Here is a 110,510-nt window from a genome sequence, read left to right on the forward strand (position 1 = left end):
GGGGGTCTCGTCGCCACCGATAGCCCGGACCACGTCCACGGCGGCGTGGACGACCACCACCACTGGAAGTGCGAAGACGGGGAGGAACAGCCAGAACAGGAGCTGATTCCCCTCGAAGCTCGCCCCGACGATGCTCCCGCTCGTAGCGAGGATGCCGACGAACACGACCACGAACAGCAGTGCGAGTGCGGTCTCGACCTGCGCGAACGTCGGCAGCGGCACGGTCGAGAACCTGTCGGTAAGGGAGGGCATATCAGAGAGACCACCGACGGCGGTATGAGTTTTGTGCCGGAGCCGACAACTTCGCTGCAGCCTCGGAACGCGCCGCAAGCTTTACCCACCGGCCCTGCACCCATCGAACCGTGACGACCGGGACGCCCGACCCACAGACACCGGACGACCTCTGCTCGTGGGCGCGGAGCTACGCGAGCACGGTCGACATCGACGTCGACCTCGACGCCGTCTCGTGGGCCGTCTCGAAACGTGCCCGGCGGCGGGCCGGGGCCTGCCGGTACCACCCCGGCGACGAGACCTGCACTGTCGTCCTCACCTGGCAGGCATACCGCGCCTACGGCTGGCGCGAGTTCACCGACACCATCCGCCACGAACTCGTCCACGTCTGGGAGTTCCAGCAGTACGGCGAGTCGGGACACGGGCCCCGGTTCCGCGAGAAGGCGGCGGAACTCGACGCGCCCAGACACTGCGAACCGTTCTCCGAACCGCGGTACGTCCTCGTCTGCGAGAACGACGAGTGCGACTGGCGGGCGACCCGACACCGGGCGTCGAAGCCGGTGAAACAGCCGAGTTCGGGCTACCGCTGTGGCGTCTGCAGCCAGCCCTACGAGGTCGAGCACGTCGCCTCCGGGGAGACGTGGCGTACCGAGCAGGGCTTCGATGCGGCAAAGCGGCGGCTCGGCGACGAGTGGTGAAGCGGCACGTCGCCGGGGACGACTACAAGAGCCGTTTCATCTTTCTGTCGGTTTCAAGAGCGTTCGGAACCGAATCGCTGTATGGCAAGCAAGTCCCTCCTCTCACTCGTCCTCGCGTGCACGCTCGTGCTCGCCGGCTGTGCTGGGTCCGTCGGCGTCGGCACGGAGACGCCGAGTCCCGGTGAACCGACAGCCACACAGCCGGACCCGACGAGTCGGCCGATTCCGGAAGCACCGACCGACCTCTCGAACGCAAGTGTTCGCCAGTTCGTCGTTGCCCACGAGGAGGCATTCGTCAACAACGAGAACCTCGACGCAGACCGGGTCGAGGTCAGCTGTCGCGTCCGGTGGGCCGAGGAGACGGACGACCGCTACCGAGTCGGTGTCTTCTGTGGCGTCTCGACCTACGAGTACCGCGACGGCGAGCCATTCAGCGTCGGCGACGGCTTCTCACGGGCGACCTACGTCGTTAACGGAACGGAGTGGGAGAGGATGGACGGGTTCGTCGACCCGCCCGCGACGGAGACGACGACCGGACAGACCGAGAGCTAGAGCACCGTCGCCAGCTCCCCGACCGAGTCCAGCCGGTAGGTCGGCTCGTGGTCGCCCAGTTCGCTCGCCTCGTCGTAGGGGACCCAGACCGAGTCGATGCCCATCGCGTTCGCGCCGGCCACGTCTGAGTGGAGCGAATCGCCGACGTGGACCGTCTCCGACGGGTCGGCGTCGAGCGCGTCGAGTGCCCGCTCGAACGGCGCGGCGGCGGGCTTCGGGTCGATGCCGTTCCGCGGGTCGACGAAGACCGCGGCGTCGAAGGCGTCGGCAATGCCGAGCGACTCCATCTTCGTGGTCTGGCTCTCCTTCCCGCCGTTGGTGACGAGGCCGACCCTGTCGGCGTGTTCGCGTGCCGCCGCGAGCGCCTCCTCTGCACCCTCGCGGAACCTGACCGCGGAGTGGTCGACGAGGTCGGCGTGGGCGTGTGCGAGCGCCCGCGCAGGGACCTCGCCGGCGTCCAGCTGCTGTGCGGCGGCGGTGAAGACGTTCTCGTAGAACTCCAGTTCGGTCTGGGCGGTGGGGAGCGTCGGGACGACGGCGCCGAGGTCGGCCGGGTCGCAGAACTGCTCGATGCCGACCTCGTCGAAGGTCTGTGAGAGAAGGGCGTCGCGGTCCTGCTCGGAGACGCAGAGCGTCAGGTCGAGGTCGAAGAGGACGGTCGCGGGGGAAGCCATCGGACGTGGGTAGTCGGGGGTGAGACAAATGCGTGTCGTGGCTCAAATGTGTCGAAATTTATTTATTATCTGTCTCTGTTCACCTGCTCATGACGCGCCCCGGACCGTCGAATCGGTCGAACGACGACGTCATCACCCTCGACGACATCGGTGACGTGGTGACGGACCAGACGCTGGTCCGGAACGTCTCTGCGGTCGCTATCGCCATCGCAGCGACGGGACTCGCACTCGGCGTACTGCCAACGCTACTCGGCCAGCACGGACCCACGACGATGTTCCAGGGTAACGACCGAACCGCCTTCGGCTCCCCGATGACTCACGAGTACCTTCTGAATCTCGTCTTCGTGTTCATGCCGTACGTCGCACTCGCCGCGACGGCCGCGGTCTCGTTCGTCGCCGGGGTCGCCCTCGACGACACTCGACGGAAGGGGATTCCCGCCATCGCCGTCGGCGCCCTCCTCGGCTGTATCGGCTTCGTCGTACTCGCGAGTTCCGTGGCACACAGCCAGATTCCCACAGCTCTCGAAGTACGCGATCTCGAGACCGGAATTCCGGCTCTCGATACGGTGGAGGTCCTCTCGACCGGCTTCTTCCTCGGCCTCACCGGCGCCGTCGGCGCGACCGTCGCCAGCCTCGCCGGCACGCTCCTCGACTGAATCTACCTCCCCCCGTCGTTCGCATATCCGCCACTTCCGCCACGTTCAAGCCACGCCCACGCGCATCGTGTCGTATGAACACAGAACGCGAAGTCTGGCTGAAAGCCGACGACGCGGTCGGCGACTGGGAGGCACGGAAACGCCGAATCACGGCGGGACTCGAAGCGGGTGTCGACTGGGTACTGGTCGACGAAGCGGACGTCTCGAAGGTACGCGAACTCGGCGCGGTCAACGTCGCTGCGTTCCGGTCCCGGGGCGACGTCGACATCATCTCGGACGCCGAGAGCGACGACGAAGAGGCAGACGAACTCGAGAGCGACGGGAGCGGCGCCGAGCCCGACGCCTACGTCGTCGGCAAGGGCGGCGAGGGCGACGGGAGCATCGACTTCCCGACGGACCTCTCGGGCTCCGCCGACCTGACGACCATCCGCCGCGGCAACGCCCAGGCGGGCTACGTCCGCATCGCCGGCAAGCAGTACGAGGGATTCGCGGAGGCCGTCGCCCAGGAAGCTGACTACACCATCGTCGTCGGCGAGGACTGGAAGATCATCCCGCTCGAGAACCTCATCGCCCGCATCGGCGATGAGACCTCGCTCGTCGCGGGCGTGGAGACGGCAGCGGACGCCCGGACCGCCTTCGAGACGCTGGAGATGGGCGCCGACGCCGTCCTCCTCGACAGCGACGACCCCGGCGAGATTCGCGACACCGTGGCGGCCCGCGACGCGGCCGACCGCGAGAAACTCGACCTCGTCTGGGGCGAGGTCACCGGCATCGAACAGACCGGCAGCGCCGACCGCGTCTGCATCGACACGGGCTCGCTGCTCGACCACGACGAGGGGATGCTCGTCGGGTCGATGGGCCGCGGGCTCGTCTTCGTTCACGCGGAGACGGCTGAATCTCCCTACGTCGCGTCCCGCCCGTTCCGGGTGAACGCGGGGGCGGTCCACGCCTACGTCAGGACCCCCGACGGCGGAACGAAGTACCTCTCGGAGCTGAAGTCGGGCGACGAGGTGCAGGTCGTCGACACGCAGGGGAACACCCGCGAGGTCATCGTCGGTCGGGCGAAGATAGAGACCCGCCCGATGTTCCGCATCGAACTCGCCGTCGAGACGGAGTCGGGCGAGGACCGCGTGGAGACGCTGCTCCAGAACGCGGAGACCATCAAGGTCCACACCAGCGAAGGCCGTAAGGCAGTCACCGAGCTCGAACCGGGAGACGAGCTCCTGCTCTACTACGAGGACACGGCCCGCCACTTCGGCGAGGCCATCGAAGAGTCGATAATCGAGAAGTAAGTCGCCGTCGACCGTCGTCGCCCCCTTCTTCCGCGCGTTTCACCGCCGCAGTTCGTTCAGCTCGTGGGCGCACCACGGGCAGAAGCCGATGTCCCCGTCGAGCTCCTTCCCACAGTTCGGACAGCGCGGGCCGCCGTCTTCGGTCCGGGCGGCCGACGTCGCGAGGAGGTAGGCGTCGGTCATCGCGGAGACCTGCATCAACGTCATCGCGAAACTCTCGCCCATCGAGACCTGGTTGGACGCCATCGCGACGACCTGACCGACGGAATCGATGGTGGCGACGGTCTCTTGCGGGAGTGCGAAGGCGGCGAGCGTGACGGTGAATCCGATGAACAGCAGCGAGCGGACCCAGCGCCGCAGGTAGACGTGGCCGAGGCCGGGGAAGATGAACGAGAGGACGACGGCCACGACCACGCGCACTCGAACCATGTCCGGGCTTGTCGACCCTGGTTCAATAGCGTTCGGGTTTCCGGTACGTGGCCGAGACCGGCTATCGGGTCGAGACCAGCTACTGCGCCGAGACCGACTACCGCGTCGAGAGCGTCGCCATCGTCTCCGCCATCGTTGCCAGGTCGAGCTGTCCCGGTGCGGTCGCGGCCTCAGGGTCGACCGGTGCGTAGCCGAGCCGCGAGCCGTACAGTGGGGCAACGACGCGGGAGAAGGTGCCGACCTCGCCCATCGCCATCGTCGCGACCCGCTCACCTGCTTCGGTGAACTCGTGGGTGACGGCGAGCAGCGAGAGCACGTCGGCGGGGTCGGTCGCCGTCACGGCCAGTTTCGCGACGTCACCGGCGTCGCTGGCGGCATCGAGCGTCTCGACGATGGCCTCGGTGTCCGGTGTACCGTCGAAATCGTGCGCTGAGACGACCACAGTCGCGCCGTTCTCGCGGGCGTGCTCGACGACCGCTGCACCGCCCTGGTCGAGTGCGTCGAGCTCTACGTCGACCGCCGCGACCGCGTCGTATTCGGCCGCGGCGGCGAGCGCGTCGAGGCGGCCGTCGTCGTTGGCGTCCCCGCCCTCCCAGACGGCGCGGTTCGTCGCGAGGATGGGCAACTCGCCGTCGTACTCGTCGAGTGCCGCGAGCGGGTCGTCCGCGAGGTCCATACGGAACTCGATGGCGTCGGCGTGCTCGCGAGCCGCTGGCTCCTCGCGCAGGTCCGCAGTGCTTGCACACAGCACGAAGGAGTCGAAGTGCATACCTGCTCTACTGGGTGATCTATCAAAAACGTACGCGACGGTGCAACTGTGACCGGTGCAGCCGGGCTGTGTTCGGCTCAGACGAGTCCGAGGTTGTCCTCGGCCTCCAGCAGCTCGTGGTACCGGTTGCGGATGGTGACCTCGGAGATGTCGGCGACGTCGCTGACGGCGGCCTGCGTGGTCTTCTCGTTCGTGAGGAGCGAGGCGGCGTAGACGGCGGCGGCGGCGAGACCGACCGGCGACTTGCCGGAGTGAACGCCCTTCTCCTTCGCGTTCTGGAGCAGGGCACGGGCGCGGTGCTCGGCTTCATCGGAGAGGTCGAGGCCGCTCGCGAAGCGCGGCACGTAGCTCTCGGGGTCCGCCGGGCGTACCTCGAGGCCGAGTTCGCGAACGACGTAGCGGTACGTGCGAGCGATCTCGTTCTTCTCGACGCGGGAGACGTCGGCGATCTCGTCGAGACTGCGCGGGACGCCAGCCTGGCGGGCGGCGGCGTAGACGGCGGAGGTCGCGACGCCCTCGATGGAGCGGCCGGGGAGGAGGTCCTCGTTCAGAGCGCGGCGGTAGATGACGGAGGCCGTCTCGCGGACGTTCTTCGGGAGGCCGAGACCGCTGGCCATGCGGTCGATCTCGCCGAGTGCCTGCTTCAGGTTGCGCTCCTTGGAGTCGCGGGTGCGGAAGCGCTCGTTCCACTTGCGAAGGCGCTGCATCTTCTCGCGCTGGCGGGAGCCCAGGGAGTTGCCGTAGGCGTCTTTGTTCCGCCAGTCGATGTTGGTCGAGAGACCCTTGTCGTGCATCGTGTTCGTCGTCGGCGCACCGACGCGGGACTTCTCGTTCTTCTCCTGCGCGTCGAAGGCGCGCCACTCGGGGCCGCGGTCCACGTTGTCCGTGTCGACGACGAGACCACAGTCGACGCAGACGGTCTCGTTGCCCTCACTGACGACCTTCCCGCTGCATTCGGGACACTCGAGGCTGCTCTCTTCTTTCTCGTCTTCGGTACTGCTGACTCGTGTTCTGGTTCGTGCGTTCGGCATGGGTGCGAAGGCGGGGGCTACCGGGAGGTACTTCCTGGAAGAACCCGGAAGCGCTGGTGCTGTAGACAGGAGATGGAGCAGTACTAATTAAGAGTTTTGGAATTTATCTGGACATGCCGCGGATTGTAGGGTAATACCTCGATTTTCGATATAGATTCGAAATATTAATATATTCTCGTCTGCGCCCCGCTGGCACGGCACATCGCGCCTCGACAGGCAAAAGCACATCATCCCCGGGAACAGACCACCAGCTATGCGAGTCGGCGTCGGCAGTCAGAACCCCGTGAAGCTAGCGGCCGCCGAGCAGGCACTCGAATCACTTCCCGGCGCGACCATCGAGGCGGTGGCCGTCGAATCGGGTGTCCCCGAACAGCCCCGAGGTACCGAAGAGACGGTTCAGGGAGCGACGAACCGCGCGAGACGTGCCTACGAGGCAGGTACCTTCGACCTCGGTATCGGCATCGAAGGTGGCGTCGCCGAACTGGTCCAGCCGGCCTCCGGCCGTGGTCCGGCCGACCTCTACCTCGTCATGTGGGCCGTGGTCTACGGCGGCTCCCGCGAGGAGCGTGCGGCAGGACCAAGCATCCGGTTACCCGACCACGTCGCCGCCCGCATTCGCGACGGCGAGGAGCTGGGACCGGTGATGAACGACGAGTTCGACCGGGATGACGTCGCACGGAGCGAGGGTGCCATCGGCATCTTCACCGGTGGCAGCGTCGACAGACAGGTCGCACTCGAGAGCGCCGTCGCTGGCGCCCTGGGACCGTTCGTCACGCCGCACTACAGGAAGTGAGGTAGAGACCGCTTACTCCTGGGCTATCGCATCGCCCGCTTCCCGGGCCTCCGCACTCTCCTCGACCGCCTCTGTCAGCGAGACGTTGAGCAGCAGCATCGAGGCGAGGCCGCCCAGGACCGTCACCACGTTCTTGACGGCGTGGTCGACGACCGCGGCCGCGACTGCCAGTTCGACCCCGACGGTGGGAGCGAGCCCGACGACGAGCGCGGTGAACGCGCCCTCGTACAGGCCGATTCCGCCCGGCGAGAGCGGCAGGACCTTCGCGAGGTTCCCGACGCTGACGGCGAAGAAGGCGATGGCGACCAGCGTCACGGCGGACATGCTCGTTCCGATGCCGAGCGCGAACATGACGACGAGCGCGGTCAGCACGTCGAACGTCCAGATGAGCAGGCTACTGCCGCCCACGGAGACGAACGAACGCATGTTCCCGGCGACGGTCTGGACGTCACCGACGAATCGCTCGAGCACGTCGGCGACCATACCCGCGTAGGAGTCGTCGCTCAGTCGTTCGACGAACGGACGGATCCGGTTCGCGTCCGACCGGGCCGAGACGACGATAGCGAGCACCGACAGGATGGCCGCACCACCGACGCCGACAGCGACCGTCGAGGCGTACCGGGCGGCCGACTGGTACTGCGCCGGGACGGCGTCGCCGGCGATGGCCGCCGCGATGTCGTTCGCGTTGCCCGTGGCGACGAGGCCGAGCAGGACGCTGCCGGCGAGGGCGGTGATGGTCAGCAGGTCGAAGACGCGCTCGACGGCGAGCGAGGCGACGCCGGAGGAGTATGGGACGTTCCGGCGGGCCTTCATCACGTACGCGCGGACGCCGTCACCGAGTCGAGCCGGAACGACGAGGTTGCCAGTCTGGCTGATGAATATCGCCCCGGTCAGGAAGCCGACATCGCCGTCGTAGCCGATCTCGGCGAGGATGTCACGGTAGCGGAGACCGCGAAGCGGCCACGAGACGAGGTAGACGGCGGCTGAGGCCGCGACGAGCCCCATGTCCGCGCCGGCCATGTGTCCGAGAACGGTCCGTGGGTCGAGATAGACGAACGCCATCAGGAAGACGGCGGCGAACGTGAGGAGGGTCCCGGCCGCGATGCCCGCCCGGCGGGACGTCCGGGGCTGAATCGACAGCTCCCACCAGGTGCGGAAGATCTGGCTGCCCATCCCGAAGATGTCGCGGACGAGGTCGACCTTCGTGTCGCCCTTCGGCTCCCAGTCGACGGCGAACTCCTTGACGCGGTAGCCCTTCCGCTGGGCCTTCACGAGGAGTTCGGTGTCCCAGAACCAGTGGTCGTCCTGCACCTCGGGCAGGAGGTCCAGCAGGGCGTCCCGCTCGAACGCTTTGAACCCGCACTGGTGGTCGCGGAGGTTCGACCGGAGGAACAGGCGAGTGAGGAAGTTGAAGCCCTGGCTCGGGATACCGCGTTTCGCGGGGCGGTCTGCCTCGCGGCCGGCCATCCAGCGTGACCCGGTGGCGACGTGGTAGCCTTCGGTCCGGATGCTCTCGACGAGCTCTTCCAGGTGACGCATGTCCGTCGCCAGGTCCGTGTCGAAGTAGACCAGTGTGTCTCCGTTGCTCGCGCGGAAGGCGTGTTCGAGGGCTCCGCCGCGGCCGAGCCGTTCGTCCGAGTGGAAGTGTCGGACGCGCGCGTCGGCAGCGGCCATCTCGTCGGCGATGTCGGGGGTTCGGTCGTCGCAGCCGTCCTCGGCGACGATGACCTCGAACGCAGTGGCGGGGAGGAACGTTTCGAGCGTCGATAGTGTCGTTTCGACGGTGTGTCGTATCGTCTTCTCCTCGTTGTAGGCGGGGAGGACGACACTGACCTCGACCGACTCCGTACTCATTGTGTCGAGGTGGGATAGCTGGTCGTAAGTACCTTCTGAAGGTTCAGCTCTGTTGCGACGGTCCCGTTAACCACCCGTACCAACGGGCGAATCGGGACGGTCGAATCGGGGATTTAGTCCTCATACAATCGCAAGACGGCGGCGGATTAACTCCCTGTACCAATCTCCCTAAGTGAACGGCTCACAAAGGGAGGTGTATGAGTACCAGTTCGGCCGCCACCCTCGACCTGTCCGACAAACAGCGACGCATCCTCAACTACCTCCGCGAGAAGGGCCAGATGAAGACGTACTTCAAGTCCAGACTCATCGGAGAGGAGCTCGGGATGACCGCGAAGGAGGTCGGCACGAACATGACGGCGATACAGAACGGGGACTTCGACGTGACCGTCGAGAAGTGGGGCTACTCCTCCTCGACGACCTGGAAAGTGTCGGTCTGAACGTTCCACAACGGTTTCCTGCTGGCTGTCTCCCACCCGTTTCTTCGTCGCCGCCACGCTGCCCGGCAGCATTTGCCGGTGCAACCGAAGATTAATAATGAACAATGGTTAAGGATTGGTGGGGGAATGAGCACGCAATCATCCATCGAACTCGACGTCCATCTGCGGGCGTACGCGCCAGTTTCCAGACCGCAGGAGACGGTCCTCTCGACCGCTCGCGAGCTGAACAACGCAGGTCTCGTGGACGGACTGGACGTCCACGACTGGCCCGGAACCGTCCGTGCAGACCGGTCGACGCGGGTGTCACGTCGGTACGAAGAGTTCCGCGACTGGGCGGCCGGCGAGGGCGTCGACATCGACCAGGCGTTCACGCGGCGTACGGAACACAACCAGTTCACCGGGGAGACCACCGAGAAGATCCACACGCCCATCGTCTGTCTCGCGGTGTACGAGGACGACGTCCTCTCCGCAGTCCTTCCCTGCTCGACCGAAGACGACGAACACATCACGGCGACTGACTATCTACGCGGGCTTCGCCAGGGAATGGACCTCCTCGGCACGCTCTCGTGGCAAGACGGGGACGAGGACGGCGAGTCGTCCGAGAACGGCGACGAGGAAATCCCGGTACTGACCGCGTGAGGAGTCGTCTCTCGGGACGACTCACTACCGGTCGAAGCGAACGAGCGAATCCGCCTCTCTCGCGAGGCGAGCCGCGTTCTCGTCGAAGGAATCGGCGTATCGAACGATCAGCAGTAGCACCGTCTCTGGTCGTTCGACCGTATAGCCGTCCTCTCGAGAGAGCAGGCCTGCACTGTCCAGTTCGGTTGCGTACTTGCTGACGGTCGGGCGAGACACGCCGAGCGAGTCCGCGAGGTCGGAACCCGTCGCGTCCGGATTGCGGAGCAGCTCGATAAGCATCCCGCGTGGCGTATCTCGCCGGAGATAACCGAGGGCCCGCTTCTCGAAGTCGGTGAACTGTTCGGCGGGATAGAGCCGTTTGTAGTCGCCGTCGCGGTAGACGTCTACCGCACCCACGTCGGCCAGCCGGCGGAGATGGTGCTGGGTCTCTCCTGTCCCGAGCTTTAGGTCGTCGCGGAGCTTCGAGAAGTGAGCACCGGGCGTCGCACCCAGGTAGCCAGAGATGGCGTCTCGGACGTCGCTCTCGCCGCTCTCTTCGTCGTCCGAGAGCCGAGCGAAGGGACTCGCGGCACCGATGGCAGCGAACCGCCGGAGGGTGGCGCGCTTCTGCTCGTCGACGTCGCCGCGTTCGCCCATTGGTTAGTGTTCTCTAGAACGATGGAGGGATAAAAGGATTCCCTACTTCTCTGTCTCCGTCTCTTTCTCCGGGTCTGCCATGTCGGCCTTCGCGTTGGTGAACTCGTCCGACATCTCGTCGCTGACGTCGTAGTCGCCGCCGCTCATCCCCTGGTCGGCCTCCTCGATGACCTCGTCGGGGTCCTTGATGGTCGTCGGGTCGTCGCCCATCTTGACGGCTTCTGCCTGCTTCTCCATCTTCTCCGTGTCGAGTTCGGCCTCCTGGTCGATTGCACCGATGATGTCCTCTATGTCGTCGAGGCCGAGCATCTCGCGGGTCTCGGCGTCGAAGTCCTGGCTGTCGAGCGCCGTCTCGGACTGCCTGACGTCGCTGCCGGTCAGGTGCTTGCCGTAGCGGCCCACCATCGACGAGAGCTCCTGCGGGAGCACGAACGTCGTCGAGTCGCTGGTCCCGATCTCGGCGAGCGTCTCCATCCCCTTGTCGATGACGGCGCGCTCGCCCATCGATTCGGCAGACTTGGCCCGGAGGACGGTCGAGATTGCGTCACCCTGCGCTTCGAGGATCTGGCTCTGCTTCTCACCCTGAGCGCGGATGATGTTCGACTGCTTCTCACCCTGCGCCTTCTCGACGGCGCTGCGGCGTTCACCCTGGGCCTCGAGGATCATGGCACGGCGACGGCGCTCGGCGGAGGTCTGTTGCTCCATCGCCTGCTGGACGTCCTTCGAGGGGTTGACCTCGCGGACCTCGACGCTCTCGACGCGGACGCCCCACTCGTCCGTGGGCTCGTCGAGCTCCTCGCGGATCCGCGCGTTTATCTCCTGTCGCTTGTTCAGCGTGTCGTCGAGCTCCATGTCGCCGATGACGGCACGGAGCGTCGTTTGCGAGAGGTTCCGGACGGCGTTCTCGTAGTCGTCGACCTCGAGGAACGCCTTCTTCGCGTCCATCACGCGGATGTAGACGATGGCGTCGGCGACCACCGGAGAGTTGTCCCGGGTGATGGCCTCTTGCGGCGGTACGTCGAGGGTCTGTGTGCGCATATCGAAGCTCTGCGTACTGGAGACGAACGGTGGCACCAGGTGGAAGCCCGGCTCGAGCAGCCCACGGTACTGTCCGAGAACCGTCAGCGTCCGCTTCTCCGTCGGCTGGACGATCTTCACCGCCGACGCCAGCGCGACGATTATCAGTATCCCGACTATCGCGCCGATGAACGCGAGCGTCGCACCTACTTGCAGGGGTAGCAGTTCCATGATTTCACCTCACGAAGCTGACGCCAAAAGTGTTCCTGTTAGCGTGTCGACTAGTTCAGGCCGACTCCGTCTCGGGGTCTTCGGGCTCCCGTTCGGTCTCGTCTGCCCGCGCCGCTCGCTCGCGTTCCAGGCGCAGCTCGCGGTCGATTGGGTCCTCGTCGTCGACCGGGAGGACGGTCAGAACGTTGCCCCCGCCCGGGTCCGATACGAACACCTCGGTCCCCTCGGGTATCCGCTCACCGGTCTCGCTTCGAGCGCTGTAGTTGGGGTCGAAGCCGCCGACGTCGAACAGGCGGACGGTGCCTCTCGTCGCCGTCACGGTCTTCGTGACCCGGCCGCGTGCTCCCCGCAGGTCGCTCGAACCGCTCGTCTGGCCGCGGTCGGTCCCCTGGTAGAAGTCGAACTCGCGGTAGACCCAGAAGGTCAACAGGCCGACTGCAAGGACCATCGCTGCCATGGCCAGGGGCGTTCCCAGCGGCGTGAACAGCATCCCGACGAGGCCCGCGACGAACAGCGCGATGCCGATGACGATGAAGTGGGCACCGGGAGCCATCGCCTCGGCTATCATCAGCCCCGTGCCGAGAAGGAACAGCACGAGTGGAAGCAGTTCGACGTCGAGTAGTGGGGCCATGTGCGTGCGTTGGGCTGGTGCGTGATTAATATGTCGTCGACCAGTGACACGTAGCTCGACGAGCAGTGACGCTCAGAGGAGCGTCGCGACGTGGACGAACAGCGCGAGCATCGCAACGACACCGACGACGACGAACAGAGCGTTCTCTCCGTCGATGCTCCCCGGCTCGATGACCTGGTCGGGGTCGTAGGGGTCGTCGGGCTCGAAGGCACTCTCGTCGATGGTGTCGTACTCGTCGTCGAACAGCGATTCCGGCTCGGCACTGCCGTCGCGTGTACCGTGGTCGCGGGGTCGGCGGTCTTCCTCGCGAGCGGCGTCCTCACGGCGGTCGCCCGACCGGTCGTCGAACGAGGAGGGTTCGTCGGTCACACCCTATCGTACGCGCTCCGGCTACAAGAACGCCGGGGTCGGCCGAAGCGGGTGACCCTCGACAGGAGCGTCAGCGGTCGCCGACGTGCCGTTGCCGTATCTCGCCGCCGTAGACGACGCCGCGCTCGGCGTCGAGGGTCACGGTCGTCCCGTCTTCGAGGTCGGTCAGGTCTGCACCCGAGATCATCGGGATGCCGACCTCCCGGGCGACCATCGCCGGATAGCCCGTCATCCCGGGCCGTGCGTCGACGATTCCGGCCAGTTTCTCGACGTCGCCGGTGAACTCGTCCTCGAAGTCCGGTCCGATGGTGATGATGGCGCCGTCTTCGACGGCGGTGAGGTCGCCGTCGGTGACCGTGGTCACCGGTCCAGATACGTAGCCGGAGACGACGCCCCGCCCAGTCGTCAGCGTCTCGGCCGCGACGTGGACCTTGAGCATATTCGTGGTCTGGGCGTTGTCGAGGTCGCTCATCATCCCGGAGAGCACGACGACCGTGTCGCCGCTCTCTGCGACGCCGGAGTCGAGCGCGGCCTGCACGGCGTTCTCGATGACGGCGTCGACCCCGTCGTCGGCGACGGGCGCGTACTGGGCGTTGACGCCCCACGAGAGGGCGAGCTGGCGGCGAACGCGGTCGGTCGGGGTCGTCGCGACCACCGGGACGCCGGGACGGTATTTCGCGGTCTTCAGGGCGGTGTATCCGGACTCGGACGCGGCCACGACGGCGCTCGCACCGATGTCGCGGGCCAGATACCGGGCGGACCGGGCGAGCGCGTCGGTGCGGGAGTCGCTCGCGGCCGGAACCCGTTGTTCGCGGGTCTCCGCGTACTCCTCGCTTCGTTCGACCTGCCGGACGATGCGGTCCATCGCCTCGACGACCCTGACGGGATGGTCGCCGATGGCGGTCTCACCGGAGAGCATGACGGCGTCCGTCCCGTCGAGGACGGCGTTCGCGACGTCCGACGCCTCGGCCCGGGTCGGCCGCCGTGCGTGGATCATCGAGTCCAGCATCTCGGTCGCGGTGATGACGGGCGTCCCGTTCTCGCGACAGCGACGGATGATGCGCTTCTGTATCATCGGGACGTCCTCCATGGGACACTCGACGCCCAGGTCGCCACGAGCGACCATCACGCCGTAGCTGGCGTCGATTATCTCGTCCAGGTTGTCGACCGCACCCTTCCGCTCTATCTTGGCGATGATGGGGATGTCGGCGCCCAGCTCCTCCAGTACCTGGTTCACCTCGAACACGTCGGCGGCGTCGCGGACGAAACTCGCGGCCACGAAGTCCGCGGACTTCTCCGCGGCGAGTTCCAGGTCGCGGCGGTCCTTCTCCGTGACGACGTCGACGTCGAGGTCGACACCCGGGACGTTGACGCCCTTTCGACCGCCCAGTTCGCCACCCATGTCGACGGAGGCGACGACCGTCCCGCCCTCGACGCGTTCGACCGTCGTCTCGATGCGACCGTCGTCGAGCAGGATGGTGTCGCCGGGTTCGACGGCGGTGAGGGCGTAGGAGAGACCGACCTCCTCGGGCGTCGCCTCGTCACCTTTCGCGAACCGGACCGTCGAGCCGGTCTCGAGGTGTATCGGCTCGTCGAGGGGTGCGGTCCGGACCTCGGGACCCTGCAGGTCAACCATCGTCGCGACCGGGTTCTCCGTCTCCTTGTCGACCTGCCGGACCCGGTCGACGAGCGCCGCCCTGGACTCGTCGGTACCGTGGCTGGAGTTGATGCGCGCGACCGACATCCCGGCGTCAGCCAGCGCCCGGATGCGGCCCACCGACTCGGTCGCCGGGCCGAGCGTGCAGACGATCTTCGCGTTTCTCATGGCCCGAGGTAGGACCCACCTCGGCAAAAACCCCGGTGATTTACTCGGTTCTGAGTACTGCAAGGCGGCGAGGGTCCGGATTGCGAGAACGACCCGGTGCGGTAGAGTGATTTTAGAGCAAATTAGGCGCCATCATTACCATCGGTACGTGCGTACGCCGCCCCATGGGTCTGTACACCTCACTCGTGCGTGTGCGGGAACGAGACGTGAACAACGTCCAGGAGCTCGCGACCATCTGGGGCGAGATACGGTCGGAGATCGAGGACTTCGATGCGACCCTCGAGGATACCTACGCGGTCCTCGGCGACTACGACTTCATCGTCATCTTCGAGGCGGCGGGCCGCGACGAGGCGTTCAAGGTCGCGCTCGCGATGGAACGACACGGTCTCGACATGCAGACGATGGAGGTCATCCCCACCGACGAGTTCGCCGAGCTCGTCACCGATATCTGACGGCGCCGGCACCCTGTCTCATTCTGCTCTCGTGGTCCACTCACCAGGAGTCGACGACAGCCGGCATACAGCCGTCGCCCGGTTCGTAGTACGAGTTGTGGTCGGGGACCTGTGCCGTGACGTCCCGCTCCTGGTAGTTGTATGGCGCAGCGAGCCCGTCCTGGATGCCTTCTTCACCGAGTGCCGTGTCCCACTCGGCCGACGAGTAGGCCCAGTCGAGGACCGCGTCGTCCGTCTTGTAGAAGTTCCCGAAGCTGCCCGTGGCGTACTCGATGTCGTCGCCGTAGTCGTCCTCGGTCGAGACGGACTGGTCGGGAATCGCGGCCCCGACCAGCGAGACCGTCTCGACGGCGTTGTAGTAGCCCCAGGCGTGGAGGTTGTTCAGCGCACTCACGACCACCTGTGCGCCGAGTGAGTGCCCCACGAGACGGATGGGGTCACCGCCGTCGTTCACCCAGTTCGCTATCCAGTTGGCGAGCTTCGGCCCGTTCCGTTTCGCGATGTCGACGGCCGTCCACCAGCCGCGGTCCGAGTCCCACGAGTAGCCGACGTTCGTCTGGTAGACGCCGTTCTCTTCGAGTGCGAGCTCGCAGGTGTACGCGCCGTCGATGTCGTCGTCGTTCTCGTCGTCCTGACTCCAGCCGTGGACGAACACGACGATCTCGTCGTGCCACGACTCGGTGTACCTGGCCCAGTCACCCTCGCCGTAGTAGTTGTAGGTCGTTCCGCTCGCCGTGAGGTTCCCGTCCTCGTCGAAGTGCCCACGCGTCGAGACGAGTGGGTAGTCGGCGGGTGCCGAGTAATCGCCGTTGTCGCCACCTGCAGCGGCGACGCCAGAGAGACCACCGATGGCAGCACCACCGGTGGCCAGTCGTTTCAGCACGGTTCGCCTGTCGAGTCCGTGGCCGGAGGTCGTCATGGACGGGATGACTGACCGAGGGTAGAAAAAGATATTCCATTGACAATCATTAGAGACAATCTCCGATGGTGCTTTTATAGTTCGACTGCTGTTCTGCGGGCGGTGCCGTGATATCGCCTCGTGTGATTCTGGCCACAGGAGGCCAGTACGGTTATCAATATTCGAGTGAATACCTGTGAGAGACGGCCCAATGCAGACCGAACTTCGGCTCCTGTACGACGTCGACGACTCGGCGGTCGCCGCGTGCGTCAGGGAGGCTGCTCGCACGCGACCAGCGGTCGACGCGTTGGCGATCACGGCCAGGGATTTGTCGGCCGACCACGTCTGCCAGGGGGGTTCGACAACCGACTGTCTGGTTCTCACGGAGCAGACCGACGGCGTCGATGCGCTCGACGTGGTGGAGCGAGTCCGAGACGAGATACCCGAGCTGCCCATCGTCCTCTGCCCGGCGGCTGGTTCGGAGCAGTTGGCGAGTGACGCAATCGCCGGAGGAGTCGACGATTACGTCCCGGCGGACGTCGCTGTCGCCGACCGCGAGGCCTTCGTCGACCGGATTCGAACCGCAGTCGAACGGCACGCGGCACGGACCGACCAGCCGGCGATGGAGGGGTTCAACGACGTCCTGCAGCGAGTCACCGACGCCTTCTTCGCCATCGACGATTCGTGGAAGGTGACGTACTGGAACCGGCAGATGGAGGAGCGGACCGGCCGGCCGGCCGAGACGGTCCTCGGCGAACGACTTGACGAGGCGTTTCCGGCCGGTACCGACACCGAGCTGTTCGAGCAGTACCGGCAGGCGATGGAGTCACAGGAGGCCTTCTCGGTCGAGACCTTCTACGAACCGGGGGGATACTGGCTCGAGGTCCGCGGCTACCCGTCGGAGAACGGCCTCTCCATCTACTCGCGCAACATCTCCGGCCGGAAGGAGCGTGAGCTCGAACTCGAACGGTACGAGACGATGGTCGAGACGGTCGGGAACGGCGTCTACACGTTCGATGCGGACTACTACTTCACGGCAGTCAACGACGCGATGACCACGCTGACGGGCTACGACCGGGACGAGCTGATCGGGTTACACGCTTCCGATATCTTCGACGAGACCGACCTCCAGCGTGCCAAACGCGCACGCCAGGCGCTCCTCGAGTCGCCGGAGAACGTGATGACGGTCGAACGGGACATCCTGCGGGCCGATGGAGAGACCTTCCCCGCAGAGATACACTTCGGGCTCCTGCCGTTCGCGGACGAGTTCCGGGGCACGGCCGGCGTGATGCGAGACATCACCGAACAGAAGGCCCAGCAGAAGCGTCTGCGGGAGCAGAACGAACGCCTCGACGAGTTCGCGAGCGTCGTGAGTCACGACCTTCGGAATCCCCTCAACGTCGCGAGCGCGAGTCTCGACCTCTATCGCGCGACCGACAGGGAGGACCTGCTCGACGACATCGAGGACGCGAACGAACGGATGGCAGACATCATCGACGGCGTGTTGACGCTCGCTCGCCAGGGCGAGACCGTCGACGACCCCACACCGACGCCGCTTTCGTCTGTGGTCGACCTCGCCTGGGCGCTGGTCGACACCGGGGGTGCACGGCTGTTGAACGAGGTCGACGCGACCGTCGCGATGGACGAAAATCGTTGTCGGGAACTGCTCGAGAACCTGTTCCGGAACGCCGTCGAACACGGTTCGACAGACTACGGGACCCGGTCCGGTGACACCGTCGAGCATAGCTCGACGAGCCCCCAGCAAGCTGAGGACGCCGTCGAATATGGTTCGACGAGCCCCCAGCAAGCTGAGGACGCCGTCGAACACGATCTCCCGGAGTCCGAACGTGGAGGCCCGGAAGAAACAGACTCCGCCGCGGCCGGTGATCCGGGAACCGAACTGACCATCCGTGTCGGCACGACGTCGGACGGGTTCTTCGTCGAAGACGACGGCATCGGAATTCCATCGGTAGACCGCGAGTCGGTCATGCAGCCGTCGTTCACGACGAACGAGCACGGGACGGGATTCGGCCTCTACATCGTCGAGCAGATCGCCGAAGCGCACGGCTGGTCGGTCGATGTCGAAGCGAGCGAAGAGGGAGGAGCGCGGTTCGTGTTCGGGGACGTCGAGCTGCGGTGAGCGTCCCGATTTACTTCTCACGTGGTGTGTGCGCGTCGACCGACAGAGGTTGATGGGTCGCCTTCTCCCGGGTCGTCCCGTCGTGATACGCCGACCCGTTCCGCGATGAGCGTCCCGTGTCGAGAGAGGGCGACCGTTTCGAGTCGCCTTACTGCACCTTCGTACCTGGGACGGCGTCGCCGTGCGTCGTCAGCAGGTCGGCCTGGTCGCCGGCGGCCAGTATCATCCCGTTCGACTCGACGCCGAACAGTTCCGCCTTCTCCATGTTCGCAAGCAGGACGACCTTCGTGCCGGGCAGTTCGTCGAGGTCGTGGAGCTGTTTGATGCCGGCGACGATCTGGCGCGTCTCGAAGCCGATGTCGACCTCGAGCTTCGCCAGTTTGTCGGAGTCCTCGATGGGCTCGGCCGTCTCGATGCGGCCGACGCGGATGTCGAGGTCCTGGAAGTCGTCGAAACCGATGCGCGAGTCGAGCAGGGGTTCGAGTTCGTCGCTCATGGTGGCCTCTCCTGCCTCGTCGGTATCGTCACTTTCGCTTTCGTCGTCCTCGTCGCTGGCGGCCTCGGAGATGCGCGCCTCGAGCTTCTCGTTCAGCTCCTCGACGCGTTCGTCCTCGACCTTCTCGAACAGCTCCGAGGGCTCGTCGAACTCGGCTGCCGGGGGTTCGAGCGCGGCGTCGGTCGTGACCGCGTGGACGTCGCCCTCGCCGGCGAACTGGCTCCACGCCTCCTCGGCCTTGCCGGGTGCGATGGGCTCGAGCAGGAGCGTGACGGCCTTCGCGATCTGGACGCAGTCGCGGATGACCGGCGCGGCCTCGTCGTCGTCGAGCTTCCACGGCTCGTGTCCCTGGATGTACTCGTTGCCGAACTGGGCCAGCTTGACCGCGGCGTCGCCAGCGCGGCGGATCTCGTACTCGTTGACGGCGTCCTGGAAGTCGTCGACGGCCTGTTCGATGCGGTCTGCGACCTCCTCGGAGACGTCCACGTCCGGCGTCCCGCCGTAGTTCCGGTGCGCGAATAGCAGGCTCCGGTAGAGGAAGTTGCCGACGGTACCGACGAGTTCGCCGTTGACGCGCTCCTGGAAGCGGTCCCAGCTGAAGTCGAGGTCCTGCTGGAAGCCGCCCATCGTGGTCAGGTAGTAGCGGAGCAGGTCGGGGTGGAAGCCCTCGTCGAGGTACTCCTGCGCCCAGATTGCGCGGTTCCGGGAGGTCGAGAGGCCCTTCCCGTTGATGGTGACGAAGCCGGTCGCGCAGATGGCGCGCGGGGCGTTGTACTCTGCGACGTGCAGCATCGCCGGCCAGAAGATGGTGTGGTGCTGGATGATGTCGCGGCCGATGACGTGCAGAATCTCCCCGTCTCCTTTCCAGACCTGCTCCCAGTCGTACTCGTCCGTTCCGACGCGCTCCGAGTACTGCTTCGTGCTCGAGATGTACTCGATTGGCGCGTCGACCCAGACGTACAGCACGAGGTCGGCCTCGTTCTCGCCGGGGTAGTCGATGCCCCAGTCGAGGTCACGGGTGATACACCAGTCCTGCAGGCCGGACTCGATCCACTCGCGGGGCTGGTTCTTCGCGTTGCTCGTTCCCTCGAGGCCGTCGAGGAACTCGGTCAGGTAGTCAGACAGTTCGGAGACCTCGAAGAAGCGGTGCGGGCGCTCGCGGTACTCGGCGGGGTTCCCGGTCACGGAGGAGACGGGGTCCTCTATCTCGCCGGGTTCGAGGTGGCGGCCACAGCCCTCGTCGCACTCGTCGCCGCGGGCGTGCTCGCCACAGTACGGGCAGGTTCCCTCGACGTAGCGGTCGGGGAGGGGCTGGTCCTCTTTCGGGTCCCAGGCGACCTTTATCTCCTTCTCGTAGACGTACCCCTCCTCCTCCAGTTTCCGGACGATGGACTGGGTGAGCTCGGTGTTCGTCTCGTCGTGGGTGTGGCCGTAGTTGTCGAAGTCGATGTTGAACCGCGGGAACATCTCCTCGTACTGTTCGTGGTAGTCCAGGGCGAACTCCTCGGGCGAGACGCCCGCCTTCTCGGCGTTGACGGCGATGGGTGTGCCGTGCATGTCGGAGCCACAGACGTATGCCGTCTGCTGGCCGAGTTTGCGGAGGGCGCGGTTGAAGACGTCTGCACTGGTGTAGCCCCGCAGGTGGCCGACGTGGAGGTCGCCGTTCGCGTACGGCAACCCGCAGGTCACCACCGCGGGTTCGTCCGTCGGAAAGTCGTCGTTGCTCATGGGTGTGTCTGCTATCGTGCGGGCCTAAAACCCGCTGGTTCCGGTTCGTTCTGTCGACTGTACGGGCAGCCGTCCGGATTTCAGACCGCGCGGAGAAGTCGTATGACCGACCCACGTCGCGAGCCAGCCGTCCAGACGCACGGCTCACGCCATGCGCATACGGCGGTTCTCGGGGACGTGACGGGTCGGTCGTGTCACGGGTGACAGTGGGACGGTCTCGGGTAAAAAGGCTTCGCGGGAAGGGTGCACCCCCGGCTCAGCGGAGCAGGACCTCCGCGTCTGGATTCTGGAAGGGGTAGAGGACCACCTCGCCGCGCTTTCTCGCGTCGTTCACGATGCCGGTCGCTTCGCGACGGTCCAGTCCGCCAAGTATCACCATTGCGTCCAACAGGTACTGTTTCGGGACCCGTGGAAGCCGTTGTCGGGACGCCGGGCTATCCGGCGACGACACGAGGTCGTCACGCATCACGGCGACGTACTCCCGGGGGTCGGTCTCGTCGTGGAGTCGGGCGTGCCAGTGGACGGGGAAGACGCTGATCCGGCCCGGGCCGACCTCGAAGAGCGACGACTTCTCCCAGACGCCATCGGCTGCGACGTGGGCCTCGAGCTTCCACTCCATCTGTTCGACGGTGAACGGGGCGAAGCCGCCGAGGTCGTCGACTATCGCCGCCGCGTAGGCGTCGAGCACCTCGCGTGGAACGCCCGGCCCCTCGCGTGGATGCTTCTCCTCGATTATCCTGACGAAGTCGTGGAACGTCAGCCACCGTCCCAGCTTGAACAGGGACTCCAGCGTCTGCTCGTCGATGGTGACCATGCGTAGTGTGTACGAGAGTCACGAGGATAAGTCGTGAAGGCTACTCGCTGAGAGGTTCTGAGGAGTGACGTGGGCGACCGACAGGGGAAGACGGCCGGTATCGATGCGGGAGAGAGTCGGTGTATAACGGAACAGAGCCGCTACAGCAGCGCGAACGCGCCGCTGAAGAACAGCACGGTGACGAGCAGCCGGCCCACGCTCCCGGCGAACGTCGCGAGGGCGAACTTGAGGTAGTCCTCCTCCAGCACCGAGAACGCGTAGATGGAGAGGGTGTCGGGGAAGAACGGTACCGACAGCGCCATCGCCAGCCCGAGGTAGCCGTAATCCTGGGCGAGCGAGACCGTCTTCTTCTCGGACCACTCGACGATGTTGAACCGCGAGTTCTTCAGGAACCGGACGACCGGGCCCGCTTCCTTCGCCTCCTGCCCGATGTGGAACGCGAAGACACTCCCGCACGCCTTGCCGAAGCCGCTCGCCACCATGATGAGCCCGATCTCGACCGCGCGGGGGAGCCCGAGGTGGAGGTCCGGAACGAGGACGACCTCGCTCGGGAGCGGGAGAACGAACGCGATGAGGAACGAGTAGATCCAGATGATGACGAGACCGACCCAACCGCTGGCCTCCTTGACGAGCTCTTCGAGCGTGTGATAGTCGGGGATGAGACCGAGGGCGAACAGGTCGGCGACGGCACCGAGTGCGGTATCCAGTAGCAGTGAGTCCTGAGCGGTTGTCAGCACCGAGACGAGTTCGGGTACCACTGGTTCGGTCTGAGAAGCCGTCGACCCTAAGTGTTGATGTTCGCCGTCGGGACGAGACGGTCGACGTCCGACAGGAATGACTCGAGCATCTCGCGGGTAACGTGGGGCATCATGACGACGCGCATCTCGTCGGCGCCCGTCCGAGAGACGCGCCAGCCCACCTCGCGCAGCGACTCGAACAGGTCCAGCGGGACCGAGGCCGAGACGAGCGGGAGGTCTGGCTCGACCACGTCGAAGCCACGGTCCCGAAGCTCCGCGGCGAACCAGTCGGCGTTGGCCTGTGCGAGCTCGTAGTTCTCGCGGTAACCGTCGGGCCAGAGCTCCTCGATGACGGCGGCGGCACTCGCCACACCCGCACCCGAGCGGGTCCCGGTCAGCGTCGCCTGCTTCGCGGATTCGAGGTAGGGCGTATCGACGGCGAGTGCGTCGAACAACGAGCCGTCGCGAGCCAGCAGGCCACCGGCCGGAATCGCCGCCTGTCCCATCTTGTGCGGGTCGATGGTCATCGTGTCGACGGCGGCGTGGCCGAAGTGCCACTCGTGGTCGGTGAACGGCAGGACGAACCCGCCCCAGGCCGCGTCGACGTGGAGCAGGGCGTCGTGCTCGTTGGCGATGCGGCCCAGTTCGGGGATCGGGTCGACGCGGCCGTACTCCGTCGAGCCGGCGACGCCGACGATACAGGCAGTGTCCTCGTCACAGAACCGTCGTACTGCGCCGAGGTCGACGGTGTAGTCGTCTTCCAGTGGCGCGATGCGGAGTTCGACGGCCAGCACGTCGGCGGCCTTCTGGAACGAGAAGTGGGCGCTCTCGGGGACGACGACGTTCGGGTCGCTCGACACCGAGTGGTTCCGCGCGATGCGGACGGCCTGGATGTTCGCCTCCGTTCCGCCGCTCGCGATGTAGCCGGCGGGGTCGGACAGTCCGACGACGTCGCCGAGCAGTTCGACGGCCCTGTCTTCGAGCTCGGCGACCGCCGGATACGTCCCCGGGTCACCTGGATTGGTCGCGAGAAATCGCTCGGCGGCGTCGCGGGCGACCGGGTGGGGTGGTGTACACATCGAGGAGAGAACCCGGTCGAAGTCCTGTGGCTGGCCGCGCATATCCTAACGGTGCCGCCAGCGGAATTTAGGGATTGCGTTCTGGGGAGCCTCCGGGGCTTCCCGCGCCGCTACTTCTCGTTCGAGACGTAGGCCGTCTCGACGGTCTGTGCGCCGTTGTACAGCGCCACGCGGACGTCACCGTCGATGGCGGCCGCTCCCGTCGGCTTCTCGTGCGAGCCGAGGTGGATGGTGGTGAACACGTCCTCTTCGTTGTAGACCGTCGCGGTCTGTCCGGACGTGAACTCGCCGTCGAAGACGCCGACGATAGCGTCGGTCTCACCCTCGGCGGTCACGAACTCGGCGACGAACTGCGTCCCGGCCGGGATGGCGTCACCACCCTGGTGGGTCACCACGATAGCGTTCTCGCGCACCTCGAACGAGAGCTGGGCGATGGTCATCTCGCTCCGCTTCGAAGAGACCCACGCGGGTTCGGAGACGGCGACGTCGCCGGTCTTCACCGACAGCGTGATCGTCGTCTTCGTCGCGTCGTCGCCCGAGTCGGACTCGATGGTCGTCTTCAGCGACTCGACGAGTCCGTCGTCTCGGACGGTCACGGTCGAGCTCGCGGTGACGACGTTCTGGTCGGTGCCGATGTTGACGTCGGAGGCGGTGAGGACGGTCGTCCCGCCGTTCGACGACTCGACCTCGTACGGGACGGCGCCGAGGACCCCTGTGAGCAGGTCGTAGCCGGACAGCTCGTCGTAGACGGCTTCGACGTTGTACCCACTGTAGACGGTCTCACCGTCGGTGGTCAGGCGCTCGTACGCGGTCTCGTCAGCGCTGTAGACCACGCGCTCGAACGAGTTCTCCCCGCCCGATTCGGTTCCCGTCAGGAGGAACGCGCCGTCTGCCGTCGACAGGACGGTCGTCCCGGCCGTGGTCGTTTCGTCCTTCGTGGTCGTCTCGACGCCGATGGTCAGTTCGTAGCCGTTCGAGTAGAGGACCTCCTCGTGGGCCGCGAGCAGGGCGTCGAGGTCGTCGATACCCGAGGCGCTCACGCCCGGCGGGTAGGCGGTCGTCTCGGCGTTCGCAGAGTCGATCGTCCCGATGCTCCCGACGCAGCCCCCGAGGACGACGAGGGCGACGACGGCAACGCTGGCGATAGCTTTCACGTACAGAGAACTGCCGGCTTCACTGAAAAGGCGGATTACCGATACGCTGAGGTGACGTGATTACCTCCCCGGTCCCTCGGGAGTGGGTTGTCCGGGTCTGGCTCAGCGGACCGAGTCGAGCAGCAGCTTCTGTTCGACGCGCTTGACCTCGTGCTGGACGTCGCGCACGGCGTCGATGTTCGCGGAGATGGAGGAGACTCCCTCGTTGACGAGGAACTGGACCATCTCCGGCTTCGAACCGGCCTGTCCACAGATGGAGGTGGCGACGTCGTTCTCGCGGCACTTGCGGATGGTCTGGCCGATGAGTTCGAGCACGGCCGGGTGGAGCTCGTCGAAGCGGTCCGCGACGTTACCGTTGTTCCGGTCGACCGCCAGCGTGTACTGGGTCAGGTCGTTCGTCCCGAACGAGGCGAAGTCGATGCCGCAATCGGCCATCTCCTCGACGCACAGGGCCGAGGCGGGCGTCTCTATCATGACGCCCCAGCGGCGCTTGTCGGGGTCGATACCGGTCTCTTCGAGGAGGTTCCGGGCGCGGATGACGTCCTCGGCGTCGTTGACCAGCGGGAACATTATCTCGACGTTGTCGTAGCCCATCGAGAACAGGCGGCGGAACGCCTCGAGCTCGTGTTTGAACAGTTCGGGCTTGTCGAGGCTGCGGCGGATGCCGCGGTAGCCCAGCATCGGATTGTGCTCTTTGGGTTCGTCCTCGCCGCCTTCGAGCTGGCGGAACTCGTCGGTCGGGGCGTCCAGGGTGCGGACGCGGACCGGACGCGGGTAGAACTCCTCGGCGACGGCCTGAACGCCGTCGATGATCTCCTCGACGTACGCCTTCTCGCCGTGGTCCTCGATGTACTTGGCGGGCGTCTTGTTCGTCGAGAGGATCATGTGCTCCATGCGGAGCAGGCCGACGCCGTCAGCACCGGTCGCGGCGGCGCGCTCTGCCGCCTCCGGGATGGAGACGTTGACCTTGACCTCGGTCGCGGTCATCGGCTTGACCGGCGACTGCGGACGGACCTCTTCGACGGGTTCGCGCTCGGGCTCGCTCGTCTCGGTGCGACCCTCGCGGATGGTTCCCTTGTCGCCGTCGAGCGTGATGAGCTGGCCGTCCGAGAGCATCGAGGTGGCGTTGCCCGTACCGACGACGGCCGGGACGCCGAGTTCGCGGGAGACGATAGCGGCGTGGCTGGTCATGCCACCCTCGTCCGTGATGATGCCCGCCGCACGCTTCATCGCGGGTACCATGTCCGGGGTCGTCATCTCGGTGACGATGATGTCGCCCTCGCCGACCTTGTCGAGTTCGTCGAGCTTGCGGACGATCTGGGCCTTGCCCGAGGCGATGCCCGGGCTCGAGCCGAGACCCTGTACGAGGACGTTCGAGCCGGACGCGGCCTGTGTCGCACCGCTGCCGTCGGTACTCGCGTTCGCGGCCTCGCTGCCGACGGCCTCGTCGACGCGCGTCTCGCCTGCATCGCCGATGTCGCCCTCGGAGATCGTCGTGATAGGGCGGGACTGGAGCATGAAGACCTCGCCGTCGACGATGGCCCACTCGACGTCCTGCGGGGTATCGTAGTGCGTCTCGACAGTCTCGCCGAGTTCGCGGAGCTTCGAGAGCTCCTCGTCCGAGAGGACGCGCTCGTTGCGCATCTCCTCGGAGACGTCGACCTCGACGGTCTTGCCCGTGTCCGGGTCCTTGACCATCTGGGTCTTCTTGTCGGCGACGGTCACCTCGACGACCTCGCCGCTCTCGCGGTCCAGCACGTAGTTGTCGGGCGAGACGGAACCGGAGACGACGGCCTCGCCGAGCCCCCACGCGGACTCGATGATCATCTTCGGCTCGCCGGTGGAGGGATGGCTGGTGAACATCACGCCAGACTTCTCGGCGTCGACCATCAGCTGGACGACGACGGCGATGTTGACGTCGTCGTGGCTGAAGCCCTGCTGTTTGCGGTAGTAGATAGCACGCTGGGTGAACAGGGAGGCCCAGCACTCGCGCACCTTCTCCAGGAGCTCCTCCTCGGTGATGTTGAGGAACGTCTCCTGCTGGCCCGCGAACGACGCGTCCGGCAGGTCCTCGGCCGTCGCGGAGGAACGAACGGCCACGAACGCTTCGCCGTCACCGACGTCGGCGTAGGCTCCCAGAATCTCCTCGCGGAGCTCGTCCGGGAACGGTGCGCCGAGGATGAGTTCGCTCGCGCGGGACTCGGCTTCGGCGAGGGCTGCCGAGTCGTCGACGTCGACGTCCACGGCCTCGAACAGCTCCTCGTCGATGCCCGCTTCTTCGATGAATTCGCGGTACGTGTTCGCCGTGACGACGAAGCCCGGGGGGACCGGAAGCCCGGCAGATGTCAACTCGCCGAGAGAGGCCCCTTTGCCGCCAACAGACTCGATATCGTCGGCGCGGATTTCGTCCAGCCAAAGTACTGCCATTCCTATGCGTGGAGATTCCGTGACGACACAAGAAGATTCCGACAAACCATGATAGGGAACACTCGAATCTGAGTTAATGTTCAGCCGCATCCGGGGGTTAGTGAACGAACATCGAAAACAGAACTCGTATTCGAGTTTCGAATCGAACAGATGTTGACTTTCGTGGGAATACCGCCACACCCGGCCACCATGTCGAAGAAAGGCCAGAGAGACTATAGGATACGACGGTGACACACGGCTATGAACGCAAAACAGACGGTGAAGCTCGTGTCGTACTACCGGGCACTCGCGTTCGCTTTCTTCGTGATAGGGTGGGGACTCGTCGCGGCCGGGGTCTACCTGAGCAACGTGCGGGCGGCGTCGGAGCTCGTGCTGCAGGACCCTCTCGGGGCGATCGCAGCGCTCGACCTCGTCACGTTCGGCGTGCTGACCGTACTCGGGCTGGCGGTGTGGCAACTGGGCAAGTCGGTCGCGATGGTGAAGACCATCGGCCGAGCCGTCGCGGCGGCGGAGAACGATGAATCGGACCAGCAGCTCAAGAGCGAGGTGCTCGACGTGGTCAACGACCAGATGAGTAGCCTCGAAGCCGATCTCCGCTCCGAGATTCGGACTGCTTCGAACGACAGTGGCTCGGGTCGAACCGCCGTCGCGGCGACGACGTCGGGACCGGCGACGACCGGTGGCTCGAACCCGGGTTCTACGAGCAAGGCCAAGGGCCGCTCGTCCCGCGGAACCGGGTCGTCCACTCCCGGTCGTTCGGGGTCGTCCGGTTCGACTGCGAGTTCGTCGGCCGCGTCGAAGCGGTCCACCGGGACCGACAGCTCGTCGGGGAGTGCTGCAGGCTCTGCAGGTCGTTCGAGCGGTTCGACGGGCGGCTCGGGCGGTTCCTCGTCGTTCCGTGAATCTCGGCCGAAGAACGCCGGCTCTTCGGAGCGCAACGCCGGCTCTTCGGAGCGCAACGCCGGTTCAAGCAGGAGCGCCACCGACGGCCGAGACTCGGGTAGCAGCGGGGCGTCCAGAACCGACGCAGCTGCCTCCGGACAGACCAGTACGCGCGAGGCGACGTCCGGAAAGTCCAGCTCCGAGACGGACACCCCTGACCGGTCCCGCCGACGGTCGAGGGAGACCGAGTCGTCAGACGACGGGTCGGACGACCCGCTCCGCTGACCCGCGGTCGGTCGAACCGCGTTCAGACCTCGAGTATCTCGTCTTCTTCCGGTTCCGGAACGACCAGCGAGCCGTCCAGCACCGTCACGCTCCTGCCACCGACGCGGATGGGCTCGGTCCGGACGCGAATCTCCCCCGGCCGGTCGACGTAGTGTCCCTGTTCGACGACGACCTCCTCCGGGAACTCGTCGGCGAACGCGCCGAAGTGGTCGAGGTAGGCAGTCACAGACCCCGCGCCCGTGCCACAGACCGGGTCCTCGGGGATACCGGCACCCGGGGCGAACATCCGGGCGTGGAGCGTCGATTCCGGCCCCACGGCGTCGAGCGTGAAGGCGTACAGTCCGGTCGTTTCGAGCTCATCCGTCAGCGACTCGACCGCCGCGAGGTCGGGGTCGACGTCCCCGAGATGCTGGAGGAAGTTGATGGGGACGACGAGGTAGCTCGCCCCGGCGGAGGCGAGTGCGACGGGAAGGTCTGCGCCGACGTCCTTCATCGTCTCGGGGTCGATGCCGAGTATCTCGCCGAGCCGGTCGTACGAGACCTCGACCTCCTGAACGTCTGGCTCGCTCCCTTCGAGCCAGACGGAGCCGTCGGACTCGACCGTCACGTCGAGGACGCCCACATTCGTCTCGACCGCGTGCGTGCCCGCTTCGACCACGTCCTCCTCGTACAGGTGGCCGAACGCCGCGACCGTCGCGTGGCCACAGAGGTCGACCTCGGTCGTCGGCGTGAAGTACCGGAGGCGGTGGTCGGCCTCGTCGCTGGTCAGGACGAACGCCGTCTCGGAGACGGCGAACTCGTTCGCGATCGCCTGCATCTGGTCATCGGTCAGGTCGTCCGCGTCCGGGACGACGCCCGCCGGATTTCCGGCCAACGGCTGGTCCGTGAACGCGTCCACCTGTACCACCCGGTAGGTGTTCATAGCCGACCCGAGGAACGGTCACCCCAAGAAAGTGGCGCGTCGGTCGGCGTCGACCGTACGGTCCAGCGCGCGAGCACGAACTCAGAGGAACCGTCGCGCCACGACCGGTGCGCTGGCCAGTGCGAACAACACTGTTCCGACGAGGAACGCGAGGCTCGCGCCGGTCCGGATGCCGTCCGCCGCACCGAAGAAGACGCCGCCAGCACCGGCGGCGAGAACGGTCGCGACTGCGGCGACGAAACGCGGGTCGCGTGGCGAACTCGGGAACTCGGTCGGCTGGGACATGGGGGAACCATACCGACCAGAGCTCCTTCAAAGTCACGCGACGAGCGCCGATGTCGACGCCTCGACGGGGAAGAACCGAACCGAGGAGGTGCGGTCGGAAGTAGAGCGTGGTGAGTTAGAAGTAGAGCTGTGCGGGTTAGAAGTAGAGCTGTGCGATCTTGTCCGCGGTGCGGAGCGCGAGCGCCTGCCCGGTGTTCGTCGGGTTCGGGCCGCCGAGGCCGTTGGCGAGCGCGGAGTGGTCGGCGACGAACAGCCGGTCGACGTTGTACGCCTCGGCGTTCTCGTCGAGCACCTGGCCCATCCGCATCGACGACTGCATGTGGAGCAGGAGCGGCGGCCAGTCACACCGGTGGACGTGCTCGGCACCCGCCTCCCTGTGGATGCGAGCGGCGATGCGACAGAGCTCGTCGCGCTTCGCGTCGTCGTCCGGGTGGGGCTCCCACTTGACCTTCGGGACGGGGCCGTGTTCGTCGCTGAAGGTGTTGTCGAGGGAGACGCCGTTCTCCTGGCGCGGCAGGTCGTCCGTGAGGATGAGCAGCGCCTTCGACTGCTTGTAGTTCGACATCCGGCGCTTCAGTTCCTCGCCGACGACGTAGCCGCGAGTGTCCCACGGCTCGTCGGGGTCGGTCGGCGTGTCGAAGCTGTAGCCCGCCTGGCTGAACAGGTAGTCGGCGTAGGAGACGAGGCCGGGCGACATCCCGATGTCCTCCATCCCGCCGATCCCGGGCTTGTCGAAGCGGACCGCGGAGTTCTGCCCGATGTACGGGTCCATGTGCTCCTCCTCGGGGTTGATGTTCGCGATGGTCTCGTCGTCGTAGACGCCGACGACCCAGTCGAACCAGTGCGTGGTGAGTCCCTTGCCGACCCAGCCGTCGTTCGGCAGCCCGGAATTGAGCCAGAGGCGCGGCGTCTCGATGCAGCCACCTGCGAGGACGGTCACGTCGGCGTTGACCGTCTGGGTCTGTCCGGACCAGGAGTCACGGAAGGTGACGCCGGTCGCCTCGCTCGACCCGAGGCTGTCGTCCGTCTCGATGTTCGTAACGTACGCGTTCGGTCTGAGCGCGACGTTCCCCATCGAGTCGTTCTCGTTCGTGTCGAGGGCGCGTGGGACGTAACCCACGTTGCTGGACTTGCGGGCCTTGTCGCGGACCGGGGCGTCGACTGGCGTCGACGAACCCTGGAAGTGGTCGCCGACGAGGGTGTCGCCGCGGAACCCGTCGTCGTAGCTGAACGAGCCCTCGTAGTCGGCGTCGAGCTTCTTCCCGGTCGAGGTCTCTCGGCCCGGTACCTCGACCGCGTTGGCCTGCGGCCGCCAGCCGGTCTCGGTGACGTTCTTCGTCTCGATGAGGTCGTAGCCGGCGTTCTTCGCCCCCTCGATGAACACCTCCTCCTTGGCGGTCATCGGCGCCTGCTGGGTGCTCGTGTTCTCCTCGTTGAGCTGGTAGTAGGGGACAAGCTCCTCGTAGTCGATGGGCCAGTGCGGCTGGTCGTTGATTGCGGTCGGGTACGCCCGCGGGTGGTTCGCGAAGTAGTGCAGCGAGGTCCCGCCGACGGCCGAGATCTGCCAGATGAAGGCGTTCTGGTGCAGGTTGCGGAACCAGGGCGCCCGCGAGTGGTCTGCCGGGCCGACCCGAAGGTAGCCGTAGGTCGGGTCGTTCGCGTCCGCCTCGCGGTGGGTGAACTGCTCGTCGAGCAGCTTCCCGTCGAGGTCGTCGGGGTCCGTACTGACGGTGCCGCCCGAGTCAGCGTGGGGCTTGGGCCACTGCTTGTTGCCGTGCCACGCGCCGCCTTCAAGCATGAGCACGTCGAGGCCGTGGTCGTGCGCGAGCTTCCAGGCTGCTGCGGGACCGTCTGCGCCAGCGCCGACGATGACGACGTCGGGGTCGTTCATTGCGTCCCACCTCCGATGCCCTCGAGTACGTCGTCGCCCTCCAGGTCACGCGGCAGGTCCAGTTTGTCCGCGTCCGGGTCGTCGAACCCACCCTTCACGGCGTGTCGCCAGTTCGCGGCATAGCCGGGCTGGGGGCCGGGATACTTCGTCTGGTCGCGGCTCTGTACCTCGTCCGGTGGCGTGGCCATCGTCCGCTCGTTCGGCGTGTTCGTCTTCGTGTCGCCGAGGCCGGACCACTCGGTGTAGTAGCCGAAGCCGTGCAGGCCGTTGACGGCCATGACGACGTACTTCAGGATGCCGACGTCGGGGATCAGCGGGGAGAGCAGCTCGTCGAGGTCGTCCACGACGCTGCCGTCGACGATGGTCCAGAGGCAGCGCAGGCGGTCCTCGCGCGAGAGCTGGACGAAGGTCCCGCCGGCGGGGAACTCGGTCCGGTCACGTTCGATGGCGTCCTCGTTCTTCCCGAGGGCGATGAACTCGGCGGCGATGACGTCGAAGATGAAGGTGAACGAGGGCGCGTACGGGTAGTTCTGGAGCACCCGGTGGGTCGATTCGTTCGCCGTTTCGACGACGAGGTCGAAGTCGGCGGGCCCGGACGCCGTGTCGACGGCGACGGCGAACGAGACCTCGAACTGGTCGACGGGGCCGAAGGTCAGCTCCGCCTCGAGGTCGTCGGCGTCGATACCGAGCCCGCTCAGGAGCTCGTTCAGCTCGAGGACCGTGAGGTCGGCGAGGTCCAGCAGCGCGTCGAGGTCGGAGCCGGAGCCGGTCGTATCGAGGCTCGTCTCGAACATGTCGGCGGGCATCTGGTCGTCGGGGACGCTACCGAGCAGTCCGGGGTCGGTCACCATCTCGGCACGGATCTCCTGGAAGTGGTTGAAGTCCCAGATGAGGAACTTCTCGAGCTCGACGTCGAGCCCGCCGGGCACGTGCTCGGGGCCGAGCTCGGCTTCGAGCTGCGGTGTCCGTGGGAGGATGGCGTCGACGATGGAGCGGTACGTGTCGGCCGTGTGCGGGTCACTCGAGAGCGAGTCCGCTATCGCGGCCTCCGCCTCTGCGAACGTCGCGTTCGACATGGACAGCGCGGCGAGTCCGCCGATGCCCTTCATGACGCCACGTCGGGTTGCCGACGCGTCGGTGGGTTCTTCCATGATAGACTATGACACCTTGTGTCCCGACCGATGGACGCGCCATATATAATATTTTTGTAGGTTAATCTAATACGATTGCTGTTCACCATCGTATGTGGTCATGAGGTTTGGTATGAAGCAAGGCTGTCTTGCTATTTCCATATTCTAATAATTGAAAATTATGTCCTAAACTTCATTCCACAAAACGCCAATTTTTACAAAATCATAATTATTACATCATATCAAATATTCTAATTTACTATGATTCTGAAATTTTTATCTGCTGATTTCCGTCCGACATCACCGGACGCTCTAAGTGGTCAGCGACACACGGAATCGGTATGGCTTCCTATCCGGTCTCGGCGGTCAAGCGCGCCCACGACGTGCTCCAGGTCCTCGTCGAGGAAGGAACTGCCGGTGCGACGTCGGTCGCGGCCGCCCTCGACATCCCGAAGAGTACCGCGCACGACCACCTCCGGACCCTCGAACGAATCGGGTACGTGCTCAACGAAGGAGGGACGTACCGGTTGAGCACGAGGTTCCTGGACCTGGGCGAGATCGCACGCAACAACGACGAGCTGTTCGCACAGGGGCGAGAGGAAGCGTTCCGACTCTCTCGCCGCGTCGACGAGACGGGATACGTCCAGCTCGCCACCGAGGAACACGGCCGGTGCGCCGTTCTGCTTGCACCACGGTTGCAACGCGAGAGTCTCGAACAGCAATCGACGACGTATCCGAGGCGGCCCCACCTCCACAGTAACGCTCCGGGGAAGGCCATACTGGCCACCGTCGATGCCGAGTCGGTCGAACGTATCCTGGCGAACCACGGGCTACCTCGCTGGACCGACGATACGATAACCGACAGGGAGGTCCTCTTCGAGGAACTGGAGCACATCCGCGAAGTCGGATTCGCGGTCGACGACAGCGAACTTCTGCCGGGAATGACCGGGGTCGCAGCGCCCATCGTCACCGACGAGACCGTTCACGGGGCGATCGCGGTCTACAGTGCCAGCGGGAGATTCCCCACCGACCCGGCCGAGTCGGCGTTCGTCGAACTCGTTCGTGAGTCGGCGGACGAGATAGAGGCGAACCTCATCTTCGCACAGGACTGACAGCGTGGGTGCCCCGTCAAGAGCTTCGTCCGACATCACCGGACGATATCCGGGCCGCCTCACCGTCCTGCTGACGAACGGAGGCTGGCGAAAAAGTGTCTGGGAAAACATATATCAGCGATGTTCAAAAACGACTTGATAGCACGGTCCATACCGTGACCCGTGAACTTCGCCAGCCACGTCGACACCGCCTCGCGGAACGCGCCATCCGCCAGGGCGGTCGGTGACCGGGAGGAGTCGTTGACGTTCTCCGAACTCGCGACCCGGTCGAACCGCCTTGCCAGCGCACTTTCGGCGAGGGGCGTCGAACCGGACGACCACGTCGCGATACACGCACCGAACAGCGTGGCGCTCGTCTGCACGTACCTCGGCATACTGAAGTGCGGAGCGGTCGCCGTCCCGCTCAACACCCGTTTCTCGGAATCGCAGTTGGAGTACGTCCTCAGCGATAGCGACGTCGTCTGCGTCGTCGAACACGACGACGTCGGAGGCGAGCTCGCGGCCGTCGACGGAGCGGCCGTCCGGTATACGGACCTGCTCGACGACGGGAAGGCGGGGTTCAGGACGAGACCGCGCCGCGCCGAACAGGTAGCCGAACTGCTCTACACGAGCGGGACGACCGGGGCACCCAAAGGCGTCTACCACACTCACGGGAACCTCCAGGCGAACGCCCGCGGGTACATAGAGTGTAACGAGTGGAGTCGGTCGGACGTGGCACTGACCGTCTGCCAGTGCTTCCACGTCACGGGGCTCAACATCACGACGACCCCGTTCCTCGCGCTGGAGGCCGAGAACCATCTGCTCGGTTCGTGGGACATCGAAGCCGTCCTCGGGGCCATCGAACGGTACGGCGTCACCTACACGTTTTTGATACCGACGATGGTCGTCGAACTGCTCGACCACGACGGTGTCGAGGAGTACGACCTCTCCAGTCTCCGCATCGTCGGGGTCGGGGGGTCGCCGATGCCCAAGCGGCGCATCGAGGCGGTGGAACAGCTGCTCGACTGTACGCTCATCGAAGGCTACGGCATGACCGAGACGACGCCGCTCGCGACGCTCAACCGACCGCACCCGGAGGGTCGGAAGGCGGGGAGCGTCGGCCAGGTGGCCGCAGATTCGGTCGAGGTCCGTATCGAAGACCTCCGGACACGCGAAACCGTCGAGACCGGCGAACGAGGAGAACTGCTGTGGCGCGGGGATACGGTCACCCCCCGGTACAATCGGAGTCAGCTCACGAAGAACGTCTTCGTCGAGCGCGACGGGAAACGCTGGCTCAAATCGGGAGACGTCGGCTGGCTCGACGAGGACGGCTTCCTGTTCGTCGTCGACCGTATCGAAGACATGTTCACGACCGGCTGTGGCGACGTTTACCCCCACGAGATCGAGGAGGTCATCTACGAGATAGAGCCGGTCCAGAAGGTCGCCATCATCGACACGACTGACGACGTTCGCGGGACCACGGTGACGACCATCGTCAAGCGTCGGAGCGAGGAGGCCGTGACCGCCGAGGACGTCAAACGCGTCTGTCGACGGAACCTCGAGAGTCACGAGGTTCCCGAACGAGTGATATTCGTCGACGAGTTCCCGCGCACGTCGACCGGGAAGATAGACCGCGGCAGTCTGCGGAGCGAGTTCGGGTGAGTCAGTTGCGGGTGGCGCGCACCGTTTCTGCATCCTCCTCGCGTGCGGGCCGCTCGCTCTCCTCGTGGGTTCCGACCGGCGGCAGGTTGACCTCCGCCGCGGCCGAGCCCTCGAGGTCGGGTACAGCGACCCGACGTTCGCGGTCACTCGCGTCCCGCGCGTCCTGGTCGATGCGCATCGAACAGAACTCGACGCCGCACATCGAGCAGAAGCGCGCATCCTTGTAGTTGTCCCCGGGCAGTGTCTGATCGTGGAACTCGCGAGCGCGCTCCGGGTCGAGCGCGAGCCGGAACTGCTCGCGCCAGTCGAACTCGTACCGTGCCGCCGAGAGCGCGTCGTCCCAGTCCCGGGCCCCTGGACGACCGTTACCCACGTCGGCGGCGTGGGCGGCGATTCGGTACGCTGCGAGTCCGTCGCGGACGTCCTGCTCGTCGGGGAGCCCGAGGTGCTCCTTCGGTGTGACGTAGCAGAGCATCGCCGCGCCAGCCTCCGCCGCGATGGCGGCACCGATAGCGCTCGTGATGTGGTCGTATCCGGGTGCGACGTCGGTGACGAGCGGACCGAGGACGTAGAAGGGAGCGCCGTCGCAGACTCGCTGTTGCCGTTCGACGTTCTCACGGACGCGGTCCATCGGGACGTGGCCCGGCCCCTCGACCATCACCTGGACATCGTGGTTCCACGCGACCCGCGTGAGCTCTCCGAGCGTGTCGAGTTCTGCGTACTGGGCCTCGTCACACGCGTCGGCGAGACACCCCGGACGGAGGCTATCGCCCAGACTGAACGTAACGTCGTGTTCGACGAATATCTCACAGATCTCCTCGAAGTGGGTGAACAGCGGGTTCTGTCGGCCGTGAGACTCCATCCACGACGCCAGTATCGACCCACCGCGTGAGACGATACCCGTTATCCGCCCGTCCGTGAGCGCCAGATGCTCGGCGAGGATGCCGGCGTGGATAGTCATGTAGTCGACGCCCTGTTTCGCCTGCTTCTCGATGACGGAGAGGAGCAGGTCCGCCGTCAGGTCCTCCGGCTGACCACCGGCCCGCTTGAGCGCCTCGTACAGCGGGACCGTCCCGACGGGAACCGGCGAGTGCCGGACGTTCGCCTCCCGAATCGAGTCGAGCTGGTCCCCTGTCGACAGGTCCATCACCGTGTCGGCACCGTGGTGGACGGCGGTGTGGAGTTTACGCCGCTCCTCGTCGGCGTCACTCGAGTCGTCGCTGTTCCCGATGTTCGCGTTCACCTTCGTCGCGAGTTCCCGCCCGATACCCATCGGGTCGAGTGACTCGTGGTGGAGGTTCGCCGGAATCACGACCTGTCCGTCGGCGACCTGCTGCCGGACGAACTCTGGGCTGACCCGTTCTCGCTCGGCCACACGTGTCATCTCCTCGGTGACGATGCCATCGCGAGCGTCTCGGAGTTGTGTCATCGACCACCAAGTGGTACCATTGAGTAATAAATCCCGGTGGTGTGAGCTCTCTCCCCCGATACCGGGTGAGACGTCCCCGGGAACCCGCCGGAGCACGACGACATGGTGCGATATCTCGTGCCCTGGTGACGACAGTCGAGTGTGGGGTGAGACCATCCGCAATCGACCTGTAAACCCTTAAGGTGCGAGGCACGGGAGTCGGGAGTATGAGCGACCTCCCGGACGATTTCAACTGTACCATCACCAACTGGGAGTACATCTACGGGCTCTGCCGGGACGTCAGCAACGACGTGAAGGCAGACGAGTTCGAGCCCGACGTCATCGTCGCGCTGGCCCGCGGTGGTTGGTTCGCCGGCCGATGCATCTGTGACTTCCTCGGGCTGAACGACCTTACGAGCCTGAAGATGGAACACTACGTCGGAACCGCACAGAAGGCCGACGAACCCCAGGTCCGCTACCCGATGCCCGAGGGCAGCGTCGAGGGCAAGGACGTCCTCATCATCGACGACATCGCCGACACCGGCGGCTCCATCAAGCGCGCCGAGGAGTACGTCAACGAGCGCAACGCTGGCGAGGTCCGGACCGCGACGCTCCAGCTGCTCCAGACGAGCGAGTTCGAGCCGGACTACATCGGCGAACGGCTCGAGGAGTGGGCGTGGATGGTCTACCCGTGGAACTTCATCGAGGACATGATCGACATCCTCGGTGGCGTCATGGAGCGCAACGACGACGGGACCTTCACGAAGGAGCGACTCCGCCACTACCTCGCCGAACAGCACGACCTCCAGCGAATCGAGATGGAGATCGCCCAGCCCAACCGGATGGACGAGGTCCTGAGCGAGATGGTCCGTCGCGGTGACGCGGTGGCGACCGACGACGGCTGGAAGCTGGCCTGAGACCGGAACGACGACCGTCTCTTCCCAGATGACCGATTCCGACGATTCTCCCAGCCGACTGGACGGCCCGCCCAGCCGCCTGTCCGCCCTCGTCCGCGCCCTCGCCCTGAAGGACGAAACGCGGACCGGCTGGCAGCTCCGCGGCATCGCCGACCCTGAGAGCGTCGCCGCCCACTCCTGGGGCGTCGCCTATCTGACGGTCCTGTTCGCCGACGAGGCGGGCGTCGACCGCGACCGGGCGGTATCGATGGCCGTCGTCCACGACGTCGCGGAGGCCGAAACGGGCGACTGGGCGACCCGGGCGGACGATACCGCGGAAACGTACGACGCCGAGGAGAAAGCGGCCGCCGAACTCGCCGTGGTAGACGACCTTCTGACCGACTTCGCGCATGCCCGCGAGCTGTGGCACGAGTACGAGTCCAGGAACTCGCCGGAAGCACGCTTCGTCAAGGACATGGACCTCGTCGACATGTGCCTGCAGGCGGTCGTCTACGAGCGAGAGAAGCGGTACCAACCCGGTGCGTCGGACGCCTTCGAAGAGTACGACCACCTGGACGAGTTCTTCGCGACGGCCGAACCCCGGTTGCGGACCGACCTCGGCCGTGAGCTGTTCGACGCCGCGAAAGCGGCCTACGAGGATGTACGGACTCAGTCGTCCTGAGCGACCTCGTCGCCGGTCGGATACTCGCCGGACGAGCCGTCGTCGACCAGCGACTGCTTCCACGTCCCCCTGGTGAACCACGCGATGGCGACGACGGCCCCGAGCACGTCGCCCACGGCGACGGCGGTCCAGATACCGGTCGTTCCCCAGTCCTTCACGAAGACCAGGTAGTAGGTAGTCGGCACGCGGGCGAGCCAGAGCGCGACGATGGAGAACACCAGTGCCGTCGTCGTGTCGCCGGCACCGCGGAACGCCCCGAGGAACACGGGGAACAGCCCCATGAAGACGAACGCGAGCGCGACCACGCGGAGGTACTCGCTCCCGTACACCAGCGTCTGGGCCGCCTGCGCCGTGTCGGCGCTCATCAGCGGACGCAGGATGACCGTCGGGAACGCGAAGATGACGAGTGCGACCACGGCGAGCACACCGGCGGCGAGCTTCGCGGCGATCCACACGGCCTCTTCCGCCCGGTCCGAGTGACCTGCACCGAGGTTCTGTCCGACGATGGTGTTGGTCGCCTGTCCGAGCCCCATCGCCGGAAGGAAGACCAGCGAGATGACGCGGTTGCCGAGCCCGTAGGCCGCGACGACCGCCGGAGGAAACGTCGCGACCATCGCCGTCAGAGAGATGAACGCCAGCGAGGCCATCGACTGCTCGGCAGCACTCGGCACGCCGACCCGGACGATGTCGCGGATCGTCCCGAGGTCGGGCAGGAGGTGTTCGCGCCGAATCGTGGGGCCGACGTCGGTCGCGAACAGGACGTAGAAGCCGAGGACGGTCGCGACGCCTCTCGAGAACACAGTCGCGATGGCCGCTCCCTCGATGCCCAGTTCACCGACGACGCCGGGGACCCCGAAGATGAGCAGCGGGTCGAGGACGACGTTGACGACGACCGAGACGAACATGATGCGCATCGGTGTCCGGGTGTTCCCGTGGCCCCTGAGCAGGGAGACGAAGACGAAGAAGCCGAACAGGAACGGCATCCCCAGGAAGAAGATACGCATGTAGTCGGCTGCCATTGGGACGATGACGGCCTTCGTCTCCGGGTCCGCGGGGATGAGACCGAGCATCGCGTCCGTCACGAAGAACCCGAGCACGCCGAGCAATATCGACAACGCCCCGACGAAGACGACCGTCTGTCCGGCCACGAGGCCCGCCGACCCGTCGCTCTTCGCGCCCGTGTACTGCGCGACGAGGATGGCGCCGGCAGCGGTGAAACCGCCGCCGACCGAGATGAGGAAGAAGATGAGCGGGAACGCGAGGCTCAGCGCACCGACCGCGCTCGACGAGTAGGCACCCAGCCACGCCGTGTCTGCGAGGTTGTAGGCGACCTGCAGGAGCTGGATGGCGACCATCGGCCACGCGAGCCGGAGCATCGGCCCGAGGAGCTCACCCTCGGTGAGTTCGTTCTCGACGGAGGGTTCTACCATTACGAATCGAAATGCTCCCCAGACGTATCAAGGCTACTAGGGGAGGATAGCATCTGACACAGGCATGCTAATCAGGGAGTAGAACTTTACACGAAGGTTAGTATTCTGATTGGAATGTATGCTTCGTGGGAATATATTGGTCTGAAATGGCGAGAACATACATTCAAGTATTCGAGAGATAAACCGATAGTACCAGTTCCATGAACGACAGTCGCCGAGCCTTCCTGACGGCCGTCGGGGCCGTCGCGGGGGGAGGCTGTCTTGGATTCCCCTCACGCTCACCCGCCACCCGGCAATCCCGTTCCTCCACCACGAACGTAGACAAGACACCCACCGAGGCGACCGGCCAGCCGACGACCGCCGAGACGACGGACGAACCCGAGCCGTCGCTGACGACCATCGGATTCGGCGGTGACACGATGGTCGGCCGGAACCTCAACGACATCTACGGGCGGGACGGCGTGGACCCGGCGTCCGTCTGGGGCGACCTCCAGCCCCGACTCACCGACCTCGACGCCGTGTTCTGTAACCTCGAGTGCTGCATCTCCGACCGTGGTGAACGGTCACCCGACCGCTCGTACTACTTCCGGGGCGACCCCGACTGGGCGGTCCCTGCGCTCAGTGCGGGAAACGTTCAGTTCGCCTCACTGGCGAACAACCACGCGATGGACTTCGGCGAGGTCGCGATGAGAGATACACGCACTCACCTCGAAGACGCCGGTATCGAAGTCGCAGGTGCCGGTGAAAACGCCGATGCGGCACGAGCCCCCGCCACCGTCTCCGTCCGCGAACTCGACGTGGCAGTCATCTCGTTCTCGGAGCGGGGCTACGCGTACCGGTCGACGGAGCACGCCCCCGGGATCGCGTTCATCACGTTCGATTCGGAGATTGCGCGGACGCGACGGGTCGTCGGAGACGCCATCGACCGGGCAGCGGCGACCGACCCCGACTTGCTCGTCGCGTCGGTCCACTGGGGGAAGAACTGGGTCGAGCGACCTGGCGACCGACTCGTCGAGTTCGGGCACTGGCTCGTCGACCACGGCGTCGACCTCGTCCACGGTCACAGCGCCCACGTCCCCCAGGCCGTCGAGCGGTACGGAGACGGCCTCATCCTGCACGACACCGGCGACCTCGTCGACGACTTCGGCGTCGTCGAGCGCGTTCGGAACGACCGGAGCTTCCTGTTCGAGGTCACGCTCACCGACGGCGAGTTCGACCAGGTTCGACTGGTCCCGATCCACATCGACGACGGGGTCTCTCTCGCCAGCGATGAGCAGGCGGCCTGGCTCCGTACGACTATCCGTGCACGCTCAGCCGCGTTCGAGACCACGTACGAACGGGACGGCGATGGGCTCGTGGTCGAGCTCTGAACCGCTCGCCGCTGGACATCGGTGGGCCAATCGACGACGGCGCGCGGACGACTCGTAGCCGTTTTAGGTTCGCCCCGTGACCGTGGCAGTATGACCATCGGCGTCATCGGCGGCAGCGGCATCTACGAGGCGCTGCCCCTCGAGAACGTAGAGAAGCGAAGTGTCGACACCCCCTTCGGCGAACCCTCCGACGACATCACGTTCGGCGAGCTCGCCGGCACGGAAGTCGCGTTCCTCCCGCGACACGGCCCGGACCACCAGCACACCCCGACGAACGCGCCGTACAAGGCGAACATCTACGCGCTGAAGTCCGTCGGCGTCGACCGCGTCATCGCGACGAACGCGGTCGGGAGCCTCCGCGAGGACCTCCCGCCACAGACCCTCGTCATCCCGCGCCAGATATTCGACCGGACCAGCCACCGCGAGCACACCTTCTTCGGTGACGGGATGGTCGTCCACATGGGCTTCGCCGACCCGTACGACCCCGCGATGGTCGACCACCTCGCCGAGGCCGCCGAGAACGCCGACACCGACGCCGACGTCGAGGAGGGCGGCACCTACGTCTGTATCGAGGGCCCGCAGTACTCCACCCGCTCGGAATCGGAGTTCTACCGCGAGCAGGGCTGGGACGTCGTCGGCATGACGGCCATCCCCGAGGCGAAACTCGCTCGCGAGGCAGAGCTGAGCTACGCGACGGTCACGGGAATCACAGACTACGACGTCTGGAAGGAGGACAACGAGGTCACCCTGGACGAGGTGCTCGAGAACGCAGCGGCGAACCAGGAGTCGATCAACGCGGTCGTCGAGGAAGCGATCCGGACGATGCCCGACGACTTCGAGAGCGACGCCTGGTCTGCGCTCGAGGGAACCATCAACACGCCCAGCGAGGCGATACCCGACGAGACCCGAGACCGCGTCGACCTGCTCGCGGGACAGTACCTCGACTGACTCTGCGGTCTCCTTCTCTCGATTCGAGCGTGGGGTAGCGTCCGCTTCGGACTGAACGTCGATAAAATCGAGAACGCCCAGGCGCGCCGACGGTGCAAGCGATTGCGGTGGCGCCTGACGATTGATGATGGGCTTCGACTGACGGTGGATGCGTTGTGGGCCTGTCGGCGAGCCGGGACGTTCGAGTGGCGCGACCGCGTCCGACGTGGTGGGCGTCGTGACGGGGTCGCACCCCCAGACCGGCGCCCCCTTCCCCCTCCGGTATCCGGGACGTCGGTCAACCGTAGATACTGGTTATGTCTACTTGGCCGAAGCGCTTGTTATCTAAACCAGTATATTAGTCGTGTAGAATTCCTTATAGTCTGGTTACAGGTACTGCCGCGGGCTTACGGGTGTTCGACGAGCACGTCCAGCTCGTCGCCGAGTGCCTGCCGAAGCACCTTTTCAGTCGCACGTCTGATACGTTCGGACGCCGCCTGGTTCGAGATGTCGAACTTGGCGGCGATGTCGTCTAACGTCGACCGACGCGGAATGGAGAAGTAACCGGTCTTTACCGCGTGGGTCAACGCTTCGTGCTGCTCGGGGGTCAGGCCGAACTCGTTCTGGTGTTGTTCGCCGGTTTCGGGCGAGTGCGTCAGGCGGTGCAGTTCGATGTGGACGCCGTTCTCGAGACAGCTTGTGTGGAATCGGCTCACACTCGTGTCGTCGGGAAATCTGACCGTGAACCGCCAGCCGACGCCCCCACCGTGCATCCGCAGAACCGTCCCGTTCGACTCCACGAAGCAGTCGAGGAACTCGTGGAACTCGTCGACCCAGTCGACCCGGTAGAGCTGTCTGTCCCCGGCGTTCTCGAGGACGGTGTGGTCCGATACGAACTGACAGTTCTCGAGCTCGAGTTCGAACTGCGTACAGTCCCCTCGAACCCAGAGATACGGTAGTACCGACCCCGAGACCGGGACGACCGGTTCGACCTCGACCTCGTACACATCATTCTCTCCACCCCCCGGTGCGAGGACGAAGTCGTCGGCAGCCACCGTGAAATCTGCGATAACCCCCATTGCCTCTGCGTAGGGCAGTCAAGGATATCACGCTTCCGTGCAGAAAATTGATGTATTCGAATCCGAGAACGAATGTGGCCTTGCTAAATCTCACGGCGATATTCGGCCGTCAATATGTGCGTTTCCGCGGAGTTCGAGTAGCGGGGAAAACGAGATACAGAACGGTCGTCAGTCCGCAACCGCTTCTTCCGGTGCACGCGTGGTGGTCGGGTCCTGGATCCAGAGGTCTCCGAACAGTTCGTCTTGTTGGAGTCTGACCTGTCCACGGTGCGCCAGGAAGAGAAGCGCGAGGAACGTCTGGACTCGCGTTCCACCGACTCGGTCGATCTCCGCGTACAGTACCTCGTCGCGACCCGCGTCGTAGTGTTCGTGGAGTTCGCTCCGAACGTCGTCGATTATCTCCTCGATGTCTTCGTTGTGGGTCGTCCCCGTTACCTCGTCCTCGGTCGGCTCGTCGTCGACGCGGAAGTCGTCACCGGAGTGGTAGTCGAGCGTCTGAGTTCCACGCTGGAACCCGGAGGGTGAGGTACTGGTGTCGTACTCGCGACGGCGCTTCCACCAGGAGCCGCGTTCGGCCTCGCGCAGGTCGCGGACGAGTTCGTCCAGCGTCTCGGGCGTCCCGCGGGCTTGCTTGCGGTCGAGTCGGCGCTCCATCTCCGCTTCCAGTCCCTCGACGGGGTCGAAGCCCGGGGGATGCTCTTCGGGCGGTTCGTCGTCGAACGGCTGTTCCCAGGGTTCGAGGACGTCCTCGTCATCGTCGTCGTCGCTCCCGTAGATGAGTTCGTCGCCCTTCATCCGCAGCAGGACGCTCGCGTAGAACAGCGCCCGTCCCGAGGTCCGCAGATCGACGTCCTCCAGCGCCTCGAGGAACTCGTCCGTGACCCGGACGATGTCGATGTCCCACGGGTCGATGTCCCCCCGCTTTGCGAGCTGGACCAGCAGTTCGACCGGTTCGACCTCGTCGTCGTCGGTGTCCTCGACCACGTCCTCGTCGGGGAGGACGGCCTCGATGTGGGAGTCGGCGGCCGAGTCTTTTCCGTCGTCTCCGTCCGCCTCTTCCTCGAGTACGTCGTTCAGGTCGTCGCTGTTCCCGGAGTAGAAGTCGTCGGGGTCAGACGACGCTTCGTCTCCCGGACCGTCTTCGTCTCCGTCCGTGAGACCGAACGGGTCGTCTTCCTCACCCGGCGGTGTCCGGTCTTCGTGACCCGCGATGTTCAGGAGGCTCTCGGGGGCATCTTCTCCCGTTTTTCGCGAGTCACTCCGTTCTGAACTCCCCTTCTCCCGCGGGTCGCTTCGCTCCCCGCTCGAGTCGTTCGAGGAGCCTCCGCTTCGCTCCGGTTCCTCGCTTCCCTCACGGGTCGTTCCACTCCCCTTTCGGGTTTCCGGGGCTTCGTCGCTTCGTTCCGAACCCCCGCTAGTCATCAGCCGGCACCTCCTCCTTCGGCTCGTCGCCGCCGTCGGACAGGTCGATACCCGTCACCGCCGAGACGTTGTTCTGCTGCATCGTCACCCCGATTGCACGCTCGGACCGGTCCAGCATCGCGGTCCGGTGCGAGACGACGACGAACTGGGCGCGGCCAGCGAGCTCGTCGACCATCTCGCCGACGCGCTCGGCGTTGACCGCGTCGAGGAACGCGTCGACCTCGTCCAGCGCGTAGAACGGCGCCGGATTGTGCCGCTGGATGGCGAAGACGAACGCGAGGGCGGTGAGCGACTTCTCGCCGCCTGACATCGCGTCGAGTCGCTGGATGGGCTTGTCGCCGGGCTGCGCCTTCATCGTCAGGCCGCCGTCGAACGGGTCCTCCTCGTCCTCGAGGTGGAGGTGGCCCGAGCCGGCCGACAGGCGAGAGAATATCTCGCGGAAGTTCGAGTCGATAGCCTCGAACGACTCCATGAAGGTCTCCTTCTTCTGTGCCTCGTAGGACTCGATGCGCTCGCGGATACCCTCGCCCTCCTCGGCGAGCGTGTCCCGCCCCTCGACCAGTTCGTCGAGTTCGGCGCTGACCGCGTCGTAGTCCTCGATGGCCTTCATGTTCACCGGCTCCATCGTGTCCATGTCCTCCTGGAACGCGGCGGTCATCCGGATGACCTCGTCGTGGTCCGGAATCTCGTCGGGGTCGTAGTCGCCGACCTCGGCCTCGAGGCTCTCTATCTCCCAGTCGAGCTGTTCGATGGTCTCCTCGAACGATTCGATTTTGCTCTCGACCGCATCGACCTGCTTCTTCACCGAATCGCGCTCGCGCTCGGCTTCTTTCAGGTCGTCGCGCAGGTCGTCGCGTTCGCCCTTGAGGTCCGCGAGCTCGTCCTCGAGTTCGAGCACCTTCCGGCGCTTGGCCTCGAGTTCCTCTTCGGTCTCCTCGATGGATTCTTCGAAGCCGGCGATGCGTTCTTGGTGTTCCGCCTTCTTGTTCTGGGCCGCCTCGATGTCGTCGTGGAGGTCCTCGATGGCGTCCTCGGCGTACTGCTTCTGGAGCTGGAGTTCGTTGAGGTCGCCGTCGAGGTCGTCCATCTGGTCCTCGATGCGGTCGATCTCTTCTTCCTTCTCCTCCATCTGCGCGCTCAGTTCGGGAATGCGGGAGTCCGCGAGGTCGGACTCGATGTCCTCGACCTCCGCTTCGAGGTCGGCTATCTCGGCCTTGTACTCGCCGAGCTCGGCCTCTATCTCCTGCATCTCCTCGTCGACGGACTCGCGCTCGTCGGCGAGCTCGTCGCGACGGGCTTCGAGGTCCGCGATGCGTTCCTCGATGGATTCGCGCTCGGTCTCCTTCTGGGAGATGTCGCTCTCGATTGAGCGGACCGCGTCGGTCGCGTCGGTCTTCCGGTCCCGGGCGTCGTCTAGCCGCGAGTCGACGCCGCGGAGGTCGTCCTGCAGGGACTGCCGCTCGTCCTCGAGGTCCGAGATGGCCTCGGCGACGCGCTTGAGCTGCCCCTCGCCGGAGGCGTCGAAGGAGTACCGCGAGCCCTTCGAGGAACCACCGGTCATCGCCCCGGACTTCTCGACGAGGTCGCCATCGAGCGTGACGAGGCGGAAGTCCCCCTGCATGTCGCGGGCGGTGTCGAGGTCCTCGACGACGAGCGTGTCGCCGACGACGTGGCTGAAGATGCCCGCGTACTGCGAGTCGAAGTCGATGAGGTTGTACGCGAAGTCGACCACGCCCGGGACGCTCGGTGCGCTCGGGAGCGATCGGTTCCGCATCTTGTTCATCGGCAGGAACGTCGCCCGGCCCGCGTTCCGGGACTTGAGGTGCTCGATGCAGCGCTGGCCGATGACGTCGTCGCTGACGACGACGTTGGCCATCCGCCCGCCAGCCGCGGTCTCACAGGCGGTCGCGTACTTCGGGTCGACGCTTCCCAGCTGGGCGACGGCGCCGTGAACCCCGTCGATGCCCGAGTTGAGCGTCGTCGTGACGGCTCGGCCGAACGAGCTGTCGCCGGACTGGCCGGCCTGTGCCTCGAGTTCTGCGTACTCGGACTGCTTCTGGCGGAGCTGGTCCTCGACCCGTTCGAGGTCGCCCTGTAACTCCTGTTTCTCCGCTTTTAGGTCGTCGACGACGCCCTCGATGTTGAGGACGTTCCGCCGCGCCTTCTCGAGTTCGTCCTCGAGGTCTGCTATCTCGGCGTCTATCTCGGGGAGCCGCGACTCCGCCTCCTCGATGTCGGAGGCTATCTCACTCTCTTCGTTCGAGCGACGACGTGCCTCGTCCAGCAGACGGTCCTTCTCGCGCTGGAGTTCGTTCTTCTCGTCGCGTGCCCCTTCGAGTTCGGCCTTCTTCGCCTGCAGGTCGGCCTTGAGCTCGTCGTACTCCGTGTCTATCTCGTCTATCTCGGCCTGGATGCTCGCGAGTTCGGACTGTTTCGTCGCGACGTCGGCCTTCAGCGACGACTTCTGGACCTTCGTCTCGCGGATCTCGGTCGCGAGGTCGTCGACCTCCTCCTGCTTGCGGTCTATCTGGACGAAGGCGTTCCGTCGTTTCGTCTCGGCCTCCTCGATGGCCTCCTCGCTCGCGGCTATCTTGTCCTCCAGCCGGGAGACGTCCCCTTTGAGGCTCTCGATGTCGCGCTTGATTGCGAGCTGTTCGTCCTCGCCCTTGCGCTCTATCTCGGCGTTGAGGTCCTCGAGGTCCTCCTGCAGGCGGACGACGGTCCCCTGCTTCTCGTCGAGGTCGCGGTGCAGGTCGTCGAGTTCGGCCTGCTTCTTCTCGCGCTTCTCTTCGGTCTGCGTCCGGTCGGCGCGCTTCTCCTCGAGTTCGGCCGCCTTCAGGTACCCCTCGTAACGCTCCTTCTCGCGTCGAAGGCGTCGGTAGCGGAGGGCCTGCTGTCGTTCGTCCTCGAGCTGGCCGAGTCGGTCGCGCTTCTCGCCGATGCGCAGTTCCGCCTCGTGGATACGCTCCTGGACCGTCTCGAGTTCCTCCAGTGCGTCTTCTTTCTTCGCGTCGAACTCGGCGACGCCGGCGATCTCGTCGATTATCTCACGCCGCGAGAACGGCGTCATGTTGATTATCTCGGTGACGTCGCCCTGCATGACGACGTTGTAGCCCTCCGGGGTAACACCGGCCTGCGCGAGCAGGTCCTGGATGTCGGAGAGGTTGACCGAGCGACCGTTGAGGTAGTAGTAGGAGTAGTAGTTGTCCTCGGTCTGCTTGACGCGTCGTTTGATACGTATCTCGTCGACGTCGCCGACGTCTTCGGTGCCGGCGGCGTTGACGACCTGTGCGCGCTCCAGCGTTCCGTCCGAGTTGTCGAGGATGACCTCGACGATGGCCTCCCGCTGGCCACCGGAGTACTCGTCGTCCTCGTGACCGGGGTGGTAGATGAGGTCGGTCAGCTTCTCGGCCCGGATACCGCGTGTGCGGGCCAGACCGAGTGCGAAGAGGACGGCGTCGATGATGTTCGACTTGCCGGAGCCGTTCGGACCGGTGACGACGGTGAAGTCCTCGTAGAAGGGTATCCGCGTCTTCCGGCCGAAGCTCTTGAAGTTGTCCAGAACGAGCTCTTTTATGTGCATGGTTGGGGGGTGTCGCCCGGGCAGGCCGGAAGCGGCGACTTACGCGACGATGATGTCGTCGCCGAGCCCGGACTCCTCGCTCTCTTCCTCGCTTTCTGCGTCGGCGTTCTTAGCGTCTTCGGACGACGCGTCGGCCGCCGCAGCTTCGACGTCGGACTGGGCCGCCTCGGCGCTGCCCGGTTCCGGCGTCAGCATCTCCGGCTCGTCGCTGGACGTGTCCGGGGCGACGCTCCGGGGGTCCGCCTCGAGCTCCGCTTCGAGGATTCGGACGCGCTCTTTGGTCTCGACCAGTTCTTCGGTGAGTCCGCGAACCGTGGATTCGAGTTCGTTGACGGTGGCCTCGAGAGATTCCACCCTGTTCTTCGGCATACCTACATCGCGTGCGTCAGCCACCATAAACCTGTGTCAGACTAATATTTTTACTCTGACACGATTGGTCGTGAACCCCGGTCAGACGCCCGTCTCGTACCACGCCGACAGCTCCCCGTCGTACCCCACTCGTGCTCGCGCGTCGACCTGTTCGGGGACGCTCGGATACTCGACCACGTCCGGGAACAGCAGCTGGAGCGTCAGCCGGCTTCGCTCCCCCGAGAGCTGCACCGTCCGTCGCTCCCTGACCGTCGACTCGTCGACGACCACCTCGCCCTCGACCTCCAGTGCCACCGGTTCCGTCCGGTCGAGGTAGATGCCGACGGAGAGGGTCACGTCGTTCTCCGATGGCCGTGCGACGATGCTCGTCACCAGCAGGTCTGCGGGTCCCGAGGTGTCGGGTGGCTCTTCACCGAACTCCAGACAGCCCGCCAGGGCGACGCAGCTCCCGAGCCCGGACGCGCTGCGGAGGAATCGGCGGCGCTTCATCTGCACGAGAGTTCGGCGGTTTCTGATAAAAAGTCGCGCACGGTTTCGAGGGGTGAGTCGATGGCTATGGTCTCCCAGCTCTATCAGCTCGGTCTGCTCACGGTCGTGTTCGGTGGTTTCGTGTCGCTCACGGCGACGGGCTCGTTCGGTAATATCGGGTTCGTGACGATGCTCGTCGGCTTCGTCCTCGGCTGCATCGGCATCCTGTACGGAGGTATTCCGGACCGGTGAATCCCCATTCGGTCCGCCGGACCCTTGCATCCACTCTGGCGCGCGCTGAACCCGCCGTCGAAGACCCTGAGACGGCGAGTTAGAAGCCGCGCGAGGGGCGAACGAGACGAGATGGAGCGGAGCGGAATCGAGTCGAGTGAGTTGGCTGGGGAGGACGAGGGACGGGGCGGTACGGTACGGGGCGGTACGGGTCTGTCTCTCGGTTCCGTCGTGATTCGCCGAATGCTCACCTCCACCAGAATCAGCAGTATCGTTCGAGACGAATACACGACTCCAGACCACTCGCGAAAACGGAACCCGTCACGCTTTAACCACCACACGCCGAATCAGCGTCCAATGACTGCGCAGGCTGCCGAACGGGGCGAACTCGCGGCCGTCATCGGTCTGGAGGTCCACGTCCAGCTGGAGACGGACACGAAGATCTTCTGTGGGTGTCCGACCGAACCGACGGAGGAACCGAACACGAACGTCTGTCCCGTCTGTCTCGGTCTCCCGGGCGCACTGCCCGTGCTGAACGAGGGTGCCGTCGAGGCCGCCGTCAAGATCGGCAAGGCCATCGACGCCGACATCCCCGAGGAGACGCGCTTCCACCGGAAGAACTACTACTACCCCGACCTGCCGAAGAACTTCCAGATCACCCAGTACGACGAGCCCATCTGCAAGGACGGCACGCTGGAGATATCGGTCGAGGGCGAGCGCAAGGACATCCGCATCCGGCGCGCCCACCTCGAGGAGGACCCGGGGAGCCTCCAGCACGTCGGCGGCGACATCGACTCCGCGGACTACACGCTGGTGAACTACAACCGCGCCGGCACGCCGCTGATGGAGATCGTCACGGAACCGGACTTCCGCGCACCCGCGGAGGCGCGGGCCTTCCTCGCGAAGCTCGAGGAGGTCCTCGAGTACCTGGGTGTCTTCGACAGCCAGCGCGACGGGAGCCTTCGCGTCGACGCGAACCTCTCCATCGTCCCCGCCGACGAGGTCGCCGACGACGGCAGCATCTCCGAGGAGACGCTCGAGAACGCGAACCGCACCGAGGTCAAGAACATCTCCAGCCACAAGGGCGCGGAGAAGGCGCTCTCCTACGAGCGCAACCGCCAGAAGAACCTCGTCAAGCGCGGGAAGGCCGTCGCACAGGAGACGCGTCACTTCAACGAGACCCACGGTTCGACGGTCTCGATGCGCTCGAAGGAGGAGGAGAAGGATTACCGCTACTTCGAGGAGCCGGACCTGCCGCCGCTGCAGGTCTCCGACTGGAAGGAGCGCATCCCGATTCCGGAGCTGCCCGACGCCCGCCGCGAGCGGTTCCAGGAGGAGTACGGCCTCGACCGCGAGTCCGCCTCGAAGCTGACCAGCACGAAGCAGGTCGCCGACTTCTTCGAGGACGTCGCCGAGGAGTTCGACCCGGACCTCGCCGCGACCTGGGTCGCCGACAACCTGCTCGGCGAGCTGAACTACCGCGACATGGCCATCACGGACGTCGCCGACCGCCTCGACGAGTTCACGCGACTCGTCGAACTCGTCGCCACGGACGAGATAACGACGAAGAACGCCGAGGAGATCGTCCTCCGGCAGATGCTCGACGAGGGCAAGGCTCCCGACGACGTCGTCGAGGACGAGGGCCTGGGCAAGACCGGCGAGGACGAGGTCCAGCAGGCAGTCGAGGAGGCCATCGACGAGAACCCCGACGCCGTCGAGGACTACTACGCGGGCGAGGGCGGCGCACTCAACTTCCTCGTCGGACAGGTCATGCAGAAGACGCAGGGCAGTGCAGACCCCGGGACGGTGAACCAGCTGCTCCGCGACGAGCTGGACGAGTAGGCGTCTTTCCTCCCACCTCTTCGCCGAGCGCGAGTCTCGTGACCAGACACTCGCATGTAATCCGGCCAACAGGCTATTTACCACACTTCCCGTCTCTGGGTCCATGTCGGCCGGTACCAGCGACCCGATTCGGGTCCTCCACGTCGACGACGACCCGGGATTTCTTTCGTTGACCCGGAAGGCGATTCACCGGGAGTACGACGACGTCGAGATCGTCTCCGTCGAGAGCGGTGAGGCCGCACTCCGCCGGCTCGAGGACGTCGACTGCGTCGTCGCAGATTACGGGATGCCGGACATGAACGGCCTCGAACTGGTCGAGGCGGTTCGAGCGCTCGACGCCACGCTCCCGCTCGTGCTGTTCACCGGGAAGGGCTCTGAGTCGGTCGCTGTCGACGCGCTCTCCGCGGGGGTCACGGACTACCTGCCGAAGCGTCCCGACCTCGACCAGTTCCACCTGCTCGTCAACCGAGTCCGGCAGGTGGTCGATGCGGCACGGCGCGGGAGGACTCTCGTCGACGAACGCGACCGATTCGTAGCACTGTTCGAGAACATCCCGGAGCCGACCGTCGCGTACGAGCTGCGCGACGGAATGGAACCCTACATCACCGACGTCAACCCGGCGTTCGAGGATATATTCGGCTACGCGGCCCCGGGCGTCCTCGACGAACCGCTCGACGAGCTCATCGTCCCCGAGGACCGCGAGGCGGAGGCGAGTGCGCTGAATCAGCGGGTCGCAGATGGAGGCGCGCTCGACGCGGAGGTGACCCGGCTGGCCGTCGACGGGACCCGACAGTTCCTGTTACGCGACGTCCCGGTCGAACGGGAGAACGGGAACCACGTCGGCTACGCCATCTACACCGACATCACCGAGCAGCGGACTCGCGAACGGCAGCTCCGAGAGAGTCGGGCGAAGCTGGAACGACAGAACGAACGACTCGAGGCGTTCGCGGGCGTGGTGAGCCACGACCTGCGGAACCCACTCGCGGTCGCGTTGACGAACGCGGAGCTCGCGCTGGACATGGGTGAGCTGACCCGGGTCGAGAAGGTGATAGACGCACTAGGTCGGATGGACGAACTCGTACAGGACCTGCTCGCCCTCGCTCAACACGGCACGGCGGTACAGTCGTTAGACCTATGCGACGTGAATTCTCTCGCGGTACGGGCCTGGAACGCCGTGGAGACCACGGGCGCGGAACTGGACGTGGTCGCGGCTGGCTCGATACGCGTCGACGAGAGCCGGGCGCAGCAACTGTTCGAGAACCTGTTCCGCAACGCCATCGAACACGGCGAGGCGAGACGCGTGACGGTGGGCTTCTGCGGAGACGACTGTGTCTTCGTCGAGGACGACGGCTCTGGCATTCACGACTCGGTTCGAGATCGGGTGTTCGAACATGGCATCTCGGTTCAGTCCGACGGCTCCGGGTTCGGACTGGCGATCGTCGCGTCCATCGCGGACGCCCACGACTGGGCCGTCGACGTGGTCGATTCCGGCACCGGTGGGGCCCGGTTCGAACTGACGGGCGTAACGGTCGTCCGGAAGAACTGACGGGCGTAACGGTGAGAAGGAGGGCTGGCGTGGCCGGGTGGGCAGGAGAACTGGCGCATCTGCGGGGGAACCGGCGTCGGCCAAACCTCGCTCGCGCGACGCACACGCCCCCGCGCCTTGACCCCGCGCCGTCCCCCATTTTTCGGGCCCGAAACCTTTAGAACCGGCTCCGACGTACCCGAATCCAATGAGCATCCCCGTAGCCGGAGGTGGGCCATGGAGCTGATAATCACAGAGAAGGATAACGCGGCCAGACGCATCGCCGATATCCTCTCAGGCGGGTCGATGGACGCGGAGCGCCAGAACGGCGTCAACGTCTACAAGTGGGGCGGCAAGCGATGCGTCGGGCTGTCGGGGCACGTCGTCGGCGTCGACTTCCCTCCGGAGTACAACGACTGGCGGGACGTCGAGCCACACGAACTCATCGACGCGAGCATCGAGAAGACGGCGACGAAGGAGAACATCGTCGCGACGCTCCGGCTCCTGTCTCGGAAGGCCGACCGCGTCACCATCGCGACAGACTACGACCGCGAGGGTGAGCTCATCGGCAAGGAGGCGTACGAGATCGTCCGCGAGGTCAACGACGATGTCCCCATCGACCGGGTTCGCTTCTCCTCCATCACCCAGCGCGAGGTGACCGAGGCGTTCGACAACCCGGACGAGCTCGACTTCGACCTCGCTGCGGCGGGCGAGGCCCGGCAGATAATCGACCTCGTCTGGGGCGCGGCTCTCACTCGCTATCTCTCGCTGGCCGCCCGTCAGCTCGGCGAGGACTTCATCTCCGTCGGCCGGGTCCAGTCGCCGACGCTGAAGCTCATCGTCGACCGCGAGCGCGAGATAGAGGCGTTCGACCCCGAGGACTACTGGGAGCTGTTCGCCGACCTCCAGAAGGACGACGGTGACGAGGCAGAGACGTTCGAGGCGCAGTACTACTACCTCGACGAGGACGACAACGAGGCAGAGCGCGTGTGGGACGAGGAGGTCGCAGAGCAGGTGTTCGAGGCACTACAGGAGGCCTCGGCCGCGACCGTCTCCGACGTGGACCGACGCACCCGGACGGACACGCCGCCGGCTCCGTTCAACACCACGCAGTTCATCCGCGCGGCCGGCTCGCTGGGCTACTCCGCAAAGCGCGCGATGAGCATCGCCGAGGACCTGTACACGGCCGGGTTCATCACCTACCCGCGTACCGACAACACGGTCTACCCGGACGACCTCGACCCCGAGGAGCTGCTCGACGAGTTCGTCGGCCACTCCGAGCTCGGCGAGTCTGCCGAGGACCTGCTCGACCTCGAGGAGATAGAGCCAACCCGCGGCGACAAGGAGACGACCGACCACCCGCCCATCCACCCGACAGGAGAGATTCCGGTCCGAGGGAGCGACGTCAACGAGGATGAGTGGGAGGTCTACGAACTCGTCGTCCGGCGGTTCTACGCGACCGTCGCCGAACCCGCAGAGTGGGAGCACCTCAAGGTCGTCGCCGACGTCGGCGAGCACAGACTGAAGGCGAACGGCAAGCGCCTCGTCGACCCGGGCTACCACGCCGTCTACCCGTATTACAACACCTCGGAGAACCACGTCCCCGACGTGACTCAGGGCGAGGACCTCGCCATCACGGACGTCAGACTCGACGCCAAGCAGACCCAGCCGCCACGCCGGTACGGCCAGTCGCGGCTCATCGAGACGATGGAGAAGATGGGCATCGGGACGAAGGCGACCCGGCACGAGACGCTGGAGAAGCTGTACGACCGTGGCTACGTCGAGTCCGACCCGCCGCAGCCGACGCGCCTCGCGGCGGCGGTGGTCGAGGCCGCCGAGAACTACGCGGACCGCATCGTCTCCGAGCAGATGACGGCCCAGCTGGAGCGCGACATGGACCGCATCGCGGCGGGCGAGGCCACACTGGAAGATGTCACCGACGAATCTCGCGAGATGCTCGAACAGGTGTTCGCCGACCTGCGCGACTCGCGCGAGGAGATCGGCGACCACCTGCAGAAGAGCCTCAAGGCGGACAAGACGGTCGGCACCTGTCCCGAGTCCGGCGACGACCTGCTCGTCCGGCGCTCCCGGCGCGGTTCGTACTTCATCGGCTGCGACGGCTACCCGAACTGCGAGTTCACCCTCCCGCTCCCGAACACCGGCAAGCCGCTCATCATGGACGGCGAGTGCGAGGAGCACGGGATGCACGAGGTGAAGATGCTCGCGGGGCGGCAGACGTTCGTCCACGGCTGTCCGATGTGCAAGGCCGACGCGGCGGGCGAGGGGCCGACCGTGGGTCCGTGTCCGGACTGTCACGAGGACCACGACGGCGAGTTGAAGGTCAAGACGCTCCGGAACGGCTCGCGACTCGTCGGCTGCTCGCGCTACCCCGACTGCGACTACTCGGTCCCGCTGCCGCGGCGCGGAAACGTCGTCGTCATCGAGGACGAGGTCTGCGAGGAGCACGGCGCCTTCCACGTCCACGTCGAGTACGAGGACTCCGACCGCGACCCGTGGGAACTTGGCTGTCCCATCTGCAACTACCGCGAGTACCAGGCCAGAGAGAGCGACTCGGGGACCGACCTCGAGGCGCTGGAGGGTATCGGAACGAAGACCGCCGAGAAGCTCAAAGAAGCCGGTATCGAGAGCGTCGACGACCTGAAGAACGCCGACGCCGACGACGTCGCCGGCAAGGTCGACGGTATCAGCGCGGACCGGGTCCGCGGCTGGCAGGCGAAGGCCTAGTCGTCGCCGACCGCCGATTCGACGACCTCTATCTCCTCCTCTGTGAGACCGTACAGTTCGTAGACGATGTCGTCCACCCGCCGGTCCGCGTCGAGGACCGACTGGTCCAGTTCCCTCGCCCGTCGACTCGCGGCCACGAACGCCTCGAGTTCATCCGACTCGCTCCCGTCCGGAATCCGGATACCGAGTAACCGGTCGAGCGGGGAGATGGTCGCCGTGGCCGACCGCCGGAAGCCGCCGAACCCGTCCCCACGTGCCGTTACGAGCGGGACGAGGGCGACGACCTGTTCCGCGGTTTCGGGCGGGCACTGGAGCTCGACGGCCGCCACCGATTCCGTCTCGACGAACCCCCAGCTGTCCGTGGCGGGCGTCGTCTCGTCTTCGACCCGCGTTCCGTCTTCCGTCGGTTTGTACCGGGCAGTCGCGTGGATGGTCACACCGTCGTCGGTCCGCTCGACCGAGACGCGGCCGACGCGCAGGCCGTCGAATTCGTCACCCGTCGCCGCGAGTGGACCCTCGGCCAGCCGAACCGCGCCGTGTTCGCGAAGGGTCCGTCCGGGAATGTTCTCGAAGTCGGGCTCGAGTTGGGGGGCGATGGCGCGGCGGGCCTCGCGGGCCCGTGACGCGTCCCGTGCCGCGGACGCGAGGGCTCGGCGGGCCGAATCGCTCGGCGTGTCTGGGACGGGAATCTCGGCGAGGAACATGGGTTTGCACCGGAGGTACCCCCCGTTGACGTGGGACCCGCCGTACACCTGCCCGAAGAACCAGCCGACGAGTCGGGCGTTGAGGAGGCCGCAGAGGGCCCAGGTCGACCAGTCCGACGCCGGCCGTGGTCTGACCACGTAGAGCGAGTTGAGAGCGTAGGTGTCCCCCGGGTCGTAGGCGGCGAAGGGGCGGTTTGCGACGTCGGGGACGAGCAGTTTCGGTCCCGCGAACAGGTCGGGGTCGCGGAGGTCCGCGTACTCGCCCGCCTCCCGGTCCACGAGGGAGGTGTCGGTGCGCACGTGACGACGGGGCGGGGCCACGAGATAGGGCGAGACATCGTCGCCGCCGACCACGGGGGCAGTCGGCGACCCGTCCGTCTGGGGGTCGGCCGACAGGAGCTTCTCGCGGACGTTCCCGGTGTGGACCCCCTCCGAAGCGGTCGCGTGGTCGCCGAGGCGCGACCCGGCCGCGGCCAGCCTCGTGACGAGGTCGACCGCGTCGGCCGAGAGGTCGGTCGGAACGACTCTGTCGCCGAGGCGGTCGACGAGCTGCCGGGGGATGGCGACCGTCGAGCCGGTGCCGATGCTGGTCGCGTCAGCTGGTCGACGGACCGGGATGGCGTCCGTGGGGCCGGCACCGGCTTCGAACCGGAGGACGACCGGGTAGACGCCGGCGTCGTGGAACACCCCGAGCGACGAGAGGTCGACCAGCTCGACGACCCGGTGGCGGTCGAGCAACTGGTCGCGGAGGGGCCGGCCGTACCGTGTCGTCGTCCACTTGTTCGGGACGACGAACGCGACGCTCCCGGCGAGCGTCGCGGCGCGCTCGACGAACGCGACGTAGAGGTCGAACGCGCCGGTCACGGTCGAGTACGCCTCCCGGTAGTACGCTTTCACCGGGTCCGAGATGTGACGGCTCCGGACGTACGGCGGGTTGCCGATGGCGGCGTCGAAGCGACGACCGGCGCGGACCACGTCGGGGAACGCGTCGGACCAGTCGAGCACGGGATGGTCCGTGGGTGGCGGGGGTTCCTCGTCGGTACGTCTCGCGTCGCCTTCTCCGCCGCGGCCGACCAGCGCGTCGCCGACGGCGAGATGCCGGTGGAAGCCGGCGAGCGCGTCGGAACCAGCACCGGTTTCGAGCCAGCAGACGAGCGTGGCCAGATCGACGGCCGCAGCGTCGAGGTCGACGCCGTAGACGACGTTCGCGACGAGTTCGTCGGTCAGGACGGGGTGTGCAGATGCCGACTCGCTGGCGGGTCTGGTTGCCGACTCGTCGAGGGACCTGGATGCCGACGTGTCGGTCGCGAGCCGGTCACGGAGCGCCTCGACCGCGGCCACGAGAAAGCGCCCACAACCCATCGCGGGGTCCACCACTGCGATGTCGTCGAGAGGCCGGTCTCCAGCGAGGACGGAGTCGGCGAGTGGTGCGACGGTCGACTCGACGACGTAGTCGACGACCGCTCCCGGTGTGTAGTACGCGCCGGTGGCTTTCCGTTCGTCACGAAGGTGGGCCTCGTGGACGGTTCCGACGAGGTGGGCGTCGAGTCCGGCGAAGTCCCTGCGTCGGCCGGTGTCACCGACGGTATCGAGCTGGGCCGACGCCTCGGCGAGCGCGGCCTCGGCGGGCCACGAATCGAGCGGGAGCGGGTCGGTCGGAACGCGCTCGGCCACGGCTTCCCACACCGCGTCGAGACGTTCCGGGAGGTCGTTCTCCGTCGTCCAGTCCGTTCCGCGGACGAGGCCACGGGCCGCGGCCAATCGACAGACCAGCACGCGCGAGATGACTATCTCGTTCTCCTCCCGAGGAAGGGCATCGCTCGCGGCGAGTGCGTCCTCCACGAGCCATCCGGCCGGTCGGTCCGGGCCTCGCATCGTGTCGAGTGCACCCTCGGCGGCGGGACTCAAGAAGCTCCGGGTCGGACCGGCGTCCTCGGTCGGTGCTGTCATCTGTGTCAGAACTTTCGAAGGGATTTTAGCCGGCCACGGGGTTCGACTGCGTATGAGCCGACCGTGGGAGGACTGGAATCACATCCTCAAACTCGACCCCGACAAGGAGCTGCCCGACGGGGTCACGTTCGAGGACGTCTGTGCGACCGGCACCGACGCGATCGAGATCGGTGGTACCCTCGGGATGACCGAGGAGAAGGTCGCGTCGTTCGTCGAGAAGTGCGCTGGACACGGCGTTCCGCTCTACCAGGAGCCGAGCATGCCGAACGTCGTCGTCGACTCCGACGACCTCGACGGCTACCTCGTCCCGACCGTCTTCAACGCAGGTGACGTCTTCTGGGTGACGGGAGCCCACAAGGAGTGGCTTCGACTCTCCGAGCTCGACTGGTCGCGCACGACGACCGAGGCGTACATCGTCCTCAACGACGACGCCAGCGTCGCCGAGTACACCGAGGCCGACTGCGACCTGCGAGCAGACGACGTCGCCGCGTATGCGGAGGTCGCAGAGCAGATGTTCGGCCAGGAGATAGTCTACCTCGAGTACTCCGGGACCCTGGGCGACCCCGAGATCGTCTCCGCCGCACACGACGCGCTCGACGAGGCGACGATGTTCTACGGTGGTGGCATCCACGACTACGATTCTGCCTACGAGATGGCGGAACTGTCAGATGTCATCGTGGTCGGCGACCTCGTCCACGACGAGGGCGTCGAGGCCGTCGCGGAGACGGTCGAAGCAGCGAACGACGCGAACTGACCCGACCTTCGAATCCGAGATTACTTATAAGTCATGTTACTCTCGATGGTCGGTACTATGTAGCTGGCCTGTAATCTATATGCATGACAATCGTCGCCGGGTTCTCGCTCACGTCCTCGCAGCTAGTGCTCGGTGATGCACTCGATTCGCTTTCCGCAGTGAACGTGTCACTCGAACAGGTATCCGGACGACGTGGTGAGGGACGCCTCATGACGCTCTGGGCGTCCGGCGCCGACGCGAAGGCGCTCACCCGGGCGTTCGACGCCGACCCGTCGATAGCCGAGTTCTCTCACCTGGAAGAGAAAGGCGGGGCACACCTGTTCAACGTCGTGACGACGGACGAGTCCGACGTGCTCCTGTACCCCGTCTGGGTGAGCATCGGTGCGCAGTTGCTCGAGGCGACGTACGAGGACGGCTGGTGGACGGTGAAGATGCGGTTCCCGTCCCGTGACGGGCTGGTCAAGATACGGAACTGCCTGCGGAACACGGACACGCGCTTCCGCGTCGACTGGATCCGTGAGGGCACGGACGACTCCTTGGACGCGCGAGTTCAGCTCACCGAGAGTCAGCGTGAGGCGCTCGAGGTGGCTCTCGAATCGGGCTACTTCGACATTCCCCGCCGAGCCAGCCTGCAGGACGTCGGTGCCGAGCTCGGTATCAGCGGGCAGGCGGTCTCAGAACGCCTCCGCCGCGGCATCGGCCGGCTCCTCGAAACGCACCTCACCGTCGGTAACTGACGCCGTATCTGGTCCGCCCGAAACGAAGTCATTTAAGACCGAGCCTCGGGAATCACGCAGCATGGAGAACAGAACGTACACCGCGGATGTGGAACCGGGCACGACGGCGACCGTCGCTGGCTGGGTCCACGAGATCCGCGACCTCGGTGGTATCGCGTTCCTGATCGTCCGAGACAAGACCGGCAAGCTGCAGGTCAAGTTCGAGAAGGACGAGATGGACGACGAACTGGTCGAGGCAGGCCTCGACACGCAGCGCGAGTCGGTCGTGCAGGTCACGGGCGACGTCAAGGAGGAGCCCCGCGCACCGACCGGCTTCGAGATCGTCCCCTCGGAGTTCGAGGTCGTCGCACCTGCCGACCCGCAGCTTCCCCTCGACCCGTCCGGGAAGGTCGACGCGGAGCTGCCGACCCGCCTGAACAACCGCACGCTCGACCTCCGCAAGCCCGAGGTCAAGGCCATCTTCGAGATTCGCTCGGAGGTCCTGCGCGCGGTGCGAGAGCACTTCCGCTCGGTCGGCTGCACCGAGATCAACACGCCGAAGATCGTCGCCACGGGAACCGAGGGCGGCACCGAGCTGTTCCCCATCTCGTACTTCGGCGAGGAGGCGTTCATGAACCAGTCGCCGCAGCTGTTCAAGCAGCTGATGGCCGGCTCCGGCCTGGAGAAGGTCTTCGAGATCGGTCCCATCTTCCGCGCCGAGGAACACAACACGCCCCGGCACCTGAACGAGGCGACCTCCATCGACTTCGAGGGTGCCTTCCACGACCACCACGACGCGATGGACGTCGTCGAAGGGCTCGTCAAGGCGGCCTACACCGCGGTCTCCGAGAACTGCCAGGAGCAGCTCGAACTGCTCGGTCTGGAGGACGAGTTCGAGCTGCCCGAGGGCGACTTCCCGCGCATCACCTACGAGGACGCCCTCGACCGCGTCAACGCGACGGGCGAACTCGACGAGATGCTCGTCTACGGCGACGACCTCTCGACCGAAGCAGAGCGTGCACTCGGCGAGGACGTCGGGCAGCACTACTTCATCACCGGTTGGCCCAGCGAGGTCAAGCCGTTCTACATCAAGGACGAGGACGACGACCCCGAGACCTCGACCGGCTTCGACCTGATGCACCCGCGCATGGAGCTCGTCTCCGGCGGCCAGCGCGAACACCGCTACGAGCAGCTCGTCGAAGGCTTCGAGCAGCAGGGTCTCAACCCCGACGAGTTCGAGTACTACACGAAGATGTTCAAGTACGGCATGCCGCCGCACGCCGGCTGGGGCCTCGGTGCCGAGCGTCTCATCATGACGATGCTCGGACTCGAGAACATCCGAGAGGCTGTTCTGTTCCCGCGAGACCGCCAGCGACTCAGCCCGTAGGCTGAGTCGCAACGCGGTCGCGTGGGAGCTAGCGAGACGACCATCTTCTTGCACTTCCCTCACCGAGCACCAGCAGTCGAACCAGTTTGGCCCGTTACTCACCCCGCTGCGACTCCGAGTGTCGACCATGTCTCAGGTACAGGCTGTCGCCGTCCGGAAAGCGGCACACCGGGGCCGAAGTCTGCTCGCTCGGGAACTACTGCTGCTCGTCGAACGACACCATCACGCGGACGGGCCGGGCGTCACCCGCGAGACGCTTCGCGCGTACGCGGCGGCCGTGCGCGACGAGATGGCCGGCGGCGACGACGTCCCGTTCGCGCCGGACGAGTTCATGGAACTGATCGAGGAGCGACTGACCACCGACGACGACTGGACCGGCGACGACTTCTACCGCGTGGGCGACGGCAGGGTCAGCGTCTTCCCGGCCAGCTGGCACGACCGGCTCGCCGGCGAGCGCGACGTCCGGACCTACGTCGAGGTACTCACATCGGCGGGCGGTTCGGACGCGACGCGCCCCTCGATGGGTGGGACTGGCGAGGGGGTCCCGCGAAACCTGCTCGTCGACGCGATGAGCGTCCTGGGGGGCGTCGAGCCCAGCGCGACCACAGACCGCATCGAGGAGCTGCGCGAGGAGGGAGTGCTCGCCGAGCACGCCGACCAGCACCACAATCCGCACGTGCGGCTGGTCGACGAGTGAAGCCACGGCGCCGGCCTCCCGCGGTCCAGATGATAACGATTTAACGCCGTCGTCGCCGAAACGTGGATATGACCGACGAAGCGCGTGCGTTCGTCCCGGGCCACATCACGGGCTTCTTCAGCGCGCACCCGAACGAGGACGACCCCACGAAGGCCGGGTCGCGCGGGGCGGGGCTCACGCTCACCGACGGCGTGGACGTGACCGTCAGGCCGAGCGACGAGCCACGCGTCACGCTCAACGACGAGTACGTCAGCGTCGAGTCCGTCGAGACGGTACTCCGGACGCTCGACGCCCAGGTCGCCGTCGAGGCCGAGACGGTGCTCCCCCTCGGTGCGGGCTTCGGTGTCTCGGGCGCGATGGCTCTCGGTGCGGCGCTGGCCACGAACCGCGTGCTCGACCGGAAGCTCTCCGAGAACGAACTGGTGACCATCGCACACGGTGCGGAGGTACAGGCGGGGACGGGCCTCGGCGACGTGGTCGCACAGGCGCGGGGAGGTATCCCCATCCGGCTGGAGCCGGGCGGCCCGCAGCACAACCTCCTCGACGCCATCCCGGCACGGGCACGGGTCGAGTACCTCAACCTCGGTCAGCTCTCGACCGCGGAGGTGCTCTCCAGCGACACGGACCAGCTCTCTGCGGCCGGGAAACAGGCGCTCTCGCGCGTCGTCAAGGAACCGACGCTCCCCAGTTTCATCTTCGCCTCGCGTCGGTTCGCCCGCGAGGCGGAACTGCTGACGCCGGAGGTGCGGCGGGTCATCGAGGACGTCCTCGACGTCGGCGGCCAGGCCTCGATGGCGATGCTCGGGGAGACCGTGTTCGCCCTCGGTACCGGGTTGAGCGACGCCGGTTACGACGCTTCAGTCTGTGGTACGCATCCAGCCGGCGCGATGTTGAAGTAGGGGGCTGGAGACGGCCGTAAACGACCGACTCCGGCCGGGCCCGGAAAGTTCATTCTCGATTTCATTACTTTCCTGAGGTACGGGAATCGGCAGCGGAAACGGCCGCAACAGCTATACTTTCGACCGGACTTCAGCTTTTTATTTCATAAAATTTGTGGCCATCCTCGCTGAAGGATTTATGGTAGGTGCCAGATAGAATCGCCTGTGGGCATGATGACGCATACCGAGGTGCAGAACAAGCTGTTTGGGTTATACGAACGCTACGTGGGTGAGCCGGAATCGACGCGCGAGGTCTACGGCTACTGGATCTTCATCGCCGGCTATCTGGTGGGAATCGGTGGAATCCTGTTCTACTTGCTCGGCCCGGCGATGATGCCTGGCGAGCAGTTCGGCCTCCAGGAGGTGGCCTGGTCGGTCGCCGCGGTCGGCCTCTCGCTCGGGCTCTTCGGCATCGTGTTGCTGTTGCCGGTCCGGAGGCGAGCGATACAGGCATCCGTGGTGGGGCTGTGTGTCGCGCTCGTCGGCGTCGTACTGTTCACGACCATCTACCCGCAGAACTGGGGGCCCGACGGGGTCACCGACCAGAGTCCGATGGTCATCGCGACGTACGTCACGGGCAACGCGATACTGGCGGGTGTGACCGCGCTGGTCCCGGTTCTCACCGGCCGGAAGGGGATGTTCGTCCCGGAGGAGGGGTACGGCGAACAACCACCCGTGATGGTCGGCGAGGCGATGCGGGGTGCGCTGTTCGCGGTCTTCCGGAACGCGGCCGACGACTGGACCTACCGCATCGTCCAGCAGGACGCGCTGGCGACGAGCGACGCGGCCGCAGCGACCCGACCCGACGCGGAGGCCGCCATCGACGAGGTGAAGACACAGATAGACGAGGCGGGGTTGCTGGAGATAACGACCGCCGCCTTCCGGCTGTACGAGAACGAAGCGGGCGACTGGCGCTGGGTCCTGATGCGAGACGACGGGTCGGTCGTCGCCGAAGGGACCGACCTGTTCGAAGACCGCGATACCATCGAGGAGTCCGTCAGCTTCGTCAAAGAGTCCGGGCCGGGTGCCGAGGTGCTCGACATCGACGGCGCGGCGTTCAGCTACCAGGAGCGCGACAACCGGTGGACGTGGCGGCTGCTCGACTCCGACCGCGACCCGCTCGCGACCGGCGTCGACGAGTTCCCGAGCCACGACGACGCCGAAGCCGCAGCGCTGTCGATGGCAGCCGAGTTCGGTGAAGCGCGCGCCCTAGCGGTCGAGTCCGTGGGTGTCGAGCTCAAGGACGTCGGGGACGCGTGGGACTGGCGGTTCGTCGACGGCGACGACGAACTCCTGGCGACCAGCAGGGCCCGGTACGACAGCCGCCGCTCCGCAGAATCGGCGGTCGAGGACGTGCTCCCCGCGGTCGGCGACGCCTCGGTCACGGTGGCCGGAACGCCGACCTACGAGCTGCACGAGACGCCCGCGGGCTGGCGCTGGCGGCTGGTCGACGCGACCGAGAGCGTCGTCGCCCGGAGCGCGGCCAGCTACGACGACCGGACCGCGGGTGAACGCTCGACCCGCGCCATCGCGAACGACGTGCGCGGGGCCGACCTCGTCGAGATAGACGGGGCGGCGTACGAGGTCTACCCGGACGGACCGGCCGGCGACGCCTGGCACTGGCGGCTCGTCACCGAGGACAGAGAGGTGCTCGCAGACTCGACGTTCGACCACCACTCCGACGAGGCCGCGGGTGAGGCAATCGAACGGGTCCGCGAACAGGCCGCCGAAGCCGATCTCATCGAGTTCGAGACCGCAGCGTTCCAGGTCTACGAGGCCGACGACGGCGAGTGGCGCTGGCGGCTCATCGACGAAGACGGCGGCGTCATGGCCGACTCCGGTGCCGAACACGAGTCCCGGTCCGACGCCACGCAGGCGATGATGACGCTGAAGCAGAAAGCGCCCGAAGCGGAGATGCTCGAGATCGACACCGCCGCCTTCGAGCTGTTCCGGAACGAGGACGGCGAGTGGGGCTGGCGACTCATCGACGAGGCGGGGCACATGGTCGCCGAGGGACCGAGCCTGCACGCCTCGCGCGGCGCCGCCCGGACCGCCCTCACGAAGCTGAAGGACCACCTCGACGCCGATGTCCGGACGATGGCCGACGCCGTCTTCCAGGCGTACACCGAGTCGAGCGACTGGCACTGGCGGTTCGTCACGGTCGACGGGACCGCGGTGGCGGACGGCGAGGGTGCACACGCGACCCGCGACGATCTGAAGCAGACGGTCGAGCGACTTCGCGAGGTCGCCGCCGAAGCGGACACGTACGCCATCGGGAAATTCGCCATCCAGCTCGTCGGCGAGGACGACGACTGGCGCTGGCGACTGCTCGACCGCGAGCGCGAGGTCGTCGCCGAGAGCGCGAGCCCGTACGAGACCAGACAGCAGGTCGAGGACGTGGTCGCCGCCGTGACGGCGAACGCCGCGACGGCGCCGGTCTTCTCCATCGAGTCCTCGGCGCTGTGGCTCACCCGTGAACGGGACGGGTGGCGGTGGACGCTCACCGACGAGGACCGCGACGTCCTCGCGCAGGGGACCACCCATCACCGGAGCAAGGAATCGCTGGAGGACGAGGTCGAACGACTGCGGCGGCTCGCACCGCAGGCCGGCCGCGTCGACTTCGGCGACGCCTCGTTCGAGCTGTTCCGCGACGGCGACGACTGGCGCTGGCGGCTGCTCGACTCGAGCCAGCAGACGGTCGCCGACAGTGCAGAGCTGTTCGCCTCCCGTGAAGCCGCCCGTGACTCGGTGCGTGACGCCCGGGATCTCGTCGGCGCGGCGAGCGTCCTCGAGATCGACGACGCCGCCTTCGAGTTGCACATGAACGACGGCGGCTGGGTCTGGCGGCTGGTCGACGAAGGTGGCGAGACGCTCGCCGAGAGTATCGAGCCCCACGAGACCCGACCCGAGGCTCGCACTCAGATGAACCTCGTGAAGGAACACGCGCCGGAGGGCTGGGTGTCGTTCACGGAGTAGTCGGCTCCCGGCACGGGCGGAACAGTTGCAACACGAAAACGGACGTATTTTTTCCGAGGGTATCGTACGACGGTCCATGAGCGAGCACGTCGAGGTCCCGGAGAGTCACCCCCGCTACCTCTCCCTGCTGACCCGACACCGCATCGAAGACGGCGTCGAGAAGGGAATCACGAGCATGCAGGGCCTCATCGCACAGGGCCGCGGCGAGGCGTTCGACTACCTGCTCGGAGAGCGGACCATCGAGAGTGCAGATGCAGCGGAACGGGCCGCAGCCGCACACTTCCTGCTCGCGAACCACCCCGTCATCTCCGTCAACGGGAACGTCGCGGCGCTCTGCCCCGGTGAGGCCGTCGAACTCGCCGAGGCCGTCGGCGCCGACCTGGAGGTCAACCTGTTCAATCGGACCGACGCGCGAATCCAGGCCATCGCGGAACACCTCCGCGAACACGGGGCGGAGGACGTCAAAGGGCTCACGGCCGACGCCCGCATCCCCGGAATCGACCACGAGCGGGCGAAGGTGGACGCGGATGGCATCTACGACGCGGACGTCGTGCTCGTCCCGCTGGAGGATGGCGACCGTGCAGAGGCGCTCGCGGAGATGGGCAAGACGGAGCTCGTCATCGACCTCAATCCCGGGTCCCGGTCGGCCCGGACGGCCACGGTCCCCATCATCGACAACGTGATGCGGGCGATTCCGAACATCACCGCTCACGCCCGCGCCCTGCGGGGCGCGACCGATGCCGAGCTTCGCGACATCGTGGAATCGTTCGACCGCGAGACCGCCCTCGACGAGGCCGAACGGGCCATCCGGAACGGCAGCTTCGACTGAAGTCGGCGCGAGTCCGAACGTTCCCGGGACAGCGAACGTTCTTGTCTTCGGGGTGCTAATCTGTACCATGGTCAGATACGCCAGTGGCAGAGAACACGGTGCGGCGGTGTTGCGACGTGCCGGCTACGAGGTGCGTGCCGACGACGGCCCACCAGTGGGCTCGGCGTCGGGAGAGACGACCGGTCTTTGCCGGATGGACGGGCCGGTCGTGGCGCAGGCGCTCGCACCCGGGATGGTGACCGCAGAGACCATCGTCCCACTGCTGGCGAACGGAGTCGAAGACGGGCGCGCCACGCTCTTCGTCGTCCCAACCGAGACCGACGTCGGGAGCGCACTGCACGTCCTCGACAGACCGTACTGCGTCGCCCGTGAGGACGGCGACCGCTGCCGGACGTTCTTCAACGGTCCCGACCGCGTTCAGCTCGACGACGGTCGGTACGCCCTCGGCCGGGCGTCCGAGTACGTCTGGCGAGAGGTCCAGCCAGGGGAGGCCGAGCTGGAGGGACGCACGGGGTCGGACAGGAAGGAAGTAGAGCTGGTCGGTGACGGCGAGGCACTGGCGCTGTTCGCCGACGTCGATGCACTGTCGTGCCCGTCAGCTTCCGCCTTCCCGTACAGCTACGGCCGCGACGCGGACAAGCAGTTCCACGTCCGACGACGCGACGGAACCGAAGTGGGCCGGTTCTCGGGGGTCCGTGCGATGCGCGAGAACGGGTTCACCCCGATCCCGATGCCGCTCGTCCCCGAACAGGTCTTCCGCTCGGGCTCCCTCGCGGGGAGTTGGGCCGTCGTCGCGGAGGACTCGTTCACTGTTCACACGGTAGACGGCCAGACGAGCCTCTAGCCCGGTTACTTCTCTCGAATTTCCGTCGACGAAGGGTCACCAAGTACCATCGGAACGGTTATTAATAACTTGGTGGTATCACTAGGTGGTATGCACGGATTCGATTCGTTCAGCGACGTCGACGAGGCGGCAGTCACCCGCGCCATCGGTCAAGAGTGGAGCGAGGAGTTCCTCGAGTTCACGGACAACGAGGTCATCATCGTGGGAGGCGGTCCATCGGGACTGATGGCCGCGAAGGAACTCGCTGAGCGCGGCGTGAAGACGATGGTCGTCGAGAAGAACAACTACCTCGGTGGCGGCTTCTGGCTCGGGGGGTTCCTGATGAACAAGGTGACGGTTCGCGACCCGGCGCAAGGAATCCTCGCGGACCTCGACGTCCCGTTCGAGGAGGCTCGCGACGCGGAGGGACTGTACGTCGCGAACGGCCCTCACGCCTGTTCCTCCCTCATAGAGGCGGCCTGTGACGCCGGTGCCAAGATGCAGAACATGACCGAGTTCACCGACATCGTCGTCCGAGACGGCCACCGCGTCGCTGGCATCGTGATGAACTACACACCAGTCCACGCCCTCCCCCGGGAGATAACCTGCGTCGACCCGGTCGCCGTCGAGGCGGACCTCGTCATCGACTCGACCGGCCACGACGCGATGGCGATCAACAAGCTCGACGAGCGAGGGGTTGCCGCGAGCGCAGCGAGTGACAGCTCGGAAGACGAATCTTCCGGTGTGCTAGAAGCACCCGGTATCGAAGCCGCCCGCGAGCGCGGCCAGGTCATGGACCAGACCGACTCGTCGAGTTACGGCGCACCCGGCCACGACTCTCCTGGCCACGACTCGATGTGGGTCGGCCGCAGCGAGGACGAGGTCGTCGAACACACCGGCCTCGTCCACGACGGCCTCGTCGCCTCCGGGATGGCGGTCGCGACGGCGTACGGCCTGCCGCGAATGGGGCCGACCTTCGGCGCGATGCTCGTCTCCGGCAAGAAGGCGGCACAGGTCGCGCTCGACGAACTCGGCGTCGACGCCGAGCCGGTCACGCTTTCGTCGAAGGTCGCACCGCCCGCTGACGATTGAGCACGCCGAACACCACACTCGGCTTCACTTGTCCGGCTTCCCGAACGCGAACAGCGTCATCGGCGTCTGGTTCGCCGCCCGGGGCGACAGCTGCTCGGTCACGAGGTCGTCGTAGAACGTGAAGCCGCGGCCGCCGATGCCGCGGTGGGCGTAGGTCGCGAGGTAGAGCCGACCGAGAGCGATGCCGCCCTCCAGCTGTGCGACGCGATAGCCGCGGTTTCCGAATCGCTCGACGATGGCGTCCACGTCGGCCATCGCGTAGACGTTCACGGCCGCGTCGCCGACCACCTCCTGTCCCAGGGCGAGGTGGGCCGCGGTCCGGCGGTCGACGTCGCCGATGGCTTCGAGCGTCGCGTCCCCGGGATGGAACTGGTACGCGCCCGCCGGAACGTCCTCGACGGCGTGGGCGAACACGTAGTAGTCGAGCAGGGAGTCCGGTCCGTCGCCGCCGAGGCAGTCGACGGGGACCGGCCCGAGCGCTCTGTCGAGTATCGTGCCCACCTTCCGACGACTCATCGCCTCGTGGCTGTACTCGCGGAGCGAACCGCGGCGCTCGATGGTGTTGCCGACGGGCCGGGCGGATGCCGTCTCCGCGTCGACCGGGTCGAGCGCGATTCGGTCGCCGTCGCCCGGGCCGTGCCGTCCGACTGCCCCCGTCGCGACCCCGGCGAACCGCTCGCGCCAGTCGGTCGCGGCGTCACCGTCCGGGAGGGTGCTCTGCTTCCAGGCGTCGTGGATGAGTGGGTAGTCGACGGGGTCCGAACCGAGGTCGACGTCGGGTGAGATGGGTTCGACAGCCGGTGGGTCTGGACTCGAGTCCCCGCTCCCGATGGCCACCAGTTCGAGCGGCGCTTCAGCCGTCGGGTCGAGTCCAAGCAGGTCGACGACCGGGCCGTCCCCGAAGCCGGTCACGACCTCCGCTCGGTGGCCCAGTCCGTGGGCGACCGCGAGCAGATTCGCGAGCACCGTCCCCGAGTCCCAGAAGGCGTGTCGGTAGGTTCGCTCTCGGTACTTCCAGGCGTTTCGCCACCAGGTCGACGTGGCGACTATCGTCACCGGAGCAGCTTCGACCGCCGGGTAGCCGCCGGCCCCCGCGAGGACGCCCCGGAAGTCGCCCTTCCGGAGCACGTCGAACTCGTCGGATTCTGGGTCGTAGTGGTAGACGCCAGCCGGCGCGTCGTCCAGCTCCCCCGTCACGGCGTAGAGATCGACGTGGTAGAGCTTTCCCGTGCAGGACGCTGCACGGAACTGGGCCGACTCGCCACGAATCTCCAGCGTCTTGGTGACGCCGGCGGCGTAGTGACAGAGGGTGGTCAGTTCCATATCGTCGCCTTTCCCCCCATCGCCGTCGGTGGGCTCGGCAGTTCCCGTCGCGAGGACGGAGAGTGCAGATTCGTCCGGCGGCCGGAGGGACGATCCCAGCGACACGCGCGGTAGGTCGACGTACACCTTCGACGGTCTCGGCCGATTGTCGAGGTCGAGGCTCCAGTCGGTCTCACGGACGCTCTTCGGAGAGTGCTTGGACCGCTCGTGATAGTCGCGTGCGTCGACCATGCCAGCGGCTACGGAGAGGAACCTGTAATCGTTTCGGAAGACAGCAGCCGACGCTCGCCTACAGTTTCCCGCCCGTCACCCGGACGATTCCCAGAAGATGCGACTCGTGATGGGTTAGCCGCGCCCGGGTGTAGAGGACCGTTCGCGCCGCACGCACTCGCGACAGCAACGTCTCGTGCGGCGACGGTTCGTACCGGAACTTGAACGTCGGCGGCGTCGACAGGACCGTCAGAAGCCGGAACAGCACGTTCAGCGGTTTCGCGGCCGGGCGTTCGGAGAGGGCGGCGTCGACGAGGACGACCGTCCCGTCGGGCTCGACGAGGTCGAACCACGACTCCACCTCTCGCTCCGGGTCCGATAGCATCCCGACGACGAACGATGCGAGGACGCCGTCGACCGACCCCTCGACCGGGACGTTCGTCGCATCGCCGTGGACGAGGTGGACGTTGTCCCAGCCGTTCCGGTCGACGAGCCGCTGGGCGCGGTCGAGCATCCCCCGCGTGTAGTCGATGCCGACGACGGTCCCCTCGGGGCCGACGCGCTCTCTGAGGTACGGTAGGTTCGCGCCGGTGCCACACCCCATCTCGACGACGGTATCCCCGCGCTCCAGGTCGAGTGCAGCCACAGCACGGCTCCGGAGACCGCCGATTCCCGGCGTGTACTGCGCCAGCCAGTCGTACAGCCCGGCCCACTGGCCGTAGAACTGCTGTGCCGCGGTCGTTCCGTCGCTCATGTGACCTCTCGGACCGTCTCGGCGACCGAGACCGGGTCGTCTCCGAGGACGTAGATGATGGGTTCGATGCCGTAGCTCCCGGTCTGGTAGAGCACGGTCGCCTCCGGTTCGTCGGCGAGTGCGGCCGCGACGGACGCCTCGACGTCCTCTTCGCTCTCGAACTCGACTACGGTCCTGCCCATCTCCTCGAGCTGGGTCACGAGTTCCGGGTCGTATCGGATGTTGAGCGCGGCGTGGACCGGCGCGCCCCCGTTGCGAGCGGCGAGCAACACCGACGCGACGTACTCGCTGACGCCGAACTCGGGCTCGCTCGGGACCGTCGCACGACCCTTCACGTCGACGATGCGACCCGGCACGCCTGCCACGTCGTCGATACTGGCCGCCTCCGGCGTGCAGGCGACGAGGTTGGAGCCGACGTTCGGAATGAGACTCGCGAAGCCGCTGGCGTTCTCGAGAACTCGGAGGCCACGCCGAAGCGAAGAGAGCACGCGTTCTGCGGTCCGGAGCTCGCTGTCGGGGTCGTGGATGGAGAAGTCGTTACCGTAGTCCGCGAGTTCGGGCATCTCCGAACGGTGGATGGCGGCGAGCAGGTCGCCACGCTCGAGCTTGCGGACCAGCACCTCCGTCTCGACGAGCGCCTGCACCGGCTTCATCGTTCCGTCGGCGAGCCCCTCGCCGATTCGGGTCACGAGCTCTTGCACTCGCTCGTCGTCGAGGAACTCCTGGCGTCGCCCGACGTCACCGTGGGCGTACTTCGAGACCGCGGACTGGCTGATGCCGAGAGCGTCGGCGACCTCGCTCTGGGTGAACCCGCGGCCGCGCAGGTCCTCGGCGAGCATCGAGCGGAACGTCGGGAGGAACTCCTCGACGACGATCTCCTCGATGAACCTCACCGCTGGTCACCACCGAACTCGTGGTCGCCCTGTATCTTCGACGCTTGCGGGCCGGTCTGGTCCTGGTACTTCGAGCCGCGTCCCGCGCCGTACGGCCGTTCCGCCTCGGTCTTCAGCTCCGTGAAGACGAGCTGGGAGATGCGCATATCGGGCGTGAGTGCGACCGGTGCGGAGCCGAGATTGGACAGTTCCAGCGTGACCTTCCCCTTGAAGCCGGGGTCGATGAAGCCCGCCGTGGCGTGGACGACGACTGCGAGTCGGCCCAGCGACGACCGGCCCTCGACCTGTGCGACGAGGTCCGGTGGTACCTCGACGCGCTCTTTCGTCGTCCCGAGGACGAAATCACCGGGGTGGAGGATGAACTCTTCATCCTCCTCGACGACCGTCTCGGAGACGTACTCGTCGACCTCCGTCTCTCGATTCGGGTGGATGCAGGGAATGTTCGTCCGCTGGAACTCCAGGAACTCGCGGCCGAGGCGAACGTCCACGCTCGCGGGCTGGACCTGTAGCTCGGGATCGTCGAGTGGGTCGATGGCGAGGTCGCCAGCCTCCAGCCGACGCAGGATGTCCACGTCCGACAGTATCATGGGAGGGAGATTCGCCCCCTGGTGGTAAAACCTCCCGGTAGCCATCGGACGGCCGACCAGACTCGGCATCATGGTCTGCTCGAGCGTGACTCAGTTCTCGATATCCGGCGAGCGTTGAAGCACCTGTGGACCGGACTCAGTCTCGAATGCGTCGTCGCCAGTTCGTGTTGGTTGCACTCGCCGGAATGAGCGTCGCGCTCACCGGATGCGCCCGGGTCCGGTCGGACCTCCAGACGAGGTTCGACGGCACGACTGCGACGAGCACCGGCGGCGTCGCTCGCGAACCTGCGGACGACGAGCCCCCTCGCAGCGTCCTCCCCTCGCCACCACCGCACCTCGATATCACCGGATTCAGGCGGGCGGGCCAGACGGTCGGTGCGAACGCTGGCCAGCTGGCGACGTACGAGGCGGGCGATGGAACGCAGTACGAACTCGGCGCGCTCCGGATGGAGACACTCGAGGCCGCACAGCGGCTCGCGGCCAGGATAGCCGACCAGGGTCGGTTCTACGGGTTCGACATCCTCGTCCGGCACGGCGTCTACCTCATCGGTGGCGGGACCGAGGACGGTTCCCGAAGCCGACTCGTCGCCTTACTCGTTCGGTCCGACGCGCTCTCGCGAGCCTTCCTCGCCGAGCACGACCTGTTCTCGGCCAGATAGCCACCGTTTTACCCAAACATGCCATCGCTCCAAGCATGAAGCAGGCCATCGTCGCGCGGATGGACATCGGCATGGGGAAGGGCAAGCTCGCGGCGCAGGTCGCCCATGCGTCGCTCTCCGCGTACGAGGACGCAGACCGGAAGACACGGAACGAGTGGAAGGGTTCGGGCCAGAAGAAGGTGGTCCTCAAGGCGAACAGCGAACGTGAGCTGTTCGAGCTCGCGGACAAGGCCGAGCGCGAGGGGCTCCCGAACGCCATCATCCGCGACGCTGGCCACACCCAGCTCGAGCCCGGGACGGTCACGGCGTTGGCAGTCGGGCCAGGCGACGAGGAGCTGGTCGACCGGGTGACCGGCGACCTCTCGCTGCTCTGAACGCGAACGGAATCCATTTTGCCGGGCCGGTCCGATTCTCCGCCGTGACGCGACTCATGGCGGGTGACGCCTAGATGCGAGAGGCACATCCACGCGAGCGAGCCGTCGGGATGGAGTACTACGTGAGCGACGCAGACGGCGTCGGCGGTCACCTCCGCGACGAGGCCGGCGACTTCCGGGTCAGAGAGCGTGAGGCGTTCGAGGCCGAACCGGTCGACTCGGCGACGGGCGACTATCCGTACCTCGTCCTCCGGGCGACGCTCTCGGGCTGGGACACGAACGACTTCGCGCGACAGCTGTCGAACGGCCTCGGTATCAGCCGCGGCCGGGTCTCCTGGGCCGGAACGAAGGACAAGCACGCGGTGACGACGCAGCTGTTCACCGTGCAGGGCGTCGAGCCAGCGGACCTGCCGGACCTCGGTGGTGTGGACCTGGAGGTCGTCGGTCGTGCCGGGCGCGCGCTCCAGTTCGGTGACCTGCTCGGAAACGAGTTCGAGATAGTGGTCCGCGACGCGACCGACCCGGAGAACGCCGACGAGATAACCGCGGAACTCCGCGAGTTCGGCGACGGCGACGTGGCGGTCCCGAACTTCTTCGGCCAGCAGCGCTTCGGCAGCATGCGACCCATCACGCACGAAGTGGGGCTCCGGATCGTCCGCGAGGACTGGGAGGGCGCCGTGATGGCGTACCTCGGCAACCCGCACGAGGACGAGCCGCCGGGCACACGTGAAGCGCGGGAGTTCGTCGACGAGACGCACGACTGGCAGGCAGCGCTGGACGAGTTCCCCCATCGGCTCCGCTACGAGCGATCCATGCTCCACGTGCTGGCGGAGAACGGCGGCGACTCACCGGCGGACTTCCGGGCGGCGCTGGAGGTACTGCCCGACAACCTGCAGGCGCTGTTCGTCCACGCGGCACAGTCCTACGCGTACAACCTGATGCTGAGCGAGCGGCTCGCTCGCGGACTCCCGTTCACGAAGCCGGTGGCTGGCGACGTTGTCTGCTTCGCGGACGGTGACGCCACCGGCGAGTTCCCGCTCCCCGACACGGACCGGCTCCAGCGCGTGACGGAGAAGCGCGTCGACACCATTGCACGCCACTGCGAGCGCGGCCGAGCCTTCGTGACGGCACCGCTCGTCGGGCTGGAGACGGAGCTCGGCGACGGTGAACCGGGCGAGATTGAGCGAGAGGTGCTCGACGAACTCGGACTCTCCCCGGGCGACTTCGACTTGCCCGGTGAGTTCTACAGCGAAGGGACGCGACGGGCGGTACTCGTCTCGACGGACCTCGACGTCGAACGAGACCCGCTCACGTTCTCGTTCACGCTCCCGAAGGGCTCGTACGCGACAGTGGTCCTGCGCGAGTACCTGAAGGCGGACCCGATGGACCTGAGCTGAGCTAACGCTGGTGCTCTGTTTGGCTGACAGGCGACACCCGAAGTGGTGGTTCAGGCACCGTTCCGCCGGACGCTGTGTCGCACGCCCGCTGTACGACCGGCGGTGACTCGTCAGGTCATGCCGACCCTGGCTTCGGTCTCGTACTTGAATCCGCGTACTGTCCGAACCGCACGGCTTTTGCCCGACAATCGGATAGGTCTCGCTATGCAGTGCCGGCAGTGTGCGACCGAGCTCGAGAAGCCCGGAGACTACTGTCTCACCTGCCGCACGACGAACTGCGACGCGGTCGTCCTCGACTGCGACCGCGACCGGGCGACGCTGACGTTCCTCGACGACGAGGAAATCGTCGGCGAGACCTCGATAACGACGAGTCCCGAGACGGGCGAGGAGTCGGGCGTCGTCGAACTGCGGAACTACGCGGGCCGAATCGCCGACGAGGTCCGGCGGAAACGGCCTGAGACTGTCTACGCCGCCGGCCCGCGTGCCGTCATCAACGAGACGCGGGCGCAGCTCCATCACGAGTTCTATCGGGTACGAGACGACGACCCGGTCTCGTCGGTTCTGGAGCGACTCGGAGAACCAGCGCTCGAGGTCGTCGAGACCGCACCGCGGGACAAGATAGGCGGGTCGCACTCGACCCTCATCGGGGGACGGGCGGGGATGAAGGCTATCCAGACGGTCGCCGAGCATCCGCACGTGAAGAAGGTGATACCGGGACCCATCGAGGCCGGTGGGTCGAGTTCGCGAGGGAGCGTCAGGGCGAAGGTGACGCGGGCAGACGAACACGGAAACGTCCGGATGCTCCTGCGGGACGGCTCGAGCGTTCAGGAGAACCGCGTCGTGACGACAGCAGGTGACCGAGAGATGGGCGAGCGGGTCCGAGCGGACCTGAACGAGGTTTTGTCAGACGATGGATGGGAATAGCGCTGGACCGGGCCAAATTATCGTACCCGAAGCGACTTCTGTCGAATAACCTTTCTTTCAGATAGTGATGCGCCGACCCGATGCGGTCCTCGTGGCCATCCCCGGAATCGTCCTCGGGGGAGCTACCCTCGAGCGCGCAATCCGGGCCCTCTCGTTGAACAGCGCCCCCACACTCGAGTGGGTGCAGTTCACGGTACTGGGGTTCGCGCTGGCGTTCGTCCTCATCTTGCACGAAGCCCTCTACAGGCCGCAGGTCGAGTAGGCGGCGCCCCAACTCAACAGGTTTATTTGCCCGCTGGCGGTACCAACGGGTATCATGGCCAAGAAGAAAGGAAAGACGGGCAGCGCTGGCCGTTTCGGCGCTCGCTACGGTCGCGTCTCCCGACGACGCGTTGCGGAGATCGAAGACGAGATGCGGAACTCCAAGGTCGACGGCGACAACGTCAAGCGCCTCGGAACGGGCATCTGGGTCAACGAGGAGACCGGCGAGAAGTTCACCGGTGGCACGTTCCGTCCCGAGACGCCCGCAGGCCGCACCGTCCGCCGATCGATTCGCGCAGCGCTCTCTGAAGACGACGAATGAGCTACAAGTGCTCGCGGTGCAAGCGTGACGTAACGCTCGACTCCTACGGCGGCGTTCGCTGCCCCTACTGCGGCCACCGCGTGCTCCTCAAGGAGCGCAGCACCGACATCAAGGAAGTCGCCGTCAACTGACGGCGCGATGTCCTCGTTCTCACACGAGACCGTCATCGAGTTCACCTACGAGAGCGACGCGTCCGCCGAGATCGTCGCCAGTAGCGTCGCCCAGGAGGTCGGCGAGATAGACGGCGACCGGTCGACAGCCGCAGTGGACCGTGATGGTCAGGTCGTGACCGTCACAGTCGAAGCGGCCGACCTGACCGCCCTGCGGGCCGGAATGAACACGTGGATTCGTCTCGTCGAGGTCGCCGAGCGAGTCTCCGCACTCGGTAGCGAGGTGCACGACGACGGCGGCTCCACGGCGTAGGGCGATTGGGTCTCTCGTCCTCGAAAGCGGGGGTTTTTCAAGCCAGAAACCCACGGTCTGGGTATGCAAGGAAACCTTCCCCCGGAAGCACAGGAGAAGATAGAGGAGCTGCAGGACCTGCAGGAGACCGCACAGCAGGTCGCCATGCAGAAGCAGGAGGCACAGTCCCAGCTCACAGAGGCCGAGACGGCCCTCGAAGAGCTCGAGGACATCGACGAGGACACGACGATGTACCGCGAGGTCGGCGAGCTGCTCGTCCAGACCGACTACGAGGAGGCGCAGGACTCCCTCGACGACAAGGTCTCCAGCCTCGGCATCCGCGTCGAGACGCTCGAGAAGCAGGAAGAGCGCGTCCAGCAGCAGTTCGAGTCGCTCCAGCAGGAGCTGCAGGAGATGCTCGGCGGTATGGGCGGCGGCATGGGCGGCGCCGGCGGCGCATAAGCCGATGCCCACCGACGAAGAGGTCGTGCAGGCGGCCGCAGAAGCGGCCGAGGGACTCGTCCTGTCCCGCTTCAAGCAGTCGAACGTCAAGGACCTCGACGTGACCGTCACGTTCGAGGACGGCGTCCTCGACGTGGACGTGTACATCAACGCGCCACAGGGTGACGCCGACGCCGAGGAGGTCGCCGAAGAGGCCGTGCAGGCCGCTCGGCAGGCTGTCGACGAGCTGTTCGAGCAGGAAACGTAGGACGGCGCGACTTCCGACGTTCTTTCTACGAGAGCAAGAAGACGAGGAGACTCAGTCCCATCGCTGCCATCGCGAGCAGGACGGCCAGTGCGCCTCCCATCGAGACCATCGCGTTGGCGTGACTGGCGAGCGTCTCCGTTCTATCGTTGCCGAACACCGTTACCCGCGCGTGAGCCGAGTTCATCCCGACGGCGACCGGTTCGCGGTCGGCGAGGGCTGCCTCCGTGAGGTCGGCGATGACTCGAAGGAGCTCCGTTTGGTCGAGCGCCTCGCCGACCTGGTTCGAGGACTCGACCCGGTTGACGATGTGGGTGTCGGTCGTCATGACCTCGGCGAGGTCGACCTCACCGGGCAGGGCGTCGACGATAGCTTCCCTGAGCCCGGGTTCCATGTTGTTCCCGTCGATCAGGATGTAGGCCGTCGTCTGGCCGTCGGTCGTGACGCAGGCGACGCGAACCCCGAGCGGGCCGATGCCGTCTTCGGGCTCCCAGTGGGTCTCGTCCCAGGCGGTCCCGACCACGACCGGGGCCTGGGGCGCGTCGTGGAGGCTCTCGGCGGCCGCCGCGGCGGCGCGCATCATGTCGAACGAGCGCTCGCTCCCCGGCGTGATGTGTCCGAGGTCCTCGCCAGCGAGACCGTTGTTGCAGTTGTGCGCGTCCACGAGAAGGACGTCGTCGAAGCCACCGGAGCGCGCCTCGGCAGCGGCGGAGAGGCCGACGGCGTAGTCGACGTCGTCGGCGAACTCGGGGGCGTGCGTGCTCACGAGCAGGAGGTCATCGCCGAACGCCTGGGCCAGAATCTTCGCGTCGCCGACCTGTGTCCGGATGCTCTTCGTCGCCGTGTCGCCGAACTCGATGCCGTCGTACGCCTCTTTCGCCCGCTCGATGATGGTGTCGACCTCGCGTTCGGTGACGAGGTTGAAGTCGTGACCCGCGGTCGCGTGTGGCGGGAACGCCAGGCCGTCGGCGGCGTCCGCGACCCGCTTCGGAAGGTTCCCGCCGCCGATCTCGCCCATCGGCCCGGGGTGTATCATCGGCAGGACGAACCGCGCCTTCTCGGTGCCGTCGTCGCGTTCGAACGAGAGGACGGTGACGGGGACGACCGCCTCCTCGCCCAGCTCTTCGAAGAAGGTCTCGAGTTCACGGGTGCCATCCGCGATGTGGCCGATGAACCCACCGAGGAAGTCGAGGACCGAGACCCCGAGACTGCGTTTCCACGGTCTGTCGATGATGACGAGGAAGAGCCAGACCGCGGTCCCGTAGAGGAGACACACCAGGGCGAGGATGACGAAGTCGGTCGGTGCGACGGCCGAGAGCGAGGCGGGCCCTTGCTGGGGACGCGAGAGGTAGGCGTCGAGGATGGGCCCCCCGGCGTCGATGAACCGGAGCGTTCCGCTGTAGACGAACAGGAGCACCGCCGCGGCGACGGTCTGGATGCTCGCTGGAATCGCAGCACGGGGGATGGAGTGCTGTGAGACGGCGGCGACGACCAGCAGCCGGAACGCGAACGCGGACGCCAGTCCGACGTACAGGACGTCGAAGACGAAGTTCTGACCGAGGTCGAAGACCAGCGCGGCGGCACCGCCGACCGCCAGTAGGACGACGACGAGTATCTCACACAGCAGCGCCAGCAGCGATGCCCGATTCGCGGTGAGCTGGCCGCCGAGGCGTCGGTCCACCACGCTCGTCAGGACCGAGGCGGCGAACGTCGGGATGCCGATGAAGAAGATACCCTGCCAGATGTCCTCCAGCCAGAAGCTGTTCTCGAACACACCGATGCCCGTCACGGCAGCAACGACCATCGCGAAGGCCAGACTCTTCTCCCACCGCGGTGCCCGGAAGATGTACCGGGACATGCTGGCCAGGTCCCCCTGGGTCGCCGTCATTGTGTCCTATCCTCGCGTGAGACCGGATAAAGGTGCCTTGATTGTTCCTGCTGGTCTTCCCGCCGAATCAGCGAAGGCTCACTCACAGAGCGCGACGAAGTTCTCGAACACTTCCTCGCCCTCTTCGGTGTGGCTGACCTCGGGGTGCCACTGGACGCCGTAGAGGTCGCGGTCGGTGTTCGACATCGCTTCGACGCCGCAGACGTCGCTGGAGGCGGTCACGGAGAAGCCTTCAGGGACCTCCTTGACCTCGTCTGCGTGACTCGCCCAGACCCGCGTCTCCGGGTAGAGCGAGCCGAGCAGCGGGTCGTCCTCGTCGAGGACGTCGACGGTCACGTCCGCGTAGCCGCCGTACTCGCCGGACCCGACCGTGCCACCGAGCTCCTTGGCGATTATCTGCATGCCCAGGCAGATACCGAGGACGGGCACGTCGAGGTCGAGGTACTCCGCGGAGCGACCGCGTCGGTCCATGTCCGGGCCGCCCGAGAGGACGATACCGTCGGCTTCGACCTCGCTCGCGGGCGTATCGTTGTCGACGACCTCGCTCTCGACGCCCATGTCGCGCAGGGCGCGGTGTTCGAGGTGTGTGAACTGACCGTGGTTGTCCACGACGACGATTCGTGTCATGGAGTCGGGTTACGTGCCCGTGCTCAAAAACGGTCCGAATCCGGCTCGGGATGTGCACGTTCGAGCGGGTGCGGCGACGTCCTCACCGCACGGGCTGACTTCTTCGCGCCCCCTCCACCCACTCGGCGGCCGCTGCGTCTCACCCTCGTTCGCAGTTCGCTTCGAACCACTCCTCCTTCCCAGGCCGCTGCATGCCACATCACGGCTCACTGGGGCGAATGCTGTCTACCTGCCGGCGCGACAGACTCAATTCCCCCCGCCCACAACGGAGCCACAGATGAGTGACGAGGTGTCGAACGACGAGGAGCGGGACGAACAGCAGTCGCGTGTCGCACCGGCGGCGACCGACCACCAGGGGCTCGCGTCGCTGCTGTCCCGGCACGACCTCGCGTTCGCGAAGGATCCTCGGGAACCGGACGACCCGACGGTATTCGAGTTCGACCCCGATGCGGACCCGGCGGAGACGTTCCCGCAGTCGGTGGCCAGCGGCGGACCGACGACGAGCGGCGTCATCCTCTGGACGCGCATCGCGCCGGACGCGTTCGAGCCCGACCTTCCGCTCGCGGTCGAGGTCGCCGAAGACGAGTCGTTCGAGGAGGTGGTACACCGAGGAATCGTCGACGACGGGGAGGCCATCGAGGCGCACGACTACACCGTGAAGGTCGACCTCGACGGGGTGCTCGATTCGGGCACCCGCTACTTCTACCGGTTCGTCTACGGCGAGACCGCGAGTCGAGTCGGACGCTGTCGGACGGTACCGGCTCCCGGTGACTCCCTCGACGAACTGTCGCTCGCCGTCCTCACCTGCCAGAACTACTCGAACGGCTACTATCCGGCGTACCACTACGTCGCCGAGGAGGACGTCGACTTCGTCGTCCACGTCGGCGACTTCATCTACGAGTCCGACGACGACCACTTCAAGAGCCGGTTCGCGCCCGAGTATCCCGGACGGGAGAAGGAGCTCCCGAGCGGCCACAGCCGCGTCCACACGCTGGCGGACTACCGCTACCTCTACCGACTCTACAAGCGCGACCGGTTCCTCCAGCGGGCACTCGAGCGCCATACTCTCATCCCCGCGTGGGACGACCACGAGATAGCGAACGACGTCTGCTGGGACTACGAGGCCGACGCGCCGACGGCCGACCACCCGAAGGGCGACGACCCCGAGTTCATGACCCGACTGGCGGCCGACGCGATGCACGCCTGGTGGGAGTACATGCCCGCGAGGATCGGGTACGACCACGAGGCAGAGCGCCTCCAGGACCGCTTCCGGCTCTGGCGGACGACGCAGTTCGGCGACCTCGTCACGCTCGTCATGACCGACGAGCGGCTGTTCCGCACGCGCGGGCGGGACCTCCTGCTCCCCACCGAGCGCGCCACTGCGCCGGAGCGCGAACCGGCCGGCCGGACGATGCTCGGCCCGGACCAGCTGTCGTGGTTCATCGAGACCGTGGGGGAAGCCGACGAGGCCACAACCTGGACCGTCTGGTCCGACGAGGTGCTCACCATCCCGTTCAAGGTCGGCTCCGGCGTCGGGACGCTCTACCCCGTACAGGGCGGCTGGGACGGCTATCGCCGCGAGCGGCAGTACCTCGTGAACGCGCTGGCGGCGAAGGACGTCGAGAACTTCGTCACGATCACCGGCGACATGCACTGCTACATCGCGGGTTACCAGCAGACGGAGTACCGGGGACCGCTCGACACGAGACTCGTGGGTCCCGTCCCGGCCGAGAAACGAATCGGGGTCGAGTTCATGACGCCCGCGCTCACGAGCCTGAACGTCGCAGAGGCAGTCGGCGCGACCCGGGGTCGGTGGGCGAAGCCGACGGAGAAGCTCCTCCGGACGGCGGTGACCGCGATGAACCCGCACATCGAGTTCTTCGACAGCCACCACTGGGGCTACTCGGTCGTCACGTTCACCGAGGACGACTGCACCTACGTCGGCTACAGCGTCGACAAGTCGGTCGACTCGGCGGACGCCGACCGCGAGGTCGTCGTCGCGCTTCGCTGTCCAGAAGGGAGAGTCGAGCTGGAAGATGTAACCGACGAGTACCAGTAGTCGGGACGAATCGACGCGGCGGAGACCGAGAACGACCGGTGAAACTAAGCATCCCGCGAAAGTTCACCAGCACATGGAACTCCCCATCGACACCGACCATCCGTCGTGGCTCTCGGCGGCCGGCGTGTTCGGCGGCTACACCGCCATCCTCGTCGTGATGACGATTCTACTGTTCGCGGTCCCGTACGCGTTGTTCGTGGTGCTCGGATAGCGGCCCGTTCGCCGTCGCACCTTCTCACGAGTTCGTCTACCGGTGACCGAGAGCGGTAGTTCGTCGCTCTCGAAAATGCGGACGACCAGCCTACGACCGCCAGTACGCCTTCGTCAGCAGCACCAGCACCGGGAATATCTCGAGCCTGCCGATCCACATCAGGGCGACCATGAACAGCTTCGACTGCGGCGTGAAGGCGAGGTAGTTGTTCATCGGCCCGACGAGGTCGAGCCCCGGGCCGATGTTCCCGAGCGTCGCGGCGACCGCCGTCATCGCCTCGATGGGGGTGAGGGCCGTCGGGCCGAACAGCGAGGCGTCGAGCATCAGCACCAGCGTCGACAGGAAGAAGAGCGCGAGGTAGAGGAGCGTGAAGGTGTAGATACCCCGAAGCGCCCGTTCGTCGAGCGGGCGGCCGGCCAGACGAACCGGTCGGACCGCGTTGGGGTGGACGGTCGAGAACAGTTCACGCTTGACCGACTTGAGGATGACCAGCCACCTGATTATCTTGATGGCACCCCCGGTCGACCCGGCGGAGCCGCCGACGAACATCGCGATGACGAGGACGTACTGCGCAGGACCGCTCCAGGCGTTGAAGTCCATGCTGGCGTAGCCGGTCGTCGTGACGATGGAGACGACCTGGAAGGTCGAGTGGCGGAGTGCCGCTTCGACGTCGCCGGCGATGGGGAAGGTGTAGTCGACGAACGCCGGATTCACGCCGTCGTAGAGGGCTATCTCGGCGACGTTCCTGAGGCCCGGGTCGACGAAGAGGAACAGCGCGCCGACGACCGAGAGTGCGCCCATTATCGCGAGGTAGAACCGGAACTCGGCGTCCTCGAGCACGGTCCGGTAGTCGCCGGCCGTGACGTGCCAGAACAGCGCGAAGTTCGTCCCCGCGGCGGCCATGAACGGGATGATGAGCCACTGCACGGCCGCGGTGAACGCCTCGATGGAGCGGGCCTCGGGTGAGAAGCCACCCGTCGCCATCGTCGTGAACCCGTGGGCGATGGCGTTGTAGACGGTCATGTTCGGAGCCATCCCGGCGAGGTGGAGCACGTACAGTAGCGCCATCTCCAGCAGAGTGATACCCGCGTAGATGACCCAGAGCGCGCGCGCCGTCTCGGCGATCCGGGGCGTGAGCTTCTCGATGCCCGGACCGGGTGCCTCCGCGTCCATCAGCTGTGCCCCACCGACCGAGAGTTCCGGGAGAATCGCAACGGCGAGAACGACGATACCCATACCGCCGAGCCACTGTGTCTGCTGGCGCCACATCATCAGGGCGCGCGAGTGGCTCTCGAAGGAGATATCGCCCATCACCGTCGCCCCCGTGGTGGTGAACCCGCTCATGGTCTCGAACAGGGCGTTCGACGGGTTGTGCAGGGTCGACGTCGTGAGGTAGACGAACTGCCCGTCTTGCCACGTCAGCCCCTCTAACACGTACGGAAGGGCACCGACGAGCGAGACGACGAACCACGTGAGGGCGACCATCAGGAAGCCCTCGCGGGCGCGGAGGTCGGGGTCTGGGTCGAGTCGCTCCATCGCCGTTCCGAGCGCCACCGCGACCGTGGCGGTGACGAAGAACGGTAGGATGTAGGGCACGAACTCGTCGCCGTAGATGAAGCCGGTGAGGATGGGGACGACGAGCGCGACGGTGAGATACTTGACGACGGTCCCGACGAGGCTCAGACTCGCCCGCCAGTCGACCTTCAGTTTCATAGTTGGGGTGCGACCTCGTCGAGGACGGTCGCATCGAGGAAGACGACGATGTGGTCACCCGGTTCGACCACCGTGTTCCCACGTGGGGTGATGAGTTCGTCGCCCCGGGTGATCGCCCCGATGACGACGCCGCGCGGGAGTTCACCGACCACGTCGCGGATCGACCGGTTCGCGAGCATGCTCCGGTCGTCTATCTCTATCTCGAGAACCTCCGCGCGGTCGGACTCGATGATGGCGACGTTCTCGGTGTGCTCGGCCCGGGTGAACCGGGTTATCTCCTCGGCGGTCACCTCGCGCGGGTTGACCGCGACGTCGACGCCGACGGCCTCGAACACGTCGACGTAGCTTCCGTTCTCGACGATGGCGACGGTTCGCCGCGCACCGAGGCGTTTCGCGAGCAGCGAGACGAGCAGGTTCTTCTCGTCGGATTCGAGTGCAGCGACGACGAGGTCGGCGTCGGCGATGTGTTCGTCGACGAGGAAGTCCATGTTCGTCGCGTCGTTCTCGAGGACGATGCTCCCGGGCAGCTCCTCTGCGAGTTCCCTGGCGCGTTCCGGGTCGCGCTCGATGACTCGCGGCGTCGCCCCGCGCGCCTCGAACAGCCGAGCGACCTGGTAGCCGATCTCACTTCCGCCGATGATGAACACCTCGTCGGCGGTGTCGAGCGACTGCGATTCCGTGAGCGAGGTCGCGAACTTGCGGACGCTCTCGGGACTGCCGATGACGACCACCTGGTCGCCGGGTTCGATGACCGTCTCTCCGCGGGGGATGGTCACGTCGCCGTTTCGGATGATGGCGGCGAAGGTGAGCGACTCGAACCGGTCGGCGTTCTGGACGGTCTGGTTGGCGACCGTCGACCCCTCGTGTATCTCGAACTGGGCCATCCGGACCCGACCGCCGGCGAAGGAGTCGACGTCCTGTGCGCCGGGCAGCCCGGCGATTCTGACGACGGACTGGGCGGCGAGCAGGTCGGTACAGACCATGAAGTCGACGCCGAAGGCGCCTTCCGAACCCTGCCAGGTGTGCAGGAAATCCGGTTTCTTGACCCGGGCGATGGTGAACGGGTCACCGCAGGTCTTGGCAGTCGAACACGCGACGATGTTCGCCTCGTCGCGGTCGGTACTCGCGATGAGCATATCTGCCTCTTCGATTCCAGCGTCCCTGAGCGTCGAGAGCGACGTCCCGTCGCCCTCGATGGGCAGGACGTCGAGTTCGTACGTGAGTTTCTCGACGCGGTCGCCATCCATGTCGACGACCACGACCTCGTGAGACTCAGAGAGACTGGCGGCGATATTCGAGCCGACTTCACCAGCTCCGATGACGATTACGCGCATACGAGATGGACCCGTGTCTGACGAATCCGTTGACAGGGGGAGGGTAAGAGGGTTGTTATTCTGCGAGCGGCGTCACCCGGCCGTCGTCGATATCTGCAGGTCGACCGCCCGTCGCTCTCCTTCGAGGTCAGCGACGATGCGCTCGACGATGCGGGTCGCCTCCTTCTGTATCTTCGGCTTGACCTTGTCGATGACCCACGAGAGTGAGACGAACATCGGGAGGTCGATGTTGCCCGCCTTCACCGAGTCGCTGTCGTACTCGACGATGAAGCGGACCCGAGAGGCGGGCTTCTCGTCGTCTGGTGCTTCCTCCGGTACCTCCTCGACGAGCCACTTTCCGACCGCGTCGATGTCCTTCAATATCTTCCAGTCGATGACGTTGGGCGGGTCGACTCCCGTCACCTCAGAGTGAGCGGTGTAGTGGAGCTTCCACCACTCGAAGTGGAGGTCGTACCGGGTTCCCGGCTCGCCGTCGCCGAACTGGTCGACGCTATTCAGGTACTTCGAGTAGCGAGCGTAGCGCGGGAAGTCCACGAGGAACTCGTAGACCTCCTCTGGCGACAGATAGACGACGGTCGTGACCTCGACTCGTTCCACAGGAGCAGTTCAGCCACGCCGAAGGTAAGCCTTTCCACGGCAGGTGTCAGGAACCTCGAGGGCGGCGATTCCGCGAATGTCCGCCCTGGTGCGCGCTCACGAGTGGAACAGAATACGGCTGGGGGGTGTGGTGCTGTTCCGTTTCTCGGTTTCGTCGCGACTCGTGGACTGCTCGGTGGACGCGTCACGAGATCCGAACGGAGGAACTCGTTCAGAAAGTCGATAACGTACGATTTTTCCACTCTCCAATCCGACACACCTGCAATGGATACACAGTACGACGTCTGCATCGTCGGCGGTGGCGTGTCCGGCCTCTCTGCGGCCATCTTCACCGCCCGGGCCGGCCTCGAGACGCTCGTCGTCAACGACGGCGAACCCATCCTCTACCGCAACGCCCACCTGGAGAACTTCCCCGGATTCCCGGCCGGCGTCGATGCCCGGCGGCTCCACCGGCAGATGCTCGCCCAGGCCGAGAACGCGGGCTGTGAGTTCAGAGACGCCCGGGTCACGAACGTTCGCCAGCGCGAATCTGGAGACGGGTTCCGCGTCGTCGCCAGCCTCGGGGCAGAGCCGGGCGAGCTCGACGTACGGAGAGTCGTCGCCGCCTCGTGGTCCGACTCGTCCTACCTCGACGAGACCGGCGTCGAACTGGACACGCGGGGCTCGAAGACCTACGTCCCGGTCGACCACGCCGGCCGAACCGACGTCGAGGGCATCTACGCAGCGGGTCGGCTCGCCGACCAGTACCACCAGGCCATCGTCTGTGCGGGTCACGGCGCGACGGTCGGGCTGACCATCGTCCACGAGTCCAACGTGAACTTCTACCACGACTGGGTCACGCCGGAGGGCTACTTCACCGGCCGCGGCCGGGACGTTCCGCCGGGCTGTGAAGAGATAGACGACGACGAACGGCGCGCACGGGACCGGGCAGCGAGGGACGCGAACGCGGCCTACACCGTCCCGCTGGACGACGAACCGCGGATGCATCCGAGCGTCGATCTCGACGACGGCGAGGACTGAACCGCGCCTCGGGGACCGGGCAGCCGTCATCGGAGACGGCGTCGGTGTTCTCGAAGACTGCTTCTCCCGCGACACGACCGATACACCCGTAACCCGGGCCCACGAACCCCCGGCCATGATGCTCGAAGGCGTGAACGTCGCCCTCGGCGTGACGGGCTCCATCGCGGCCGTGAAGACGGTCGAGCTGGCCCACGAGTTGCGCCGCCGCGGGGCGACCGTGCGGGCGGTGATGACGGGCAGTGCGCAGGGAATCGTCCACCCGTGGGCGGTCGAGTTCGCCACCGAGAACGACGTCGTCACGGAGATAACCGGGAAGGTCGAGCACGTCGCATTGTGCGGCCGTGACGAGTGGGCGGACGTCCTCCTCGTCGCTCCGGCGACGGCGAACACCGTGGGGAAGATAGCCAACGCGGTCGACGACACCCCGGTCACGACCTGCGCGACGACGGCCATCGGGGCCGGCGTCCCGGTCGTCGTCGCGCCCGCGATGCACGAACCGATGTACGACCATCCAGGCGTGCTCGAGTCCATCGAGAAGCTCGAGTCGTGGGACGTCGACTTCGTCGAACCGCGCATCGAGGAGGAGAAGGCGAAGATAGCCGGCGAAGACGCCATCTGCCTCGCGGTCACCCGGGCCACGAGCGAACAGCCCCTCGCCGGGAAGTCGGTCGTCGTCACCAGCGGTGCGACCTCGGAATCGGTCGACCCCGTGCGCGTGCTGACGAACCGCTCCTCTGGCAAGATGGGCCGCGCCGTCGCCAGGGCCGCATACGTGCTCGGAGCGGACGTGACGCTGGTCCACGCCAACGTCGGACCCAGACCGGTCTCCCGGGACGCCGAGATACCCGACGTGACCTACGCCGACCTCGTCGAGGTCGAGTCCGCAGGCGAGATGCTGGATGCGACGATGGCTGCCTGTGACGATGCCGACGCCCTGGTCTCGGTCGCGGCGATCTCGGACTACACGGTCGAGCAGAGCGACGAGAAGATCCGCTCCGGGCAGGAGGAACTGACGCTCTCCCTCTCCCCGACGCCGAAGCTCATCGACCGGGTCCGCGAGGCTCAGCCGGACCTCCGCATCGTCGGCTTCAAGACCGAGACGAGCGGCGAGGACGAGAAGATGGTCGAGGCCGCGAGGAAGACGCTCGACCGGGCCGGCCTCGCCTTCGTCGTCGCGAACGACGCGAGCGTCATGGGATCGGACGAGACGAGGGCGCTGCTCGTCCACCAGCAGGCGTTCACGGAGTACCGCGGGACGAAGGAGGCGCTGGGGATGGAGGTCGCGGGGGCGCTGGCGGCGACGTTGCAGTAGATTCTAAGAGGACCGTCATTTCCGCCGCCTGACGGTCGGTCGCCGGTTCGGAGAAGCAGCGTCACCAGTTCAGAGAAGCAGCGTCACCAGAGCGGCGACAGCCACGCCGATGCCGAACACGGCATATATCGATTGCATCGTCCCCCGCGACAGCGGTGCGTCGTCCGCGTTCACCGGCTCTCTACGTGACATGTACACTCCCGTGAGGACGACCACCGCGGCGATGGTGTCGTCCGCGAGCGGCGTGACCGTCCGGCCGAAGAGGGTCTTCCCACCGGCGATAGCTTCACCGAACACGACGGCACCCGCGGAGAGGAGTGTGACTCCTGTACCGCCGAGCAGCGAAACCACGACGACCTTCCCAACCGACTCGTCCATCACGCGCCAGCTGGGATCCGACGTCTTCTGCACAGTGAGGGCGATGGCCATCCCGACTGCGATTCCGGCCAACACGAGCCATTGCGGTAGCATTCCGGATAACTGGTTGTAGAATTGAGATAGGGTTTCTGTCCCCCGGTCGGACGGCGCGTCGCTCCGTTCCTGAAACGGTGATTTCACCCTGGGCGACACTTTTGTCCTCTACCTATCTACGTGGGAGCATGTACCGGAGGCAGGTCGTCGCTGGGTTAATCGCAGTTCTCCCGGTCAGTGCAGGCTGTACCTCGCTCGACGGGGCCGACGACCGCGAGCTGACCGTCTCCGACCCACCGGCGTGGCTCGTGACGGTGAACGGCTGTCCAGAAGCCGACCGTGTCGCGACGCTCGTCCTCGCCGAACCCGCCGACTTCGCGACCGAGACCACGGCCGTGCTCGACTACGGCGACCTGTCCGACCCGGCCGCGCTCGTGGCTCGGTTCGCCGTCCAGCACGGCACAGCGGCGACCTGTTCCGACGTTCGAGGATTCTCGCAGTTACTCGACGAGGTGGGAGACCTCGCGACTGGCCCGTACCGAGAGGAGCATCACGAGTCCCCGGACAGCATCGTCATCCGTGTCGATTCCCGCCACTACCGGCTCGTCACGTTCGTCGTCGACGACCAGGTGGTCGTGAACTGAGAGAAAAAGCGGTTCAGTCGTCGGCCGGTTCCGCAGACTCCGCCGCGTCGCCCCGTCGGCGGCCGGCGTCGATGCCCGCGCCGGACACCGGCCACTCGACCTCTTCGAGGAAGTCGACGCCCATCTTCCGGGCCGACCGGGAGATCATGTGCGCGCCGGTCGGCGCGGTCAGGAACAGGAAGAGGATGCCGACCAGCGACTCGAGGCCGACGCCCTGGAAGTCGAAGTAGACGAAGCCGGCGAGGAACATCGATGCCGCGCCGAGGGTAGTCGCCTTACTGGTGGCGTGCATCCGGTTGTAGACGTTGGGGAGCCGGATGAGACCGATGGTCCCGACGAGCAGGAAGAAACTGCCCACGAGGACGAGCGCCGCGACGACCGCGTACTGGATGGTGGATGCGAGTGCCATGGTTATTCGATGATGTCTCCTTCGGTGACGTACCGTGCGACCGCGATTGTGCTGATGAAGCCGATGATGGCGAGCACGAGGCTCACGTCGACGAACAGCCCGCGCTGCTGGATGATGGCCCAGAGCACCGCGATGGCGACGACGTTCGTCCCGATGGTGTCGAGTGCGACGACCCTGTCGGGCGTCGTCGGCCCGCGAATGACCCGGTAGGCACAGACCAGCGTGACGAGGCTGGCGAGGACGAGACCGAAATCGAGCACGAGGGTGAACCACTCGGGCTGTGCAGCTGCACTACTCATCGGTCTCACCTCCCTCGTCCTCTGCGACCTCCTCGATGTCGCCGGGCACCCTGTCGTCCAACTCGGGCACGTCAGCCGCGGGGTCGAGCTGCTCGTCGAAGATGACGAGGGCGTAGTCCTCCCAGCGGCGGATAGGTTCGACGAGCGATTCGTAGCCGTCCGCCGCGATGGCGTGAACGTACAGTGCGTTCCGGTCTTCGTCGTAGTCCATGGTGAGCGTCCCCGGAGTGAGGGTGATGGAGTTCGCGATGGTCGTGATGGCTATGTCGGACTGCACGCGCAGAGGCACCTCGACCACGACCGGGTCGATGGGCATACTCGGTGCGAGCACCCGCTTGGCTACGTCGACGTTCGCCGTCAGCAGCTCCCAGAGGAAGACGCCGACGTAGGCGAGCAGGGCTGGAACGACGTGGATGGTCCGGCGGATGCCGTAGGTCGGCCGGTAGAAGCGTCGGAACGCGTACGCCGTCGGCATCCCGACGACGAGCCCGAGGATGAACTCGCCGAGCGCGAGGAACGGTTCGTCGACGACGTGTATACCGCGGACGAGGATCCAGAGCACCGCGAGGCCGAGGCCGATGGTCGGCCACTTTCGGACGCCCTCGCTGGCTTCGCCCCGTGAAACGTCTTCGAACGCCGATTCATCCGTCGCACCGTTCGACTCGACCGTCTCCATGTCACTCATCAGTGTCCACCTCCGGATCCGTCCACGATGGTCTCGTGCAGGTCGACCGCCTCGATGTAGGCGTCGGTGTTCGTCGCCGCCTGTGCCGCGTCTATCGCCGCGCTCACGACCGGGTCGAAGGCGACGCCGACCACGACCACGGAGACCGCGAGGACGAGCACGATAGCTACCAGCCCGGTCGGCCGGCTCGCCACGTCGACGGCCTCCGTGGGGGTCCCCCAGAAGCCGCGGTTCCAGGCTCGCGTGAAGTACGCGATGGTGAGTATCGCCCCGACCAGTGCCAGGCCCACACCGGCAGCGGAGCCGGCATTGACCGCGGCGTCGAAGACGAGGAACTTCCCGAAGAAGCCCAGCAGCGGCGGGATACCCACGAGGCCGAGCCCGGCGAGGAAGAACGCCGCCGAGAGGAACGGGAGCCGCTCGACCAGCCCGCCGAGGCGGTCGAACTCGGTCGTGCCGACGGCGTCGTCGACCGCGCCGACCACGAGGAACAGCGCACCCTTCGCGAGCGCGTGGTTCAGCGAATAGACGAGCGCGGCGGTGATGCCGAGGACGGCGAGCGAGCCGAACGGTTCCGGTGCGCCGTAGCCGCCTACGACCCCCAGACAGGCAAACGCGAGCGGGAGGACGATGAACCCGACCTGCCCGATGCTGGAGTACGCCAGCAGGTCGTCGATGGTGTCGCGGTTGACCGCGGCGAGACCACCGACGAGGATGCTCGCACCGCCCATGACGAACAGGACGGGGCCGAAGAACGCGAGCATCGAGTCACCGGCCATGCCGGGGAACGACAGCGAGAGGTCGGCGGTGCTCGCGTTCGCGAACACGGTGAAGTACAGCCTGACGATGGCGTAGACACCGACCTTCTTGACCACGCCCGCGAGCACGGCGGCGACGGGCGCAGGTGCCGCGCGGTAGGCCGCGGGTACCCACCACTGGAACGGGACGATGCCCGCCTTCAGCGCGAACACGACGAACAGGATGGCCGAGAGGCCGAGCACCGGCGCGATGCTCTCGATACCGAACGCGGCCGGGTCGGCGAGCCGCCGGGCGAGGTCCGCCATGTTGAGCGTCCCCGCCGTCGCGTACAGACCGCCGATAGCGAGCAGCATCAGTGCGCTCCCGACGAGGTTCAGCGTGACGTACAGGAGCGCCGCGCGGGTCTGCTCCGGTCCGGAGTAGAACACGACGAGTACGTAGCTCGACATGAGCATCACCTCGAACCAGACGAACAGGTTGAAGATGTCGCCGGTGAGGAACGAGCCGGTCACGCCGACGAGCATGAAGTGGAACAGCGGGTGGTAGGCCAGCCGCTGGCCGGTCTCGTCGACGTACAGCACCGAGAAGACGACCGCCGCCAGCGAGACGACGGCCGAAAGCGCGAGCATGAAGACCGAGAGGTCGTCCGCGATGAGCGAGATGCCGAACGGGGCGCTCCAGTTCGACAGCTGGTACGTCAGGATGTTCCCGGGCGCGGCCTGCACCTGCTGGTACAGATAGGCGACCGCACCGAGGTAGCCGACGCCGCCCAGCAGGCTGATCGCCTGCTGGAACCGGCTGGTCCGGTGTGCGACGAGTGCGACGATGGCCGTCAGCAACGGCACGAGCAGCGGCGCGATGACCGCCACGGGGTATTCAGACATCGTCAGCGTCACCTCCGCGACCCAGCTGCAGCAGGTCGATGGTCCCGTGTTCCTCGTAGACCCGGTAGGTCAACACCAGCGCGAACGCGGTCGTCCCGAAGCCGATGACGATGGCGGTGAGGACGAGCGCCTGGACCAGGGGGTCCGTGACGGCTCCCGCCCCTTCGCCGTGGTGACCGAGGACGGGAACGCCCCCGTCCATGACCCCCATCGTCACGAGGTAGACGTTCGCCGCTTGCGAGATGATGCTCACGCCCCAGACCACTCGAACCACGTCGCGCCGGAGGACGAGGAACGTCCCGAGCGCGAACAGCAGGCCGAGCACCGTGGCGAGGACGAACTCCGTCATTCGCCACCCACCACCGAGAGGATCGTGAGGAGCCCACCGACGACCACGAAGTAGACCCCGATGTCGAAGACGAACGCGGTCGCCCAGTGGATGGCGAACAGCTTCCCGAACAGGAGCTCGCCGAGCGCGCCGAGCCCGACCGATTCGGGTTCGAGCGTCGCGTCCGTCTGGTTCAGGAAGGCGTCACCGAACGCCATCGCACCGACGCCACCGAGGGCCGCGACGAGCAGACCGAGCGCGAACAGCGTCCGGAAGTCCGTCACGATGGCCGGACGGTCGATGCCCGGCGTCCCGTCGACGTCACGGTCGAACAGCGTGTCTTGCAGGTAGTCGAGCCCGAAGATGACGTAGACGAGGGCGAAAGCGGCCGCAGTCAACACCCCCGCGATGAAGCCGCCGCCCGGGAGGTTGTGTCCCTGTAACAGCAGGGCGATCGCGACGACGAGGATGATGGGCACGACGATTCGCGCGACGGTTCGTGCGATGACCGTCGTATCGTCTGAGTACGTCATTGCATCTCACCTCGTTCGCGCATCGCGACGAGTGTCACGACCGACAGTGCCGCCATCGCGACGACCGAAATCTCTCCCATCGTATCGAAGGCACGGAAGTCGACGAGGATGACGTTGACGATGTTCGTCCCACCGGCGGCGGGATACGACGCCTCGGCGAGCGCCCGAGCGATAGTGTCCGGCTGACTCGCGGTCGTCACCAGGACCGTCACGAAGACGACAGAACCGACGACCAGCGAGAGTGCGCCGTCGCGCAAGATGCGCCCGCGGTGCCACTTCCCGTAGAAGGCCGGGAGCTTGTCCAGCACGAGCAGGAAGATGACGAGCACGAGCGTCTCGACGACGAGCTGGGTCAGTGCGAGGTCGGGCGCGTCGGCGAGGATGAAGAATATCGCCACCATGAAGCCCAGAATCGAGAGGGTGAGCACGCCCGCGATGTGCGAGGGCGCTCGGCTCACCGCAAGTGCGGCCACGACGGCGAGCGAGAGCACGAGCACGACCGGGACGGACGTTGCCAGGCTGACCTCCTTCAGGACGACCGCCCAGAGGAACAGGCCGCCGAGTGCGAACACGACCAGCGCGCCCGCGACCGTGGCGACCTCGAGCGAGGCGTTGCTGAATACGACCGCCGCGACGACGAGGACGCTCACGACGAGCACGAGCGGGAGGACGGTCCCGAGACTGGCCGGAAGCGGTGGTACCGCGCCGGCGGCCACGTACCCGAGCGCGGCGAGTGCCGCGAAGCCAGCGATGGTCCACGTCGCGTAGGTCCGGAGGTAGCCAGGCTGGACCGTCTCGCGGAACCCGTCACTGGTTGGGTTGAGTCCTTCCGTGGCGTTGTCGTACCACCAGTTCGCGCGGACGGGCCCGCGCAGGAGCGACCGGATACCGTCGTGCAGGCGCTCGTACTTCGGGTAGGCGACGACGCCCAGCGCGATGGTGATGGCGCTCATCGCGGCCCACGGGGTCGCCTTCGTCGGGAGGTGATAGTGGAAGTCCGCGGACTCGGTGCCGAGCGGTTCGACCGAGTGGATGACCTCGGCGACGAAGTGGTCGAGCGGGCCGAGGTAGACGTGGAACGTCGAGGTGATGCCCGCGAGCCCGACGATGCCGGCCAGCGTCGCCAGCACGGCGGGTGGCGCGAGCATCGAGACGGGCGGTGAGTGGACGTGGCCCAGCTCGTCCGGTTTCTCACCGAAGAACAGCATCACGAACCGGATGGAGTAGAGGAACGTGAACACGCTCCCGAAGACGGCGACGACGGGTATCAGCCAGAATAGCCCGCCCGACGCCGCCCCGGTCTCCCACGCGCCGTGGAACAGGAACTCCTTGGAGTAGAAGCCGTTGAACGGCGGGATGCCTGCCATTCCGAGTCCAGCGACGGCCGCGATTACGGCCGTGACCGGCAGGTCCTCCCGCAGTCCACCGAGTTCGGCTATCTTCCGCGTGCCCGCCTCGTGCGCGATGATGCCGGCGACGAGGAACAGGGTCGCCTTGAACAGCGCGTGGTTCAGAATGTGGAAGGCGCCGGTTTCGGCACCCAGGTGGCCGGCGAAACCGAAGCCGGCGATGATGAGTCCGAGGTGGGACGCGGTCGAGTACGCGAGCAGTTCCTTGATGTCGGTCGCGGCGACGGCGAGGATGGCCGTGACGGTCATCGTCAGCAGCCCCAGCACCGCGAACGCGAGCGTCCACGCCTCCAGACTGCCGGGGTGTGCACCCTCGGGGAGGAACAGCGGCCGGAACCGGCCGACGAGGTAGACGCCCGCCTTGACCATCGTCGCGGAGTGGAGGAACGCCGAAACCGGGGTCGGTGCCTCCATCGCGTTCGGCAGCCAGACGTGCAGCGGGACCTGTGCGGACTTCGCGGCCGCACCGATACCGAGCAGTGCGAGGACGAGGACGAAGACGCCCTTCTCTTCCATCGTCGTCCGCATCAACTCCGCGTTCTCTGCGCTCCCGAGGATCGCGTTCTCACCGCCGTAGAGTGCCCACGTCGCACCGCCCAGCGCGTCTGCGCTGACGGTGTGGAGCACGACGAAACCGATGAGCATGAACAGGCCGCCGGCGACCGTGATGAGCATCGATTTACGGGCGGCGTACTGCGAGGAGTCTTCGCGCGTGTAGTGCCCGATGAGCAAGTACGAGGTCAGGCTCGTCAGCTCCCAGAACAGGAACAGCGAGACGAGGTCTGCGGCGAGTGCCACGCCGAGCATCGACCCCATGAACGCGAGCAGCGTCGCGTAGTACTTCGGCTGTCCGGGTTCGCCGTGCATGTAGCCACCCGAGTACGTGAGGATGGCGACGCCGACGCCGCTCGCCAGCGTCGCGATGAGCAGCGAGAGGCCGTCGACGTAGAACTCGAGGGTGACGCCAAGTGTCGGTATCCAGTCGATCCCGGCCGTCCCGTGGGTTCCGTACAGCTGGGAGACGAGCCCCAGACAGGCCAGTGCGACCGACGCAGCGAAGTACGCCGTGCGTTCCCCGAGTATCCGGTAGACGAGGGGAACGGCAGCCGCACCGAGGAACGGGAGTCCCACGAGGGCGAGAAGGACCGTAAGGTCCGGTGTCATAGCTATCTGAAGACGAGGACAGGGCAGACTTAGTTCTTCTCAAACCGACGGCCGGGCATCATCAGTACGAAACGTTATGTGGGCCGCCGATGCAGGTAGGGTGAATGCATCGCGGCTGCGACGACCGATGGGCAGACGGACAATCGGTTCCACGTGGTGAGCATCCGTGAGTACTGCGACGGTCTCTTCCGACGGAGAGCTCTCGAAAGGGGAGATATTCGATGTCCTCCGCAACCAGCGACGCCGCTTCGTCCTCCAGTATCTCAAGCGCCGGGACGGGCCCGTCGAACTCGGAGACCTCGCGACGCAGGTCGCCGCGTGGGAGTACCACACCCCCTGTGAAGACGTGACCTCCGAGCAGCGCAAGCGGGTCTACACGACGCTCCAGCAGACACACCTCCCGCGGATGTCGGAGGCGAACATCATCCAGTACGATTCGGACGAGGGACTCATCGAACCTACACCACGCTCGCGCGACCTCTCAATCTACCTCGAGATCGTCCCCGGGAGCGAACTCCCGTGGCGGGAGTACTACCTCTCACTGGGCGCGGTCAGCACGGCTCTCTGTGTCGCGGTCTGGTTCGGTGTCTATCCCTTCACCGTCATACCCGACATCGCGTGGGGCATGCTCATCTCGCTCACGTTCACCGTCTCCGCAGCGGTCCACAACTACTACGAACAGAACATGCGACTCGGCGAGCTGGAGATACCGCCGGAGCTCGACATCGAGTGAGAGCTGTCGACTATAGAGACAGTATCGGTGGCCGGTTCGTTTATCAGGTCCGACGAGTAATCAGGACAAGATGAGACTCCGGGCTCTCCTGACGGACGACGACGCGCTTTCTCCGGTCATCGGCGTGGTGCTGATGGTCGCCGTAACCATCGTACTCTCCGCCGCGGTCGGCGCCTTCGTCCTCGACATCGGCACGGAGGTCACGCAGAAGTCGCCGTCGATGGTCGTGGAGTACAACATGTCGGTGGATGGTGCCGGGACGGACTCGGTCGAACTGGCGCATGCTGGTGGTGACACAGTCGATGCTGAGCGGCTCCTCGTGACTGTCGGTGGGACCACGGTCTACGACAGTGGAAGTGACGAGACTGGGGGTACCAACATGGCCCTGACGACCAACGAATGGACCGGCGACGTGACGAGTGGAAAGACTCTCGTCATCGAGGAGACGGGCGGCAATCCGATTACGCCCGGGAAGCGCGTCCTCGTCGTCTGGAACAAAGGGAGCAAGTCGTTCGTCCTGAGTCAGCGGACGCTTGACTGACCGCGGCCGCCCGCCACTCCTGTCCACCCACCACCACGTAAGAGAGGGTGTCGCACCGGTGGTCGCAATCGTCACCTTCTTTTGCTGGTTCGTACCACCTACGACATGGACCAACTGAAGGAGTCCCTCCTCGACGCGCCCATCATCGAGAAGAACGGCTACCACTACTTCGTCCATCCCATCAGCGACGGCGTCCCGCAACTCGACCCCGGCCTCCTCCGCGAGATCGTCATCCGCATCATCCGGAAGGCGGACCTGGAGGACGTCGACAAGATCGTGACACCGGCCGCGATGGGTATCCACATCTCGACGGCCGTCTCGCTCATGACGGACATCCCGCTGACGGTCATCCGCAAGCGAGAGTACGGCCTCGACGGCGAGGTATCGCTCGCCCAGCAGACCGGTTACTCCGAGAACGAGATGTTCATCAACGACGTCCACGAGGGCGACCGCGTCCTCGTCCTCGACGACGTGCTCTCGACCGGCGGCACCCTGGCCGCCGTGCTCGGCGCGCTCGACGACATCGGCGCGGACGTCGTCGACTGCGTCGCGGTCATCAAGAAGGTCGGCGGCGAGAACAAGATCGAGGACTCCCCGTACCACGTGAAGACGCTCATCAACGTCGACGTCGTCGACGGCGAGGTCGTCATCGTCGACGAGCGCGGCGACGACTGATGTAGATCTCCTGTCGCCCGGTTTCACTCGTTCGTTCTCTCACGACCGGTTAGTGTGCCGAATCCCTTCCCTGAGAGAATGTCAAATACTGCTTTGACTCAGTGATAGCTATTTATGACTGGGTCCTGATGTGTTACCAGAGAATGTCATTCGTTGTAGAGTCTGGCTGTATACACCGAGTGAACCGTCACGGTCGCCGGACGTCGTTCTCGAACGACTAGTGATTCTCGATGTCCTTCCTCGAAGTCAACGACCTGTCGGTCACGTTCGACACCGACTCCGGTACCGTACACGCGGTCGACGACGTCTCCTTCGACGTCAGCCGTGGTGAAACCGTCTGCATCGTCGGCGAATCCGGCTCCGGGAAGACGGTCACGAGCGAGTCTGTCACCAGGCTCATTCGAGAGCCACCGGGGCACGTCTCCGCCGACCGTGTCGATTTCGAGGGTGAGGATCTCCTCTCGTTCTCCAAGAGACGGTTGCGCGAGGTTCGGGGGAGCCGTATCGCACACGTCTTCCAGAACCCACAGGGGTCGCTCAACCCGGTCTACACCGTCGGCCGGCAGATTCGTGAGGCCATTCGCCTACACGAGGACGTCTCGAAACGTGACGCGAGAGAACGGTCGGTCGAATTGCTCCACCGCGTCGGTATCCCCAAGGCGGGCGAGCGCTTCGACGACTATCCGCACGAGTTCTCCGGCGGCCAGAAACAGCGCATCGTCATCGCGATGGCGGTCGCCTCGAACCCGGACCTGCTCATCGCGGACGAGCCGACGACGGCACTCGACGTGACCATCCAGGCGCAGATCCTCGGGCTCCTGCGTGACCTGCAGGACGAGTACGGGATGTCGCTGTTGCTCATCACGCACGACCTCGGGGTCGTCGCCGAGGTCGCCGACCGCGTCGTCGTGATGTACGCGGGGAAGGTGATGGAGACCGGAGACGTCTTCGAGGTGTTCGAGCAGCCATCGCACCCGTACACGCAGGCCCTGCTGGACTGTCTCCCCGGCCGGCGAGACGGTACGGACGGGATACCGGGAACGCTCCCGGACGCGACGGACCCACCTGCGGGTTGTCGGTTCGCGCCACGGTGTCCACACGCCATAGACACCTGTCACCAGGGGGAACACCCATCACCCGTCCCGGTCGCGGAGGGGAGCGAGGACCACACGGCCGCCTGTCTCTTCCACCACGCTGGATACGATGCGGAGACGGTGATGCGGTCAGAGACCGGCGAGGAGTCGACGCACGCGACCGGCGAGGAGAGCAACGGAGCCGCCCCCGGCTCCAGACCTGGTGACGGGACTCGTGCCGACGGAGGTGACGACAGATGAGCGGCGACTCCACCGATACCACGCCCCGCGACGCCGGCGACGGACGAGCCGACCCGCTCCTCGAGGTCCGCGGATTGACGAAACACTACCCCATCACCGACGGATTCCTCCGCTGCGAGACCGGCCGGGTAAAGGCCGTCGACGGCATCGACTTCACGCTTCACGAGGGAGAGACGCTCGGGCTCGTGGGCGAGTCAGGCTGTGGCAAGTCGACCGCCGCGACCTCGTTGCTCCGGCTCGAGGAGCCGACGGATGGCGAGATTCTCTACCACGGCACGGTCCCGGACGGCGACGACGGTAGCCGACTCTCCCCGCTTCGGAACCGACTCTCCGCCGCGGCCGACGAGCACGACCCACGCGACGTCGTCGGCTTCTCGTCCGCCCAGCTCAAGCGGTTCCGTCGCTCCGGACAGATGGTGTTCCAGGACCCGACGAGCTCGTTCGACCCGCGGATGACCGTCGGCGAGTCCGTCGAGGAACCGCTCGTCGTCCACGGGATGAACGACGCGACCCGCCGGAAACGGATCGTCGAGGACCTGCTCGAACGCGTCGGGCTGTCCGCGTCGGACTACGACCGCTACCCGCACGAGTTCTCCGGCGGCCAGAAACAGCGCATCGCACTCGCGCGTGCGCTCGTGGTCAACCCCGAGTTCGTCGTCGCCGACGAGCCCGTCTCAGCGCTCGACGTCTCCATCCAGGCGGAGATACTCTCGCTCATCCGCGACCTGCAGGACCGCTTCGGTCTCTCCATCCTGTTCATCAGCCACGACATGGGCGTCATCCGGGAGGTCTGTGACCGCGTGGCCGTGATGTACCTCGGCGAGATCGTCGAGGTGGCACCGACCGAGGAGCTGTTCGAGAACCCACAGCACCCCTACACCCAGGCATTGCTCGCATCGATTCCGAAGCCCGACCCGCGCCAGCGCGGACTCGACGTGGAACTCACCGGCGACGTTCCCAGTCCAGAGAATCCACCATCCGGCTGTCGGTTCCACACGCGCTGTCCGGAGGTCATCCAGCCCGAAGGAACCGACCTTCCGCAGGAGCAGTGGCGGCGCGTCCTCGACTTCCGGTATCAGGTGCTCGCCGGCGAGGTCGACCGGGACGGTGCGGTCGCGCTCGCACTCGCACAGGGCGACGCCGCCGACGAAAGCGACCTGTCGCGGGCCGACCTCCGACGAGCGCTCCGTGCCGAGTTCGATCTCCCCGACGAACTCGCGAGCGACGAGGCGGAGTCGACGCTCAGCGAGGCGGTCGACCGACTCCTCGAGGAGAGGGACGAACAGGCAACGAGCCTGCTCGAAGCCGAGTTCCGGACAGTCTGCGAACGACGGGCGCCCGACCTGGAAGGCGTCGACGACAGACACGTCGCCGCCTGTCACCTCGTCGAGCCCGAGGCCGAGACCGAGGCCGAGGAACCACACCCGGCCGGCGACTGAGGCGACGTGGCTCGGCGCTCGTCGAGTGAGTTCGGCAAAAGTAGCGGGAGGTAGATTTGAACCTCACTCACTTCACTTCGTTCCGCTCGCTGGTTCGAATCTCCCACCGTTCACCTTCTCAGAATTCAGGACTCGTTCCTCGCGATGCTCGTCACTCGTCAGTTGAATTCTGGAAAAGTAGCGGGAGGTAGATTTGAACTACCGATCTGCGGGTTATGAGCCCGCCGGAATCTCCTGGCTATCCCATCCCGCTACCATCACGTACCGGGGTGTCACTGATAAGGGTTGTGAGTTAGGAGTTAGCTCTGTGATGGACTTTCGTGAGGAACTGGCGCCCAGATTCGAATTCGATGGGGGAGCGGGAGGTAGATTTGAACCTCACTCGCTTCACTTCGTTCCGCTCGCTGGTTCGAATCTCCTCGTCACTATTTCGCCGAACTCGTGACTATCGCCTCGCTACGCTCGGCACTCGTCAGTTGAATTCTGGAAAAGTAGCGGGAGGTAGATTTGAACTACCGATCTGCGGGTTATGAGCCCGCCGGAATCTCCTGGCTATCCCATCCCGCTATCATCACGTAACCCGGTGGACTACTTAAGACCTATGATACTGGTCCCGTATGCGTGTTTCTCCCACTGCAGCGTCGGGTGATTTCTCTACCTGTTCGAGCAGAGACAATCGCGGCTCACGGCTCGTGGACCTGCCAGGTGAACAGACTCTCGGCGACGTAGTTCACGACCATCCCGATGCCGATGCCGGCGACCTTCGAGACGACGAACCAGCCGTCGATGCCGAAGAGCGTCAGCTCGAGCGCCAGGTACCGGTAGAAGACTCGGAAGGTGACGAGCTGAACGACGATGCCGCCAGCCCGGACGAGGTTCGACCGGAGCAGCCGGCGGAGCGTCGGCACCAGCCCACCGTCCCCCTCTCCGGAGAACGTCCAGTTGTCGTTGAGGAGGAACATGACGACGACGGCGACCTCGATGCCGACGAAGACCGCGAGTTCGGGGAACACGCCGAGCTCCCGGAGGACGGTCGAGGTCGTGACGTCGAATACCGCGCCGACGACGCCGACGGAAGCGAACTGGCTGAACCGGACGCCCGAGACGAGCGCCTCGGCTCTGTGTTCGAGCGATTCCCGTAGGCCGTCGTCGCCGCTCATTCGTCGACCGTCGTCTCTGCTGCGAGGCGGTCGACGAGCGCTGGACGGTCCTCCTGTCGGTCCCCGATGAGAGAGTGGACCGTGCTTCCACGGAGCTGTTTGGCGCGGTGGCGAGAGCGAAGGAGCGAGATACCGAGTTCGATGGTCGTCCCGACCGGGGAGACGGTCGAGTCGGGCTGGTCCTCCCACGTGACGGGAACCTCTCGTGCGGGAAAGCCCAGCGCGTAAGTCATCGCGACCAGTTCGATGTCCCAGGCGAACCCGGGCTCGTACAGGTGGTCTCGCACGGCGGTCCACGCCTCCCGGTCGATGGCTTTCGCGCCGCACTGGAAGTCGTAGAAGTCGACGCCGAGGAGGGTACGTGCGACGAGCGCGAAGCCGTCGCCGAGGTAGCGGCGGGCGACGGTCTGGTGGGTTCGGACGTCTGCGTCCGGGTGACGCCGCGACCCGACCGAGAGCGAGACGGTGCCGTCACGCACCGGTGCGACGACGTCCGCGATCGAATGTGCGGGAGTCGCGCCGTCTGCGTCCGCGAAGGCGAGAACGTCGGTGTCGAGATGTTCGAAACCGCATGTGATGGCGGCTCCTTTCCCCCGTCTGGCGTCGACCGCGTGGAGCTGGCCGGGTGCATCCTCCAGTCCGGCCATCGTCTCCGGGTCGGGGTCGTCGAGTTCGACGAGAATGGTCTCGGGGTCCAGTCGGTCCTCGAGGTCGTGCAGGTAGGTGACGAGCGTGTCGAGGGTAGGGTCGTATGCGGGAACGACCACGCCGACGGACCGTGACATCAGTACGTGAAGGGTCGCCGCGGAAAGTAAAAGGGTTCGCTTCCACGTAGCGACAGAAGGGAAAAGCCCTTACCCGCCAAAGCCTCGTTTCTCGTCTATGGAATACGGGCTGGTCCTCGTCTGGCTGGTGGCTGTGGCCGGCCTCGCTGTCGTCGCGGCGCCGCTCACGTCGCTCCTGTTCTCGCCGCTCTCCGACCGGGGTGGCACGCTGGCGTTCCCGGTCGCACTGGCGACACTCGGCGTCGTGAGCTACTGGGTGGGACAGCTCGCGTTCGGCTGGGCTGGTATCGTCGCCACGCTGGTCGTCCTCGGTGGCGGGTCGGCGTATGCGAGGTACGTGGGAACCGACACGGATTGGCAGGCGGTCGGGGCCGGGCTCGCGGTCTTCACCGTCGGGTTCGGTTTGGTGACTATCGTCCGTGCCGCCGACCCGGGCATCATCTCTACTGGTGGCGAGAAGTACCTCGACTTCGGACTCCTGAAGACCCTCATGCGAGCGCCCGCGCTGCCCCCCGAGGACTTCTGGTACGCGGGGGACCGCGTGCAGTACTACTACGGTGGGCATCTGGTCGCGTCACAGCTGACCAGGCTGGTCGGGACGCAGGCCCGCTACGGCTATAACCTCGCACTGGCGACGTTCTACGGCGCACTGGTGGCAGGCGTCTTCGGCGTCGCCCGGAACGTCGCCGCGGAACGCGGCCTTCCACAGCTCGCGGCTGGTGCACTCTCCGTGTTCTTCGTCGGAATCGCGAGCAACCTGACCCCGTTGGCAAGGACCGTGGTCTGGCTGCTCCCCGCGAGCATGAAGACGACCGTCGACTCGAACCCCCAGTATCCGGGACCAGAGGTGGTGAAGGCGTTCGGCGTCGAGTGGCACGCACTCGCGGGCGGACCGGAGTACTTCAACTACTGGCCGGCCTCGCGAGTCATCCCGAACACCATCAACGAGTTCCCGCTGTTCTCCTGGTTGAACGGCGACCTCCACGCCCACATGACGAGCACCCACCTGCTCGTGCTAGCGGCTGCCGTCGGACTCGCGTACTGGCTGACGCCCGCAGGAGCGGTGACACGCCGCCGAGCGTATCTGTTCGTGTGCGCGCCCGTCCTCGCAGGCTGGCTCGCCGTCGTCAACACGTGGAGCTACCCGTCGGTCGCCGGAGTGACGACGCTCGCCGCGATATTCGCGTCGGCCCATCCGGCGAGCGTCTTCCCTGGCAGAATCAGCTCACGGGTGGACGCCATCGCGACCGACTCCCGAGCCGCGGCGGAGGCGACCCGGGTCCTCACCGCGGGCGTGGTCGGGCTCGGGGTCGGCATCGGCGGCTTCGTCGTCGCGCTCCCGTTCTTCACGGGTGCGACGAGCGGGCAACATCTCGCGTTCCTCCCCGAGCGGACCGGCTTCGCAGGGCTCGTACTCGTCCACGGTGCGTTCTTGCTCGTCACCCTCGTCTACTTCCTCCCGCGACTCGCACCGGGTCGGAATCCGCTTGGCTTCCCCGTGGGCATCCCCTCCGTGACGAAACCCGCGCTCGAGGACGAGACGGTCGTCGTCGGACTGTGGGGCGTCACCTTCGTCGCGTTCGCGGGCGTCGCGTGGCTCCTCGACGCGGCCGTCCTCGTGGTCGTCACTCCGGCACTCGTCGTGGGCTGGCTGTTGCTCCGGCTCGACCGGGAGGTCGGCTACGAGACGGTCCTCGTCGTCGCGGCGATCGGACTCGTCACGATGGTCGAGTTCGTCTACGTCTCCGAGCGGGCCGGCAGCGGCCGGTTCAACACGGTGTTCAAGTTCTACATGCAGGTGTGGGTCCTCTGGGGGACGGCGGTCGGCGTCATGCTCACCGATGTGGTCGCCCGGCAGTGGCCCCGCTGGAGCATCGGTGACCGAATCACGGCGGGCCGGGACCGGGACACGGCTCGGCTGATGCAGGTGGCGGCGGTCCTGTTCGCCGCGTTCCTCATCGCCTCGACGAGCATCTACGCCGGGCTAGCGTTGACGAACCACTTCGACAGACACGATGGCGACTACACGCTGGACGGGAAGCAGTGGACGGAGGACCGGTATCCCGACCAGTACGCCGCTATCGAGTGGCTCGACGCGAAGGACGGGCGGCCGGTCGTCGTCGAAGCCCCGACGACAGTGCACATGTACGCGAGCAACCGACCGGACACCTGGCTCATCAGCGGCGCCTCAAGTCTGACCGGGTTGCCGACTATCGCCGGCTGGGGTCACGCCTCGAACTACCACACGGAAGCGGGCTGGGCGGAACGGATGGCCGACGTCAAGGCGGTCTACCAGGGGAACACGGCCGAACGGGCGGCGGTCCTCGCGAAGTACGACGTCCGGTACATCTACGTCGGACCGCACGAGCGCCAGCACTACGCGATCGAGGACCTCGCCGCCGACCCGGGAATCGCGGTCGCGAAACGCTTCGGCGACGTCGTGATATACGAGGTCGACCAGGACGAGCTACGGGGATAGAGCTACAGGAATAGAGCCTACAGGAACAGAGCCGAGAGAAACTGAAGTTCGAGTCGAGTCTGTTGTTCAGGCGGACGGCTTGCCCTTCGCCTGGATGACCTCGACGGCGTCGGCGTCCACGCGGTCGACCTCGAGGTGGTGCGGGATGTAGTTCTGCCGGTCGAAGTCGTCCTTCTCGTCGTCGGTGCCGACGATGCACCAGAGCTGGACGCGGTCCGGTCCGTGCCACTCGCCGTTTCGGCTGATGGAGAAACACCGGACCTCCTCACCGTCGTAGTCGACGACGGCGCCCTTGCGGATTCCGGGGTCCCCGTGGATGATGAGGCGCTTCATGCGCCAGCGTTTGCACACCGAGCAATTAAGCGTGTCGAAGGACGCGATTCGGAGCGAGCGTCAGCGAGCGAGAATCGCGGGGATGCGAGCGGGGTGCGAGTGGAAGATGCGAGCAGTGCGAGCATCTTCGTTTTCTGAACGGCGAGCAGTGCGAGCCGTGAAGGAGCGATCCGCGAACGGCGCGGCCCTGGGACGTACCCTCGTGCCTCGGGATGGCACACCGGGCCGGCGGCGTCTGGCGGTCGCACCGAACCAAATGCGTTTTAAAGGACCGTGGTCAAACTCTCCGTAAGGCCGATATCTATGCAGATGCCACGACGCTTCAACACGTACTGCCCGCATTGTAACACCCACCACGAGCACGAGGTGGAGAAGGTCCGTACCGGCCGGACGACCGGGATGAAGAAGGACCAGCGTAAGCAGCGAGAGGGGAAGAAGGTCATCGGTAACGCTGGTCGCTTCTCGAAGGTCCCCGGTGGCGACAAGCCGACCAAGAAGACCGACCTCAAGTACCGCTGTTCCGACTGCGGCAAGGCGCACCTCCGCGAGGGATGGCGCACCGGCCGACTCGAGTTCCAGGAGTGATTTCACATGGCAGGTAGTTTCATCAAAGTCAAGTGTACCGATTGTGAGAACGAACAGGTCGTGTTCGAGAAGGCCTCCACGGAGGTCAACTGTGCGGTCTGTGGCACGACGCTCGCCACCCCGACCGGCGGCAAGGCCGACATCCCGCACGACGTCGTCGAGACGGTAGAAGCACGATGAAGTACAGCGGCTGGCCCGAGAACGGTGAGCTCGTCGTCGGCAAGATCGACGAGATCGAGGACTTCGGCGTGTTCGTCGACCTCGAGGAGTACGAGGACAAGCGTGGCCTCGTCCACATCAGCGAGGTCGCGAGCGGATGGATCAAGAACGTCCGCGACCACGTCCGAGAGGGTCAGACCGTCGTCGCCAAGGTGCTCGACGTCGACGAGGGGTCCCAGCAGATAGACCTCTCCATCAAGGACGTCAACGACCACCAGCGGTCGGACAAGATACAGGAGTGGAAGAACGAGCAAAAGGCCGACAAGTGGATGCTGCTCGCCTTCGGTGAGGACGTCAGCGACGAACAGTACGCGACCGTCGCCAACGAACTCATCAGCGAGTACGGGAGCCTCTACGAAGGGTTCGAGGAGGCTGCCATCCACGGGCCGGAAGCCCTGTCCGGGATGGACCTGACCGACGAGGAAGTCGAGAAGGTCGTCGACACCGCCCGAGACAACGTCTCCGTCCCGTACGTCAACGTGACCGGCTACGTCGACCTGCGCAGTCCGAACCCGGACGGCGTCGACGACGTGAAGGAGGCGCTCAAGGCCGCCGAAGGAAACGGCGAGGTCCCCGAGGAGATCGAGCTCTCGGTCACCTACGTGGGCTCCCCCGAGTACCGCATCAAGGTCCGGGCCCCGAACTACAAGACGGCCGAGTCCGAGCTCGAAGCCGCCGCAGAGCGCGCGAAGGCTCAGATCGAGGAACTCGGCGGTACTGCCGAGTACCACCGCGACCGCCGCTCCGACGACGAATGAAATCCGACATCCGGGTGTGTTCGGCGTGGCGCGACCACCACGGCCGCCCGGTGTACACCCTTTCTGACGTCTGTCCCGACTGTGGTTCAGACGCCGTCAACAGTGCGCCAGCTCCCTTCGACCCGGCGGATAGCTACGGGGAGTACCGACGCGCACTTAAGCAAGCCGCCCGCGAGTGACGGATATGGAGCCACTCGACATCGAGCACGTCGCTGACGTAGAGCTGTCGGACCCGGCGTTCGTGGAGGGACTGCCCGGCGTCGGCCACGTGGGGAAACTCGCGGCCGAGCACATCCTCGACCAGTTCGACGGCGAGCTTGTGCGTCGCGTCTACTCCCACGACCTGCCGCCGCAAGTCGACGTGGACGACGAGGGCGTCGCCGAACTGACCCACCTGGAGTTCCACGCCGTCGAGACGGACGGCCGCGACCTCCTCGTATTGACCGGCGACCACCAGGCCCAGAGCAACGAGGGCCACTACCGGCTCGCCGACGCGGTTCTCGACATCGCCGAGGAGTTCGGCTGTGAAGAGGCGTACGCACTCGGTGGTGTCCCGACCGGTGAGCTGATGGACGAGTACGACGTCCTCGGCGCGGCTACGAGCCCCGCGCTCGTCGAGACGATGGAAGACGTCGGCGTCGAGTTCCGCGAGGACGAGCCCGCTGGCGGTATCGTCGGTGTCTCGGGACTGCTGCTCGGTCTCGGCCGACGACGCGACCTCGACGCTGTCTGTCTGATGGGCGAGACTTCCGGCTACCTCGTCGACCCGAAGAGCGCGCGGGCCGTCCTCGAGATACTCGAAGAGCGGTTCGACCTCGAGTTCGACTACGCCTCGCTCGAAGAGCGCGCAGACGAGATGGAGGAGGTCATCGGGAAGATACAGGAGATGGAACAGCAACAGCAGGCCAACGTCCCCAGCGACGACGACCTTCGCTACATCGGTTGAGTCGACGACGGTCGCTGTCGACGGGCATACGTCTCGGTGCGGTCACGGCCGCCATTCTGGCAACGCGAGCATCGGTTTCGGCTCTCTCTCCCGACGGTCGCGGACGTACAGCACCACGAGTGAGAGCCCTGCCGCGACGAGGATGCCGTACAGCATCGTCCCCTCGACGAGTCTCGTGAGAGCGAACGCCGTCCAGAGCACTGCTCCGACGAGGCCGATACGGATCTGTTGCCAGCGCCAGCGGCCCTGTTCGTAGGCGTGTAGACTCACGAAGACGAACCCGAGCCAGCAGACGACGAGTGCGATGTAGAGTAGTGACGAAGGCGTCATCGGTACGGATACGCCCCGGGCCGAGAAAAGGAGCCGAGTAACCGTTGAGTCGGTGTCGTTCCCGGTGGATGGTCCGTTCCCTCGGGACGTCACGTTGCTCGTCGTGACCTCGTTTCTCCTGGGCCCCGTTGCACTCTTTACGCGTGCGGCCGTAGTTTCAGACCGAGGCAACGAAGGTGTTCCAGCTCGGTCTCGAGTGGGCGACTGCACTACCAGCCTGGCTACTGGCTGGGCTGTCGCTCGGCGTCGTCTTCACGGTGTTCTCGGCGACCATGTTCGTCGCCGGAGAGTACTTCTTCCGGACGCCCACGGCCAGGGAGCGGGGGTTCGACCCGCGTCTCTCGGGTGACGCACGTCGGCGCGAAGAGATACGCTGGTACCTCGACGCCATCGGCGAGCAGTACGCGGAGGGGCATCCGGTCGCTGGCCATCACGTGGAGTTCTACCTGCCGAAGCGCGACGTCGCAGTGACCTTCGACGCGCACGCCTTCTTCCGTATCCAGGGGACGGATACGTACCCGGTCCTCTGCGAGCACGAGATGCACGGGTATCACCTGGGAAGTCGTCTCCCGTTCGAGGTCCCCGAGATATCGTGGGAGGTCGACGACGAGGTGGCCGAAGCCGACGTCGTCCGCGAGGCGTTCGGGGCGCTCGGAATCGCACCGTCGGCGACGCCGGACGAGGTCCGGGCTGCCTACCGGAACCGGGTGAAAGAGGCACATCCGGACCACGGCGGCGACGAGGCGACGTTCCGGCGGATTCGAGAGGCGTACACGGTAGCCAAAGAGCACGCGGCGAGCTGACCGACAGCCGCCGAACCGCCGATTTCGACGGTGCAGGGGCAGTTACGCAGTGGTAACCGGCAATCGTGATGGCAACAAGATTTTATGCGCTCTCTGCGTGCCACCGTACATGAACTTCCTCCCGGGCGTGACGCTCCCGTCCGTGTTCGGTATGCCGGCGACGGACCTGTTGGCGTGGGTGGTCATCGCCGCGTTCCTCCTGGGAGCCGTCTTCGACACCTACGGCCGTGACCTGGCGAGGTACTGGCTCACGGGGACGTGGGCACTGTTCGGCGTCTTCTGGCTGGCGGTGTTTCCCCACTTCGCCTTCGAGGTGAAGAGCTTCGTGGAGGGTGCACTCGCACTGTTCGCGGTCCCGGCGTGCCTCTACACAGCCTACCTCCTCTGGAACGGCCGAGAACGGCTCCACGTACTCTCGAAAGCGGTCGGCGTGATGGGACTCATCTACCACCCGACGCAGGCGATACCCATCGTCCGCGAAGTCCTCATCGAGCAGGTCGCGTGGCAGACCTATCAGGGAATCGTCCTGCTGGGGTACAACCCCGAGTTCACCACCGGTCCCGAGTACGGCTACCTGAACATGTTCGTTTTCAGGGACTTCGCGACGTACATCGTCTACGCCTGCACCGGCATCGGGTCGATGGCGATCTTCGCGGGCCTCATCATCGCGGTGAAGGCCCCGCTGTCGCGCAAGCTGAAGTCGTTCGCGCTCGCGGTCGGGGTCATCTGGGTGCTCAACATCGTCCGGAACGTGTTCGTCGCCATCGCCGCCGGGAAGGGCTGGTTCATGCAGGGACCGGTTCTCTGGCTCGCGGGAATGGCGGGCGTCGAACAGAGCCACGCGTCGTTCTGGTTCGCCCACAACGTCCTCTCCCAGACGCTCTCGATATTCGCGCTCGTCGGCATCACCTGGGCGGTCGTCCACGTCCTCCCGGAGTTGCTCGGCATCCTCGAGGAGGTGCTGTTCGTGGCGACTGGTACCGAGTACGATCTCGAGGAGGCACTCGGCGTCGACCAGCCGGTTCGAGCGGACGGCGGGGTCGATGGCGCGAAGTGAGGTCGTCTTCCGCGACCGCGCGGCGTACTTTCCGGCCCCCGACGCACTCGTTCTCTCCGACCTCCACTTCGGCCGAGCACACGCCTCGAACGTCGATTTCCCGCTGAACGAGGGGTGCGACCTGATCGACCGGGTGGACGGATTGCTGGAGCGGTTCGAGCCGACGACCGTCGTCCTCGCGGGTGACGTCCTGCACTCGTTCTCGACCGTCCCGGTTCCCGCTCGCGAGGCCCTCGACCGACTGGTGGACCTCGTCCGTCCCCGGGCCGAGCTCGTCGCCGTCCGCGGTAACCACGACGGACAGCTCGTGAGGGTGTTCCCGGGCGAGGTATACGACTCGTTCCGACTGTCCGACGGGACCATCGTCTGCCACGGCCACGAGGAACCGGCTGAGACGGCGGAGCGGTACGTGATCGGCCACGAACATCCGGCCATCGAGGTCGAAGGGAGACGCTACCCCTGTCTGCTGTACGGGCCCGGAACGTACCGTGGCGGCGAGGTCTTCGTGCTCCCCTGCTTCACCACGCTCGCGCCGGGCGTCAGGGTCAACCGGATGCGGACCGGCGACTTCGATTCGCCACTCGTCGTCGACGCGGACCGGTTCCAGCCTGCGATCCGTGACGACGGGGGCGACGAGACCCTCTGGTTCCCCGAACTCGGGTCGCTCCGACGGTTGCTCTAGCTCTCCGGGGTATCGCCGGATAGGTCCGCTTCGACTGCCTCGGCCGCGACGGCGCCGCTCTCCATCGCCCCCTGTATCGACGACCACCGAGTGTAGTCTCCGGCGAGATAGACGGGGCCGTCCGGGTCGCGGACCTCGGGGAGGGCGTCAGCGAACCCCGGCTTCTGGACGAGCTGTGCGAACGGTATCCGGTCCGTGTGGCGCAGTTCGAACCGGTCGAACCGTCGTTCGGGATACCACGACGCGACGGTCTCGCGCGCGAGTTCTGCGAGTTCGTCGTCCGACTCCTCGCGGTCGCCGAGGAACGTCGCGCTGAGGAGTGTCACGTCCTCGGGCGCGTACTCCGGTGCGACGGCAGTGTGGTCGACCACCTGATTCGGCCCCGCCGAATCCGTGTTCAACATGAGTCGCTTCCCTGCGTCGAGACCGCCGGTGTCGTCCAGTGCGTACCACTGGGTCACGCAGCCGTTTGCCGCCGTGGGTATCGATTCGACGCCCGTGAGTTCCAGCGCCGAGAGCGGGTCGGTCGCGACGACGATAGCATCGGCCTCGCGGCGACTCTCCGAGAGGGACACCGCTCCCCGCGACCCCGCCGACTCGATGGCCGTGACGGTTCGTCCCGTCTCGACGGTTGCACCGGCGGCCTCGGCCCGTTCGCGAAGCTGTGACGAGATGGCGCCCATCCCATCTGCCGGGACCGCCGACTCTCCGGTCGAGAGCATCGCGAACACGTACTCGAAGACGTGCTTCGAGGTCGCGAGCGTCCGGTCGAGCGTGATGCCGCCGAAGAACGGCTCTGCGAAGTTCTCGACGAACCGGTCCGAGAACCCTCGTTCCTGAAGGTACGTACGGGTCGACCGGTCGGAACCGCCG

The 110,510-nt window shown here is 66.0% G+C and carries 110 protein-coding genes and 2 tRNA genes (2 of these 112 only partly in view); 58 read left to right on the plus strand and 54 right to left on the minus strand.

Going from position 1 to position 110,510, the window contains the following annotated elements:
- Window positions 1–252, minus strand: partial view of a hypothetical protein gene (locus ACSC1Y_RS13140; RefSeq protein WP_435335347.1) — the 5' portion only. It extends 225 nt beyond the left edge of the window; 252 of the gene's 477 nt are visible here — the first part of the coding sequence; it begins with the start codon at window positions 250–252; the stop codon falls past the left edge of the window.
- A gap of 110 nt (window positions 253–362) precedes the next feature.
- Between ACSC1Y_RS13140 and ACSC1Y_RS13145 the strand changes: the two genes are divergently transcribed.
- Both ACSC1Y_RS13145 and ACSC1Y_RS13150 read left to right on the plus strand, forming a co-directional pair.
- The gene (locus ACSC1Y_RS13145) at window positions 363–929 is read left to right on the plus strand and encodes a SprT family zinc-dependent metalloprotease (protein WP_435335348.1); all 567 of its coding nucleotides are present in this window, start codon (window positions 363–365) and stop codon (window positions 927–929) included.
- Between the two features lie 81 nt (window positions 930–1,010).
- A complete protein-coding gene (locus ACSC1Y_RS13150) occupies window positions 1,011–1,481 on the plus strand; it encodes a hypothetical protein (RefSeq protein ID WP_435335350.1) in 471 nt (156 codons plus the stop codon).
- On the opposite strand, the gene ACSC1Y_RS13155 is transcribed toward ACSC1Y_RS13150, so the two are convergent.
- Window positions 1,478–2,155 carry an HAD family hydrolase gene (locus tag ACSC1Y_RS13155; RefSeq protein WP_435335351.1) on the minus strand — a complete coding sequence of 226 codons (678 nt, stop codon included), beginning with the start codon at window positions 2,153–2,155 and terminating at the stop codon, window positions 1,478–1,480. The genes ACSC1Y_RS13150 and ACSC1Y_RS13155 overlap by 4 nt on opposite strands.
- 89 nt (window positions 2,156–2,244) lie before the next feature.
- Between ACSC1Y_RS13155 and ACSC1Y_RS13160 the strand changes: the two genes are divergently transcribed.
- Window positions 2,245–2,811 (plus strand): hypothetical protein, encoded by a 567-nt coding sequence (locus ACSC1Y_RS13160; RefSeq protein ID WP_435335353.1) that lies wholly within the window; start codon window positions 2,245–2,247, stop codon window positions 2,809–2,811.
- Between the two features lie 74 nt (window positions 2,812–2,885).
- Window positions 2,886–4,103, plus strand: coding sequence for a 3-dehydroquinate synthase II (locus tag ACSC1Y_RS13165; protein WP_435335354.1), 1,218 nt, complete (start codon window positions 2,886–2,888; stop codon window positions 4,101–4,103).
- 39 nt (window positions 4,104–4,142) lie between these two features.
- On the opposite strand, the gene ACSC1Y_RS13170 is transcribed toward ACSC1Y_RS13165, so the two are convergent.
- The 3 genes from ACSC1Y_RS13170 to ACSC1Y_RS13180 form a co-directional block, all read right to left on the minus strand.
- Window positions 4,143–4,532: a DUF6677 family protein gene (locus ACSC1Y_RS13170; protein ID WP_435335356.1), complete on the minus strand. Its 390-nt coding sequence runs from the start codon at window positions 4,530–4,532 to the stop codon at window positions 4,143–4,145.
- A 97-nt stretch (window positions 4,533–4,629) separates the two neighbouring features.
- On the minus strand, window positions 4,630–5,301 hold the full coding sequence (locus ACSC1Y_RS13175) for a type I 3-dehydroquinate dehydratase (protein ID WP_435335357.1): 672 nt from the start codon (window positions 5,299–5,301) through the stop codon (window positions 4,630–4,632).
- Window positions 5,302–5,378: 77 nt separating this feature from the next.
- On the minus strand, window positions 5,379–6,332 hold the full coding sequence (locus tag ACSC1Y_RS13180; protein ID WP_435335358.1) for a transcription initiation factor IIB: 954 nt from the start codon (window positions 6,330–6,332) through the stop codon (window positions 5,379–5,381).
- A gap of 253 nt (window positions 6,333–6,585) precedes the next feature.
- On the opposite strand from ACSC1Y_RS13180, the gene yjjX reads away from it, so the two are divergent.
- Window positions 6,586–7,125, plus strand: a complete 540-nt coding sequence (gene yjjX / locus ACSC1Y_RS13185) for an inosine/xanthosine triphosphatase (protein ID WP_435335360.1) — start codon at window positions 6,586–6,588, stop codon at window positions 7,123–7,125.
- 12 nt (window positions 7,126–7,137) lie between these two features.
- On the opposite strand, the gene ACSC1Y_RS13190 is transcribed toward yjjX, so the two are convergent.
- Window positions 7,138–8,979 (minus strand): lysylphosphatidylglycerol synthase domain-containing protein, encoded by a 1,842-nt coding sequence (locus tag ACSC1Y_RS13190; protein WP_435335361.1) that lies wholly within the window; start codon window positions 8,977–8,979, stop codon window positions 7,138–7,140.
- Between the two features lie 197 nt (window positions 8,980–9,176).
- Between ACSC1Y_RS13190 and ACSC1Y_RS13195 the strand changes: the two genes are divergently transcribed.
- Both ACSC1Y_RS13195 and ACSC1Y_RS13200 read left to right on the plus strand, forming a co-directional pair.
- Complete coding sequence (locus ACSC1Y_RS13195; RefSeq protein WP_435335362.1) at window positions 9,177–9,416, plus strand: DUF7123 family protein; 240 nt, start codon at window positions 9,177–9,179, stop codon at window positions 9,414–9,416.
- Between the two features lie 126 nt (window positions 9,417–9,542).
- Window positions 9,543–10,055 carry an HTH domain-containing protein gene (locus tag ACSC1Y_RS13200; RefSeq protein ID WP_435335363.1) on the plus strand — a complete coding sequence of 171 codons (513 nt, stop codon included), beginning with the start codon at window positions 9,543–9,545 and terminating at the stop codon, window positions 10,053–10,055.
- Between the two features lie 24 nt (window positions 10,056–10,079).
- On the opposite strand, the gene ACSC1Y_RS13205 is transcribed toward ACSC1Y_RS13200, so the two are convergent.
- The 5 genes from ACSC1Y_RS13205 to pyk form a co-directional block, all read right to left on the minus strand.
- Window positions 10,080–10,691, minus strand: a complete 612-nt coding sequence (locus tag ACSC1Y_RS13205) for a winged helix-turn-helix transcriptional regulator (RefSeq protein WP_435335364.1) — start codon at window positions 10,689–10,691, stop codon at window positions 10,080–10,082.
- Window positions 10,692–10,733: 42 nt separating this feature from the next.
- Window positions 10,734–11,939: an SPFH domain-containing protein gene (locus tag ACSC1Y_RS13210; protein ID WP_435335365.1), complete on the minus strand. Its 1,206-nt coding sequence runs from the start codon at window positions 11,937–11,939 to the stop codon at window positions 10,734–10,736.
- A gap of 55 nt (window positions 11,940–11,994) precedes the next feature.
- Window positions 11,995–12,570, minus strand: a complete 576-nt coding sequence (locus ACSC1Y_RS13215) for an NfeD family protein (protein ID WP_435335366.1) — start codon at window positions 12,568–12,570, stop codon at window positions 11,995–11,997.
- Between the two features lie 72 nt (window positions 12,571–12,642).
- Window positions 12,643–12,939, minus strand: coding sequence for a DUF7312 domain-containing protein (locus ACSC1Y_RS13220; protein ID WP_435335367.1), 297 nt, complete (start codon window positions 12,937–12,939; stop codon window positions 12,643–12,645).
- Window positions 12,940–13,009: 70 nt separating this feature from the next.
- Window positions 13,010–14,764 (minus strand): pyruvate kinase, encoded by a 1,755-nt coding sequence (pyk, locus tag ACSC1Y_RS13225; protein WP_435335368.1) that lies wholly within the window; start codon window positions 14,762–14,764, stop codon window positions 13,010–13,012.
- 164 nt (window positions 14,765–14,928) lie between these two features.
- Here pyk and ACSC1Y_RS13230 point away from each other — a divergent pair, with 164 nt between their 5' ends.
- The gene (locus tag ACSC1Y_RS13230; RefSeq protein ID WP_435335369.1) at window positions 14,929–15,216 is read left to right on the plus strand and encodes a GYD domain-containing protein; all 288 of its coding nucleotides are present in this window, start codon (window positions 14,929–14,931) and stop codon (window positions 15,214–15,216) included.
- 40 nt (window positions 15,217–15,256) lie between these two features.
- On the opposite strand, the gene ACSC1Y_RS13235 is transcribed toward ACSC1Y_RS13230, so the two are convergent.
- A complete protein-coding gene (locus tag ACSC1Y_RS13235; protein WP_435335370.1) occupies window positions 15,257–16,135 on the minus strand; it encodes a DUF726 domain-containing protein in 879 nt (292 codons plus the stop codon).
- Window positions 16,136–16,325: 190 nt separating this feature from the next.
- Here ACSC1Y_RS13235 and ACSC1Y_RS13240 point away from each other — a divergent pair, with 190 nt between their 5' ends.
- Window positions 16,326–18,254 carry a PAS domain-containing sensor histidine kinase gene (locus tag ACSC1Y_RS13240; RefSeq protein WP_435335371.1) on the plus strand — a complete coding sequence of 643 codons (1,929 nt, stop codon included), beginning with the start codon at window positions 16,326–16,328 and terminating at the stop codon, window positions 18,252–18,254.
- A 148-nt stretch (window positions 18,255–18,402) separates the two neighbouring features.
- Here the strand turns inward: ACSC1Y_RS13240 and metG are convergent, their stop codons facing one another.
- The 6 genes from metG to ppsA all read right to left on the minus strand — a co-directional run bounded on the left by metG (window position 18,403) and on the right by ppsA (window position 26,689).
- Complete coding sequence (gene metG, locus ACSC1Y_RS13245) at window positions 18,403–20,478, minus strand: methionine--tRNA ligase (protein WP_435335372.1); 2,076 nt, start codon at window positions 20,476–20,478, stop codon at window positions 18,403–18,405.
- A gap of 256 nt (window positions 20,479–20,734) precedes the next feature.
- The gene (locus ACSC1Y_RS13250; protein ID WP_435335373.1) at window positions 20,735–21,292 is read right to left on the minus strand and encodes a hypothetical protein; all 558 of its coding nucleotides are present in this window, start codon (window positions 21,290–21,292) and stop codon (window positions 20,735–20,737) included.
- A gap of 140 nt (window positions 21,293–21,432) precedes the next feature.
- Window positions 21,433–22,050, minus strand: a complete 618-nt coding sequence (locus ACSC1Y_RS13255; RefSeq protein WP_435335374.1) for a YqaA family protein — start codon at window positions 22,048–22,050, stop codon at window positions 21,433–21,435.
- A gap of 26 nt (window positions 22,051–22,076) precedes the next feature.
- Window positions 22,077–23,150: a tyrosine decarboxylase MfnA gene (mfnA, locus tag ACSC1Y_RS13260; RefSeq protein WP_435335375.1), complete on the minus strand. Its 1,074-nt coding sequence runs from the start codon at window positions 23,148–23,150 to the stop codon at window positions 22,077–22,079.
- A gap of 68 nt (window positions 23,151–23,218) precedes the next feature.
- A complete protein-coding gene (locus tag ACSC1Y_RS13265; protein ID WP_435335376.1) occupies window positions 23,219–24,262 on the minus strand; it encodes a DUF7537 family lipoprotein in 1,044 nt (347 codons plus the stop codon).
- 102 nt (window positions 24,263–24,364) lie between these two features.
- On the minus strand, window positions 24,365–26,689 hold the full coding sequence (gene ppsA / locus ACSC1Y_RS13270; RefSeq protein WP_435335377.1) for a phosphoenolpyruvate synthase: 2,325 nt from the start codon (window positions 26,687–26,689) through the stop codon (window positions 24,365–24,367).
- A gap of 240 nt (window positions 26,690–26,929) precedes the next feature.
- Between ppsA and ACSC1Y_RS13275 the strand changes: the two genes are divergently transcribed.
- Entirely contained in the window at window positions 26,930–27,856 is a 927-nt protein-coding gene (locus tag ACSC1Y_RS13275; protein WP_435335378.1) for a hypothetical protein, read from the plus strand.
- A 22-nt stretch (window positions 27,857–27,878) separates the two neighbouring features.
- Here ACSC1Y_RS13275 and ACSC1Y_RS13280 read toward each other — a convergent pair whose 3' ends face one another.
- The 4 genes from ACSC1Y_RS13280 to ACSC1Y_RS13295 all read right to left on the minus strand — a co-directional run bounded on the left by ACSC1Y_RS13280 (window position 27,879) and on the right by ACSC1Y_RS13295 (window position 32,105).
- The gene (locus ACSC1Y_RS13280; protein WP_435335380.1) at window positions 27,879–28,778 is read right to left on the minus strand and encodes a PhzF family phenazine biosynthesis protein; all 900 of its coding nucleotides are present in this window, start codon (window positions 28,776–28,778) and stop codon (window positions 27,879–27,881) included.
- Window positions 28,779–28,859: 81 nt separating this feature from the next.
- On the minus strand, window positions 28,860–29,063 hold the full coding sequence (locus ACSC1Y_RS13285; protein ID WP_435335381.1) for a hypothetical protein: 204 nt from the start codon (window positions 29,061–29,063) through the stop codon (window positions 28,860–28,862).
- Between the two features lie 136 nt (window positions 29,064–29,199).
- The gene (locus ACSC1Y_RS13290) at window positions 29,200–30,954 is read right to left on the minus strand and encodes a GMC family oxidoreductase N-terminal domain-containing protein (protein ID WP_435335382.1); all 1,755 of its coding nucleotides are present in this window, start codon (window positions 30,952–30,954) and stop codon (window positions 29,200–29,202) included.
- Entirely contained in the window at window positions 30,951–32,105 is a 1,155-nt protein-coding gene (locus tag ACSC1Y_RS13295) for a hypothetical protein (protein WP_435335383.1), read from the minus strand. The genes ACSC1Y_RS13290 and ACSC1Y_RS13295 overlap by 4 nt, the downstream gene beginning before the upstream one ends.
- Window positions 32,106–32,425: 320 nt before the next feature.
- Between ACSC1Y_RS13295 and ACSC1Y_RS13300 the strand changes: the two genes are divergently transcribed.
- Together ACSC1Y_RS13300 and ACSC1Y_RS13305 are read left to right on the plus strand one after the other, a co-directional pair.
- Window positions 32,426–33,196, plus strand: a complete 771-nt coding sequence (locus ACSC1Y_RS13300) for an IclR family transcriptional regulator (RefSeq protein ID WP_435335384.1) — start codon at window positions 32,426–32,428, stop codon at window positions 33,194–33,196.
- Between the two features lie 162 nt (window positions 33,197–33,358).
- Window positions 33,359–34,837, plus strand: a complete 1,479-nt coding sequence (locus ACSC1Y_RS13305; protein ID WP_435335385.1) for a class I adenylate-forming enzyme family protein — start codon at window positions 33,359–33,361, stop codon at window positions 34,835–34,837.
- A gap of 1 nt (window position 34,838) precedes the next feature.
- On the opposite strand, the gene thiC is transcribed toward ACSC1Y_RS13305, so the two are convergent.
- Window positions 34,839–36,266, minus strand: a complete 1,428-nt coding sequence (thiC, locus tag ACSC1Y_RS13310) for a phosphomethylpyrimidine synthase ThiC (RefSeq protein ID WP_435335386.1) — start codon at window positions 36,264–36,266, stop codon at window positions 34,839–34,841.
- 206 nt (window positions 36,267–36,472) lie between these two features.
- Between thiC and ACSC1Y_RS13315 the strand changes: the two genes are divergently transcribed.
- Window positions 36,473–37,162, plus strand: coding sequence for a phosphoribosyltransferase (locus tag ACSC1Y_RS13315; RefSeq protein WP_435335387.1), 690 nt, complete (start codon window positions 36,473–36,475; stop codon window positions 37,160–37,162).
- A 28-nt stretch (window positions 37,163–37,190) separates the two neighbouring features.
- On the plus strand, window positions 37,191–37,823 hold the full coding sequence (locus ACSC1Y_RS13320; RefSeq protein WP_435335388.1) for an HD domain-containing protein: 633 nt from the start codon (window positions 37,191–37,193) through the stop codon (window positions 37,821–37,823).
- Here ACSC1Y_RS13320 and ACSC1Y_RS13325 read toward each other — a convergent pair.
- Complete coding sequence (locus ACSC1Y_RS13325; protein ID WP_435335389.1) at window positions 37,811–39,253, minus strand: MATE family efflux transporter; 1,443 nt, start codon at window positions 39,251–39,253, stop codon at window positions 37,811–37,813. The two genes, ACSC1Y_RS13320 and ACSC1Y_RS13325, sit on opposite strands and share 13 nt — an antisense overlap.
- A gap of 200 nt (window positions 39,254–39,453) precedes the next feature.
- On the opposite strand from ACSC1Y_RS13325, the gene ACSC1Y_RS13330 reads away from it, so the two are divergent.
- Both ACSC1Y_RS13330 and mtnP read left to right on the plus strand, forming a co-directional pair.
- On the plus strand, window positions 39,454–40,623 hold the full coding sequence (locus ACSC1Y_RS13330; RefSeq protein ID WP_435335390.1) for a CapA family protein: 1,170 nt from the start codon (window positions 39,454–39,456) through the stop codon (window positions 40,621–40,623).
- Window positions 40,624–40,713: 90 nt separating this feature from the next.
- Window positions 40,714–41,571, plus strand: a complete 858-nt coding sequence (gene mtnP, locus ACSC1Y_RS13335) for an S-methyl-5'-thioadenosine phosphorylase (RefSeq protein ID WP_435335392.1) — start codon at window positions 40,714–40,716, stop codon at window positions 41,569–41,571.
- A 386-nt stretch (window positions 41,572–41,957) separates the two neighbouring features.
- Here mtnP and ACSC1Y_RS13340 read toward each other — a convergent pair whose 3' ends face one another.
- From ACSC1Y_RS13340 to ACSC1Y_RS13360, 5 genes are all read right to left on the minus strand, one after another.
- Window positions 41,958–42,629, minus strand: a complete 672-nt coding sequence (locus ACSC1Y_RS13340; protein WP_435335393.1) for a helix-turn-helix domain-containing protein — start codon at window positions 42,627–42,629, stop codon at window positions 41,958–41,960.
- 168 nt (window positions 42,630–42,797) lie between these two features.
- Window positions 42,798–44,051, minus strand: a complete 1,254-nt coding sequence (locus ACSC1Y_RS13345; protein ID WP_435335394.1) for a segregation/condensation protein A — start codon at window positions 44,049–44,051, stop codon at window positions 42,798–42,800.
- The gene (gene smc / locus ACSC1Y_RS13350; protein WP_435335395.1) at window positions 44,044–47,634 is read right to left on the minus strand and encodes a chromosome segregation protein SMC; all 3,591 of its coding nucleotides are present in this window, start codon (window positions 47,632–47,634) and stop codon (window positions 44,044–44,046) included. The genes ACSC1Y_RS13345 and smc overlap by 8 nt, the downstream gene beginning before the upstream one ends.
- A gap of 39 nt (window positions 47,635–47,673) precedes the next feature.
- Complete coding sequence (locus tag ACSC1Y_RS13355; protein ID WP_435335396.1) at window positions 47,674–48,003, minus strand: DUF7518 family protein; 330 nt, start codon at window positions 48,001–48,003, stop codon at window positions 47,674–47,676.
- 81 nt (window positions 48,004–48,084) lie between these two features.
- On the minus strand, window positions 48,085–48,492 hold the full coding sequence (locus ACSC1Y_RS13360) for a hypothetical protein (RefSeq protein ID WP_435335397.1): 408 nt from the start codon (window positions 48,490–48,492) through the stop codon (window positions 48,085–48,087).
- Between the two features lie 60 nt (window positions 48,493–48,552).
- Here ACSC1Y_RS13360 and ACSC1Y_RS13365 point away from each other — a divergent pair, with 60 nt between their 5' ends.
- The 4 genes from ACSC1Y_RS13365 to ACSC1Y_RS13380 all read left to right on the plus strand — a co-directional run bounded on the left by ACSC1Y_RS13365 (window position 48,553) and on the right by ACSC1Y_RS13380 (window position 54,814).
- A complete protein-coding gene (locus ACSC1Y_RS13365; protein ID WP_435335398.1) occupies window positions 48,553–48,723 on the plus strand; it encodes a hypothetical protein in 171 nt (56 codons plus the stop codon).
- A 336-nt stretch (window positions 48,724–49,059) separates the two neighbouring features.
- Window positions 49,060–50,544: an Asp-tRNA(Asn)/Glu-tRNA(Gln) amidotransferase subunit GatB gene (gatB, locus tag ACSC1Y_RS13370; protein ID WP_435335399.1), complete on the plus strand. Its 1,485-nt coding sequence runs from the start codon at window positions 49,060–49,062 to the stop codon at window positions 50,542–50,544.
- Window positions 50,545–50,647: 103 nt separating this feature from the next.
- On the plus strand, window positions 50,648–52,090 hold the full coding sequence (locus tag ACSC1Y_RS13375) for a response regulator (RefSeq protein WP_435335400.1): 1,443 nt from the start codon (window positions 50,648–50,650) through the stop codon (window positions 52,088–52,090).
- Between the two features lie 216 nt (window positions 52,091–52,306).
- Complete coding sequence (locus ACSC1Y_RS13380) at window positions 52,307–54,814, plus strand: DNA topoisomerase I (RefSeq protein ID WP_435335401.1); 2,508 nt, start codon at window positions 52,307–52,309, stop codon at window positions 54,812–54,814.
- Here the strand turns inward: ACSC1Y_RS13380 and ACSC1Y_RS13385 are convergent.
- Window positions 54,811–57,468 carry an Eco57I restriction-modification methylase domain-containing protein gene (locus tag ACSC1Y_RS13385; RefSeq protein ID WP_435335402.1) on the minus strand — a complete coding sequence of 886 codons (2,658 nt, stop codon included), beginning with the start codon at window positions 57,466–57,468 and terminating at the stop codon, window positions 54,811–54,813. The two genes, ACSC1Y_RS13380 and ACSC1Y_RS13385, sit on opposite strands and share 4 nt — an antisense overlap.
- 52 nt (window positions 57,469–57,520) lie before the next feature.
- Between ACSC1Y_RS13385 and ACSC1Y_RS13390 the strand changes: the two genes are divergently transcribed.
- From ACSC1Y_RS13390 to ACSC1Y_RS13430, 9 genes are all read left to right on the plus strand, one after another.
- Complete coding sequence (locus tag ACSC1Y_RS13390; protein WP_435335404.1) at window positions 57,521–58,222, plus strand: phosphoglycerol geranylgeranyltransferase; 702 nt, start codon at window positions 57,521–57,523, stop codon at window positions 58,220–58,222.
- An 83-nt stretch (window positions 58,223–58,305) separates the two neighbouring features.
- Complete coding sequence (locus ACSC1Y_RS13395) at window positions 58,306–58,959, plus strand: helix-turn-helix domain-containing protein (RefSeq protein WP_435335405.1); 654 nt, start codon at window positions 58,306–58,308, stop codon at window positions 58,957–58,959.
- A 61-nt stretch (window positions 58,960–59,020) separates the two neighbouring features.
- A complete protein-coding gene (aspS, locus tag ACSC1Y_RS13400; protein ID WP_435335407.1) occupies window positions 59,021–60,325 on the plus strand; it encodes an aspartate--tRNA(Asn) ligase in 1,305 nt (434 codons plus the stop codon).
- Window positions 60,326–60,452: 127 nt separating this feature from the next.
- Window positions 60,453–61,022, plus strand: coding sequence for a hypothetical protein (locus ACSC1Y_RS13405; RefSeq protein WP_435335409.1), 570 nt, complete (start codon window positions 60,453–60,455; stop codon window positions 61,020–61,022).
- Window positions 61,023–61,090: 68 nt separating this feature from the next.
- Window positions 61,091–61,921, plus strand: a complete 831-nt coding sequence (locus tag ACSC1Y_RS13410; protein ID WP_435335410.1) for a pantoate kinase — start codon at window positions 61,091–61,093, stop codon at window positions 61,919–61,921.
- Window positions 61,922–62,131: 210 nt separating this feature from the next.
- Window positions 62,132–64,936, plus strand: a complete 2,805-nt coding sequence (locus tag ACSC1Y_RS13415; protein ID WP_435335412.1) for a DUF1508 domain-containing protein — start codon at window positions 62,132–62,134, stop codon at window positions 64,934–64,936.
- A 76-nt stretch (window positions 64,937–65,012) separates the two neighbouring features.
- Window positions 65,013–65,765, plus strand: a complete 753-nt coding sequence (locus ACSC1Y_RS13420; protein WP_435335413.1) for a 4-phosphopantoate--beta-alanine ligase — start codon at window positions 65,013–65,015, stop codon at window positions 65,763–65,765.
- A 67-nt stretch (window positions 65,766–65,832) separates the two neighbouring features.
- Window positions 65,833–66,609, plus strand: a complete 777-nt coding sequence (locus ACSC1Y_RS13425; RefSeq protein WP_435335415.1) for a hypothetical protein — start codon at window positions 65,833–65,835, stop codon at window positions 66,607–66,609.
- 90 nt (window positions 66,610–66,699) lie between these two features.
- Entirely contained in the window at window positions 66,700–67,680 is a 981-nt protein-coding gene (locus ACSC1Y_RS13430; RefSeq protein ID WP_435335416.1) for a thiazole biosynthesis protein, read from the plus strand.
- 24 nt (window positions 67,681–67,704) lie between these two features.
- Here ACSC1Y_RS13430 and ACSC1Y_RS13435 read toward each other — a convergent pair whose 3' ends face one another.
- From ACSC1Y_RS13435 to dcd, 4 genes are read right to left on the minus strand one after another with little or no spacing between them, the layout of a single operon-like run.
- Window positions 67,705–69,234: a SagB family peptide dehydrogenase gene (locus ACSC1Y_RS13435; RefSeq protein ID WP_435335418.1), complete on the minus strand. Its 1,530-nt coding sequence runs from the start codon at window positions 69,232–69,234 to the stop codon at window positions 67,705–67,707.
- Between the two features lie 58 nt (window positions 69,235–69,292).
- The gene (locus ACSC1Y_RS13440; RefSeq protein ID WP_435335420.1) at window positions 69,293–69,967 is read right to left on the minus strand and encodes a class I SAM-dependent methyltransferase; all 675 of its coding nucleotides are present in this window, start codon (window positions 69,965–69,967) and stop codon (window positions 69,293–69,295) included.
- Window positions 69,964–70,860, minus strand: a complete 897-nt coding sequence (locus ACSC1Y_RS13445) for a thiamine-phosphate synthase family protein (protein ID WP_435335422.1) — start codon at window positions 70,858–70,860, stop codon at window positions 69,964–69,966. Before ACSC1Y_RS13445 ends, ACSC1Y_RS13440 begins: the two co-directional genes overlap by 4 nt.
- A complete protein-coding gene (gene dcd / locus ACSC1Y_RS13450) occupies window positions 70,857–71,447 on the minus strand; it encodes a dCTP deaminase (protein ID WP_435335423.1) in 591 nt (196 codons plus the stop codon). The genes ACSC1Y_RS13445 and dcd overlap by 4 nt, the downstream gene beginning before the upstream one ends.
- A 146-nt stretch (window positions 71,448–71,593) precedes the next feature.
- Here dcd and ACSC1Y_RS13455 point away from each other — a divergent pair, with 146 nt between their 5' ends.
- From ACSC1Y_RS13455 to ACSC1Y_RS13500, 10 genes are all read left to right on the plus strand, one after another.
- On the plus strand, window positions 71,594–72,106 hold the full coding sequence (locus ACSC1Y_RS13455) for a hypothetical protein (protein WP_435335425.1): 513 nt from the start codon (window positions 71,594–71,596) through the stop codon (window positions 72,104–72,106).
- Between the two features lie 35 nt (window positions 72,107–72,141).
- Window positions 72,142–72,480, plus strand: a complete 339-nt coding sequence (pth2, locus tag ACSC1Y_RS13460; protein WP_435335427.1) for a peptidyl-tRNA hydrolase Pth2 — start codon at window positions 72,142–72,144, stop codon at window positions 72,478–72,480.
- 74 nt (window positions 72,481–72,554) lie between these two features.
- Window positions 72,555–73,877, plus strand: a complete 1,323-nt coding sequence (truD, locus tag ACSC1Y_RS13465) for a tRNA pseudouridine(13) synthase TruD (RefSeq protein WP_435335428.1) — start codon at window positions 72,555–72,557, stop codon at window positions 73,875–73,877.
- 204 nt (window positions 73,878–74,081) lie between these two features.
- Complete coding sequence (locus ACSC1Y_RS13470; RefSeq protein ID WP_435335430.1) at window positions 74,082–74,801, plus strand: DUF2103 domain-containing protein; 720 nt, start codon at window positions 74,082–74,084, stop codon at window positions 74,799–74,801.
- 67 nt (window positions 74,802–74,868) lie between these two features.
- On the plus strand, window positions 74,869–75,063 hold the full coding sequence (locus ACSC1Y_RS13475; RefSeq protein ID WP_435335432.1) for a hypothetical protein: 195 nt from the start codon (window positions 74,869–74,871) through the stop codon (window positions 75,061–75,063).
- A 54-nt stretch (window positions 75,064–75,117) separates the two neighbouring features.
- Window positions 75,118–75,384 carry a 50S ribosomal protein L37ae gene (locus ACSC1Y_RS13480; RefSeq protein WP_435335434.1) on the plus strand — a complete coding sequence of 89 codons (267 nt, stop codon included), beginning with the start codon at window positions 75,118–75,120 and terminating at the stop codon, window positions 75,382–75,384.
- Window positions 75,381–75,515, plus strand: a complete 135-nt coding sequence (locus ACSC1Y_RS13485; protein ID WP_435335435.1) for a DNA-directed RNA polymerase subunit P — start codon at window positions 75,381–75,383, stop codon at window positions 75,513–75,515. The genes ACSC1Y_RS13480 and ACSC1Y_RS13485 overlap by 4 nt, the downstream gene beginning before the upstream one ends.
- A 7-nt stretch (window positions 75,516–75,522) precedes the next feature.
- Window positions 75,523–75,807 carry a KEOPS complex subunit Pcc1 gene (locus tag ACSC1Y_RS13490; protein ID WP_435335437.1) on the plus strand — a complete coding sequence of 95 codons (285 nt, stop codon included), beginning with the start codon at window positions 75,523–75,525 and terminating at the stop codon, window positions 75,805–75,807.
- A 63-nt stretch (window positions 75,808–75,870) separates the two neighbouring features.
- The gene (locus ACSC1Y_RS13495; RefSeq protein ID WP_435335439.1) at window positions 75,871–76,248 is read left to right on the plus strand and encodes a prefoldin subunit beta; all 378 of its coding nucleotides are present in this window, start codon (window positions 75,871–75,873) and stop codon (window positions 76,246–76,248) included.
- Between the two features lie 4 nt (window positions 76,249–76,252).
- A complete protein-coding gene (locus ACSC1Y_RS13500) occupies window positions 76,253–76,495 on the plus strand; it encodes a DUF3194 domain-containing protein (protein WP_435335441.1) in 243 nt (80 codons plus the stop codon).
- A gap of 25 nt (window positions 76,496–76,520) precedes the next feature.
- On the opposite strand, the gene ACSC1Y_RS13505 is transcribed toward ACSC1Y_RS13500, so the two are convergent.
- Together ACSC1Y_RS13505 and ACSC1Y_RS13510 are read right to left on the minus strand one after the other, a co-directional pair.
- Window positions 76,521–78,380, minus strand: a complete 1,860-nt coding sequence (locus ACSC1Y_RS13505) for a DUF2070 family protein (protein ID WP_435335442.1) — start codon at window positions 78,378–78,380, stop codon at window positions 76,521–76,523.
- A 78-nt stretch (window positions 78,381–78,458) separates the two neighbouring features.
- Entirely contained in the window at window positions 78,459–79,007 is a 549-nt protein-coding gene (locus tag ACSC1Y_RS13510; protein WP_435335443.1) for a GMP synthase subunit A, read from the minus strand.
- Between the two features lie 277 nt (window positions 79,008–79,284).
- Between ACSC1Y_RS13510 and ACSC1Y_RS13515 the strand changes: the two genes are divergently transcribed.
- Window positions 79,285–81,066, plus strand: coding sequence for an alkaline phosphatase D family protein (locus tag ACSC1Y_RS13515; protein WP_435335444.1), 1,782 nt, complete (start codon window positions 79,285–79,287; stop codon window positions 81,064–81,066).
- 73 nt (window positions 81,067–81,139) lie between these two features.
- Window positions 81,140–81,277, plus strand: coding sequence for a hypothetical protein (locus tag ACSC1Y_RS13520; RefSeq protein WP_435335445.1), 138 nt, complete (start codon window positions 81,140–81,142; stop codon window positions 81,275–81,277).
- A 90-nt stretch (window positions 81,278–81,367) separates the two neighbouring features.
- Here the strand turns inward: ACSC1Y_RS13520 and ACSC1Y_RS13525 are convergent, their stop codons facing one another.
- The 3 genes from ACSC1Y_RS13525 to ACSC1Y_RS13535 form a co-directional block, all read right to left on the minus strand.
- A complete protein-coding gene (locus ACSC1Y_RS13525; protein WP_435335446.1) occupies window positions 81,368–82,990 on the minus strand; it encodes a TrkH family potassium uptake protein in 1,623 nt (540 codons plus the stop codon).
- Window positions 82,987–84,324: a Trk system potassium transporter TrkA gene (trkA, locus tag ACSC1Y_RS13530; protein WP_435335447.1), complete on the minus strand. Its 1,338-nt coding sequence runs from the start codon at window positions 84,322–84,324 to the stop codon at window positions 82,987–82,989. The genes ACSC1Y_RS13525 and trkA overlap by 4 nt, the downstream gene beginning before the upstream one ends.
- Window positions 84,325–84,396: 72 nt before the next feature.
- Complete coding sequence (locus ACSC1Y_RS13535; protein ID WP_435335448.1) at window positions 84,397–84,921, minus strand: SRPBCC family protein; 525 nt, start codon at window positions 84,919–84,921, stop codon at window positions 84,397–84,399.
- A 264-nt stretch (window positions 84,922–85,185) separates the two neighbouring features.
- Here ACSC1Y_RS13535 and ACSC1Y_RS13540 point away from each other — a divergent pair, with 264 nt between their 5' ends.
- Together ACSC1Y_RS13540 and coaBC are read left to right on the plus strand one after the other, a co-directional pair.
- Window positions 85,186–85,941 carry an NAD(P)/FAD-dependent oxidoreductase gene (locus ACSC1Y_RS13540; RefSeq protein WP_435335449.1) on the plus strand — a complete coding sequence of 252 codons (756 nt, stop codon included), beginning with the start codon at window positions 85,186–85,188 and terminating at the stop codon, window positions 85,939–85,941.
- Between the two features lie 118 nt (window positions 85,942–86,059).
- Window positions 86,060–87,253, plus strand: coding sequence for a bifunctional phosphopantothenoylcysteine decarboxylase/phosphopantothenate--cysteine ligase CoaBC (gene coaBC, locus ACSC1Y_RS13545; RefSeq protein WP_435335788.1), 1,194 nt, complete (start codon window positions 86,060–86,062; stop codon window positions 87,251–87,253).
- Between the two features lie 69 nt (window positions 87,254–87,322).
- Here coaBC and ACSC1Y_RS13550 read toward each other — a convergent pair whose 3' ends face one another.
- On the minus strand, window positions 87,323–87,724 hold the full coding sequence (locus tag ACSC1Y_RS13550; protein ID WP_435335450.1) for a hypothetical protein: 402 nt from the start codon (window positions 87,722–87,724) through the stop codon (window positions 87,323–87,325).
- 128 nt (window positions 87,725–87,852) lie between these two features.
- On the opposite strand from ACSC1Y_RS13550, the gene ACSC1Y_RS13555 reads away from it, so the two are divergent.
- Window positions 87,853–88,308 (plus strand): hypothetical protein, encoded by a 456-nt coding sequence (locus tag ACSC1Y_RS13555; RefSeq protein ID WP_435335451.1) that lies wholly within the window; start codon window positions 87,853–87,855, stop codon window positions 88,306–88,308.
- A 13-nt stretch (window positions 88,309–88,321) separates the two neighbouring features.
- On the opposite strand, the gene mnhG is transcribed toward ACSC1Y_RS13555, so the two are convergent.
- The 7 genes from mnhG to mbhE are packed head-to-tail and all read right to left on the minus strand — an operon-like array spanning window position 88,322 to window position 94,778.
- Window positions 88,322–88,717, minus strand: coding sequence for a monovalent cation/H(+) antiporter subunit G (gene mnhG / locus ACSC1Y_RS13560; RefSeq protein ID WP_435335452.1), 396 nt, complete (start codon window positions 88,715–88,717; stop codon window positions 88,322–88,324).
- A 2-nt stretch (window positions 88,718–88,719) separates the two neighbouring features.
- Window positions 88,720–89,016, minus strand: a complete 297-nt coding sequence (locus ACSC1Y_RS13565; RefSeq protein WP_435335453.1) for an MrpF/PhaF family protein — start codon at window positions 89,014–89,016, stop codon at window positions 88,720–88,722.
- A complete protein-coding gene (locus ACSC1Y_RS13570) occupies window positions 89,009–89,701 on the minus strand; it encodes a Na+/H+ antiporter subunit E (RefSeq protein WP_435335454.1) in 693 nt (230 codons plus the stop codon). Before ACSC1Y_RS13570 ends, ACSC1Y_RS13565 begins: the two co-directional genes overlap by 8 nt.
- On the minus strand, window positions 89,701–91,344 hold the full coding sequence (locus ACSC1Y_RS13575; protein ID WP_435335455.1) for a complex I subunit 5 family protein: 1,644 nt from the start codon (window positions 91,342–91,344) through the stop codon (window positions 89,701–89,703). The genes ACSC1Y_RS13570 and ACSC1Y_RS13575 overlap by 1 nt, the downstream gene beginning before the upstream one ends.
- On the minus strand, window positions 91,337–91,693 hold the full coding sequence (locus tag ACSC1Y_RS13580; RefSeq protein ID WP_435335456.1) for a sodium:proton antiporter: 357 nt from the start codon (window positions 91,691–91,693) through the stop codon (window positions 91,337–91,339). The genes ACSC1Y_RS13575 and ACSC1Y_RS13580 overlap by 8 nt, the downstream gene beginning before the upstream one ends.
- Window positions 91,690–92,205 (minus strand): MnhB domain-containing protein, encoded by a 516-nt coding sequence (locus ACSC1Y_RS13585; protein WP_435335457.1) that lies wholly within the window; start codon window positions 92,203–92,205, stop codon window positions 91,690–91,692. Before ACSC1Y_RS13585 ends, ACSC1Y_RS13580 begins: the two co-directional genes overlap by 4 nt.
- On the minus strand, window positions 92,202–94,778 hold the full coding sequence (gene mbhE, locus ACSC1Y_RS13590; RefSeq protein WP_435335458.1) for a hydrogen gas-evolving membrane-bound hydrogenase subunit E: 2,577 nt from the start codon (window positions 94,776–94,778) through the stop codon (window positions 92,202–92,204). The genes ACSC1Y_RS13585 and mbhE overlap by 4 nt, the downstream gene beginning before the upstream one ends.
- Window positions 94,779–94,944: 166 nt before the next feature.
- On the opposite strand from mbhE, the gene ACSC1Y_RS13595 reads away from it, so the two are divergent.
- From ACSC1Y_RS13595 to ACSC1Y_RS13615, 5 genes are all read left to right on the plus strand, one after another.
- The gene (locus tag ACSC1Y_RS13595; protein ID WP_435335459.1) at window positions 94,945–95,511 is read left to right on the plus strand and encodes a DUF7344 domain-containing protein; all 567 of its coding nucleotides are present in this window, start codon (window positions 94,945–94,947) and stop codon (window positions 95,509–95,511) included.
- A 70-nt stretch (window positions 95,512–95,581) separates the two neighbouring features.
- On the plus strand, window positions 95,582–96,052 hold the full coding sequence (locus tag ACSC1Y_RS13600; protein ID WP_435335460.1) for an archaellin/type IV pilin N-terminal domain-containing protein: 471 nt from the start codon (window positions 95,582–95,584) through the stop codon (window positions 96,050–96,052).
- Window positions 96,053–96,157: 105 nt separating this feature from the next.
- Entirely contained in the window at window positions 96,158–96,727 is a 570-nt protein-coding gene (gene hpt, locus ACSC1Y_RS13605; RefSeq protein ID WP_435335461.1) for a hypoxanthine/guanine phosphoribosyltransferase, read from the plus strand.
- A 230-nt stretch (window positions 96,728–96,957) separates the two neighbouring features.
- The gene (locus ACSC1Y_RS13610) at window positions 96,958–98,061 is read left to right on the plus strand and encodes an ABC transporter ATP-binding protein (RefSeq protein ID WP_435335462.1); all 1,104 of its coding nucleotides are present in this window, start codon (window positions 96,958–96,960) and stop codon (window positions 98,059–98,061) included.
- On the plus strand, window positions 98,058–99,500 hold the full coding sequence (locus ACSC1Y_RS13615; RefSeq protein WP_435335463.1) for an ABC transporter ATP-binding protein: 1,443 nt from the start codon (window positions 98,058–98,060) through the stop codon (window positions 99,498–99,500). The genes ACSC1Y_RS13610 and ACSC1Y_RS13615 overlap by 4 nt, the downstream gene beginning before the upstream one ends.
- Window positions 99,501–99,678: 178 nt before the next feature.
- On the opposite strand, the gene ACSC1Y_RS13620 is transcribed toward ACSC1Y_RS13615, so the two are convergent.
- The 4 genes from ACSC1Y_RS13620 to ACSC1Y_RS13635 all read right to left on the minus strand — a co-directional run bounded on the left by ACSC1Y_RS13620 (window position 99,679) and on the right by ACSC1Y_RS13635 (window position 101,445).
- Window positions 99,679–99,753 (minus strand) — tRNA-Met (locus ACSC1Y_RS13620).
- Window positions 99,754–99,992: 239 nt separating this feature from the next.
- Window positions 99,993–100,067 (minus strand) — tRNA-Met (locus tag ACSC1Y_RS13625).
- Between the two features lie 116 nt (window positions 100,068–100,183).
- Window positions 100,184–100,660, minus strand: a complete 477-nt coding sequence (locus tag ACSC1Y_RS13630; RefSeq protein ID WP_435335464.1) for a GtrA family protein — start codon at window positions 100,658–100,660, stop codon at window positions 100,184–100,186.
- On the minus strand, window positions 100,657–101,445 hold the full coding sequence (locus ACSC1Y_RS13635; RefSeq protein WP_435335465.1) for a glycosyltransferase: 789 nt from the start codon (window positions 101,443–101,445) through the stop codon (window positions 100,657–100,659). Before ACSC1Y_RS13635 ends, ACSC1Y_RS13630 begins: the two co-directional genes overlap by 4 nt.
- A 97-nt stretch (window positions 101,446–101,542) precedes the next feature.
- Here ACSC1Y_RS13635 and ACSC1Y_RS13640 point away from each other — a divergent pair, with 97 nt between their 5' ends.
- On the plus strand, window positions 101,543–103,924 hold the full coding sequence (locus ACSC1Y_RS13640) for a DUF2298 domain-containing protein (RefSeq protein ID WP_435335466.1): 2,382 nt from the start codon (window positions 101,543–101,545) through the stop codon (window positions 103,922–103,924).
- 66 nt (window positions 103,925–103,990) lie between these two features.
- Here ACSC1Y_RS13640 and ACSC1Y_RS13645 read toward each other — a convergent pair whose 3' ends face one another.
- Window positions 103,991–104,257 carry an HAH_0734 family protein gene (locus ACSC1Y_RS13645; RefSeq protein WP_435335467.1) on the minus strand — a complete coding sequence of 89 codons (267 nt, stop codon included), beginning with the start codon at window positions 104,255–104,257 and terminating at the stop codon, window positions 103,991–103,993.
- Window positions 104,258–104,560: 303 nt separating this feature from the next.
- On the opposite strand from ACSC1Y_RS13645, the gene ACSC1Y_RS13650 reads away from it, so the two are divergent.
- The 5 genes from ACSC1Y_RS13650 to ACSC1Y_RS13670 are packed head-to-tail and all read left to right on the plus strand — an operon-like array spanning window position 104,561 to window position 106,765.
- A complete protein-coding gene (locus ACSC1Y_RS13650; protein ID WP_435335468.1) occupies window positions 104,561–104,842 on the plus strand; it encodes a 50S ribosomal protein L44e in 282 nt (93 codons plus the stop codon).
- A 6-nt stretch (window positions 104,843–104,848) separates the two neighbouring features.
- Window positions 104,849–105,022, plus strand: a complete 174-nt coding sequence (locus ACSC1Y_RS13655) for a 30S ribosomal protein S27e (RefSeq protein WP_435335469.1) — start codon at window positions 104,849–104,851, stop codon at window positions 105,020–105,022.
- Window positions 105,019–105,819 (plus strand): translation initiation factor IF-2 subunit alpha, encoded by an 801-nt coding sequence (locus tag ACSC1Y_RS13660; protein WP_435335470.1) that lies wholly within the window; start codon window positions 105,019–105,021, stop codon window positions 105,817–105,819. The genes ACSC1Y_RS13655 and ACSC1Y_RS13660 overlap by 4 nt, the downstream gene beginning before the upstream one ends.
- Window positions 105,816–105,998, plus strand: coding sequence for an RNA-protein complex protein Nop10 (locus ACSC1Y_RS13665; RefSeq protein WP_435335471.1), 183 nt, complete (start codon window positions 105,816–105,818; stop codon window positions 105,996–105,998). Before ACSC1Y_RS13660 ends, ACSC1Y_RS13665 begins: the two co-directional genes overlap by 4 nt.
- 5 nt (window positions 105,999–106,003) lie before the next feature.
- Entirely contained in the window at window positions 106,004–106,765 is a 762-nt protein-coding gene (locus ACSC1Y_RS13670; RefSeq protein ID WP_435335472.1) for a proteasome assembly chaperone family protein, read from the plus strand.
- Window positions 106,766–106,807: 42 nt separating this feature from the next.
- Here the strand turns inward: ACSC1Y_RS13670 and ACSC1Y_RS13675 are convergent, their stop codons facing one another.
- Entirely contained in the window at window positions 106,808–107,095 is a 288-nt protein-coding gene (locus ACSC1Y_RS13675; RefSeq protein WP_435335473.1) for a hypothetical protein, read from the minus strand.
- Between the two features lie 176 nt (window positions 107,096–107,271).
- On the opposite strand from ACSC1Y_RS13675, the gene ACSC1Y_RS13680 reads away from it, so the two are divergent.
- The 3 genes from ACSC1Y_RS13680 (at window position 107,272) to ACSC1Y_RS13690 (ending at window position 109,637) form a co-directional block, all read left to right on the plus strand.
- Window positions 107,272–107,898 carry a J domain-containing protein gene (locus ACSC1Y_RS13680; protein ID WP_435335474.1) on the plus strand — a complete coding sequence of 209 codons (627 nt, stop codon included), beginning with the start codon at window positions 107,272–107,274 and terminating at the stop codon, window positions 107,896–107,898.
- Window positions 107,899–108,007: 109 nt separating this feature from the next.
- Window positions 108,008–108,955 carry an archaeosortase A gene (gene artA / locus ACSC1Y_RS13685; RefSeq protein WP_435335475.1) on the plus strand — a complete coding sequence of 316 codons (948 nt, stop codon included), beginning with the start codon at window positions 108,008–108,010 and terminating at the stop codon, window positions 108,953–108,955.
- Window positions 108,942–109,637 carry a metallophosphoesterase gene (locus tag ACSC1Y_RS13690; RefSeq protein WP_435335476.1) on the plus strand — a complete coding sequence of 232 codons (696 nt, stop codon included), beginning with the start codon at window positions 108,942–108,944 and terminating at the stop codon, window positions 109,635–109,637. Before artA ends, ACSC1Y_RS13690 begins: the two co-directional genes overlap by 14 nt.
- Here the strand turns inward: ACSC1Y_RS13690 and ACSC1Y_RS13695 are convergent.
- Window positions 109,634–110,510, minus strand: partial view of an FAD-dependent oxidoreductase gene (locus tag ACSC1Y_RS13695; RefSeq protein ID WP_435335477.1) — the 3' portion only. Its footprint extends 413 nt past the window's final position; 877 of the gene's 1,290 nt are visible here — the last part of the coding sequence; the start codon falls outside the window, past its right edge; the stop codon is at window positions 109,634–109,636. The genes ACSC1Y_RS13690 and ACSC1Y_RS13695 overlap by 4 nt on opposite strands.

This window comes from Haloarchaeobius lipolyticus (assembly GCF_051208015.1).
Lineage (GTDB): Archaea > Halobacteriota > Halobacteria > Halobacteriales > Natrialbaceae > Haloarchaeobius.

Bases quoted from the DNA above. Each gene is read 5' to 3' on its own strand.
- ACSC1Y_RS13150 (WP_435335350.1), top strand. From the start codon at position 1,011: ATGGCAAGCAAGTCCCTCCTCTCACTCGTCCTCGCGTGCACGCTCGTG.
- ACSC1Y_RS13155 (WP_435335351.1), bottom strand. From the start codon at position 2,155: ATGGCTTCCCCCGCGACCGTCCTCTTCGACCTCGACCTGACGCTCTGC.
- ACSC1Y_RS13160 (WP_435335353.1), top strand. From the start codon at position 2,245: ATGACGCGCCCCGGACCGTCGAATCGGTCGAACGACGACGTCATCACC.
- ACSC1Y_RS13165 (WP_435335354.1), top strand. From the start codon at position 2,886: ATGAACACAGAACGCGAAGTCTGGCTGAAAGCCGACGACGCGGTCGGC.
- ACSC1Y_RS13170 (WP_435335356.1), bottom strand. From the start codon at position 4,532: ATGGTTCGAGTGCGCGTGGTCGTGGCCGTCGTCCTCTCGTTCATCTTC.
- ACSC1Y_RS13175 (WP_435335357.1), bottom strand. From the start codon at position 5,301: ATGCACTTCGACTCCTTCGTGCTGTGTGCAAGCACTGCGGACCTGCGC.
- ACSC1Y_RS13180 (WP_435335358.1), bottom strand. From the start codon at position 6,332: ATGCCGAACGCACGAACCAGAACACGAGTCAGCAGTACCGAAGACGAG.
- yjjX (WP_435335360.1), top strand. From the start codon at position 6,586: ATGCGAGTCGGCGTCGGCAGTCAGAACCCCGTGAAGCTAGCGGCCGCC.
- ACSC1Y_RS13190 (WP_435335361.1), bottom strand. From the start codon at position 8,979: ATGAGTACGGAGTCGGTCGAGGTCAGTGTCGTCCTCCCCGCCTACAAC.
- ACSC1Y_RS13195 (WP_435335362.1), top strand. From the start codon at position 9,177: ATGAGTACCAGTTCGGCCGCCACCCTCGACCTGTCCGACAAACAGCGA.
- ACSC1Y_RS13200 (WP_435335363.1), top strand. From the start codon at position 9,543: ATGAGCACGCAATCATCCATCGAACTCGACGTCCATCTGCGGGCGTAC.
- ACSC1Y_RS13205 (WP_435335364.1), bottom strand. From the start codon at position 10,691: ATGGGCGAACGCGGCGACGTCGACGAGCAGAAGCGCGCCACCCTCCGG.
- ACSC1Y_RS13210 (WP_435335365.1), bottom strand. From the start codon at position 11,939: ATGGAACTGCTACCCCTGCAAGTAGGTGCGACGCTCGCGTTCATCGGC.
- ACSC1Y_RS13215 (WP_435335366.1), bottom strand. From the start codon at position 12,570: ATGGCCCCACTACTCGACGTCGAACTGCTTCCACTCGTGCTGTTCCTT.
- pyk (WP_435335368.1), bottom strand. From the start codon at position 14,764: ATGAGAAACGCGAAGATCGTCTGCACGCTCGGCCCGGCGACCGAGTCG.
- ACSC1Y_RS13230 (WP_435335369.1), top strand. From the start codon at position 14,929: ATGGGTCTGTACACCTCACTCGTGCGTGTGCGGGAACGAGACGTGAAC.
- ACSC1Y_RS13235 (WP_435335370.1), bottom strand. From the start codon at position 16,135: ATGACGACCTCCGGCCACGGACTCGACAGGCGAACCGTGCTGAAACGA.
- ACSC1Y_RS13240 (WP_435335371.1), top strand. From the start codon at position 16,326: ATGCAGACCGAACTTCGGCTCCTGTACGACGTCGACGACTCGGCGGTC.
- metG (WP_435335372.1), bottom strand. From the start codon at position 20,478: ATGAGCAACGACGACTTTCCGACGGACGAACCCGCGGTGGTGACCTGC.
- ACSC1Y_RS13250 (WP_435335373.1), bottom strand. From the start codon at position 21,292: ATGGTCACCATCGACGAGCAGACGCTGGAGTCCCTGTTCAAGCTGGGA.
- mfnA (WP_435335375.1), bottom strand. From the start codon at position 23,150: ATGCGCGGCCAGCCACAGGACTTCGACCGGGTTCTCTCCTCGATGTGT.
- ppsA (WP_435335377.1), bottom strand. From the start codon at position 26,689: ATGGCAGTACTTTGGCTGGACGAAATCCGCGCCGACGATATCGAGTCT.
- ACSC1Y_RS13275 (WP_435335378.1), top strand. From the start codon at position 26,930: ATGAACGCAAAACAGACGGTGAAGCTCGTGTCGTACTACCGGGCACTC.
- ACSC1Y_RS13280 (WP_435335380.1), bottom strand. From the start codon at position 28,778: ATGAACACCTACCGGGTGGTACAGGTGGACGCGTTCACGGACCAGCCG.
- ACSC1Y_RS13285 (WP_435335381.1), bottom strand. From the start codon at position 29,063: ATGTCCCAGCCGACCGAGTTCCCGAGTTCGCCACGCGACCCGCGTTTC.
- ACSC1Y_RS13290 (WP_435335382.1), bottom strand. From the start codon at position 30,954: ATGAACGACCCCGACGTCGTCATCGTCGGCGCTGGCGCAGACGGTCCC.
- ACSC1Y_RS13295 (WP_435335383.1), bottom strand. From the start codon at position 32,105: ATGGAAGAACCCACCGACGCGTCGGCAACCCGACGTGGCGTCATGAAG.
- ACSC1Y_RS13300 (WP_435335384.1), top strand. From the start codon at position 32,426: ATGGCTTCCTATCCGGTCTCGGCGGTCAAGCGCGCCCACGACGTGCTC.
- thiC (WP_435335386.1), bottom strand. From the start codon at position 36,266: ATGACACAACTCCGAGACGCTCGCGATGGCATCGTCACCGAGGAGATG.
- ACSC1Y_RS13315 (WP_435335387.1), top strand. From the start codon at position 36,473: ATGAGCGACCTCCCGGACGATTTCAACTGTACCATCACCAACTGGGAG.
- ACSC1Y_RS13320 (WP_435335388.1), top strand. From the start codon at position 37,191: ATGACCGATTCCGACGATTCTCCCAGCCGACTGGACGGCCCGCCCAGC.
- ACSC1Y_RS13325 (WP_435335389.1), bottom strand. From the start codon at position 39,253: ATGGTAGAACCCTCCGTCGAGAACGAACTCACCGAGGGTGAGCTCCTC.
- ACSC1Y_RS13330 (WP_435335390.1), top strand. From the start codon at position 39,454: ATGAACGACAGTCGCCGAGCCTTCCTGACGGCCGTCGGGGCCGTCGCG.
- mtnP (WP_435335392.1), top strand. From the start codon at position 40,714: ATGACCATCGGCGTCATCGGCGGCAGCGGCATCTACGAGGCGCTGCCC.
- ACSC1Y_RS13340 (WP_435335393.1), bottom strand. From the start codon at position 42,629: ATGGGGGTTATCGCAGATTTCACGGTGGCTGCCGACGACTTCGTCCTC.
- ACSC1Y_RS13345 (WP_435335394.1), bottom strand. From the start codon at position 44,051: ATGACTAGCGGGGGTTCGGAACGAAGCGACGAAGCCCCGGAAACCCGA.
- smc (WP_435335395.1), bottom strand. From the start codon at position 47,634: ATGCACATAAAAGAGCTCGTTCTGGACAACTTCAAGAGCTTCGGCCGG.
- ACSC1Y_RS13355 (WP_435335396.1), bottom strand. From the start codon at position 48,003: ATGCCGAAGAACAGGGTGGAATCTCTCGAGGCCACCGTCAACGAACTC.
- ACSC1Y_RS13360 (WP_435335397.1), bottom strand. From the start codon at position 48,492: ATGAAGCGCCGCCGATTCCTCCGCAGCGCGTCCGGGCTCGGGAGCTGC.
- ACSC1Y_RS13365 (WP_435335398.1), top strand. From the start codon at position 48,553: ATGGCTATGGTCTCCCAGCTCTATCAGCTCGGTCTGCTCACGGTCGTG.
- gatB (WP_435335399.1), top strand. From the start codon at position 49,060: ATGACTGCGCAGGCTGCCGAACGGGGCGAACTCGCGGCCGTCATCGGT.
- ACSC1Y_RS13375 (WP_435335400.1), top strand. From the start codon at position 50,648: ATGTCGGCCGGTACCAGCGACCCGATTCGGGTCCTCCACGTCGACGAC.
- ACSC1Y_RS13380 (WP_435335401.1), top strand. From the start codon at position 52,307: ATGGAGCTGATAATCACAGAGAAGGATAACGCGGCCAGACGCATCGCC.
- ACSC1Y_RS13385 (WP_435335402.1), bottom strand. From the start codon at position 57,468: ATGACAGCACCGACCGAGGACGCCGGTCCGACCCGGAGCTTCTTGAGT.
- ACSC1Y_RS13390 (WP_435335404.1), top strand. From the start codon at position 57,521: ATGAGCCGACCGTGGGAGGACTGGAATCACATCCTCAAACTCGACCCC.
- ACSC1Y_RS13395 (WP_435335405.1), top strand. From the start codon at position 58,306: ATGACAATCGTCGCCGGGTTCTCGCTCACGTCCTCGCAGCTAGTGCTC.
- aspS (WP_435335407.1), top strand. From the start codon at position 59,021: ATGGAGAACAGAACGTACACCGCGGATGTGGAACCGGGCACGACGGCG.
- ACSC1Y_RS13405 (WP_435335409.1), top strand. From the start codon at position 60,453: ATGTCTCAGGTACAGGCTGTCGCCGTCCGGAAAGCGGCACACCGGGGC.
- ACSC1Y_RS13410 (WP_435335410.1), top strand. From the start codon at position 61,091: ATGACCGACGAAGCGCGTGCGTTCGTCCCGGGCCACATCACGGGCTTC.
- ACSC1Y_RS13415 (WP_435335412.1), top strand. From the start codon at position 62,132: ATGATGACGCATACCGAGGTGCAGAACAAGCTGTTTGGGTTATACGAA.
- ACSC1Y_RS13420 (WP_435335413.1), top strand. From the start codon at position 65,013: ATGAGCGAGCACGTCGAGGTCCCGGAGAGTCACCCCCGCTACCTCTCC.
- ACSC1Y_RS13425 (WP_435335415.1), top strand. From the start codon at position 65,833: ATGGTCAGATACGCCAGTGGCAGAGAACACGGTGCGGCGGTGTTGCGA.
- ACSC1Y_RS13430 (WP_435335416.1), top strand. From the start codon at position 66,700: ATGCACGGATTCGATTCGTTCAGCGACGTCGACGAGGCGGCAGTCACC.
- ACSC1Y_RS13435 (WP_435335418.1), bottom strand. From the start codon at position 69,234: ATGGTCGACGCACGCGACTATCACGAGCGGTCCAAGCACTCTCCGAAG.
- ACSC1Y_RS13440 (WP_435335420.1), bottom strand. From the start codon at position 69,967: ATGAGCGACGGAACGACCGCGGCACAGCAGTTCTACGGCCAGTGGGCC.
- dcd (WP_435335423.1), bottom strand. From the start codon at position 71,447: ATGATACTGTCGGACGTGGACATCCTGCGTCGGCTGGAGGCTGGCGAC.
- ACSC1Y_RS13455 (WP_435335425.1), top strand. From the start codon at position 71,594: ATGCGTCGTCGCCAGTTCGTGTTGGTTGCACTCGCCGGAATGAGCGTC.
- pth2 (WP_435335427.1), top strand. From the start codon at position 72,142: ATGAAGCAGGCCATCGTCGCGCGGATGGACATCGGCATGGGGAAGGGC.
- truD (WP_435335428.1), top strand. From the start codon at position 72,555: ATGCGAGAGGCACATCCACGCGAGCGAGCCGTCGGGATGGAGTACTAC.
- ACSC1Y_RS13470 (WP_435335430.1), top strand. From the start codon at position 74,082: ATGCAGTGCCGGCAGTGTGCGACCGAGCTCGAGAAGCCCGGAGACTAC.
- ACSC1Y_RS13475 (WP_435335432.1), top strand. From the start codon at position 74,869: ATGCGCCGACCCGATGCGGTCCTCGTGGCCATCCCCGGAATCGTCCTC.
- ACSC1Y_RS13480 (WP_435335434.1), top strand. From the start codon at position 75,118: ATGGCCAAGAAGAAAGGAAAGACGGGCAGCGCTGGCCGTTTCGGCGCT.
- ACSC1Y_RS13485 (WP_435335435.1), top strand. From the start codon at position 75,381: ATGAGCTACAAGTGCTCGCGGTGCAAGCGTGACGTAACGCTCGACTCC.
- ACSC1Y_RS13490 (WP_435335437.1), top strand. From the start codon at position 75,523: ATGTCCTCGTTCTCACACGAGACCGTCATCGAGTTCACCTACGAGAGC.
- ACSC1Y_RS13495 (WP_435335439.1), top strand. From the start codon at position 75,871: ATGCAAGGAAACCTTCCCCCGGAAGCACAGGAGAAGATAGAGGAGCTG.
- ACSC1Y_RS13500 (WP_435335441.1), top strand. From the start codon at position 76,253: ATGCCCACCGACGAAGAGGTCGTGCAGGCGGCCGCAGAAGCGGCCGAG.
- ACSC1Y_RS13505 (WP_435335442.1), bottom strand. From the start codon at position 78,380: ATGACGGCGACCCAGGGGGACCTGGCCAGCATGTCCCGGTACATCTTC.
- ACSC1Y_RS13510 (WP_435335443.1), bottom strand. From the start codon at position 79,007: ATGACACGAATCGTCGTCGTGGACAACCACGGTCAGTTCACACACCTC.
- ACSC1Y_RS13515 (WP_435335444.1), top strand. From the start codon at position 79,285: ATGAGTGACGAGGTGTCGAACGACGAGGAGCGGGACGAACAGCAGTCG.
- ACSC1Y_RS13520 (WP_435335445.1), top strand. From the start codon at position 81,140: ATGGAACTCCCCATCGACACCGACCATCCGTCGTGGCTCTCGGCGGCC.
- ACSC1Y_RS13525 (WP_435335446.1), bottom strand. From the start codon at position 82,990: ATGAAACTGAAGGTCGACTGGCGGGCGAGTCTGAGCCTCGTCGGGACC.
- trkA (WP_435335447.1), bottom strand. From the start codon at position 84,324: ATGCGCGTAATCGTCATCGGAGCTGGTGAAGTCGGCTCGAATATCGCC.
- ACSC1Y_RS13540 (WP_435335449.1), top strand. From the start codon at position 85,186: ATGGATACACAGTACGACGTCTGCATCGTCGGCGGTGGCGTGTCCGGC.
- coaBC (WP_435335788.1), top strand. From the start codon at position 86,060: ATGCTCGAAGGCGTGAACGTCGCCCTCGGCGTGACGGGCTCCATCGCG.
- ACSC1Y_RS13550 (WP_435335450.1), bottom strand. From the start codon at position 87,724: ATGCTACCGCAATGGCTCGTGTTGGCCGGAATCGCAGTCGGGATGGCC.
- ACSC1Y_RS13555 (WP_435335451.1), top strand. From the start codon at position 87,853: ATGTACCGGAGGCAGGTCGTCGCTGGGTTAATCGCAGTTCTCCCGGTC.
- mnhG (WP_435335452.1), bottom strand. From the start codon at position 88,717: ATGGCACTCGCATCCACCATCCAGTACGCGGTCGTCGCGGCGCTCGTC.
- ACSC1Y_RS13565 (WP_435335453.1), bottom strand. From the start codon at position 89,016: ATGAGTAGTGCAGCTGCACAGCCCGAGTGGTTCACCCTCGTGCTCGAT.
- ACSC1Y_RS13570 (WP_435335454.1), bottom strand. From the start codon at position 89,701: ATGAGTGACATGGAGACGGTCGAGTCGAACGGTGCGACGGATGAATCG.
- ACSC1Y_RS13575 (WP_435335455.1), bottom strand. From the start codon at position 91,344: ATGTCTGAATACCCCGTGGCGGTCATCGCGCCGCTGCTCGTGCCGTTG.
- ACSC1Y_RS13580 (WP_435335456.1), bottom strand. From the start codon at position 91,693: ATGACGGAGTTCGTCCTCGCCACGGTGCTCGGCCTGCTGTTCGCGCTC.
- ACSC1Y_RS13585 (WP_435335457.1), bottom strand. From the start codon at position 92,205: ATGACGTACTCAGACGATACGACGGTCATCGCACGAACCGTCGCGCGA.
- mbhE (WP_435335458.1), bottom strand. From the start codon at position 94,778: ATGACACCGGACCTTACGGTCCTTCTCGCCCTCGTGGGACTCCCGTTC.
- ACSC1Y_RS13600 (WP_435335460.1), top strand. From the start codon at position 95,582: ATGAGACTCCGGGCTCTCCTGACGGACGACGACGCGCTTTCTCCGGTC.
- hpt (WP_435335461.1), top strand. From the start codon at position 96,158: ATGGACCAACTGAAGGAGTCCCTCCTCGACGCGCCCATCATCGAGAAG.
- ACSC1Y_RS13610 (WP_435335462.1), top strand. From the start codon at position 96,958: ATGTCCTTCCTCGAAGTCAACGACCTGTCGGTCACGTTCGACACCGAC.
- ACSC1Y_RS13615 (WP_435335463.1), top strand. From the start codon at position 98,058: ATGAGCGGCGACTCCACCGATACCACGCCCCGCGACGCCGGCGACGGA.
- ACSC1Y_RS13630 (WP_435335464.1), bottom strand. From the start codon at position 100,660: ATGAGCGGCGACGACGGCCTACGGGAATCGCTCGAACACAGAGCCGAG.
- ACSC1Y_RS13635 (WP_435335465.1), bottom strand. From the start codon at position 101,445: ATGTCACGGTCCGTCGGCGTGGTCGTTCCCGCATACGACCCTACCCTC.
- ACSC1Y_RS13640 (WP_435335466.1), top strand. From the start codon at position 101,543: ATGGAATACGGGCTGGTCCTCGTCTGGCTGGTGGCTGTGGCCGGCCTC.
- ACSC1Y_RS13645 (WP_435335467.1), bottom strand. From the start codon at position 104,257: ATGAAGCGCCTCATCATCCACGGGGACCCCGGAATCCGCAAGGGCGCC.
- ACSC1Y_RS13650 (WP_435335468.1), top strand. From the start codon at position 104,561: ATGCAGATGCCACGACGCTTCAACACGTACTGCCCGCATTGTAACACC.
- ACSC1Y_RS13655 (WP_435335469.1), top strand. From the start codon at position 104,849: ATGGCAGGTAGTTTCATCAAAGTCAAGTGTACCGATTGTGAGAACGAA.
- ACSC1Y_RS13660 (WP_435335470.1), top strand. From the start codon at position 105,019: ATGAAGTACAGCGGCTGGCCCGAGAACGGTGAGCTCGTCGTCGGCAAG.
- ACSC1Y_RS13665 (WP_435335471.1), top strand. From the start codon at position 105,816: ATGAAATCCGACATCCGGGTGTGTTCGGCGTGGCGCGACCACCACGGC.
- ACSC1Y_RS13670 (WP_435335472.1), top strand. From the start codon at position 106,004: ATGGAGCCACTCGACATCGAGCACGTCGCTGACGTAGAGCTGTCGGAC.
- ACSC1Y_RS13675 (WP_435335473.1), bottom strand. From the start codon at position 107,095: ATGACGCCTTCGTCACTACTCTACATCGCACTCGTCGTCTGCTGGCTC.
- artA (WP_435335475.1), top strand. From the start codon at position 108,008: ATGAACTTCCTCCCGGGCGTGACGCTCCCGTCCGTGTTCGGTATGCCG.
- ACSC1Y_RS13690 (WP_435335476.1), top strand. From the start codon at position 108,942: ATGGCGCGAAGTGAGGTCGTCTTCCGCGACCGCGCGGCGTACTTTCCG.